Annotated in this window: 112 protein-coding genes, 1 other RNA gene, 2 pseudogenes and 1 riboswitch; of the genes and pseudogenes, 31 read left to right on the plus strand and 84 right to left on the minus strand. The window is 38.7% G+C overall.

Annotation, left to right across the window (positions count from 1 at the left end; translation table 11 throughout):
- Positions 1–27: 27 nt before the first annotated feature.
- The 9 genes from IV81_RS09240 to lepA form a co-directional block, all read right to left on the minus strand.
- A complete protein-coding gene (locus IV81_RS09240) occupies positions 28–168 on the minus strand; it encodes a hypothetical protein (RefSeq protein WP_157059739.1) in 141 nt (46 codons plus the stop codon).
- 33 nt (positions 169–201) lie between these two features.
- Positions 202–324, minus strand: a complete 123-nt coding sequence (locus IV81_RS09575) for a hypothetical protein (RefSeq protein WP_269083921.1) — start codon at positions 322–324, stop codon at positions 202–204.
- A gap of 308 nt (positions 325–632) precedes the next feature.
- Positions 633–1,580 carry a hypothetical protein gene (locus tag IV81_RS00010; RefSeq protein ID WP_057801060.1) on the minus strand — a complete coding sequence of 316 codons (948 nt, stop codon included), beginning with the start codon at positions 1,578–1,580 and terminating at the stop codon, positions 633–635.
- An 80-nt stretch (positions 1,581–1,660) separates the two neighbouring features.
- Positions 1,661–2,836 carry an MrcB family domain-containing protein gene (locus IV81_RS00015; protein ID WP_057801062.1) on the minus strand — a complete coding sequence of 392 codons (1,176 nt, stop codon included), beginning with the start codon at positions 2,834–2,836 and terminating at the stop codon, positions 1,661–1,663.
- A gap of 82 nt (positions 2,837–2,918) precedes the next feature.
- Positions 2,919–4,166 (minus strand): NINE protein, encoded by a 1,248-nt coding sequence (locus IV81_RS09180; protein ID WP_083484655.1) that lies wholly within the window; start codon positions 4,164–4,166, stop codon positions 2,919–2,921.
- Positions 4,167–4,222: 56 nt separating this feature from the next.
- Positions 4,223–4,675 (minus strand): hypothetical protein, encoded by a 453-nt coding sequence (locus IV81_RS00025; protein ID WP_057801064.1) that lies wholly within the window; start codon positions 4,673–4,675, stop codon positions 4,223–4,225.
- Positions 4,676–4,719: 44 nt separating this feature from the next.
- Positions 4,720–4,908 carry a hypothetical protein gene (locus IV81_RS00030; RefSeq protein WP_057801066.1) on the minus strand — a complete coding sequence of 63 codons (189 nt, stop codon included), beginning with the start codon at positions 4,906–4,908 and terminating at the stop codon, positions 4,720–4,722.
- 205 nt (positions 4,909–5,113) lie between these two features.
- Positions 5,114–5,392, minus strand: a complete 279-nt coding sequence (locus IV81_RS00035) for a helix-turn-helix domain-containing protein (protein WP_057801068.1) — start codon at positions 5,390–5,392, stop codon at positions 5,114–5,116.
- Positions 5,393–5,950: 558 nt separating this feature from the next.
- Positions 5,951–7,792 carry a translation elongation factor 4 gene (lepA, locus tag IV81_RS00040; RefSeq protein ID WP_057801070.1) on the minus strand — a complete coding sequence of 614 codons (1,842 nt, stop codon included), beginning with the start codon at positions 7,790–7,792 and terminating at the stop codon, positions 5,951–5,953.
- Between the two features lie 204 nt (positions 7,793–7,996).
- Here lepA and IV81_RS00045 point away from each other — a divergent pair, with 204 nt between their 5' ends.
- Entirely contained in the window at positions 7,997–8,611 is a 615-nt protein-coding gene (locus IV81_RS00045) for a hypothetical protein (RefSeq protein ID WP_057801072.1), read from the plus strand.
- Positions 8,612–8,730: 119 nt separating this feature from the next.
- On the opposite strand, the gene IV81_RS00050 is transcribed toward IV81_RS00045, so the two are convergent.
- Positions 8,731–10,152, minus strand: a complete 1,422-nt coding sequence (locus IV81_RS00050) for a C69 family dipeptidase (RefSeq protein WP_057801074.1) — start codon at positions 10,150–10,152, stop codon at positions 8,731–8,733.
- A gap of 125 nt (positions 10,153–10,277) precedes the next feature.
- On the opposite strand from IV81_RS00050, the gene IV81_RS00055 reads away from it, so the two are divergent.
- Together IV81_RS00055 and msrA (IV81_RS00060) are read left to right on the plus strand one after the other, a co-directional pair.
- Positions 10,278–10,466, plus strand: coding sequence for a 2-hydroxymuconate tautomerase (locus tag IV81_RS00055; RefSeq protein WP_057801076.1), 189 nt, complete (start codon positions 10,278–10,280; stop codon positions 10,464–10,466).
- A gap of 130 nt (positions 10,467–10,596) precedes the next feature.
- Positions 10,597–11,436 carry a peptide-methionine (S)-S-oxide reductase MsrA gene (msrA, locus tag IV81_RS00060; RefSeq protein ID WP_057801078.1) on the plus strand — a complete coding sequence of 280 codons (840 nt, stop codon included), beginning with the start codon at positions 10,597–10,599 and terminating at the stop codon, positions 11,434–11,436.
- A gap of 138 nt (positions 11,437–11,574) precedes the next feature.
- Here the strand turns inward: msrA (IV81_RS00060) and IV81_RS00065 are convergent, their stop codons facing one another.
- Positions 11,575–12,387, minus strand: a complete 813-nt coding sequence (locus IV81_RS00065) for a Cof-type HAD-IIB family hydrolase (protein WP_057801079.1) — start codon at positions 12,385–12,387, stop codon at positions 11,575–11,577.
- A gap of 177 nt (positions 12,388–12,564) precedes the next feature.
- On the opposite strand from IV81_RS00065, the gene IV81_RS00070 reads away from it, so the two are divergent.
- Positions 12,565–13,956, plus strand: a complete 1,392-nt coding sequence (locus tag IV81_RS00070) for an RsmB/NOP family class I SAM-dependent RNA methyltransferase (RefSeq protein ID WP_057801081.1) — start codon at positions 12,565–12,567, stop codon at positions 13,954–13,956.
- Between the two features lie 107 nt (positions 13,957–14,063).
- Here IV81_RS00070 and fni read toward each other — a convergent pair whose 3' ends face one another.
- From fni to mvk, 4 genes are read right to left on the minus strand one after another with little or no spacing between them, the layout of a single operon-like run.
- Positions 14,064–15,059 (minus strand): type 2 isopentenyl-diphosphate Delta-isomerase, encoded by a 996-nt coding sequence (fni, locus tag IV81_RS00075; RefSeq protein ID WP_057801083.1) that lies wholly within the window; start codon positions 15,057–15,059, stop codon positions 14,064–14,066.
- A gap of 8 nt (positions 15,060–15,067) precedes the next feature.
- On the minus strand, positions 15,068–16,150 hold the full coding sequence (locus IV81_RS00080; RefSeq protein WP_057801085.1) for a phosphomevalonate kinase: 1,083 nt from the start codon (positions 16,148–16,150) through the stop codon (positions 15,068–15,070).
- 13 nt (positions 16,151–16,163) lie between these two features.
- Complete coding sequence (gene mvaD, locus IV81_RS00085) at positions 16,164–17,150, minus strand: diphosphomevalonate decarboxylase (protein WP_057801086.1); 987 nt, start codon at positions 17,148–17,150, stop codon at positions 16,164–16,166.
- A gap of 15 nt (positions 17,151–17,165) precedes the next feature.
- Positions 17,166–18,080, minus strand: coding sequence for a mevalonate kinase (mvk, locus tag IV81_RS00090; protein ID WP_269083922.1), 915 nt, complete (start codon positions 18,078–18,080; stop codon positions 17,166–17,168).
- A gap of 121 nt (positions 18,081–18,201) precedes the next feature.
- Here mvk and IV81_RS00095 point away from each other — a divergent pair, with 121 nt between their 5' ends.
- From IV81_RS00095 to IV81_RS00110, 4 genes are all read left to right on the plus strand, one after another.
- Positions 18,202–20,994: a helicase C-terminal domain-containing protein gene (locus tag IV81_RS00095; protein WP_057801088.1), complete on the plus strand. Its 2,793-nt coding sequence runs from the start codon at positions 18,202–18,204 to the stop codon at positions 20,992–20,994.
- 63 nt (positions 20,995–21,057) lie between these two features.
- Positions 21,058–21,549, plus strand: coding sequence for a cell wall elongation regulator TseB-like domain-containing protein (locus IV81_RS00100; RefSeq protein ID WP_057801090.1), 492 nt, complete (start codon positions 21,058–21,060; stop codon positions 21,547–21,549).
- Between the two features lie 11 nt (positions 21,550–21,560).
- On the plus strand, positions 21,561–22,862 hold the full coding sequence (asnS, locus tag IV81_RS00105; protein ID WP_057801092.1) for an asparagine--tRNA ligase: 1,302 nt from the start codon (positions 21,561–21,563) through the stop codon (positions 22,860–22,862).
- Positions 22,863–22,878: 16 nt separating this feature from the next.
- On the plus strand, positions 22,879–23,574 hold the full coding sequence (locus IV81_RS00110; protein ID WP_057801094.1) for a DnaD domain protein: 696 nt from the start codon (positions 22,879–22,881) through the stop codon (positions 23,572–23,574).
- A gap of 42 nt (positions 23,575–23,616) precedes the next feature.
- On the opposite strand, the gene IV81_RS00115 is transcribed toward IV81_RS00110, so the two are convergent.
- Both IV81_RS00115 and recU read right to left on the minus strand, forming a co-directional pair.
- Positions 23,617–25,926: a transglycosylase domain-containing protein gene (locus tag IV81_RS00115; protein WP_057801096.1), complete on the minus strand. Its 2,310-nt coding sequence runs from the start codon at positions 25,924–25,926 to the stop codon at positions 23,617–23,619.
- A 31-nt stretch (positions 25,927–25,957) separates the two neighbouring features.
- Positions 25,958–26,563 carry a Holliday junction resolvase RecU gene (gene recU / locus IV81_RS00120; protein ID WP_057801098.1) on the minus strand — a complete coding sequence of 202 codons (606 nt, stop codon included), beginning with the start codon at positions 26,561–26,563 and terminating at the stop codon, positions 25,958–25,960.
- A gap of 154 nt (positions 26,564–26,717) precedes the next feature.
- Here recU and IV81_RS00125 point away from each other — a divergent pair, with 154 nt between their 5' ends.
- The 12 genes from IV81_RS00125 (at position 26,718) to IV81_RS00175 (ending at position 38,149) form a co-directional block, all read left to right on the plus strand.
- On the plus strand, positions 26,718–27,269 hold the full coding sequence (locus IV81_RS00125; protein WP_057801099.1) for an SLOG family protein: 552 nt from the start codon (positions 26,718–26,720) through the stop codon (positions 27,267–27,269).
- A gap of 75 nt (positions 27,270–27,344) precedes the next feature.
- Positions 27,345–27,689 (plus strand): cell division regulator GpsB, encoded by a 345-nt coding sequence (gene gpsB, locus IV81_RS00130; RefSeq protein ID WP_057801101.1) that lies wholly within the window; start codon positions 27,345–27,347, stop codon positions 27,687–27,689.
- A 22-nt stretch (positions 27,690–27,711) separates the two neighbouring features.
- Positions 27,712–28,086: RNase P RNA component class B (gene rnpB / locus IV81_RS09185), an RNA gene on the plus strand.
- An 87-nt stretch (positions 28,087–28,173) separates the two neighbouring features.
- Positions 28,174–29,304 carry a THUMP domain-containing class I SAM-dependent RNA methyltransferase gene (locus IV81_RS00135; RefSeq protein WP_057801103.1) on the plus strand — a complete coding sequence of 377 codons (1,131 nt, stop codon included), beginning with the start codon at positions 28,174–28,176 and terminating at the stop codon, positions 29,302–29,304.
- Positions 29,305–29,313: 9 nt separating this feature from the next.
- Positions 29,314–30,408: an NAD(P)/FAD-dependent oxidoreductase gene (locus tag IV81_RS00140; RefSeq protein ID WP_057801104.1), complete on the plus strand. Its 1,095-nt coding sequence runs from the start codon at positions 29,314–29,316 to the stop codon at positions 30,406–30,408.
- A gap of 11 nt (positions 30,409–30,419) precedes the next feature.
- Entirely contained in the window at positions 30,420–30,803 is a 384-nt protein-coding gene (locus IV81_RS00145) for an EbsA family protein (RefSeq protein ID WP_057801105.1), read from the plus strand.
- Between the two features lie 6 nt (positions 30,804–30,809).
- Positions 30,810–32,471 carry a formate--tetrahydrofolate ligase gene (locus IV81_RS00150; protein WP_057801106.1) on the plus strand — a complete coding sequence of 554 codons (1,662 nt, stop codon included), beginning with the start codon at positions 30,810–30,812 and terminating at the stop codon, positions 32,469–32,471.
- A gap of 13 nt (positions 32,472–32,484) precedes the next feature.
- Positions 32,485–32,937 carry a signal peptidase II gene (gene lspA, locus IV81_RS00155; protein WP_057801108.1) on the plus strand — a complete coding sequence of 151 codons (453 nt, stop codon included), beginning with the start codon at positions 32,485–32,487 and terminating at the stop codon, positions 32,935–32,937.
- A gap of 8 nt (positions 32,938–32,945) precedes the next feature.
- Entirely contained in the window at positions 32,946–33,851 is a 906-nt protein-coding gene (locus IV81_RS00160) for an RluA family pseudouridine synthase (RefSeq protein WP_057801110.1), read from the plus strand.
- A 195-nt stretch (positions 33,852–34,046) separates the two neighbouring features.
- Positions 34,047–34,580: a bifunctional pyr operon transcriptional regulator/uracil phosphoribosyltransferase PyrR gene (pyrR, locus tag IV81_RS00165; RefSeq protein ID WP_057801112.1), complete on the plus strand. Its 534-nt coding sequence runs from the start codon at positions 34,047–34,049 to the stop codon at positions 34,578–34,580.
- Between the two features lie 31 nt (positions 34,581–34,611).
- Positions 34,612–35,694 (plus strand): carbamoyl phosphate synthase small subunit, encoded by a 1,083-nt coding sequence (locus tag IV81_RS00170; RefSeq protein WP_057801114.1) that lies wholly within the window; start codon positions 34,612–34,614, stop codon positions 35,692–35,694.
- Between the two features lies 1 nt (position 35,695).
- Entirely contained in the window at positions 35,696–38,149 is a 2,454-nt protein-coding gene (locus IV81_RS00175) for an ATP-binding protein (RefSeq protein ID WP_057801116.1), read from the plus strand.
- Between the two features lie 69 nt (positions 38,150–38,218).
- Here IV81_RS00175 and IV81_RS00180 read toward each other — a convergent pair whose 3' ends face one another.
- A complete protein-coding gene (locus IV81_RS00180; protein ID WP_057801118.1) occupies positions 38,219–39,922 on the minus strand; it encodes an NFACT RNA binding domain-containing protein in 1,704 nt (567 codons plus the stop codon).
- A gap of 130 nt (positions 39,923–40,052) precedes the next feature.
- Here IV81_RS00180 and IV81_RS00185 point away from each other — a divergent pair, with 130 nt between their 5' ends.
- Both IV81_RS00185 and IV81_RS00190 read left to right on the plus strand, forming a co-directional pair.
- Positions 40,053–40,451, plus strand: a complete 399-nt coding sequence (locus IV81_RS00185) for a MarR family winged helix-turn-helix transcriptional regulator (protein WP_236696791.1) — start codon at positions 40,053–40,055, stop codon at positions 40,449–40,451.
- Positions 40,452–40,735: 284 nt separating this feature from the next.
- Positions 40,736–41,599, plus strand: coding sequence for a DegV family protein (locus IV81_RS00190; RefSeq protein ID WP_057801120.1), 864 nt, complete (start codon positions 40,736–40,738; stop codon positions 41,597–41,599).
- Here IV81_RS00190 and IV81_RS00195 read toward each other — a convergent pair whose 3' ends face one another.
- Complete coding sequence (locus tag IV81_RS00195; RefSeq protein WP_057801122.1) at positions 41,600–41,950, minus strand: fluoride efflux transporter FluC; 351 nt, start codon at positions 41,948–41,950, stop codon at positions 41,600–41,602.
- Position 41,951: 1 nt separating this feature from the next.
- Complete coding sequence (locus tag IV81_RS00200) at positions 41,952–42,350, minus strand: fluoride efflux transporter FluC (RefSeq protein ID WP_057801350.1); 399 nt, start codon at positions 42,348–42,350, stop codon at positions 41,952–41,954.
- Between the two features lie 172 nt (positions 42,351–42,522).
- On the opposite strand from IV81_RS00200, the gene IV81_RS00205 reads away from it, so the two are divergent.
- The 3 genes from IV81_RS00205 (at position 42,523) to yjeM (ending at position 45,956) form a co-directional block, all read left to right on the plus strand.
- Positions 42,523–42,879, plus strand: coding sequence for a DUF1516 family protein (locus IV81_RS00205; protein WP_057801124.1), 357 nt, complete (start codon positions 42,523–42,525; stop codon positions 42,877–42,879).
- A gap of 572 nt (positions 42,880–43,451) precedes the next feature.
- Entirely contained in the window at positions 43,452–44,105 is a 654-nt protein-coding gene (locus IV81_RS00210; protein ID WP_057801126.1) for an HAD family hydrolase, read from the plus strand.
- A gap of 348 nt (positions 44,106–44,453) precedes the next feature.
- Positions 44,454–45,956 carry a glutamate/gamma-aminobutyrate family transporter YjeM gene (gene yjeM, locus IV81_RS00215; RefSeq protein WP_057801128.1) on the plus strand — a complete coding sequence of 501 codons (1,503 nt, stop codon included), beginning with the start codon at positions 44,454–44,456 and terminating at the stop codon, positions 45,954–45,956.
- Positions 45,957–46,037: 81 nt separating this feature from the next.
- On the opposite strand, the gene msrA (IV81_RS00220) is transcribed toward yjeM, so the two are convergent.
- The 6 genes from msrA (IV81_RS00220) to parE all read right to left on the minus strand — a co-directional run bounded on the left by msrA (IV81_RS00220) (position 46,038) and on the right by parE (position 53,775).
- Positions 46,038–46,553, minus strand: a complete 516-nt coding sequence (gene msrA / locus IV81_RS00220) for a peptide-methionine (S)-S-oxide reductase MsrA (protein WP_057801131.1) — start codon at positions 46,551–46,553, stop codon at positions 46,038–46,040.
- Between the two features lie 27 nt (positions 46,554–46,580).
- Positions 46,581–47,027: a peptide-methionine (R)-S-oxide reductase MsrB gene (msrB, locus tag IV81_RS00225; RefSeq protein ID WP_057801133.1), complete on the minus strand. Its 447-nt coding sequence runs from the start codon at positions 47,025–47,027 to the stop codon at positions 46,581–46,583.
- A gap of 206 nt (positions 47,028–47,233) precedes the next feature.
- Positions 47,234–48,166, minus strand: coding sequence for a manganese-dependent inorganic pyrophosphatase (locus IV81_RS00230; protein WP_057801135.1), 933 nt, complete (start codon positions 48,164–48,166; stop codon positions 47,234–47,236).
- 15 nt (positions 48,167–48,181) lie between these two features.
- Positions 48,182–49,147, minus strand: coding sequence for a LysR family transcriptional regulator (locus IV81_RS00235; protein WP_057801137.1), 966 nt, complete (start codon positions 49,145–49,147; stop codon positions 48,182–48,184).
- Between the two features lie 102 nt (positions 49,148–49,249).
- Positions 49,250–51,700 carry a DNA topoisomerase IV subunit A gene (gene parC, locus IV81_RS00240; protein WP_057801138.1) on the minus strand — a complete coding sequence of 817 codons (2,451 nt, stop codon included), beginning with the start codon at positions 51,698–51,700 and terminating at the stop codon, positions 49,250–49,252.
- Positions 51,701–51,717: 17 nt separating this feature from the next.
- A complete protein-coding gene (gene parE, locus IV81_RS00245) occupies positions 51,718–53,775 on the minus strand; it encodes a DNA topoisomerase IV subunit B (protein ID WP_057801140.1) in 2,058 nt (685 codons plus the stop codon).
- Positions 53,776–53,938: 163 nt separating this feature from the next.
- Here parE and plsY point away from each other — a divergent pair, with 163 nt between their 5' ends.
- A complete protein-coding gene (gene plsY, locus IV81_RS00250) occupies positions 53,939–54,550 on the plus strand; it encodes a glycerol-3-phosphate 1-O-acyltransferase PlsY (RefSeq protein WP_057801142.1) in 612 nt (203 codons plus the stop codon).
- Positions 54,551–54,613: 63 nt separating this feature from the next.
- Here the strand turns inward: plsY and IV81_RS00255 are convergent, their stop codons facing one another.
- The 18 genes and pseudogenes from IV81_RS00255 to argF form a co-directional block, all read right to left on the minus strand.
- Complete coding sequence (locus tag IV81_RS00255) at positions 54,614–55,495, minus strand: aldose 1-epimerase family protein (protein WP_057801143.1); 882 nt, start codon at positions 55,493–55,495, stop codon at positions 54,614–54,616.
- Positions 55,496–55,512: 17 nt separating this feature from the next.
- On the minus strand, positions 55,513–56,922 hold the full coding sequence (gene hslU / locus IV81_RS00260; RefSeq protein ID WP_057801145.1) for an ATP-dependent protease ATPase subunit HslU: 1,410 nt from the start codon (positions 56,920–56,922) through the stop codon (positions 55,513–55,515).
- Between the two features lie 5 nt (positions 56,923–56,927).
- Positions 56,928–57,479 carry an ATP-dependent protease subunit HslV gene (gene hslV, locus IV81_RS00265; protein WP_057801147.1) on the minus strand — a complete coding sequence of 184 codons (552 nt, stop codon included), beginning with the start codon at positions 57,477–57,479 and terminating at the stop codon, positions 56,928–56,930.
- A gap of 23 nt (positions 57,480–57,502) precedes the next feature.
- Positions 57,503–58,408, minus strand: coding sequence for a tyrosine recombinase XerC (gene xerC / locus IV81_RS00270; RefSeq protein WP_057801148.1), 906 nt, complete (start codon positions 58,406–58,408; stop codon positions 57,503–57,505).
- Between the two features lie 72 nt (positions 58,409–58,480).
- Positions 58,481–60,553, minus strand: a complete 2,073-nt coding sequence (topA, locus tag IV81_RS00275) for a type I DNA topoisomerase (protein WP_057801150.1) — start codon at positions 60,551–60,553, stop codon at positions 58,481–58,483.
- Positions 60,554–60,759: 206 nt separating this feature from the next.
- Positions 60,760–61,617, minus strand: coding sequence for a DNA-processing protein DprA (gene dprA / locus IV81_RS00280; RefSeq protein ID WP_057801152.1), 858 nt, complete (start codon positions 61,615–61,617; stop codon positions 60,760–60,762).
- A gap of 41 nt (positions 61,618–61,658) precedes the next feature.
- Positions 61,659–62,423, minus strand: a complete 765-nt coding sequence (locus IV81_RS00285; RefSeq protein WP_057801155.1) for a ribonuclease HII — start codon at positions 62,421–62,423, stop codon at positions 61,659–61,661.
- Positions 62,410–63,273, minus strand: a complete 864-nt coding sequence (gene ylqF, locus IV81_RS00290) for a ribosome biogenesis GTPase YlqF (protein ID WP_057801156.1) — start codon at positions 63,271–63,273, stop codon at positions 62,410–62,412. The genes IV81_RS00285 and ylqF overlap by 14 nt, the downstream gene beginning before the upstream one ends.
- 230 nt (positions 63,274–63,503) lie before the next feature.
- Positions 63,504–64,364: a sialate O-acetylesterase gene (locus IV81_RS00295; protein WP_476739297.1), complete on the minus strand. Its 861-nt coding sequence runs from the start codon at positions 64,362–64,364 to the stop codon at positions 63,504–63,506.
- Positions 64,365–64,607: 243 nt separating this feature from the next.
- On the minus strand, positions 64,608–65,759 hold the full coding sequence (locus IV81_RS00300) for an ArgE/DapE family deacylase (protein ID WP_057801160.1): 1,152 nt from the start codon (positions 65,757–65,759) through the stop codon (positions 64,608–64,610).
- 155 nt (positions 65,760–65,914) lie between these two features.
- Positions 65,915–66,154 carry a hypothetical protein gene (locus IV81_RS00305; RefSeq protein WP_057801162.1) on the minus strand — a complete coding sequence of 80 codons (240 nt, stop codon included), beginning with the start codon at positions 66,152–66,154 and terminating at the stop codon, positions 65,915–65,917.
- Between the two features lie 93 nt (positions 66,155–66,247).
- The gene (locus tag IV81_RS00310; protein WP_057801164.1) at positions 66,248–66,985 is read right to left on the minus strand and encodes a 3-oxoacyl-ACP reductase; all 738 of its coding nucleotides are present in this window, start codon (positions 66,983–66,985) and stop codon (positions 66,248–66,250) included.
- A complete protein-coding gene (locus IV81_RS00315) occupies positions 66,978–67,205 on the minus strand; it encodes a DUF2829 domain-containing protein (RefSeq protein ID WP_057801166.1) in 228 nt (75 codons plus the stop codon). The genes IV81_RS00310 and IV81_RS00315 overlap by 8 nt, the downstream gene beginning before the upstream one ends.
- A gap of 10 nt (positions 67,206–67,215) precedes the next feature.
- Entirely contained in the window at positions 67,216–67,698 is a 483-nt protein-coding gene (locus tag IV81_RS00320) for a QueT transporter family protein (RefSeq protein ID WP_057801168.1), read from the minus strand.
- 7 nt (positions 67,699–67,705) lie between these two features.
- Positions 67,706–67,751: riboswitch (PreQ1 riboswitch) on the minus strand.
- Positions 67,752–67,892: 141 nt separating this feature from the next.
- Positions 67,893–68,801, minus strand: a complete 909-nt coding sequence (locus IV81_RS00325; protein ID WP_057801170.1) for a metal ABC transporter solute-binding protein — start codon at positions 68,799–68,801, stop codon at positions 67,893–67,895.
- Between the two features lie 173 nt (positions 68,802–68,974).
- On the minus strand, positions 68,975–70,519 hold the full coding sequence (locus tag IV81_RS00330) for a YfcC family protein (protein ID WP_057801172.1): 1,545 nt from the start codon (positions 70,517–70,519) through the stop codon (positions 68,975–68,977).
- A 147-nt stretch (positions 70,520–70,666) separates the two neighbouring features.
- Positions 70,667–71,408: pseudogene (gene arcC / locus IV81_RS00335) on the minus strand (carbamate kinase).
- Between the two features lie 11 nt (positions 71,409–71,419).
- Positions 71,420–72,422, minus strand: a pseudogene (gene argF, locus IV81_RS00340) (ornithine carbamoyltransferase).
- A gap of 252 nt (positions 72,423–72,674) precedes the next feature.
- Between argF and IV81_RS09445 the strand changes: the two are divergent.
- Positions 72,675–73,142, plus strand: a complete 468-nt coding sequence (locus tag IV81_RS09445) for a response regulator (protein WP_236696793.1) — start codon at positions 72,675–72,677, stop codon at positions 73,140–73,142.
- The gene (locus IV81_RS09450) at positions 73,129–73,521 is read left to right on the plus strand and encodes a DNA-binding domain-containing protein (RefSeq protein WP_236696794.1); all 393 of its coding nucleotides are present in this window, start codon (positions 73,129–73,131) and stop codon (positions 73,519–73,521) included. The genes IV81_RS09445 and IV81_RS09450 overlap by 14 nt, the downstream gene beginning before the upstream one ends.
- Positions 73,522–73,555: 34 nt before the next feature.
- On the opposite strand, the gene IV81_RS00350 is transcribed toward IV81_RS09450, so the two are convergent.
- From IV81_RS00350 to IV81_RS00470, 25 genes are all read right to left on the minus strand, one after another.
- Positions 73,556–74,446 (minus strand): DnaD domain-containing protein, encoded by an 891-nt coding sequence (locus tag IV81_RS00350; RefSeq protein WP_057801174.1) that lies wholly within the window; start codon positions 74,444–74,446, stop codon positions 73,556–73,558.
- Positions 74,447–74,605: 159 nt separating this feature from the next.
- Entirely contained in the window at positions 74,606–75,733 is a 1,128-nt protein-coding gene (gene dnaJ / locus IV81_RS00355; protein WP_057801176.1) for a molecular chaperone DnaJ, read from the minus strand.
- A 96-nt stretch (positions 75,734–75,829) separates the two neighbouring features.
- Entirely contained in the window at positions 75,830–77,695 is a 1,866-nt protein-coding gene (gene dnaK / locus IV81_RS00360) for a molecular chaperone DnaK (protein ID WP_057801178.1), read from the minus strand.
- A gap of 24 nt (positions 77,696–77,719) precedes the next feature.
- On the minus strand, positions 77,720–78,322 hold the full coding sequence (grpE, locus tag IV81_RS00365) for a nucleotide exchange factor GrpE (RefSeq protein ID WP_420848333.1): 603 nt from the start codon (positions 78,320–78,322) through the stop codon (positions 77,720–77,722).
- A 10-nt stretch (positions 78,323–78,332) separates the two neighbouring features.
- Entirely contained in the window at positions 78,333–79,373 is a 1,041-nt protein-coding gene (gene hrcA, locus IV81_RS00370; protein ID WP_057801182.1) for a heat-inducible transcriptional repressor HrcA, read from the minus strand.
- A 107-nt stretch (positions 79,374–79,480) separates the two neighbouring features.
- The gene (gene ribF, locus IV81_RS00375) at positions 79,481–80,428 is read right to left on the minus strand and encodes a riboflavin biosynthesis protein RibF (protein ID WP_057801184.1); all 948 of its coding nucleotides are present in this window, start codon (positions 80,426–80,428) and stop codon (positions 79,481–79,483) included.
- Positions 80,429–80,430: 2 nt separating this feature from the next.
- Positions 80,431–81,330 carry a tRNA pseudouridine(55) synthase TruB gene (truB, locus tag IV81_RS00380; protein ID WP_057801352.1) on the minus strand — a complete coding sequence of 300 codons (900 nt, stop codon included), beginning with the start codon at positions 81,328–81,330 and terminating at the stop codon, positions 80,431–80,433.
- Between the two features lie 150 nt (positions 81,331–81,480).
- Positions 81,481–81,831, minus strand: a complete 351-nt coding sequence (gene rbfA, locus IV81_RS00385) for a 30S ribosome-binding factor RbfA (protein ID WP_057801186.1) — start codon at positions 81,829–81,831, stop codon at positions 81,481–81,483.
- A gap of 16 nt (positions 81,832–81,847) precedes the next feature.
- A complete protein-coding gene (gene infB / locus IV81_RS00390) occupies positions 81,848–84,646 on the minus strand; it encodes a translation initiation factor IF-2 (RefSeq protein WP_057801187.1) in 2,799 nt (932 codons plus the stop codon).
- Positions 84,647–84,658: 12 nt separating this feature from the next.
- Entirely contained in the window at positions 84,659–84,961 is a 303-nt protein-coding gene (locus tag IV81_RS00395; protein WP_057801190.1) for a L7Ae/L30e/S12e/Gadd45 family ribosomal protein, read from the minus strand.
- Positions 84,961–85,254, minus strand: coding sequence for an RNase P modulator RnpM (rnpM, locus tag IV81_RS00400; protein ID WP_057801193.1), 294 nt, complete (start codon positions 85,252–85,254; stop codon positions 84,961–84,963). The genes IV81_RS00395 and rnpM overlap by 1 nt, the downstream gene beginning before the upstream one ends.
- Positions 85,255–85,274: 20 nt before the next feature.
- Positions 85,275–86,366, minus strand: coding sequence for a transcription termination factor NusA (gene nusA / locus IV81_RS00405; RefSeq protein ID WP_057801195.1), 1,092 nt, complete (start codon positions 86,364–86,366; stop codon positions 85,275–85,277).
- A gap of 13 nt (positions 86,367–86,379) precedes the next feature.
- Positions 86,380–86,856 (minus strand): ribosome maturation factor RimP, encoded by a 477-nt coding sequence (gene rimP / locus IV81_RS00410; RefSeq protein WP_057801196.1) that lies wholly within the window; start codon positions 86,854–86,856, stop codon positions 86,380–86,382.
- Positions 86,857–86,975: 119 nt separating this feature from the next.
- A complete protein-coding gene (locus IV81_RS00415) occupies positions 86,976–91,289 on the minus strand; it encodes a PolC-type DNA polymerase III (RefSeq protein ID WP_057801198.1) in 4,314 nt (1,437 codons plus the stop codon).
- A gap of 87 nt (positions 91,290–91,376) precedes the next feature.
- Positions 91,377–93,086: a proline--tRNA ligase gene (locus IV81_RS00420; RefSeq protein WP_057801200.1), complete on the minus strand. Its 1,710-nt coding sequence runs from the start codon at positions 93,084–93,086 to the stop codon at positions 91,377–91,379.
- A gap of 28 nt (positions 93,087–93,114) precedes the next feature.
- Positions 93,115–94,377 carry an RIP metalloprotease RseP gene (gene rseP / locus IV81_RS00425; protein WP_057801202.1) on the minus strand — a complete coding sequence of 421 codons (1,263 nt, stop codon included), beginning with the start codon at positions 94,375–94,377 and terminating at the stop codon, positions 93,115–93,117.
- 21 nt (positions 94,378–94,398) lie between these two features.
- Complete coding sequence (locus tag IV81_RS00430; protein WP_057801354.1) at positions 94,399–95,184, minus strand: phosphatidate cytidylyltransferase; 786 nt, start codon at positions 95,182–95,184, stop codon at positions 94,399–94,401.
- 10 nt (positions 95,185–95,194) lie between these two features.
- Entirely contained in the window at positions 95,195–95,944 is a 750-nt protein-coding gene (locus IV81_RS00435) for an isoprenyl transferase (protein WP_057801204.1), read from the minus strand.
- A 129-nt stretch (positions 95,945–96,073) separates the two neighbouring features.
- On the minus strand, positions 96,074–96,634 hold the full coding sequence (gene frr, locus IV81_RS00440) for a ribosome recycling factor (RefSeq protein ID WP_057801206.1): 561 nt from the start codon (positions 96,632–96,634) through the stop codon (positions 96,074–96,076).
- A 1-nt stretch (position 96,635) separates the two neighbouring features.
- Positions 96,636–97,358 (minus strand): UMP kinase, encoded by a 723-nt coding sequence (pyrH, locus tag IV81_RS00445; RefSeq protein WP_057801208.1) that lies wholly within the window; start codon positions 97,356–97,358, stop codon positions 96,636–96,638.
- 183 nt (positions 97,359–97,541) lie between these two features.
- A complete protein-coding gene (tsf, locus tag IV81_RS00450; RefSeq protein ID WP_057801210.1) occupies positions 97,542–98,420 on the minus strand; it encodes a translation elongation factor Ts in 879 nt (292 codons plus the stop codon).
- Positions 98,421–98,533: 113 nt separating this feature from the next.
- Positions 98,534–99,319: a 30S ribosomal protein S2 gene (gene rpsB, locus IV81_RS00455; RefSeq protein ID WP_057801212.1), complete on the minus strand. Its 786-nt coding sequence runs from the start codon at positions 99,317–99,319 to the stop codon at positions 98,534–98,536.
- 154 nt (positions 99,320–99,473) lie between these two features.
- Positions 99,474–100,469, minus strand: a complete 996-nt coding sequence (locus IV81_RS00460) for a D-2-hydroxyacid dehydrogenase (protein WP_057801214.1) — start codon at positions 100,467–100,469, stop codon at positions 99,474–99,476.
- Positions 100,470–100,512: 43 nt separating this feature from the next.
- Positions 100,513–100,806: a GIY-YIG nuclease family protein gene (locus IV81_RS00465; RefSeq protein WP_057801216.1), complete on the minus strand. Its 294-nt coding sequence runs from the start codon at positions 100,804–100,806 to the stop codon at positions 100,513–100,515.
- Positions 100,787–101,542 (minus strand): tRNA1(Val) (adenine(37)-N6)-methyltransferase, encoded by a 756-nt coding sequence (locus IV81_RS00470; protein WP_057801219.1) that lies wholly within the window; start codon positions 101,540–101,542, stop codon positions 100,787–100,789. Before IV81_RS00470 ends, IV81_RS00465 begins: the two co-directional genes overlap by 20 nt.
- Positions 101,543–101,616: 74 nt before the next feature.
- Here IV81_RS00470 and IV81_RS00475 point away from each other — a divergent pair, with 74 nt between their 5' ends.
- Positions 101,617–102,240 (plus strand): lysophospholipid acyltransferase family protein, encoded by a 624-nt coding sequence (locus IV81_RS00475; RefSeq protein WP_057801221.1) that lies wholly within the window; start codon positions 101,617–101,619, stop codon positions 102,238–102,240.
- Positions 102,241–102,270: 30 nt separating this feature from the next.
- On the opposite strand, the gene IV81_RS00480 is transcribed toward IV81_RS00475, so the two are convergent.
- Positions 102,271–102,498, minus strand: coding sequence for a YneF family protein (locus IV81_RS00480; protein ID WP_057801223.1), 228 nt, complete (start codon positions 102,496–102,498; stop codon positions 102,271–102,273).
- Between the two features lie 69 nt (positions 102,499–102,567).
- Positions 102,568–102,816 (minus strand): DUF896 domain-containing protein, encoded by a 249-nt coding sequence (locus IV81_RS00485; RefSeq protein WP_057801225.1) that lies wholly within the window; start codon positions 102,814–102,816, stop codon positions 102,568–102,570.
- Positions 102,817–102,950: 134 nt separating this feature from the next.
- Between IV81_RS00485 and lexA the strand changes: the two genes are divergently transcribed.
- Together lexA and IV81_RS00495 are read left to right on the plus strand one after the other, a co-directional pair.
- Positions 102,951–103,580, plus strand: coding sequence for a transcriptional repressor LexA (gene lexA / locus IV81_RS00490; protein WP_057801227.1), 630 nt, complete (start codon positions 102,951–102,953; stop codon positions 103,578–103,580).
- A gap of 78 nt (positions 103,581–103,658) precedes the next feature.
- On the plus strand, positions 103,659–104,261 hold the full coding sequence (locus tag IV81_RS00495) for a hypothetical protein (protein WP_057801230.1): 603 nt from the start codon (positions 103,659–103,661) through the stop codon (positions 104,259–104,261).
- 137 nt (positions 104,262–104,398) lie between these two features.
- Here IV81_RS00495 and IV81_RS00500 read toward each other — a convergent pair whose 3' ends face one another.
- The 13 genes from IV81_RS00500 to fabZ form a co-directional block, all read right to left on the minus strand.
- Complete coding sequence (locus IV81_RS00500; protein WP_057801232.1) at positions 104,399–105,577, minus strand: hydroxymethylglutaryl-CoA synthase; 1,179 nt, start codon at positions 105,575–105,577, stop codon at positions 104,399–104,401.
- 190 nt (positions 105,578–105,767) lie between these two features.
- Positions 105,768–106,526, minus strand: coding sequence for an enoyl-ACP reductase FabI (gene fabI / locus IV81_RS00505; protein ID WP_057801356.1), 759 nt, complete (start codon positions 106,524–106,526; stop codon positions 105,768–105,770).
- A gap of 18 nt (positions 106,527–106,544) precedes the next feature.
- Positions 106,545–107,312, minus strand: coding sequence for a carboxyltransferase subunit alpha (gene accA, locus IV81_RS00510; protein WP_057801233.1), 768 nt, complete (start codon positions 107,310–107,312; stop codon positions 106,545–106,547).
- A gap of 10 nt (positions 107,313–107,322) precedes the next feature.
- A complete protein-coding gene (locus tag IV81_RS00515) occupies positions 107,323–108,150 on the minus strand; it encodes an acetyl-CoA carboxylase carboxyltransferase subunit beta (protein WP_057801235.1) in 828 nt (275 codons plus the stop codon).
- Entirely contained in the window at positions 108,140–109,507 is a 1,368-nt protein-coding gene (locus tag IV81_RS00520; RefSeq protein ID WP_057801236.1) for an acetyl-CoA carboxylase biotin carboxylase subunit, read from the minus strand. The genes IV81_RS00515 and IV81_RS00520 overlap by 11 nt, the downstream gene beginning before the upstream one ends.
- An 11-nt stretch (positions 109,508–109,518) precedes the next feature.
- Positions 109,519–109,932, minus strand: coding sequence for a 3-hydroxyacyl-ACP dehydratase FabZ family protein (locus tag IV81_RS00525; RefSeq protein WP_057801237.1), 414 nt, complete (start codon positions 109,930–109,932; stop codon positions 109,519–109,521).
- Positions 109,932–110,366, minus strand: coding sequence for an acetyl-CoA carboxylase biotin carboxyl carrier protein (locus IV81_RS00530; RefSeq protein ID WP_057801238.1), 435 nt, complete (start codon positions 110,364–110,366; stop codon positions 109,932–109,934). Before IV81_RS00530 ends, IV81_RS00525 begins: the two co-directional genes overlap by 1 nt.
- Positions 110,359–111,597 (minus strand): beta-ketoacyl-ACP synthase II, encoded by a 1,239-nt coding sequence (gene fabF, locus IV81_RS00535; protein ID WP_057801239.1) that lies wholly within the window; start codon positions 111,595–111,597, stop codon positions 110,359–110,361. The genes IV81_RS00530 and fabF overlap by 8 nt, the downstream gene beginning before the upstream one ends.
- Positions 111,598–111,612: 15 nt before the next feature.
- Positions 111,613–112,341, minus strand: a complete 729-nt coding sequence (gene fabG / locus IV81_RS00540; RefSeq protein WP_057801240.1) for a 3-oxoacyl-ACP reductase FabG — start codon at positions 112,339–112,341, stop codon at positions 111,613–111,615.
- Positions 112,342–112,345: 4 nt separating this feature from the next.
- Positions 112,346–113,275, minus strand: coding sequence for an ACP S-malonyltransferase (locus IV81_RS00545; RefSeq protein ID WP_057801242.1), 930 nt, complete (start codon positions 113,273–113,275; stop codon positions 112,346–112,348).
- 21 nt (positions 113,276–113,296) lie between these two features.
- Positions 113,297–113,536: an acyl carrier protein gene (gene acpP / locus IV81_RS00550; RefSeq protein ID WP_057801243.1), complete on the minus strand. Its 240-nt coding sequence runs from the start codon at positions 113,534–113,536 to the stop codon at positions 113,297–113,299.
- Between the two features lie 36 nt (positions 113,537–113,572).
- Positions 113,573–114,532, minus strand: coding sequence for a beta-ketoacyl-ACP synthase III (locus IV81_RS00555; protein WP_057801244.1), 960 nt, complete (start codon positions 114,530–114,532; stop codon positions 113,573–113,575).
- A gap of 13 nt (positions 114,533–114,545) precedes the next feature.
- Positions 114,546–115,028 (minus strand): 3-hydroxyacyl-ACP dehydratase FabZ, encoded by a 483-nt coding sequence (gene fabZ / locus IV81_RS00560; RefSeq protein WP_420848334.1) that lies wholly within the window; start codon positions 115,026–115,028, stop codon positions 114,546–114,548.
- Positions 115,029–115,343 lie beyond the last annotated feature (315 nt).

Genomic DNA, 115,343 nt, shown 5'->3' on the forward strand with positions numbered 1-115,343 from the left:
ATCACACCAATTGACGGACAGCCCTAATTATTCGAAAGTCATCTCTGCAACACTAATTTCAAGGTTATCGAGGACTTCATTTGTTTCTAAAAATTCAACCCAGTTATGATTTTTCTTACCAGCATTTCGAACCGTTTCATAGGTGCCATCGAAGAATTGTTGCCACATCTGTTCTGCTTCATGTTCAACCCGACCATCTCGTCAACGCTTTGCAACTGCACGATCTTTATTCTTTTGTTGTTGATACTCTAGTGCCTTTTCCAAGAATGATTCCTTTACATTAGAGTTCGATTCTAAATATTCCTCAAATTCATATTTTTCCATTAATATTACCTCCAATATATTTGGTTAATTCCCACATACAGAGTCGAACTGTATTAAATCGCCGGAGTGGGAGATGTATATTTAAGAGCGCTTCTAATAAAATGAATGCAAATAATAATTACAGGAAAGGAAAAATTATGAACATTAGTTTATCAGTAGATCAGGCAGATATGCTATTTGATATTTTAACTAAGTACTCCAATCTTAAAACAGACATAATTTACCGAGATAGTAAGGTGAGCAGTATACTACCGATTTTGAAGGTAATAAGTATTATGATAGTCCAGAAGTTCTAGAAGAAAAATTAATTAGTTCGATTCAAGATGAGCTTGTTTGAAGTTATAAGATGGTAAATAGTACCGATCATAAACATCTTTTAATGACATAAATAAACTATTTACTAATTCTTCGTTCGCAAAGCCTGTTGAATAGTGCGAAACGGCATTTCTAGTCAAGTAGTTTCTTATCAAGGAAATCTCCTCGAAATGGTCAAAATGAATGCGCTGATTTTCAGGATAATCTTTTGTCTTTTTATTAAAATGTTTTAATTTCTCTGTATAATCGCCGTGAGTTAAAGCCTTGTCTTTAAAAGGTTTATCTTCGTAGTTTGTTGCCATTTTATATAATAAAGTTTCGATTAGAGGAGCTATTGAACAAGAAGCAGCATAAAACCATCCTTTATTATAAGCGCCAATACATTGTTCTAAATAGTTTGTAAATTGTTCATCAGCGACCTTTTCTACAATATCCTCAAATTCAAATTTAGATCTGTTAAGTAAATTTGTATTAAATTTGATCAATTCGAATTGTTCACTAGATAACTTTGAATTGATACTCGTATATTCTTTCTTTATCCAAGTAAAAGCGTAATTTTCTGGTGAGGATGCAACTGTGATAGAATCTGGTATGATGTTTTCCGATAATATATCAACAGTAATATATTTTTTTGCGAAAAAGTAATTTAGAGTTTTAAGTGGATTAAGTGACATGGGCAAGTTAAGATCATTCGAAATTGATTCATCAACATTTAATTCAATATAATGATCGTTTTGTTCTTCAATCTTTTCCGAAAAATAAAAATTAGCTAAATATGAAAATCCGGGTTCTGGATAAGTGACTTTATAAAAATTAAAGTGTTTAGAGTTAATTGTAAGCAAGTGGGCATTATTTTCAGATATATCACTAGCATTTATTATTTCAGCAACTTTTTGTCTAAATTTAGTAACAAATTCGTTAGAACCGATTGTATTTACCATAAATACATCTCCATTCAATTATTTTTTAATTCCCACGAGCGGAATCGAACCGCAGCTTGTCACCGGAGTGGGAGAGATGTTTATTTATCCTTAATGTTTGGGGTACAAGAATAAGTAACCGGTTCAGCATTGATGGTGATGGTAGGATCACCCTTTAATACGTAGTATTCTGCTGAAAGTTTGGTTTCATCAAAATTTAAAAGTCGCCAAATTTCGTAGTTTTGTTGATTTTTACGTCCAAACTCTAATTCAGACTTAGAGATGTAGAAGGTAGTATCCAATTTAGAGGTAGTAGTTTTAACCTCAATATAAATTTCATTACCAAACTCGTCGTAAGATAAGATATCGTAATGATATATATCGGAAATTTCCGATTTAATGGTTACTTTATTTGCTAAATCATCTCTGCCTAATTTGGTTAGGCGATCGATTTCTTGCTGAAAGACCCATTTTTCACCAAGTAATCCTATTTTTGTGTTTTTGCTATGCTTTTTTTCAAAATCAATTTTTTTTAGATTTTGGGTAGACTTTCTGGTAGAAGAGTCTGAAGAAGGAATGGGAATAGCAATTTGTTTTAGATCAATTGCATGTCCAGCCGAATCAGTAATTAAATTATCAATAAAGTTGAGATTCAATGCACCATTTTCCGAGTAGTTTTTAATTATAAATTTTTTCAGTGAATTCTCTAGCAGCAACATGTACTCAAGATCGGATTTTAAAACATCGTTAGAAGGTAAGGATGCACACTCATATTTTATTGCCCAAATACTACCTCTTTCATATCCTTCAGGTAAGTCAGTATTAAATTTCTCTCCATGTTGTAAATCAATATCTGGTAACAAATCATTTCTACCATATGTATCAAGCTGTGACCTTAAGTAGGATGATACTTGCTCTATAGACTGTTTTGCTTTAACTAAAGGTGAAATTCTTTCTTTAAAATAGGACCATCCTTGATTTAAAGATAAATATATTTCTTTCATATCGGCAGAAAAAAGATATACCAAATCAAATCCCTGTTCGGTACTAACGCTAATAGCAGGGTCACGTAACACGATCCAAGGAATAGTTGCCCAACGACCTTGCCCAACAGAACCATTGATGTGCAATTTTGTATTAGTCAAGTCGGAGACAATTTGTGGTTTTTGGGTAAGAACATTTTTCCAGGAGTTACCTCCAAACTTTTCTTTTTTCTGATCTAAATAATTTTTAGAAACGTCCAGTAGAATATCTTTTAGTGTAAGTACGTCATCCATGAGTTTGCACCTTCTAAATTACTTTTTGTTATTCCCACAAGCGGAATCGAACCGCAGCTTGTCGCCAAAGTGGGGATGGTATTTATATTTCATCAATCCATGAAGGAATTAAGAATAAATCTATTATTTCCCAAATAACAGTAACGAAAACTCCAAATCCAAAAGTTAGAAGCGTAATTAAAGTCATGACCACGGCGCTAGGTATTTTACCTACATAATAGCGGTGAGCTCCAAAAATACCTAAAAAGATGCACAGTATATATGTAATAGTGAGACTCTTTTGATTTACACAAGAAGTATTACCATAGTCAACTGGGATATTTTCTATGGACGATTCGTGATCGTCGGTTTGAGGTGTTTCTGCTTGGTACATCGATACATCATTTTGGTTTATTGTTTCATCCGATATGTCGCTTTCAGTGAACATAAAGTTACTTGGAGATGGATCTCTTTGATATCGCTTGTTTAGTTGTTCTATTTTAAAAGTGTCCTTGTATGCATAGGCAAGTATAGCTTGCTTAACTTTCTCTTCACTAAGCATATCGACGTTTTTTAAAGGAAACTTTTCTATAATTACGTCTGCTATTTTTTCAATGGTATTATTTGGCGCTTCAGTTAAATCACAAGATCTTTGGATAAGGCTTGCTTCAAAAGGTCCAACAAGATCGTTGGTGTATGGATTGAAAACGAAATTATTTAAAGATATGTAAACTGAAAGAACAGCATAGTATAAAGATAATTCGTAATTGTGTTGTTTAATTAGGAAATTTGAAATTGAAGCCGCCACACCCATAGGCGCCCATAGGTCATTCGTATTATACATTTCAGAAATTACCGAATCTCCGAAGCGAACATACAATTCTACAGGATCATTAATATTATTTTTTGAAGCAAAACTTTCAATAACAGAAAGAGAAACATTTGCTGGCATGCCGTTTAATAAGTGATTTTCAATGATGAAAATTATGTTCTTTTTTTCGTCAATAATTTGACATCCTTGCTTGGTAGGTTTATAGACAAACAATGAAACATCTTTTTTTAATTCTGAAGGTGTTACCTCTTCCAGAAGACGTTCTATCAACGTTGATTTGTTACCCGATAATTTTAGAGAATGTTTCCGTAAAATTTCTTTTATTTCAGGAATTTTTAATTTTGGGAGAGTGAACTTAGGCTCATTTGATTTTGAAATAAGCCTGTTTTCGAAAAGTTTATTTAATGATTTATCAAAATCAATATTCCATAAGTATAAAAGCGTTTCTTTTTTTGAATCGCTTAGGTCGTCATTGTTATCTAATAATTTCAATAAATATACATCAGTCGTTTTAATCATTTAAAAACCCCTCCAAAATATACAGCTTTTAATGTCTTCGGTATTTAGACAAGTACTTATCTTAAATCTTTCATTTGACTATTGTTGCCATATTCAGAACGAGCAACTTTTTTATTACCGGCGTAGACTTGAATAAACGGAACCTTGTAATCTTTATTTAGAAGACGACTTCCGATTTGGGCACCGGCCGAAAAGTAATGCTTTAAATCTGATGGGGAAGCAGTAGTCAAAGATTCATCACCCCAGACACTAACCCCAGTAATATCATCTCCAGAATGATTTACCTCAATATGTCCAATCAAAGGATACTCATCAGTACCGCCGAGATCATTTTCAAAAATAGTTTCAGCTTTTTTATCATAATTAACAGATTTCTTTGAAACCTTCTTTGCCACAGATTTGCTACTCGAAGAATGAGATACTGCTTGACTATCTTTGTGGTCACTCCCACACGCAGTTAAAATAAATAGTGATGAAGCCGTTGCCAGCAAAGTATAAAAACGTTTCATAATTTACTCCTCCAAAAAATTCATATACTAAAATTAATTGTTTACTACTTTTCAAGTGGTATCGTTATATCAAACTTCTTGAGGTCAGCATCATTATTTGCAATGTCTTCCGCATCAAATTTCCAACGTATCGAAGAAAGTTTTGAATAGGTGGGAATAAAGAAGAATGCTTCACCATCTTTTGAAACACCCGAATTTATATCTCCAATATTTTTTTCAACGTTTGCTGGCATATCAATAGCGGAAAGGGCTTCTTGACCGTCACTTGTACGTAACGTGGATTGATCATCATATAGGGTGGAATCTCTTTTAGCTGTAAAACTATACTCAATACCGACAACACCTTGATAATCCTTATTTTCATCAGTTGAGTGATCTAAATCAGTATCACTACCGGTATTTTATCGGTTATTCCAGCTGCGGCCTTATTACTCTCGATTATCGAAGAAGGTACATTTGAGCCATCGCAATACGTAACTTTTGTTTTTCGTCTTCGGTTAAATTGTTCTCACCATATGTGGAAGAGTCAGCATCACCATAAAGAAAATTTTTTAAATCATAAGTATCGTATTGATCATCCCATCTAGGTGAATCATCCCCGGCATGAAGGTAATCTAACGTAACAGAAAAGTAATCAGCAATTTTATTTTGCATTTTCGTATTAGGAGTTCTTTTGCCTTGCTCATGTGAAGCGTATGTCGTCTTTGCAGCGACCACATTTTATTGAGTTATCTTTTTTCTTTTCGTAATTACTTCACTCTCTTCGAAAACATAAACTGCCTCTAATCTTTATTTGTATAGCACTACACAAAATTTGTATTGGTAATATAAGAAAGTCTACGTCATAAAGAGAACATATTCTATGTTATTGTAATACAAATCGAGTATAAATAAAAATGATAAAAACATTAGTAGTCGAAAAAGGTTTAAAGAGCACCAAAAGCATTGCGCTACATTCCGGGTTCGATTAAATACTGTATCTGTACGATTGAAGTTAGCTATTTCTGTAAACATGGTAAATGAGATTACTAGAGTTATATATAATTAGTATTAATGGTTCAAGCAAGTATTAATGTCCTAACATAAATTAGGAAGCAATTAAGACCTCCATCGAAAGATAGGGGAATTTTTGGTACAAAAAAATCACTCAATAAATGAGTGATTAATTAAGCATCTAAGCTATCTGGTTTCCTCCCAAAAACGGTAAAAATTAAATTAGGGAGGAAAAAGGGAGGAAATTTTACATTTATGGCATTTTTTCTAAATCAAAAATCCCTATTTACCACCCTTACCCTCAGTATCTGTCTTCAAAACGGTCATGAATGCTTCTTGAGGGACTTCGACTTTGCCAACGGCTTTCATTCGTTTTTTACCACGTTTTTGTTTATCAAGCAGCTTAGCACGACGGTCAGGATCACCGGTATGAATTTTGGAAGTAACGTCCTTACGGTAAGCTCTAATATTGGTACGGGCAATGATTTTATTCCCGATTGCAGCCTGTACTGGAATTTCAAAGTTACGGCGAGGGATGATTTCTTTTAAGCTGGCAGTAATTTCATTGCCACGTTGCTGTGCGAAATCGCGATGAGAAATGAAGCTCAAGGCATCCACCCGTTCACCGTTCAGTAGAATATCGATTTTGACTAGATCGCTAACTTTGTATTCTCCAAGTTCGTAATCGAGTGAGGCATATCCACGTGTACTTGATTTTAATTTATCGAAGAAATCAAAAATAATTTCTGAAAGTGGTAGTGCATATTTAACATTTACTCGATTTTCGTCAATGTAATCCATCGTATCAAAGATTCCACGACGATATTGTGATAATTCCATTACGGCGCCAACATATTCATTGGGAACCATGATACTAGCATTTACGTAAGGTTCCTTAATGCTCTTAATGCTGGATGCATCTGGCATTTCCGAAGGATTTTCAACAATTTTTTCAGTGCCATCGGTCATTTCAACATGGTACGTAACGGATGGGGCAGTAGTAATAAGATCTAAGTTAAATTCACGTTCTAGTCGTTCTTGAACAATGTCCATGTGTAGCAAACCTAAGAAACCACAACGGAAACCAAACCCCAGCGCTTGGGAAGATTCGGGCTCAAACTCAAGCGCGGCATCATTCAACTGTAATTTTTCTAAGGCTTCACGTAAATCGTTATACTTAGCATTATCAGTGGGGTATAGACCTGAGTAAACCATTGGATTCATCTCACGATAGCCTTCGAGTGGTTTATCAGCGGGGTTATTTACTAAAGTTACCGTATCACCAACTCGCGTATCTTTAATGTCTTTAATGCTGGCCGTAATGTAACCAACGTCACCAGCCATTAAGAAATCTCGTTTCAATGGATCCGGCGAGTTAACGCCGACTTCATTTACTTCATAAACGGAACCACTATTCATCAATTTGATTTTGTCTCCAGGCTTAACGACGCCCTCAAATAGCCGGACACTTAACACAACTCCGCGATAGTCATCGTATTTGGAATCAAAAATCAAAGCTTGGAGGGGAGCATCCAAATCACCATCAGGGGCCGGTATTTTGTGCACAATTTGTTCCAAAAGTTCCGGAATTCCAATCCCTTGTTTAGCACTAGCCATTATGGCATCGTCAGCATCGAGTCCAATGACATTTTCAATTTCGCTTTTTACACGTTCGGGGTCGGCAGCAGGTAGGTCAATTTTATTGATTACCGGAACAATCTCTAAATCGTCGTCAATTGCCAAATAAACGTTGGCCAACGTTTGAGCTTCAACTCCTTGAGCGGCATCCACAACAAGGACGGCACCTTCACACGCAGCGAGACTTCGTGAAACTTCATAAGAAAAATCAACGTGTCCTGGCGTATCGATTAAATGGAAAATGTACTTTTCGCCGTCATTTGCGGTGTAATGCAATTCAACGGCGTTCAACTTAATAGTAATTCCACGTTCGCGCTCCAAATCCATCGTATCTAATAATTGATTTTGCATATCGCGCTTCGCGACCGTATCCGTTAATTCCAGAATTCGGTCGGCAAGCGTCGATTTTCCATGGTCAATGTGCGCCACAATCGAAAAATTTCGAATGTGGGCTTGACGGTCTTTTAAATCTTTATATTCGTTCATAATAATATCCTCTTCATAAGTAGTCACTGTACTAGATTATATCAGACCCACCGATAAAACTTAAATTTACCTTCATCATCAAGCTGAGTTAATGATTTGAAAAATAAAATTCTGATGGTTAAAGGTAGGGATGGACCAAAATATGCTAGAATAGAATGGTTAAATTAAAAAACTATTTATAAATTTATTGAAAGGCGTTAAATTATGGCTGAAAAAGATTATCAGTCCGGTGGTTCGCAATCTAGCGCCACTGGTAATTCAAAAAATAATTCATCCAACAACAATCAGGCTACCAGCCAGAGTTCAAATACAAATGCGGTTGAATCTAAACCATCAAGTACGGATTCCTCAAAACCAGAGGCTAGTTCAAAAAAGCCTGAAGCATCATCTCAAAAACAAACGGAAACACGCACTAGTACGCGTACCTATTATTACTATAATAATGGAGCGGCTTCGAATCAAACGGGCGATAATACGACAGAAAATAATGACGATGTTAACTCTGATGATGGTACCGTAGATGATTCGAGCTCGGAAAGAAAGTCAATTTCCGGTTCAAAAGCGGTTAAGGCCAAAAAAAGTAAGGTGATTACGACCGTTGAATCTACTTCCTCCAAGTCAGATATCGAATACAAAAATAGCCATGGTGGATTTTGGATCTTATTCGTAATCATTGTATTAGTAGCCGCAGGGTATTTTTATTGGAAAAAGCGACGCCCGCAACATCGATCTCAACCAAGTGATACCCGTTCTAAAGCAACACGGCTAAACTTATTTCAAAAATCAGACGGTAAACATGGTAGCCGTCGTCGACATTAATTTACATTAAATTTAAAAACCAACACCTTGATCCCAACATTTTTAAAGTTTAGGTTCGACGAACTAAATCTTTAATAAATGGGGTAATGCAGGTGCTGGTTTTTTGATCCGATGACGATCTAGAGTTCCTCGTTGTGTTGATAGAAAAGAGGGGATAGATCAGTAGAACGAGTAATCAGGTTTGCAGCTAAACTTTGGAATTCCTTAATGGCCAGACCACTAATTTCTTCTCCAGCTTGATTTAAAAGTTGATCAAGTTGATCATCCTTTGAAACTAAAGCGCGTTTTTGATATTCGTGAAGTTTATTTTGAATCTGAATATTCACCTTCGAACGGGTTGTATTTAAATCTTTGATGAAGTGTTCATAGTGACCATCGGTTAATACGCTTGCTAATTTGAAAACCCAATAAGCTGAATCGGTCGAGTAGGTTTTTGATCCGTGGTGGTACATCTCAGGAGTTTGAGTTAATCCGGCAAAGAATGGCACGTAGACACTTTGAGCCGCGACGCCCATGGCTAACCAATGAATTCCACCAATTTCGATTGGTAAATCTGGTTTGATTTGTAGAATATGAGATTCTTGAGTAGCGGGGAGGCTAATTGGACGGAAACGATGCTTTTCACTTTCACTTCCGGTTCCAACTGGATTATACGGTGTGCCTTCATAATGTGAACTCAAAATTCGCTGAACATCTTCAATTTGAATCAAACGACTAGCCTTACGGATAAACGGTAGCTCATGACTGACAGGGCTTTGTTTGATTTCTGGATTCAAAATCCGTTGGCCTTCCCAGACACGTGGGGTATTATAATATTCATCAGAAAGATCATTTAACCCAAAGATTTTTCGAAAATTAAACGTTGCAGGATTAGGGTTTAAATGATTATTTTCTACAAATTCTTGAATGTCGGCTTTATACATAAAGCTATCTTCATCTGAAAAATCAATTTCTTCAATGGAGAGTTGATTGGAAACAACGGCGTATGAATCATCCGGAATGCGCTGGGCAACCCATTGATGTCCACCAGCGGTTTCCATATACCAAACCTCTTCTTGATCCGAAAAGAGAATACCGTTAGTTTCATTGGTTCCATAGCGTTCAACGAGTTCTCCTAGATATTTCACACCCATTCGTGCGGAATTGATATAAGGCAAGGTAACGGTGACCATCGCTTCTTCGCCAATTCCATCCTCAACCAATGGATCAAATCCAAGAACGCGTTCATTTGTGTATGCACTTTCAGTAGCGCTCATTGCCACACCGAATTCATTAATTCCATCTTCTTCAAAAAGACCAAATTCCTTTGTCCATTCTGGAGTGGCTGTATATTTGCCACTGATCTTAGGGAGGGGCATGGTAAAGCCATTGTCAGTTGATTTAAAGGTTAATTGGTCATCATGTTCTTCGTGGGGATGAACTGTAAAATACTTTGGCCATGCGGATTTAGCATCTTCATTTCGAGCAATAATGGTGGAGCCGTCAGCCGTCGCCAATTTTCCTGCAAGAAAACTGGTACAAGCGGAATAATAATTATCGATTTTAAGGACCTTCTTCCAAATTTTTATTTACCCTAATTTTAGCATATCGAAAGTACTTTGAATTATTTGCGATTCGTGAGAATATAGACTAGCAACATTAGAATAATAAACTGGAGGAAACAAAAATGCCACTTATTCATATTGATCTTGTTGAGGGTCGAAACGACGAGCAACTTCGCGGCTTGGTTAAAGATGTAACCGCAGCTGTTGTAAAGAACACGGGAGCACCTGCTGAACACGTGCACGTTGTTTTAAACGAAATGAAGAAAAATAACTACGCCGTTGCTGGTGTTTTAAAAAGCGATGAAAAATAATTAAATTTATTTAAAGAGGGGTGTGACAAGCTAGTGTTGTCACATCCCTTTTATAATTTACGACATAAATTCATTTCAGTTGGCGTTAATTCACTTTTCAAGTAGAATTTTCTTAAAAGGAAGGGATTTTATGGGCGAAAATCAGACTGAAATCGAAAGCAAAGTTTATAATTTGATTTTAAATCCGCATACTCGCGACTGGGAGCGTGCCCAACTACGCGAAGTGATCGATGAAGTAGCCGCAGAAAAATCGTTTGACCGTGCACTAGCAGATTTGGAAGTTAAATTTAGGCCGCTAGCTTTAAGAAACAATTTGACTCCCGATGTCACGGACTTTTATCATCAGCTAGTTGGTAACAAATCAAGTGCGGACCCCCTTGATCTAAGTCGCCATTACGCGAAAGATGCGCCAAATCAGGAACGCGCAATTTTTGCGGGTGGCTGTTTTTGGTGCATGGTTGAGCCCTTTGAAAAAAGGCCGGGAATTATTGCTGTTTTTTCAGGGTACACTGGAGGAGAGGTCGCTAATCCATCGTATGATCAGGTCGTAGGACAGTATACTGGGCATGTTGAAGCCGTGGAAATCATCTTTGACAAACGTGTCATTTCGTATAAAGAGCTAGTGGAACTTTATTGGCAATTGACGGATCCAACTGACGCCGGTGGGCAGTTTAATGATCGCGGAAACAACTATCAGCCGATTATTTTTGTCTATAATTCACAACAGCGTCAAATTGCCACCGATTCAAAAATGAAATTAATTGAATCAGACTTTTATGGCCGGCCAATTATGACTAAAATTAAAGCAGCAACTACTTTTTGGCCCGCCGAAAATTTTCATCAGGAGTTTTATAAGAAAAATCCGAAGCGATATAAAGGCTTGGAACGAGAACGTAAACTCTTTTTACGTTATTTAAGATTAAAAGGACGACTGAGAGCGATTCTAAAGCAATTGAATATCATCAGATAAAATAATCCAACAAGATAATTAAAAAGTTCAGATTAAAACGATTGTGCCCAGTGTGGCCAGATTGACCAGCAAAATCATTTTGATCTGAACTTTTGTTATAGTGCGACTAGCGTTAATCGTTATCATTTAAGATTAGCTTTATTCAGCCAGTTTAAGATAGTCGTTTAGATAGTTAGCAACGCCGTCTTCAGCATTGTCATATTCTGTAATATCATTTGCAATATTTTTAATCTGCGCAGTGGCATTTTTCATGGCAACTCCGCGTCCAACATAATCGAGCATTTCGGCATCGTTATGTTCATCCCCAAAAGCAATGATATCTTGACGATCAATATTGTAGTAATTAGCCAGATAAGCCACGGCCTTAGCCTTTTGAATCCCCTTAGATACAATTTCGAGCACACTTTGTGGACCGCCCCAAACACCGACCGAAATGTATTCACCATAATGGTGAAGAAGTTGGTTTTTAACAAGTTGAGCACTATGGGGTTCAACTAAAAGTGTAATTGACGTCGGATTTCTTCGTAGCGTCTTCTCGGTTAGAATTTGCTCTTCAAGGATTTCATGTGGGAAGAAATCAAAAGATGCTGGCGCCGCGTGATCCGCTAAAAAGGCGTACTTACTTTCGACGGCTAGGAGTTGGATATTATATTCATCCTTGTGCTTTAATAGATCGTAAACAACCGCTTTATTGATTGTCCGGGAGTATTCTCCATCCCATTTTTGATGGGGAACGTGCATTAATGCACCGTTAAAATTGGCCATGGGTGTTTTTAGACTTAATTCATCATAAATATCACGAGCCATGCGGTATGGACGGCCGGTCGCAATCGAAACGATGTGACCAGCTTTGGTGGCATTTTTAATTGTTTTAATTGTTTTTGGTGAGAGTTGACTGCTTGAATTTAATGTTGTTCCATCTAAATCCAGAGTGATTAATTTTTGCTTCATAAGATCGCTCCTTTAATAAATTACTATTAAACCATTCTAAAGCACAACCATTAAAAATGAAAGCCTGACCCAGAAGTAGCCTCCTTGATGCTTGAAAAGTGGTCGTTTAAATCAAATTTCTGTATAATTAGTGCAGTAAATTAGAAGATCGAATAAATACTAAGAAAAGAGTTAGAGATGCAATTACCAGTAGAATTTATTAATAAATATAAGCAGTTGTTAGGTAACGAGGCCGCAGAATTTTTGGCAAGCTTTGATCAGCCCGTTGAAAAGGGGTTTCGAATCAATCCGCTTAAATATCAAGGCCAGTTACACGAGCATGATACAGCACATCCCATTGATTACTCCCAGTGGGGCTATTACGGCAAAGTGAATGGAAAATCGATCGATCATCAAAGTGGCCTTGTATATAGTCAAGAACCCAGTGCCATGTTGGTTGGCGAAATTGCACGGCCTAAACCGGGGCAAAAGGTTTTAGATCTGTGCGCCGCTCCCGGCGGTAAAACGACGTATCTGGCGAGTTTTATGGATCAAGAAGGGCTTCTTGTTTCAAACGAAATCAATCGTGGCCGAGCCAAAATACTTGCTGAGAATGTGGAACGCTTTGGGATTCAAAATGCAATTGTGCTAAATGAGTCTCCGGACCGAATGGAAAGCCGTTTTGAAAAGTATTTTGACGTGATCGTTGTTGATGCACCTTGTTCAGGGGAGGGGATGTTCCGAAAAGATCCGAATGCGATTAACTATTGGAACATCGATTATCCGGCTGAATGTGCGAATCGTCAAAGAGAAATCCTAAAAAGTGCAATGCAGATGCTGGCACCTAATGGTACTTTGGTATATTCAACATGTACTTTTGCGCCAGAGGAAGACGAGCAAATTATTGCCTGGCTTTTGGATCAATATCCAACACTCTCAATGGGAACGGTTACGAAAACGGATAGCATGGATGATGGACGTCCAGATTGGGCCGATGGAAATCCAGAATTAAGCAAAGCGGTTCGCTTATTTCCGCATCACTTTAGGGGCGAGGGGCATTTTATGGCTAAACTGATCAATAATGCTATTGATGATGTTCCCGCGGAAAGGCCAGTAAAACTTTCAAAAAAGAACAAGAAAAAGGCCAAAAAAGTGCCGACAGACTCGCTTAGTAAAGCGCAATTGCAACTTTGGCAAGATTTTGCGGCAAACTTTTTAAAGAATCCGGACTATTTTGAAGAAAAACACTTGATTGTTCAAAAAGACCATTTATATTATCAAACCATCCCAGTTGATTTAAGTGGGTTACGTTACATTAAGCCCGGTTTAGAACTTGGGACTTTTAAAAAGAATCGGTTTGAACCTAATCAGAGTCTACTAATGGCCCTTAAGACGACCGATTTTAAACAATTAGCGCCAATTGCTGAAGAGGATTGGTCAAAATATGTTCATGGTGATGTTTTGACCACCAATTTGTCTTACAAAGGTTGGGTCGCTGTGGCAGTTGATAATACGGTTGTTGGCCCAGGAAAATTAAGTCAGGGTACCATTAAAAACTTCTATCCAAAAGGATTACGCCTTAATTTTTAAATATTAAACGTCAATTGATTTAATTTAAGTTGATTGCAACAAAAAAGTCGGGACAAAATTTGATTTTGCCTCGACTTTTTTAGTATGGGTCGCTGTGCTGATTTATTTTATAGTTTTGATTGATATAAGTTCTGATCGGAAAGGTCGCGAATGTTTTGCGTTCCAGTCAGCACCATTAAAGCGCGTAAATGATATTTCATTTGTTCAACCAGTTCAATCATTTCTGCGTCACTTAAATGTAATAAATTGTGAAGGAAGTATCCGGCAATTCCGACGTTATCAGCCCCTAGTGCTAAACTTTTGATAACGTCAGCAGCACTGCGAATGCCTCCGGTGGCCGTAACCGACAGGCCACAATTCTGAACGGCACGTAAAGAATCGACGGTGGTTAGACCAAGATCAGTCATAAAATCGAAGTCCTTTTGGTGCCGGCGAGCATTTTCAATCTGGATGAAGTTGGTACCGCCCTTACCACCAACGTCAACAAACTCAACTCCACAATTCTTTAACTTTTGAACGTCCCTAGAGCTCATGCCACCGCCAACCGATTTAACAATCACCGGAACATCCAAGGCGGAAACGATCGCCTTAATCTGGTCTAAGTAATTAAATTGACGATCACCTTCGGGCATAACAAGCTCTTGCGCCACATTAATGTGTAACTGCAAGGCATTAGCATCGATCATCTGGACCGCTGTTTGAGCGCTTTGAACACTGGAATCCGCTCCTATGTTAGCTAAGATCATCCCGTTTGGATTAACTTCTCGAACAATTTTAAAGGAGTCGGCTAATTCTGGATATTTAATAGCAACCGACTGGGAACCAACGGCCATGGCTAACCCGGTTTGCTTTGCTAGATGAGCTAAGCGGGCATTTAATTTACCAGTATAGGAACTCCCACCAGTCATCGCCTGGATAAAGAAGGGAAACGGGATGATGCTTCCAGCTAAACTAGTGGAAAGATCAATGGCCTCAACGCTTAGTTCTGGTAAAGCATCCGGGAATAACTGAACCTGATCAAATCCGGCATGCGCGGTGTCCTGATAGAATTTTTCAGCTAATGAAACGTGCTCATCTTTACGATGTGAATGTATATTTTTCATAGGAACTCCTAATTAATTTCAGTCACGTGATGAATATCAAGATTAAGGGGTTGAATATCATTTTTCCGCCATTCGTTAATCATTTTCTCCGGCGTATTGGCATTTTGCATGATGACGATTCCGCAATCGCCACCACCTGCACCGGACGATTTTGCTGCGCCGTCAAACTTTTCAGCGATATCGCAAAAACGAGAAAGAGCGTCCGTTTCAATTTGTACGCCACTAAAAAGGCTCAATTCTTGTAACAAGCGCCGATTATTTGAAATTTCGTGCTTGATTATTGAACTATCAGCTTCATGAAAACCGACAATCATTCGCCTTAAACATGCGGCACTTTTATTTAAAAATTCATGATAACTATCGGTCTCTTGATAACTAGTGGTTGCTACTTGGTCGACTAGGTCTGACGTTGACGCTGGGGACCCCGTCCAGCCAATTAGCAGTTTTAAATCGGATGGTAACGTTAAAAGTTCAATCTTTAACTGTGGCCAGGGGGTTCTTAAAATATCCTCTAAGTCCTTAGTTCGACGCATGCTGTTGAGCCAGTCACGGTTAAAAGATTGATATGCAATCCAACCACCATAAACACTAGCAGCAATATCACCCAGTGAACCATTTCCTTGGACATCTAAATGGGCAATCGAAGCCAACTTGAATAGTAATTCTTTGGTTAGTTGAATATTGTAGAACTTAGCCACGGCTTTAATTGTAGCCACCGTTACGGCCGCCGAACTACCTAATCCGTATTTTTTTCCATCACTACTGTCTAAATCGCTGTTAATATACAAATTAAACGTTTTAAGTTTGCGATCCATTAAAATGGCTAGTTCTTCAATGATAGAGATGGCTGACAAGATGTAATGATAGGGATTATCACGATTATCAACAACTAATTCGCTACCGCGTCGTCGCCATGAAAGAACGTTGTTTTGATACTGCTTGGAGATGATATTTCCAACCGGCAAATCACTTGCCTCAATACTTGCTGTAACAAACTGATTTACCGCAACAATAATTGCGCTATTGCCAGGTTCAACGACTGCATATTCACCGGCAATGTACAATTTACCGGGAGCTTTTTCTTTAATCAATCTAAAATCCCTCTTAATTCTTTGTAAATTTAATTCCGCTACCAGGACGGGCAACCACTAGCTGCTGTTCGTTAAATTCGTGCGCTAGAAAGTTGTGGACCCGGGTAATATCTTGAGTTCGACACAGGACCTTCACGTTAGGACCCGCATCAATGGTAAAGTAACATTCAATTCCAGTGGACCGCATTTGGTGGACCAACCGAACGGCCTTGATTGTTTCAGGTGCGAAGTAGGTAAAAGCCGGGTTCGCCGATAGTGTCGTCGCGTGCATCATTGCGGCACTGTGTTCAGCTAGTTCACCGATTTTAGTAAAATCATTGTTTTGAACTGCGGTAATCATTTCAGGAATTGCACGGTTTGCTTCGTCAACCCACGTTGAATAAAAGGGTGACGTTGCAACGGTTTGAGCCATGCCATGGGTGCTTTTAACTTTTTTTTGATGCCGATCGACCACCACGGTAATCATATTTAAATCAATTTCTTTTTCAGAAACGATCTGTTCTGCAAAGGAACTTTCATGATCGTGGCCGCGGTGCCAATGGACCACACCGCCAAAGATTGAACGGGAAGCGGACCCAGAGCCTAGACGTGCGATTCTTGAAATATTGGTTAAATCAGCGGTACTATCCAATGCGGAAACAACCGCGCCAGCAAGTGCCGCCATCCCAGATGCTGAAGATGCCAAACCAGCCGAAGTTGGTACATGATTATATGATTGGATCTTGGCAAATCCAGAATAGTTATATTGCCGTTTAGTGAAATCGATTAAATGGTTAATACGTTTCATACTTTTTTTCGGCATTGGTATTTGGTTTAAAAAGAAACTATTTTCGGTCAAATCGTCTGAAAAGGTCACATAAGTATCCGAATAAAATTTATCTAAAGTTAATGAAATACTGTCATTAGCAGGCAGAATTAATTCATTGTTAGCTTTTCCCCAATATTTAATTAATGCAATATTGGTGTGGGCTCTAGCAAAACCCTTCTTTTCATTTTTCAAAATAAAAATCTACTCCTAAAGTTTTTCGATCCAAGTCGCCGTGGCTCCGCCATCAATCAGATTTTGGCTAACCTGCTTGGCAGTTGATTCATCCGCCGTAAGTGCAATGATGCAACCACCTAAGCCACCACCGGTTAACTTACTGCCCAATGCTCCGGAGGCATTAGCAATTTGAATCAGTTTTTCGACGGCAGGGTGACTAACACCTAATTGCCGTAAATTTTGATGAGCTTCATTCATGGCGGCTCCTAGACTTGAAACATCATTTTCGCGTAAGGCAGCAGCCGTTTGACTAGTCAATTTTCCCAAGTTTTTAATTAAAAGTCCACCATCCGTGCCAAATTGTATTTTATTTTTAACGATTTCCACGGCTTCACTGGTTTTTCCTTTAATTCCAGAATCCCCAATTACTAGGTATGCATTGACATTAATTGGCAATGCTTTGATTGTTCCGTCACGTTTGAACCAGATTGGGGTGTTAGAACTAGCGGTTGCTGAATCTAAGCCACTAGGATTTCCGTGAATAATTTTTTCTGAGATATCGACCATTTTTAACAATGTATTGCGACTTAATGGTCGATCAAAAAATGCAAACAAAGCACGGACTAATGCAACGGCGGTCGCTGCGGAAGAACCCATGCCTCTTTCAGAAGGTATCTCACTTTCAATAGTAATTAAAAGACCGGTATTCGGCTGACCGAGTACCGTTAATGTTTGTTTGATTAACGTTTTGATACCTAAAAGATTACTATGAATATCCTCTAAGAAGCCGTTAAAATAGCGGCTTCTGATCTGAATACCGCCTTGAATATCCTGGATGGTTACTCCAGTTTTTATATTCGAAATGGGGAGGGCGATGGCTGGTTGATTATAAACAACGCTATGCTCGCCCATTAGAATAATTTTAGCATTACTTGTTTTATAGATCACTTTTACAACGCAACTCCTTTTTGTCCAAAGTAAATGATACCCTAAATGCAACGATTGTTCTATGTAGAGATGGTAAACATTTGGTAAAATTAAGATGTAGAGTAAAAGTGGAGATATAAAAATGAAGAAATTAAGGTACGCCGTTGTTGATTTAGAAACAACTGGCACGAATTATCAAGGCGAAAATCGAATCATCCAGATTGGCTGTGCTTTTGTGGAGAATGGAGAAGTTGTTGATACTTTCCAAAGTAAAGTCAATCCGCAACAGCCGATCCCAGACGCCATTACCAAACTAACGGGCATTAGCGATGACGATGTAAAAAACGCTCCTAAATTTAGCGATATTGCGGGAGAAGTTTATGCTCGTTTAGCGAATACCGTCTTTGTTGCGCATAACGTGGATTTTGACTTTCCTTTCTTAAATCAGGAATTAATCCGAAGTGGTTATCCAGAATTGGAGCTCAAAGCGGTCGATACGGTCTCACTTAGTCAAATTATCTTTCCGTATGCCAAGGGATATCGTCTAAGAGACTTAACCAGATACTTAAACATCGAACATCTGGATCCACATTCAGCCGACAGTGATGCGATTGCTACTGGACATCTTTTAATTCAAATTCAAGAACGTTTGCGAGTTTTGCCGATTGTGACTTTAGAGCGGCTAACTAATTTGGGACATGATTTACCGCGCTCGACGGGGATGCTTTTTGATTTGGCACTGGAAGATAATAAAGAACATCCACAGTCATTAAATCCAAATTTAACGGTCGTCAACGGCATTGCGCTGAGAAAAATGGCAGGAATTCAAACGGGCCTTCAATCTGACCGTGAGAAAGAACGCTATCCGCATTCCAAAAAAGACAAGGTTAAGTTATACGATAAGAAGCTAGAATGGCGTAAAACTCAAGCGTCACTGATGAATTACGTTTACCAGCAATTTACGGAAGATGACGCCCGGTCAAGCATTGTCATTGAGGCACCCACGGGAATGGGGAAAACACTTGGTTATCTTTTACCTCTGAGTTACATTGCCAGAGATCAAAAGCGCCAGGTGGTGATTAGCGTACCGACCACAATTTTGCAGTCGCAGGTCGTAGCCGTCGGAGAACAACAGTTGAACGCCATTTTAAAAACGCCTGTCCAATTTGCAATTTTAAAGGGGAGCAACAATTATCTTAGTTTAGACTTATTTTTAAAACAGCTTGAGTCGAGAAACTTGAGTAAGGAGTCTCGGCTGTTAGCCATGAAAATTCTAGTTTGGTTAACCCAAACGACCAACGGCGACCTAGATGAAATTAATCATCACATAGGTTTTTCGAACTTTATTGATCATGTGCGGCATCCAGGTGGGACAAGTCTCAATGAGCAGTCCGCTTTCTTTAAAAATGATTTCTACCGACAGGCACAAAAACGACTTAAATTTGCCGATTTTATCGTTACTAACCATATCTATTTGGCCCACCATAGTGAGAAAATTGCTAATCAGGATCACCATCCGCTGCTTGTGATTGATGAGGCGCAACATTTCATTAAAGACCTAACGAGTACCAATCAAAAATACATTGATCTAAATGACTTGATGATGGAGACCCACCGCTTGGTTAGTCATTTGATAATGAATCGATATCATAATTTGATTCAGGCGGTTGAACATCATCCGCTGGCGGCCTTTCATATTCGTCGATTCGCCAATAGCCTTGAAAAAATAAATACAGTAATTACTAAGGTTCAGCAACGCCTCTTTGACCAGTTTGTTGTAAAAAATCAACAACGCCTAGTCCCTAATCAGCCTGGCGAAATTGCAATTGATAATGTGGTTATTGAACAACTAGCCCAAGATCAGTTTCACCAGATTACGCAAGAATTGGCTAATACTTTTATTGAGATGGATACTTTAGATCGCTACTTTAAAAATCGAGATTTGGGGGATGCGGTGAAAGATAATTGGGCGCAGATTAAGGCTTATCAGAGTAATTTAACGAAGTTTTATGATGCGTTACGTCAAATAAATGATCATCATGATAAAAATATTTATTGGATTACGGTTGGCCCTAATCATGATGCCGGTAGCATTCGAATTGGAAGGGGAATTGTTAATACCAACGAGTTTTATGAATCGAAACTTGTCGCTTTTTATGAAAAAATTCTGTTAATTGGCGGGACACTCTTTGTTGGCCATAATCGTAGCTACTTTTTAGATCAATACGGCTTAAACAAATCAGATGCCATTGTTCGTTCGTTTAATACTGGAGTAAACTTTGAGAAACAACTTGATTTTGAGATTTTAGAAACGCAATTCACTTTGAATAGCGGTGTCGGCAATAAAGAATACGAAGAATTTCTGGCTAAAAATATTATGCAACTAACGGACGGTATTAACCGGCAAACGTTGGTCCTCTTTAATTCGCTAGAAACCATCAAAAACGTTTATAGTATCTTACGCCAATCGAATTATCCGAATACCAGAAGGGTGCTGGCGCAAGGAATTCATGGATCCAAAGCCAAGATTATTCGTGAATTTAATGATGAAGAAAATGCTATTCTACTTGGGGCAGCTTCTTTTTGGGAGGGAGTTGATTTTCCAGGAGACCGTTTGGAGTATTTGATCGTAACAAGACTGCCATTTCGTTCGCCGGATGATAAATTAGTTCAATTTGCTGCTAAGAAACAACCCGATGTTTTCCGCCATTTTATGCTTCCGGATGCTTTGCTAACTTTCAAGCAGGGTCTAGGACGCGTTATTCGAAATAGTGATGATTCAGGCGCAGTAGTAATGTTAGACAATCGGATTTTACTGCGAAAGTATGGTAAACAATTTATTGGACAGTTACCAAATGGGGTGCAGGCTAATTCGGGTAATCTGGAGACGGTCCGAAAAAGAATTGACAATTTCTTTAACAATCGGCAAGAATAGCTTTCTTTAATGTTGACTTTTGATATATAATCATTTTGTTGACGTTATATTGAGGGGTTATCTATGACAGAGAAAAAAAATAAGCATCCATTTCTGCTAATTATCTGTATTGGGTTAGCCATTATTATTGGATCGTTGATGATTATTGTTAACGAAATCAATCGGCCAATTCGACATGATAATCAAGTCGCAACGGAAATTGCTAAGAAAAAGACCAATTTAAAAAATATTGATCGGGTGACTCGCTTTGTGTATAACGAAGTTGGGTACACTGTTTCTGGAACGAGTGCGGATGGAACGAGCCTTTTTGTTGTAATCACGAACGATGGGAAACAAGTGACCGTCTACAACCAGAATTCAGGAATTGATGAGCAAAAAGCGATTAGTTCAATTGAAAAGAGTTCAAATCTAAAGAAGATTACTTCGAGTAGATTTGGTATTATTAAAGATAAACCAGTTTGGATAATTTCTTATCTTGATCAGAAAGACAATTTAGTGATCAAAACGATTGATTTTAAGACAGGGAAGGAAATTAAATCCATAACTACATATTAGGAGTGAAGATTGTGAAGAGAATTAGTATTATTGACGCTAAGGATTACGTCGATCAAGAAGTTGAAATTGGGGTTTGGCTGACTGACAAGCGTTCAAGTGGTAAGATTGCTTTCTTACAGCTTAGGGATGGAACGGCTTTTTTCCAAGGAGTCGTTTTGAAAAATCAGATCGGTGAAGAGAAATTTACGGAAATTAAGCATCTACGTCAAGAAACTAGTATGGTGATTACGGGAACGATTCATGAAGATGCACGTTCGCACTTTGGATACGAAATTGAAGTTTCTAGTCTAGAAGTCATTGGCGATAGCAATGATTATCCTATTACGCCTAAGGAACACGGTGTTGACTTTTTACTTGACCACCGTCACTTATGGCTTCGTTCTAAAAAGCCGCACGCAATGATGGTGATTCGAAATGAAATCATTCGAGCAACTTATGAATTCTTCAATCAAGAGGGCTTCATTAAAATTGATGCACCAATTTTGACAGGTAGTGCTCCAGAAGGAACGACTGAGCTTTTCAAGACCGAATATTTTGATAAAGAAGCATACTTATCGCAAAGTGGACAGCTTTATGAAGAAGCAGGGGCAATGGCCTTTGGAAAAGTTTTCTCATTTGGTCCAACCTTCCGTGCTGAAAAATCTAAAACAAGACGGCATTTAATTGAGTTTTGGATGATTGAACCGGAAATGGCTTTTATGCACCAAGAAGAGAGTTTAGAAGTTCAAGAACGTTACGTTGCTTATCTGGTACAAAGTGTATTAGATCACTGTGAGTATGAACTATCATTGCTTGGACGCGATCCTGAGGTTTTAAAGAAATATACAAAATTGCCTTATCCTAGAATCTCATATGACAAAGCTATCGAAATGCTACAGGAATCTGGTCAGTTCCCAGACGTAAAGTGGGGCGATGATTTTGGCTCACCTGAGGAAACTTTCTTAGCAGAGCAGTTTGAACAACCGGTATTTGTGTTAAATTACCCTAAGGCAATTAAACCGTTCTACATGAAGCCACATCCAACTCGCGAGGACGTTTATATTTGTGCTGATTTACTGGCACCTGAAGGCTATGGTGAAATCATTGGTGGTTCAGAGCGTGAAACGGACTATGACAAACTCCTGGCAAAAATTGAGGAAGCTGGCCTAAGTCGCGAAGCTTATGATTGGTACCTTGATTTACGTAAGTACGGTTCAGTGCCACATTCTGGTTTCGGTTTAGGACTAGAACGGGCCATTACATGGATTACAGGTGAGGACCACATTCGAGAAGCAATTCCATTCCCACGCTTACTTAATCGATTAAACCCATAATTAATAGGAGGTTCAAATGCAAAATTTACTTCTGAATCTTTTAAAGGATGGGAGTATCAGCATTGCTAACTTTTTATTAGATAACTATTCAAAACTCGGCATGACAAATGACGAGTTTTTACTTTATCTACAAATTAAAAAGGAACAGTCTCGCGGAAATAGTTTCCCGCAGATGGATAAGCTTGCTGAGAGTCTTGGTATGACGAGCCAAACCCTTTATTCAACGATTCAAGCATTACAAGATAAAAAGATTTTAGAAATTAATCAAAAAAAAGACAGTCGGGGACAATTGACTGACTTCTATGATTTCGATTTATTTTATCAAAAATTAATCGCCCTATTTGACGACGCGGTAGAACAGACTGAAAAAGACACCACTGAAAGTGCTGAAAACAGTATTTACGATCAAATTCAAATTGAGTTTGGCCGACCGTTGTCACCAATCGAGTTAGAAACAATTTCGCAATGGATTGATAATGATCATTTTGATCCGGATATTATTCGTCTAGCTCTAAAAGAGGCTGTTTTAAATCAAGCGTACAATTTAAAATATATGGACCGCATTTTATTAAATTGGCAACAGCGGAATCTATCAACCGTCCAGCAAATTGAAAATAGTACGTTAAAACGGCCAGTTTCCAACGTCAAACAGGATTCTAAAAATAAAACACTTAAAAAAATTCCAATCATCAAGTTAACTAAAAAAGATTAGTATTAAAAAACACCTCCAGCCGCTATAGCTGGAGGTGTTTTCTTATTGCTGAGTATTGTTAGAACCAGATGTTGTTGCTGTCCCTGCGTCGGAGGAGGAAGGGGTCGCTTGTGAATTACCATTTGAACTAGAAGGAGCAGTGGAACTACTACTTGATTCAAAACTGGATGATGACGCCGTGCTCGATTCAAAACTCGATGAACTACTGAAACTTCGACTAGAGCTAGAAGAACGTGATGATCTTCGGTCCGACGATGATGATTTATCAGATGAAGATGTGCTTCGATTATTGGCCGCATCTTCATCACTAGTCCCGGAATCATCATAATCTTCACCAATTTGGTAGTATTCATTATCGCCTTTTTTACCAACGCTTGATGGCATTGTCCAATCAGCATTAGAAGAATACTGCGACATGTAGTAAATCATGTACTTCCAGAAGTACTGAGCAATATCAGTTTGTTCTTGCGTCAGGTATCCAGTAGCCGAATTAGGGTGGTCATATCCGGTCCAGACGGCCAAGGAGTAGTCCTTGGTATAACCGGACATCCATGAATCACTCGATGCGGTACTTGGGATATCGTATTCATTAGAAACCTTATCTGAGTAGGCAACAGTCCCAGTTTTGGTTGCCATATTTAAGCCTGGAATATTCGCTGCTGTACCTGATCCATTACTGTCAGTCGTAACACCTTTAAGAATGGAGGTCATCAGGAACGCGGTTGCCTTTGTCATTACGCGAGTGCCTTTTGTCTTGTAACTATAGGTTTTTCCACCATTAGTTTCGACTTTATTTACATAAGTTGGTTTATGATAAATACCGTCGTTGGCAAATGCTGCATATGCTGCAGCTTCCTGAAGGGTTGAAATGTAAAGACCGATACCATTGTTAAGATTGTACCCATCTTTGCTGGTAATTCCCAATCCCTCTAGGAAAGTAGTCGCTTTTGAAATACCAACGTCTTGCAAAGTCCGAACAGCCGGAACGTTTCGCGATTGAATTAATGCGTCACGAACCGTCATTGTTCCTTTAAACTTATGATCAAAATCGTACAGTTTTGTGTCCGTTCCTGGATAGGTGAAAGCAATATCTTTAACCTTCCGATAGGTGGGCCACTTAAGATATTCAAAAGCGGGACCATAATCCATTAACGGTTTAGCCGTTGAACCGGAACTACGATCAGTTTGAACGGCCCGATTTAATCCGTAAGTTACGTCGCCAGTTTTTCGGCCACCAAGCATGGCTACGACATTTCCGTTGGAATTATCCACCATTGTCGCTCCGATTTGAAGGTTATCATCAGTAAACTGAACGGTTTGTCCATCATTAGCTAGATTATAAAGCTTTTTCTGTGCCGCATAATCCATGTTGGTATAAACCTTCAGGCCACCTTTGCTAGTATCAAATCCCTTATCAGAAAGGTCTTGTAGCACTTGTTTAATGTACGGATCAATAATTTTGTTTTTAGTTGGTGAATTAGTAGTTGTTCCGTGTGTCTCAGAAAGTCCAGATTCGACGCTCTCTTTTTGGGCCTTTGCCGCTTCAGATGAAGAAATGATCTTATTATCGACCATGGCCTGAAGAACGGTATCTCGACGAGACTTAGCGTACTTCGGATTTTTAATTGGGTCGTAATTAGTAGGGGATTGTGGCATCCCAGCAAGTAATGCTAATTGGGCAAGATCCAATTTGTCTAACGATTTGCCAAAGTAATACTCGGCCGCCGTTTGCATCCCGTAAACGCCATTTCCCATGTAAACTTTATTAATATAAAATTCAAGGATCTGATCCTTACTATATTGTTTATCAACCTTTAGGGCTAGCCAAGCTTCCTGGGCCTTAACTCGCAACGTCCGATCAGAAGCGTCGGTTGAAAAGACAGATAGCTTTACTAATTGTTGTGTTAAAGTACTTGCACCTTGTAACCCTAAAGATGAACCAGTGAAGTTTGCAAATGTAGCACCGACAATTCGAATGGGGTCAATCCCGTTATTTTTGTAAAAGCGCCGGTCTTCAATCGAGACAATCGCATTTTTTAAGGTCTTTGGAATCTTGTCCTTTTTTACATAGTCTCGATTTTGTGATCCTAAACGAGTTAGAACTTTACCATCTTTGTCATAGATCACCGTCGCATTATCGCTTGAAAGTTGAGCCTCCGTTATTTTAGGGGAACTTTGAGCATAATACATGAATAGGCCACCGCCAAAAACAATCATTGCCACAAACAGGGCAATTCCGGCCAACAAGATTTTCTTTAATAGAGAAAACTTTTTCTTTTTGGGGGACTTGTCCATTTGCGAATGTTGTGTTCTTCGCATGGGTCTATCTTGGTTCTGATTTCTGTTATCCATAAATAATCTCCTTGTTTTTAGAAAATCGATTCTATAATTTTTTCATAATTTGATCCACAGCATCAAGATATGGAATTAATGGATTAATATGATAATTAATTAGATATCCATTTTCTTCAAAAGTAGAAAGAGGAATCGATTTTCGACCACCCGTTTCCTTGTTATCCCAAAAATGGAAAAGATCTTCTGCCTTTAATAGGAATATCTTATCCAATTTTACAAATTTTACAATTGTAAAGCAAATACCACCGGCATTTTGGCATTGTTTCATATGATTAATCTGATGCTCATGAAAATTACTTAGTGGAAACGATGTAGTATTGGTGGTTTCCTTAGCATCAAAATCAATGTACTTCCCCTTATAAACGCCGTTGTAATCGGTAGTTGAAGCTTTGCTGAAATATGCCTCTCGAATTGTTGCCGCACTCCGCTTAGGATAATCAACCTTCACAATTTGAATGGGGGTTGGTTTTTTATGAATTACTGCAATTGCATTTGAAAGATAATAGGTATTACTCGTATTAATTTCTTCTTCTAAAGACATTCCACGTTTTCCATAAACGGTCGCAGCATTGACTTTAGCATTGGATGCACTAGAATTATTAGCTGTAACTCCAGTTGGATAGTTAAATTTCAAAGGTAATTCCTCCCTGTTGCTTTATTATACTATGGTATTCAGCTTGATAGATTACAAAAAGTTTAAAAAGCATTTTATTTAAAGAATAAAAGTATAATCGGAAGCGAACTTTAATACAAATTAAAAAAATTATAAGAATGAAATGAGATAAAAAATGAGTAGAGTATGGTTAACTGGATATCGAAGTTATGAATTGTCCGTTTTTTCCGACACGGATCCAAAGCTGCAAATAATTAAAAGTGCAATCAAACGAAAGCTAGTTGAAAAAATCGAAACGGGAACCAGTTGGGTGATCTCTGGCCCACAGCTAGGCGTAGAACAATGGGGACTTGAAGTTGCCAATGAACTTCGAAAGGATTACCCAGAATTACAGACGGCATTGATGTTTCCATTCGCCGATTTTGGACAACAATGGGAAGAAGACAAGCTTGAAAAATTAACGCAGCTAAAAAGCGCGGTTAATTTTACAGCCAATGTTAGCGAGGATTCGTATAAAAATCCGCAACAATTAAGAAATTACCAAACATTTATGCTAAACCATACGGATGAGGCCATTTTAGTGTATGATGATGAGCATGAAGGAAAAACAAGTTTTGATTTAAAAGCAATCCAAAATTTTCAAGAAAAGAATTCATATAATTTAGAAACGATTGATTTTTATGATTTAGAGGAAGAATCTAATTTATATGCAGAAAAGGACGAATAGACCTTTGAATTTTATGGAATCTTTGATACAATCAAGTATGATAATTTGAACAATAGCAATCGACGAGGTGCAACGATGGATAACATTAACTTTACTCCAAAAGATATTTTACAAAAGGAATTCAAGCCAAAAATGCGTGGATATGATCCAGCAGACGTAGATACTTTTTTGGATTCAGTAATTAAAGACTACGAGAATTTCAACAAAGAAATTGAACGTATGAAAAATGAAAACGATCGTTTAACTGACAAGGTTGATGAACTCAACAAGCAAGCTTCAGTTGGCAGCACGGTTGAAGAATCATCAGCACCTGTTAGTGGTGCAACGAACGTAGATGTTTTGAAGCGCTTATCAAACCTTGAGCGTCGTGTGTTTGGGGCTCAATTAGAAGATAACGGTAACGATTCACACCGGATCTAAATCAATTTAATAATATTTTGTAAATCTCGGGTAATTGCGGTTAGCTTTTGCTAACTGAGGAAAGTCCATGCTCGCACAAGCTGCGATGCTTGTAGTGTTCGTGCCTGGCGAAAAAATAAGCTGGGGCATCTGTTTTACAGATGACGGCAAGTGAACAAGCTAAAATCTTTTAGATCATGCTTAAGTAACTTTGAAAAGTGCCACAGAGACGATCTTGTTAAGAAATTAACAAGTTGGAACGCGGTAAACCCCTCGAGCGGGAAACCCAAACTATGGTAGGGGAGCTTCACATACGTAAATGAATCAAGTGTGGGGGCAGATATTATCTGGAGATAGATGATTACCCAAATTTAAATTTTCCTGAGAATTTATTTTGGACAAAACATGGCTTACAGAGATTTACAATTCAGGAAAGCTAGGGTAAAAGTTATCTTTTATCCTAGCTTTTTATTTTAACTAAAATCTATAAACAGGGAAGTAAAGCATGAAGAAATTTAATTTAATTGCGACAATGGCCAGCGGTCTTGAAAGTTTAACCAAAAATGAACTAACCGAGATGGGATATGATGTTAAGACTGAAAACGGTCGTGTCCGCTTTCAAGGGACTTTCGAAGACATTATCAAAACCAACCTCTGGTTAAGAACTGCTGACCGCATAAAAATCGTGGTTGGTGAATTCGAGGCAACCACGTTTGATCAGCTTTTTGAATCAGTTAAAGCACTGCCTTGGGACGAATTAATTCCCGTTGATGGAGCCTTTCCAGTCAGCGGTAAATCCAAAAAATCAACTCTTTATAGCGTTCCAGACGTTCAAGCAATCACCAAAAAGGCGGTTGTTGAAAAGTTACGTGATGTTTTTCACTGGCGCAATCAATTTCCTGAAACGGGCGCTAAATATGGACTTGAGGTTGCCATTGATAAAGATCAGGCGATGATCACTTTGGACACAACCGGAGATAGTCTGTTCAAACGGGGATATCGGTTACATAAGGGAACAGCGCCATTAAAAGAAACGATGGCCGCTGCATTAATCCTATTAACAAATTGGCATACTGATATGCCATTAGTTGATCCATTTTGTGGTTCAGGAACTATTCCCATTGAAGCTGCTTTAATTGGCCAAAACATTGCACCAGGGTTTAACCGTGATTTTGTTTGCGAAGATTGGACAATTGCGGATCAAAAAGTCATTGATCAAATTCGTGCTGAAGCTGATGAGCAAGCCAACTACGATGTTGAATTAGACATTACCGGCTATGATATTGACCAAAACATGGTTGATATCGCGACCGAGAATGCTGAAGAAGCAGGTTTAGCAGGAATTGTCACCTTTAAACAGCAAGCAGTCAAAGACTTTAAGACGGATAAAAAGAACGGCGTAATGATCGGTAACCCGCCCTATGGGGAACGAATGGGCGATCAAGAACTTGTACGAAAAATTTATCGTCAACTAGGTGATTCAACTGGTCAGTTACGTTCTTGGAGTCGTTATTTTATCACGAGCGATCTTGATTTTGAAAATTATTATGGTCAAAAAGCCACTAAAAAACGTAAGTTATACAATGGGGCTTTAAGAACGGATTATTTTCAATTTTGGGGTAAGCGTGAAAGGTAGGTTTTCAGTGTGAAAATTGCTGTAATCGGAAACGGAATTGTTGGTGCAACCTTTGTAAATGAAATGCTAGAGCGGCATCCGAACAGTGATATTGTACAATTTGATGGTTTAAAAGGAACGGCTACGATTGCTTCTGCAGGAATCATTGCACCTTGGCTTTCAAAACGACGGAATCAAAAATGGTACAATTTAGCGCGTCAGGGTGCTGAATTTATGCAAGAGATGGCGCAAAAGTATCAAATGCCTAAGGATGTGTATTTACAAAGTGGCGTTATTTACACTAGGGATTCCGATGATAAATTACAATCGCTACTAGAACTAGCTCAGCAGCGCATTCAAAATGCTCCACAGATGGGGGACTTTAGTGAAGTTACTAGTTCGCAAATCAAAAAGCTTTTCCCATTTATACAATCAACGTCAAATGGCGTGTTTGTCCGAGGTGGAGCTCGAATTGATGGACAGCGTTTTATCCACTTTTTGAATCTCCGAAATCAAGAAAAAGTTCAAGTAGTTCAAGCGCCCGCTAAAATCACAATTGAGGGCCAGCAGGCATTTGTAAATGGATCCAATTTTGATCTTGTAATTGTTGCCGCAGGAGCGTGGCTAGCGCAGACTTTGGCGCCATTGGGAATTCAAGCCCAGGTTCGTCCGCAAAAGGGGCAGTTGATTGAAATTAATCTTCCAGACAATCAATTTATCGACCACAATGCACCAGTACTAATGCCAGAAGGTGAACGAGATTTTATCCCGACCAATGATGGAACACTCCTAATTGGTGCTACTCACGAAAATGATCAGGGATTTGATCTCACGGTTAGTGCCGAAATCGTTAAAGATTTATTGGCCAGTGGTCAGCGAATAATTCCTGGGTTAAGTGAAAAGGCAATTAAGCATGTTCGCGTTGGTACACGGGCGTATACGGAAGATTTTGCACCATTTTTTGGTCGTTTACCACAGCATTCTCAAATTTTGGTTGCCTCAGGGTTGGGGTCATCGGGCTTAACTACCGGACCAATTATTGGAAAATTACTAGTGGATTTGATTGATAATCCACTCCTAGACGTCTCACATCTGACGAAACCAATTTCAACTTATGTCAATTAGGGGGGATTAATATGAAAAAAGTCGAACGCTTCTACTACCAACCAGATTTTTTGAATAATATTATCACCTGGTCTTGGACACTCTTAATCTTGATTGTGGGCGTTATTTTTTGGTTAGAAGTAACGACCTTTAATTGGATTACGGCCATCTTTTTTGCAATTTTTGTGATGATAATTAGCATTCAGACGGTTAGTCGGACCATCGAAATCATTGGAAATGAATTGATTATAAATAAAGTTATCAAAAGTAATTTTTCGGTTTTAAGTATTAGAAATATCAAAAACGTTACCAAGGGGAAACTATCTTTAAGTTTTGAATACGAACATAAAAGATATAAACTATTGATGGGTCCCAAGACGGCTAGTAAATTATTTAAAACTTTAACAGAGGGGTAGATAAATATGAATGATATTGAAATTTCTCAAAAGGCTGAAATGCTACCAATTCAATCCATTGCTCAAAAAGCAGGATTTACCGAAGGTGAGGTTGAACCATATGGTCACTACAAGGCTAAAATAAATATTTTTTCGGAGAAAGAAAAAGGTTCAATGGGAAAACTTATTTTGGTTACATCAATTAACCCCACTCCGGCAGGGGAAGGTAAATCAACCGTCACCGTTGGTTTGGGTGATGCGTTGAATGAAATTACGAATTCAGCCATGGTAGCATTACGTGAACCCTCCCAAGGTCCCGTAATGGGCATGAAGGGCGGTGCCACCGGGGGCGGATATTCACAAGTCATTCCAATGGATGATATCAATTTACATTTCACTGGTGATATGCACGCGCTAACCGCTGCAAATAACACGTTGGCTGCTTTAATTGACAATCACATCCAACAGGGCAATGATCTAAATATCGATCCACGAAGCATTGTGTGGCGCCGGTGTCTGGATATTAATGATCGCTCCTTACGTAACATTGTAATTGGACTTGGTGGCCGTTTTAGCGGTGTTCCTCGAGAAGACGCATTTGATATTACGGTGGCTAGTGAACTAATGGCTATTTTATGTTTATCAAAAGATCTAAGCGATTTAAAAGATCGAATTAATAGAATTCTGATAGCCAATACTTATGATGGAAAGCCCGTTTTTGTTAAAGATCTTCATGTTGGTGGTGCGATTACGGCACTTTTGAAGGACGCCATTAAACCAAATTTAGTTCAAACCATTGGACATACTCCTGCACTTATTCATGGTGGACCGTTTGCAAATATCGCTCACGGCTGTAACAGCGTTCTTGCAACTAGAACAGCGTTAGAACATGCTGACTACGCCATTACAGAAGCAGGGTTTGGTGCCGACCTAGGTGCTGAAAAATTTCTTGATATTAAAACTCCTGTTCTGGGTAAAACTCCTGATGCAATTGTTATCGTTGCTACAATTCGTGCTCTCAAATATAACGGTGGTGCTAATTTAGCGGATTTACAGACGGAAGATCTCACCGCGCTCGAAAGGGGTTTTGTTAACTTAAAACGACACGTCAAAAATATGATGAGTTATAATATCCCAGTTACTGTTTCGATTAATCACTTCGTTAGTGATACCGATGCGGAAGTTTCTAAGCTGGCTGAAATGGTTAAAGCTCTAGGTGTAAATGCAATTGTCACCGATGCATGGGCCAAGGGTGGCGAAGGTTCTAAAGAGCTTGCCAACGAAGTAATCCGCCTTACCAATCAAGACTTAGGCGATATGCACAAACTTTACGATGTCAACGATTCGATTAAAAATAAAATTGAAACTGTTGTAAAGAATATCTACGGTGGTAGCGGGGTAGAGTTCTCGAGCGCGGCACTGAAAAAAATTAAAGAATGCGAAGAAAATGGTTGGGACAAGATGCCAGTTTGCATGGCGAAAACTCAATATTCATTTTCAGATGATCCTAAAAAACTGGGGGCACCAAGTGACTTTGTCATCCAGGTAAGTGATATTAATATTCGACTTGGCGCGGGCTTTTTAGTTGCCTTGACCGGTAAAATACTAACGATGCCTGGATTGCCAAAGCATCCAGCTGCTTTAGATATCGACATTAACAGTAAAGGAGAAATTACCGGGTTATTCTAGTAATTAAATTTTTATGAGATGGATTAGTTATATTGTCGGTATTTTACTGCTGGGACTCGACCAAGTAGTAAAATACCTTGTTAGCAGTAAAATTAGCGTCGGCGAAGTTAAAGAAGTTGTTCCTGGAGTTATTTCATTAACAAACCTGCGCAATGACGGTGCCGCTTGGAGCATTTTATCCGGAAATCAGGTCTTCTTTTATCTGATTACGGTTGTGGCACTGATAGTCTTATTCTACCTCCTGTATACCCAACGGCAACATTCGATCTACCAATGGGGATTGATCTTGATGATTACTGGTACGTTGGGAAATTTTATTGATCGAATTCGCTTAAAATACGTTGTTGATATGTTCCAAGTTGATTTCTTTAATTTTCCAATTTTTAACGTTGCTGACGTATGCTTGACCGTTGGTGTTTTAGTACTATTCGTTGCGATTATTCGCGATGAAAGAATTGAGGGGTAGAAAAGAGTATGGAGCAGTTCTCATTTACAATTACGGAAGATGAAACGGGACGCTTAGATAAGATCGTCACCAGTCACTTTCCAGATTTATCACGGTCGAAAATTCAAAAATTAATTAAAGATGAGCTCATTTTGGTTAATCATATGAGTACAAATAGTCGTTATAAGGTCAATGTCAATGACTCAATTGATGTGACACTACCAGATCCAGTTAAGGTGGATTTAATCCCTGAAAAGATGGACTTGGACATTGTTTATGAAGACCAAGATGTTATTGTCGTTAATAAACCGCAAGGCATGGTTGTCCATCCCGCACCAGGTCATGAACATGGAACATTGGTGAATGGCCTTCTGGCACATTCACCGTTAGCGACGATCAATGGTGAGCTTCGTCCAGGAATTGTCCACCGAATTGATAAGGATACCTCGGGATTACTAATGGTGGCCAAAAATGATCAAGCAATGCTTAGCTTAAGTGCCCAATTAAAGGCCAAAACAAATCAAAGAAAGTATTTGGCGATCGTTCACGGTAATTTTAAAGAAGAGTCCGGTAAAATTGACGCGCCAATTGGTAGATCTAAAAAAGATCGAAAGAAAATGGATATCGTAGAGGATGGGCGACCAGCCGTAACCCATTTTAAAGTTTTAGAGCGTTTTAACGACTATACGCTAATTGAATGCCAGTTGGAGACCGGACGAACTCATCAGATTCGTGTTCATATGAAATATATTGGACATCCGGTTGCAGGGGATCCGCTTTACGGTCCAAAAAATACATTAAAGGGGCCAGGACAGTTTTTACATGCTGCGCTCTTAGGATTTAAACATCCTGGAACTGATGAAGAACTTACTTTTGAGGTGGAACCACCACAAATTTTTAAAGACACTTTAGAGCAATTACGAAAGAAACATTAATAATGCTGATAAACGCTCCTGACAATCTTTATGTCAAGAGCGTTTATTTTGTTTAAAAACTTTTCTTTATGAAAATAATGATAGTGTTTTATTTTAATGTAAAACTAAAATAACTTTGTAATTCCGACTTGAAATAAGATTTACTGATATAATTAAGGTAACAATTTTTTGATTTATTAAGGAGGAGAAACAGGTATGGAAAAAGAAATTATGGACGCAATGGCAATGAAGCGCGCGCTAACAAGGATTACATATGAAATAATTGAACGCAATAAAGGGGTCGAGGACATTGTTTTAATTGGAATTAAAACGCGTGGAGTCTTTATTGCACGGCGCATTGCTGAACGTTTAAAGCAATTAGAAAACTTTGATATTCCCGTAGGTGAATTAGATATTGCCGAGTATCGTGACGACCAAAAAAGTTCCGCTGAAAAACGTTCATCTGAAGCTAATTCAAGCTTAGCACGCCTTGATTTAAAGGATCGAAAAGTTATTTTAATCGATGATGTACTTTATACGGGCCGAACCATTCGTGCCGCAATGGACGCAATCATGGATATTAATCGACCAGCTCAGATTAGTTTAGCCGTATTGGTTGATCGTGGTCATCGTGAATTACCAATTCGTGCGGATTTTGTTGGTAAGAATATTCCAACCGCTCAAAATGAAAAGATCAATGTTTCCGTTCGCGAAATTGATGGCGAAGACGTAGTTCTTTTAACAAATTAAGTAATAATAATTGTATGGAGGTGGCTATTCTATGGCAGACCGATATTTAATATTAGAAGACGGTTCCGTTTTTAAGGGCAAGGCTTTCGGGTCTCGAGCAACCACCTTTGGCGAAGTTGTTTTTAATACCGTAATGACCGGGTATCAACAGGTAATTACAAATCAGATTTATCACAACCAAATTATTGTCTTTTCACAACCGACGATCGGTGCTGTTGGAATTGATCGTTCTAGTTATGAGTCTGTTGATCCAACATGTAAGGGAGTTATTGTTCGTGATGTGGCGGCAGTCTCGATTAATCGTCGGCGGCGGTTATCGTTAGACGAATACTTAAAACGACAAAATATACCAGGTATTTCTGGAATCGACACGCGGGCTCTAATTAAAAAGCTCCGATCAACGGGGACGATTAAGGGGAGCATCATTGACCCTGTAAATGATTTGGAACATGCATTTGATCAATTACGGGCAATTGTTTTAACGAACCAACAGGTAAACCAAGTTTCAACGCCTAAAGCATTCCCCAATCCGGGAAATGGAAAAAATGTGGTGGTCGTCGATTTAGGTCTAAAGTACGGAATATTGCGGCAGCTTAGTCAACGGGATTGTAACGTGACTGTTTTGCCATATTCGGCAACAGCCGACAGCATTTTCAGTCTGGATCCAGATGGGGTTATTATTTCAACTGGCCCTGGTAATCCCAATGATCTACCAGCTCAGGTGATTGAAATGATCCAAACGGTTCAACGGAACATTCCCTTGTTTGCAATTGGCTTAGGGCACGAAGCTTTCGCCATTGCTAACGGATGCTCAATCAATGAATTATCTTCGGAGCATCATGGGTCCAATCATCCGATTTTATCAGTGATTACAGACGAAATTATGTACGCTTCGCACGGACAAGGCTTTACAGTTGATCCCGAAAGCGTTGATCGAAATGATTTGATTGTCACGCACTATGACTTAATTGATCGATCGGTCCAAGGATTGCGACACCGTGATTTTCCTGCTTTTAGTGTGCAGTTTTTCCCCGACAGCTCGCCAGGCCCAAACGAGGCAACCGAGCTATTTGACGAGTTCATGGAAATGATGACGACAAGGGGAGGACGCTAATATGGCAAGAATCCGATCTAAAAAGATCCTAATAATCGGTGCTGGTCCGACACAAGTTGGCCGCGATACCGAAAGCGAAGCGGCTGCCATTCAGATCATTAAAAATTTTGCCGAAGCCGGTCGAAATTTATACTATGTGACTAATGATGCTAATTCGATTATTCCGCAATTAAAATATGATGTTGAATTTCTTGTAGACGATTTGACTGTTAATAGTTTAATCCAAATTTTAAGAGAAAACGACATTGATATTATATTACCTGTGGTGGGGAACACGGTTGCACTACAATTATGCGAACAGCTCAATGAATCTGAGGTATTAAAAGAGCTTAACATTCGAACAATGGGTGTAACTACAACAACGATTCATAATATTAATAACCCCGAATTAATGAATAAGGTCCTTCGTCACATTAAAGAGCCAACGATCCCAACTACAGTGGTTGAAACTGCTAATAGCGCCATTAAATTTGCTAAAAGGGTGGGATTTCCGGTCTTGATCAAGCCGATCGCCTCGTTAACAAAAACCAATCGAATAAAATGTGATAACGAACATCAGTTGGTTGAAATGTTAGAACCGGCATTTAAAGTTTCAACCACCAACCAAATCGCCGTCGAAAAAAGCGTTGTGGGTTACAAAGAAGTAGAAATGACGGTTATTCGCGATGCGGAAGGATCTAAACTACTGATCAACGGGGCAGAAAATTTCAATCCTATTGGGGTACATTCAGGGGATTCAATTATCTTTAGTCCTACTCAAACTTTGACGGATATTGAGTTTCAATCATTACGAACAGCTGCTCTAAAAATTGCAGAAGTTCTAAAAATCAAGGGTGTATGTCACGTCCAGTTTGCTTTAGATCCCACCGATGGGAAGCATTTTGTCACTCGTGTTAATCCATTTTTTGATCGAACGTCGGCCTTTGCCGCCAGGGCTACGGGCTATCCGATTGCTAATGTTGTTTCTAAAATATTGCTTGGTCAAAGTCTACGCGAAATTGAATTATCAGGGGTTCAAAAACACGATTCATTAGCATTAATTGAACCGGCAATGGATCACGTTGCGGTTCGCTTTCCAACGTGGTCTTTTGCTAGTTTTAAAAATGCTGATCAAGAATTAAATACTAAAATGAAATCAACCGGGGCCGTAATGTCATTTGGTCGAAGTGCGGAAGAAGCGCTTCAAAAAGCCATTCGCTCGGTTGATTCGACGACGACTGCTGAGCAGGCCGCCTTGGATGAATCGGAATTAAGCGAGGCACAGTTAATTAATGTCTTAATTCACGCTCGAGCGGGCGAAGTCTACTATCTATTAGAAGCCTTACGGCGGGGATATACCGTGGACGAATTAGCCGAAATGACCCATATTGACGCATTTTATTTCTATAAGCTAAGACACCTCGTCAAACTAGAACGTCAACTACGTGAGCATCATTTTGATGCCGATGTCTTAAAAGAAGCTAAATATTTTGGATTTGGCGATACTCAAATTGCACATCTATGGGAGGTCCGCTCAGATCAAGTCCGAGAGTTTAGAATTAAACAGGCTAAGGTTTTTGCGACCTATAAGGGCGTTGAGCCCACGGCGGGTGAGTTCCCTTATCTCACAAATACGTATTATTCAACGTTTGAAGATGAAGACGAGGCAATTCGAACGGTAGGAAAGAAGATCCTAGTTCTTGGAACCGCTAATAGTCAAGTGGGGACGAATAGCGCGGCTGAATACACCACTTTTCAAACAATTAAAAGGTGTCAGGATCTTGGTTATAAAGTGATCTTAATTAATAATAATCCCAACGCGCTCACTTTTGTGCCAGATCTGGCCGATAAGGTCTATTTAGAGCCGTTGACGGTCGAAAACTGTCTAAATATCATTCATCAGGAGAAACCCGATAAAATTGTTGCACAGGGAAAATGGGAAATCGTGTCACAATTGGTTCTTCGTGGCGTTGAAATCGATCAATTACCATTAAGTCGAACCACACGTTCGGAAAACATTGACGCCGATTACATGGCAGTTGTTAGTGAAATTAATGGTCAAGCTAACCTATTTGGGATAATTGGAATTAACGATGAAAACATGTTTGTTCCAATTGAAGCTTCGCCTAAAATCAAACGGCAGTTCAAGGCGGTTGTAATGGAGGAATGTAAAAATCTAACCGCTAATGGAATTTATTCAATTATTTTACGAAAAAATGATGATCTTTTAGAAGTTTCCAGTTCGGTTCCGATGGCGATTCAAGATCTGCCATTTTTATCATATGTATTGAATCAAGATTTTGCCGGAATGATCACAGAAATCATTCTTACCGGTGCTTTCCAAATCAAAAATTATCCAATGATGGGTGCAAAATATCGCTATGCACATGTTTATCCATACGATCAATTTGGAATAAAACAGCCTCAGAACACACCATTTTCACTCGCAATTGGTGCAAAATTTTTATCAAACTAGCCAAAAAGCCCGTTACACATTAAAGCGTAACGGGCTTTTTGTTGACTGGAATTGAATTGATTTTGACGGTTAGACCATTAGTTGCTGGATTATTTCAGCCTTAGGCGTCACCTTCAGTGATTTTTGACCTTCGTAAATTACAAATCCAGGTTTTGAGCCATTAGGTTTTCGAATGTTTTTGACCGGAACATAGTCAACCTGTACCTTAGTGGCATTTTTAGCTTTAGAATAATAAGCAGCAATGCTTGCAGCTTCTTCAATTGTTTTTTCGGAAGGATCATTACTTTCAACAATTACGTGTGAACCAGGAATATCCTTAGCGTGTAGCCAATAAAAGTCTTTTTTAGCGGTTTTCATTGTTAACCGATCATTTTGAGTATCATTTTTTCCAACTAAAATGGTGGTTCCATCGCTGGATTTAAAGAGTTCTGGTTTACTCTTAACGGGTTTAACACGCTTTTTAGGATTATTATTTTTCTTTAAATATCCTTCATTTTCAAGTTCTACCTTAATTTCGTCAAGATCTTCTGGTTTAGCTAAATCGATTTGTGTTTCGATGTTATCTAGGAAATTAATTTCATTTTTTGTCTTACTAATTTGTTCAGTAACGTACTTAACGGCATTTTTTTCTTTCTGATACTTATTGAAATACTTTTGAGCGTTCTTCGAAGGAGATAGTTGATTAGAAAGGTTGATTTTAATCAATTTGTTGTCATCATAAAAATTGGGTAACTCTATCTCGGTCATTCCACGCGTAATCTGACTTAAATAGGTCGTAAGTATTTCACCCTTAATTCGATATGTGTCGGCGAAGTGGGTTTGTTCCATAGTCTGATCAAGTTTTTTTAATTTCTTTCGATTCTTTTTAAGCTCGTTTCGAACGACACGAATTAAATTATGACCACGTTGCTGAACACGATCCCGTTGGACCTTCTCATAAAAGTAACGATCTAACGTTTCAGAGAGACTATTAAATTGCTGAACATTTTTATCTTCAGTCAAAACGGGTTGAACTGCTGAAAATGATAATTTACCGTTGGGAGCATCATAAATGAAGCCAGTGCTTGCATCATATTGCGACAGGTAGTTCGTAATTGCTTCATCCACGTTCGAAGATGTCACCATTGAAAAAGCAAATTCTAGGGCAGAGTCTTTACTGAACCCTTGAAATTTTGATCGTAGTGCTTGTGCTAAAACTTCATAGTTTGGAAATTCTTTTTGTAGTTCTGTAAATTCGGTTATTTTAGCGGCAAACGGATTTTGCAAAGTTTGCGCTGGGGGAGTTATATATTGAGCTCCTGGAACTAACATTCGATACCGATTTTGGTCGGACGAAATGTGTTTAATCGTATCAATAATTCTTTTTGAACCGGACTCATAGAGAATTATATTACTACGCCGACCCATGATTTCAATTGATAAAATCATGTCTTCTTCATCACCAAGATCATTCCGATGAGAAAAATGTAAATTAATGATCCGGTCATTATCAATTTGAGTAATATCTTTTAAAATTGCACCATCAAGATGCTTTCTTAAGCTCATCACGAAATTACTAGGAGTGGCCGGATTAGTAAGCGCCTGTTCTGTAATCTGAACACGGGCATAGTTCGGATGTGAAGATAGTAAGAGCGCCCGATTTTTGCGGTTAGCTCGGATTGTTACAACCAGCTCGCCCTGGTAAGGTTGGTAAATTTTAGCAACTCGTCCTGTTTTTAATTGATTCGCGAGTTCGTTAACCATTGCGTGGGTAAATAAACCATCAAAGGCCATGATATCAGTCCATTCTATATTAAAATTAAGTATATTAAGTATAACGTTAATAAAATTAAGTTGCAAAAAAATCGTGTGTTGTATCATACAAGTTGTTTTATTGTATAATACAAGTGGAGGTGAATAAAGAGTGAAGGACAGTCTAGAAGCGCTCGATTTAATTAGCAAGAAACGTCAAGAAGTTATCAAAAAGAGCTGTCGAGAAGCAAACGGTACACCGGCGGACTGGAAGATTAGTAATTTTTTAAAGGATGAATTTTTGTCAATACAAGATCTATCTAAAATCAGTGGCTTAGATATTTCGACTTTAAGCCGCCAAGTTAAACGTTCGGTTGAAAAAAATTTAATCATGCGTTTACCAGGCCAATCGCGAAAATTTCAAACGACCAAAAAGGGCGCAATTTTTCGCTCTTACGTCAATGAGCAGGTACAACTTTTTGACCAAAAGCTTTTTGAAAATTGGTCCGATGAAGAATTGTCAATGCTTAACATTTTAACCAATCGCATTCTAAAAAATGCACTAAAATAATGGACTGGGTATCTATAAGACTTGTCCATGAAGCTGAAATTTGATAAACGACACAATAACGGTTGCGGGGTGTTTTCGTAAAACAAAACGAGCAACACTTCTATTCCATGTGTTAACGCTAAAAGTTATCTTAATTCAAAGGAATATCACTAATTTTGGATGCGTCATTATTGGTCATTAAAAAGTTAAATGCTGATATAATGGGTTTGGTTAGTTTGTAGATAAGCAATTCTTATTGTGGTATAGTATTTGTTATTGATTTAAAGAATGAAGTGGGTGTACTAATGAAAACAGCTATTGTTACTGATAGTACTAGTTATTTAACCGAAAAAGAAATTGAAGATAATCATATTACAATTGTTCCAATGCCCGTTATTATTGACGGAAAAATTTATAAAGAGGGCGTTGATATTACGACTGAGGAGTTTTATGACCGTTTAAGGACTTCTCAATCATTTCCAAGCACGTCCCAGCCACCACTAGGTGAAATGATCGAACTATACGAAAACCTTGCTAAAGAGGGTTACGATACGATCATTAGCATTCACCTAGCAAGCACAATTTCTGGATTTGTGTCTAGTTTAAAGGGACTAGAGGGTACCATTGAAGGTGTTAATTTAGTCGTTTACGATTCACAGCTAACGATTCGATTAATGGGAATTTTGGCCCTTGAAGCGGCTCGAATGGCTAAAGATGGTGCAGATGTTGATTCAATCATCAAACGATTGGATTATGTTCGTTCAACTTTCGAAGAATATTTCGTTGTTGATGATTTGCAAAATTTAGTCCGGGGTGGTCGCCTTTCTAATGCTTCCGGTTTTGTCGGTAGTTTGCTAAAAATCAAGCCAATTTTAACATTTAACGATGCACATGAAATCGTCGCTTTTGAAAAAGTTCGTTCACGTAAAAAAGCCATCGCCCGAGTAGAAACTCTGTTTGACGAGGCTTTGAAAAAGACTGATTATCCGATTCGGGCGTATGTAGTCCATGGAAACGATGAAAAATCGGCAATTAAATGGCGTGACAGTCTTGCCGAAAAATACCCGGGGATCCCATTTGAAATTACATATTTTGGTCCCGTAATTGGCACTCATTTGGGAGAAAAAGCTTTAGCGTTAATTTGGATGGTTGATTACACAAAGGCTTAACTAAATGATCGTTCCTACGCTTACCAATCCAATTCCAATAATTAGACTTGCTATTAAATAATTAATGGCAAGTTTTTTTGTTGTGGAATCCTTAAAAAGGGTTACGAATTCGTTTGAAAAAGTTGAAAAGGTTGATAGTCCTCCCAGCACACCGCTAATCAAGAGGGCCTTCAGCGGAGCACTGTGGAAATGGGTGCTAAAAATTCCGATTAACAGACATGCCGTCATATTAATGACAAAAGTGGCCCAGGGAAATTTTTGCCTTTTAAAGGCACTGTTTAACTGCATTGTTGCTAGCATTCGAATTACCGCACCGGTTGCTGTGCCAATTCCAATATAAAAAAGAAGCATCCTACCAACTCCCTCGATAATATCTTAATAGTTTTGTTCCGGACCATTGTCCTAGACTAGCGCCACCAATTGATAGCAATGTTGAAACTAAAATAAATCCAATTCCCATCACCATCGAACCAGTTTTAAATAAGTTTAAAAGGGTGAGTTGAAAGGTTGAAAAAGTTGTAAAGCCGCCCATTAATCCAGTAGTTAGCCCAACATTCAACGTATCCGGCGTATCCAAAAGTGTCAGAAAACCCCCGGTTAGACAGCCTAATAATGTGGATCCAATCACATTAATTAAGATTAACGCTAATGGCAATGTTCCGGTGTGAGCATCTAATCCGGACTGAATCCAAGATCGAATAATGCCTCCCAATGCGCCAAAAAGGGCGACACTAATTATTTTTTTAAGCAAAACAATCAAATCCTTTTTCCGAAAATATAATCCAAAAACAAAGATACCACAAACCCCGTTATTTGTGTGAAAGATTTCAGTATCATTACAATTAAGAAGTGATGATAATACAACCATATTACTTATGCTAAACTAATTTTAACGGTTTTAAAATCATAAAGGGGTTACTTGAATGTCAACATCATCATTTATACATATTATCTTATGGCTTTTAATCGGGCTAATTTGTTCGTACGGTCTAATTATTGATCAATTTCAACAAACGTTAATTGCACAATATACAGCACGCGTGTTAGATATTGCACTTATTATATCCGGACTTTTAATGGTTGTTCATACGGTTGCGATGTCACCATTATTGGTTTGGCTGCATTTTATATTAGAAATTATGACAATTGGATTATTCGACTTTTTACTTACGTATAAAAGAAAACAACGAACGCTGAAAAATAAATTTGCGCTGTTGATTCTATTTTTCTTTGGAGTTGCAACGATTCTTGGCTTAGTGGTTGAGTATCAGTACGGATAGTGAATTGATGGAGGAGCGTGAAAAGCGGTCCTTTTTATTTATTTTAAATTCTAGTTTACATAATATATATTATACAAAGTAAGTTAAAAAACAGAAAAATCACTCCTGAATGCGTTATGTATTTTATATCGTCTTAAATCGCTTTTGCACTTTTATTTAAAATTAAAATTCGCATTATCCGTAATCTTCGGTTGACTTTCGATGTTGTGAAAATTCGTTTGCAGTCCACTGAATTTTATTTTATCGATCTGAACAAGCAACTCTTTCTATAATTTTGCTTGTTCAACAAAAAATGCGTTTGGTCCTTACACTAAAAGCGTTTAAAATGCGTTATTAATGTGATGCACCGAATAAATTAACTAAAATAACACCAACTGTTATAAACGATATCCAAATTGCATAAGCAATATTCAATTATGGAAAAATTTGGTTCCTCAATAATACATAGTTATTCAAATAACCAAAAACCGTTTTCAAAAAATGGAACTTTAAATTTACAATCGCTATATATTTTTTAAAAAATATAACTTATATTATCTGTAAGTACCAAAAAACAATCAGGAAGTGATCATTTGCAATACAAATGTTTAATATTAGACCATGACGATACAGCCGTTGATAGTACGGCCACGATCCATTACCCCTCATTTATCGCAGCAACTTCAAAACTACGGCCAAATGAAAAGCCATTAACTTTGGATGAATTTATTGGTTATTGTTTTAATCCAGGATTTTCAAAACTCTGCACTGATATAATGAAGTTTACGCCACCAGAGCAGACGTATCAGCAAAAAGTTTGGCATGAATACACCGACGCCGTAGTCCCTACTTTTTTCCCCCACTTTATAAGTTTTTTGGAGGAATTTAAGAGAAATAACGGAATTATTACCGTTGTTACGCAGTCTGAATCAAAAGATATTTATAAAGCATACCAAAATACTTCTATAAAACCAGACGCCGTTTTTGGTTGGAAAAAAGGTCAAGACAAACGAAAGCCTAATCCGCATCCTGTAAAGAGAATACTTAGCGATTTTGAATTACGCCCTGAGGACGCAATTTTAATTGACGACTTAGAACCCGGTCTAAAGATGGCTTCTGAATGCAATGTACCAACTGTCGTTGCGGCATGGTCGCCCAAGCCAGCTTCCATCAGTTCTTTTTTAAAGACTAATCATGATCATTATTTTAAAACAGTCGATCAGTTAGCTAATTTCATTTTAAATTAGTCTTAATATGTAGATTTATCCAAGGGTAACCATAAAATTTATCGATTTCATATTTTCTAATAAATAACCAAAAAAACCAGAATAAATAGTCAAATTTAATATTGGGCTGACTAAATTGTTGATGAAAATTATCCTATTTAGTTGTTCTACGCCCTTGCGGCTTATCCAGACAGGAGAACCTCATTATCCGTATTGGACTTAAATTAATTCATGCCACTCAAAAAATTAAAGTTTGATTGGTTATAAATTAAACTTTAATGATACGCAATTGAAGGGTCTATTTTCTGCTACAATAATATTTATATATAGTTTATTTTTATTCATAATTAAGTTAGGAGTAGATTCACAATGGGTGAGCAAAAAAAGAAACTTTCGCTTGGTGCGTTAGTTTTGATGATTTTTACAACCATTTTTGGTTTTGGTAATACTCCCACAGCCTTTCAACAAATGGGTTATGGTGCGATTTTTTGGTACATAATTGGTGCCGTTTTATTCTTTATTCCGGCTGGTTTGATGTTTGCCGAATACGGTTCAACATTTAAAGAAGCTAAAGGTGGGATTTATTCATGGCTGGAGCAATCGATTGGTGAGAAATGGGCCTTTATTGCTACTTTCATGTGGTTAGCTTCATGGTTAATCTGGATGGTTATGATCTCACAAAAAATTTGGATCACACTTTCAACCATTATTTCTGGTCATGATATGACCAGCACCTGGTCAATTTTTGGATTAGATTCAACTTTGACGATCGGTCTTTTGGCAATTTTATGGATGATCTTTGTTACTTGGGCGACAACCCGTGGGATTGACACCCTTGCGAAGGTTTCTTCACTTGGTGGTTTAGCCGTTATGGCCATGAACGTTATTTTGCTATTAGCCAGTGTATTTATTTTAATTGCTAACCACGGCCAACTAGCACAGCCAATTCATCATTTAAGTGATTTTGCAACATCTCCAAGTGCACAATTCCAATCACCAATTGCCTTGATTTCATTTATCGTTTATGCGATTTTTGCATATGGTGGATTGGAATCAATTGGTGGTGTTACGGATAGTTTGGATAAGCCTGAAAAAACATTTCCAAAGGGTGTAATGATCGGTGGCGTCGTAATCGCCATTGGCTATTCTTTAGCAATCTTCCTATGGGGTGTTTCAGCTAACTGGCATACGGTTATCTTGGAACAAAAAGCTAACCTTGGAAACATAACTTATGTAATGATGGAAAATCTTGGGTTGGAATTAGGAAAGTCAATGGGAATGAACGCTACTAATGCTGCATTCTTGGGGACCCTATTCTCCCGTTTTGCAGGGGTCGGTATGCTGTTTGCGTACGTTGGTTCATTCTTCGTATTAAGCTATTCACCACTGAAATCATTTATCTTGGGTTCTCCAAAGGAACTATGGCCTAAAAAGATGACGGAATTAAATAAAAATGGTATGCCAGCCAATTCAATGTGGCTACAAGCAATCATTGTAATTTTCTTCATTGGTGGGATTTCCATTTTAGCAGCCATTACGCATAAAGAAGCAACTTTCTTCTACAATGTGCTGACTTCGATGAGTAATGTATCAACGACACTCCCTTACCTATTTTTGGTTGGAGCCTTTCCATTCTTTAAGGCTAAACCAGGACTTGACCGTCCATTTGAGGTATATCACAGCCATGCCTGGATGATCACAGTTGTAACGGTCGTTATGATTGCAGTTGGGGTTGGGGTAGTCTTTACCAGCATATCGCCATTCCTATCTGGTGATATGTTTACCGGACTTTGGACAATTGCTGGACCAATTTTCTTCGGTATCATTGCTTGGGCATTCTTGGTTCGAAGAGAGAAAAATAAAAATATTTAAATTTAGCAATAAAAAAGAGAACCACGGCAAATTAATTTTTGCGCGTGGCTCTCTTTTTTCATTAAATTAAAACGGTGCATCCTAGTTCCGATGCTTCTTTTGGAACGCTGACCGTCCCCCTGCTTCTTGAATCTGATAACGGAGTGGATTTTTCTTGTAAAATTGTTGATGGTACTCTTCAGCCGGATAAAATGGTTTTGCATCTTCAATTTTGGTGACGATTGGGTCGTCAAATATTTCTGATTTTGCCAGTTGCTCACGCGATTCCTCAGCAATTTGACGTTGTTCGTCATTGTTAACAAAGATTACAGGTCGGTAACTATCTCCTCGATCTTGAAACTGCCCCATGGCATCGGTCGGATCAGTCTGTTGCCAGTAGATCTGGACTAGTTGCCGGTAAGAAATAATTTCAGGATCAAACCTAATCAAGACCGCTTCTGTATGTCCCGTAGTATGGCTAGCAACTTGCTCATACGTTGGATTAGGGACATGTCCTCCAGTATAACCCGAGACGACCTTTATGATCCCTGGCTGCGTTTCAAAGGGTTCTACCATACACCAAAAACATCCTCCCGCAAAAATTGCAGTTTGTTCCATTTTAAATCACTCTCCCCATCTGTTAATTTATTTAATTAATTTTTTTAGGTAACCCAAATTATGCGCTTCTAGGTCATCATATGCAATAAACTTTAGTGCTGCCGAATTAATACAGTAGCGAACACCACCCTTATCGATTGGACCATCGTTAAAGACGTGTCCGAGGTGTGAATCGGCCGTTTTGCTCCGAACTTCCACCCGTTCCATCCCAAATTGCGTATCACGCTTTCCGATAATATTTTTAGGATCAATCGGTTGCGTAAATGCGGGCCAACCACAGTGGGCGTCATATTTATCCGTTGAACTAAATAGAGGTTCGCCACTGACAACATCAACATATACGCCCTTTTCGTAAAAATTATCATATTTGCCAGTAAAAGGCCGTTCTGTAGCTGCATTTTGAGTTACTTCATATTCTTCTTTGGTTAACTTTTCTTTTAAAGCATCTTGTTTTGAAATATTTTCCTTATTCATGCCGCCACCTCCATGTTTAGTTTTAGTCTAAACGTCTTTAAGATTAGTTTTCAATAAAATTGCTCAAAAGATTAAGAAAATGCAATGTCCATTGCTGATTTAGTGTCGAGTAATGTGAAACGATCAATAAGGATTTAAAAATCCCCCGCAATTAGAAATAAAATTCTTAATTGCGGGGGAAATAAATTAGACTTTAACAGATCTTTTTATGCAAAAGCATCCATCAAAGGAGGAACAACTTGTTTTTTCCGTGATACAACGCCAGGTAAATCAGCGGTATTATGATCACTAAGTTTAACATTGAAGGCTTTTTCAACCGTATCTTTTGGTTCGCCAACAACAAGTAGACGTGAATCACTAGATAAAATGTTAGTTGCTAGAAGTAAAAACATATCGTAATTGTTCTTCTGATTTTCTTCTTCCATTGTCTTAACAAGGGCAGCTTCACGACTAAATACATCGTCTAAATCAACTGTATTTACTTGGCCGATTCGGATGGTTTTACCACCCATTTCAAAGCTTTTAGCATCACCATCAACTAATTCTAGTTCCGTTTTGCTTGATAAATCAGTTCCAGCTTTTAGCATTTCTAAACCATATGATTCAACGTCAATATCGGCGATTTCAGCAAGTTCTCGAACGGCTTCACGGTCAACATCGGTCGTTGTTGGAGACTTAAGTAATAATGTATCAGAGATAATTGCAGATAGCATTAAACCAGCTAATTTTGCCGGAATTTCAACTTTATTTTCGTTAAAAAGTTTAGTTAAAATGGTGCTAGTGCAGCCAACCGGTTCAGCACGATAAAATAGAGGCTGTGCCGTTTCAAAATTAGCAATTCGGTGATGGTCAACAACAGCTGTCACCGTTACTTGATCAATGTCTGAAACACTTTGTTGACGTTCATTATGGTCAACAAGCATTACAGAGTCAACTTCATTTGCAACCGCAGTAACAACACGAGGCGTTGGCTCATCAAAGTGATTTAAGACGTAATTCGTCTCTGGATTTGGATTACCTAATGCAACCGCTTCAACATCTTCCACACCTAATTTTGTTTGTAGATAAGCAAATGCTTTTGCTGCAACAATAGCATCTGTATCTGGATTTAAATGACCAAAAACAAGTTGTTTACTCATTATTAAAACTCTCCTTTAGCTTTTATTAGTAATCATTTCTTCTAATCTATCAGTATACCCTTTTTCTTCAAGATATTGGTTAAATTCCGTCAAAAAGTTGTTGATTCGTGGAATACTATCCTTATCTTTTCTAAATACAAAGTCTAGATCAAACGTAATGACTGGATCAAATTTTGAGACAAAAGTGCCTGGACGACATTTGTGAGTGACAACGTAGGACTCAGGCAATGCTGTCGCAACCCCGGTTGAATCAGCGAAGCGTCGAATCTGGTCTGGTGTTGTAAAGCAAGCGATGCTATTGGGATTATCGACCAAAGCATTTTTATAAGCTTCCCTGATGACACCATCCAGGTAAAAACCAGCAGGATATGTAACCCAGTCGTAGTTTGTAGTTCTTTGTAACTTAATTCTTTTCTGCTTAGCAATTTTTTCATCATGGTGAATGAAAAGTAAGTTTTCACTAATGATTTTACGTGATTGATATGGCTTCCAATTTTTAATACTGTCGTCAGGAAGGTACATAATTGCTAAGTCGATTTGGTTGTTCTCAAGATTTTCCCAAATCTCTTTTCGGGTTAACATGTGAACGATAATTTTTACGCCAGGTTCTTTTTTGAAGTACGATGCAATAAAGTCTTCAAAAACGCGGGTCTCAATTGAAGCTAAAATACCAATTGAGATTTCACCCTGTCCAGCACTTGAAGATTGCTGTATCTCATCGGTGGCATTGTTAAGTACACGGTTAATTTCATGACTGGCACTGAGCATCGTATATCCAGCATCAGTCAAGCGTAGTTTTTTGCCAACTGAATAAAATAGTGGAGTACCAATCGCGCGTTCAAGTTTTTTTATCTGTTGAGTTAAGGCAGGTTGAGTAATACCAAGAATTTGGGCGGCTTGTGTATAGTTCATTGTATCCGAAAGCTGTAAAAAGTACGTTAAAGTTTTTGATGAAAAAATCTTTTCTTGTTTAGATCCCATATAAATACACCTCGGTTTATTTAAACTTTCATAACCTAATAGTTATTATAATAAGTTTAATATTAGTTACCGTAAAGGGCAAGTAATAACCCCTCTAAATTATTAAGATTTTGTAATAGTTGGATCTAACTCTTTTTCTCGCATTGATATTGGTGTTCCTTCAGAGTCAGTGTCAATTATAAAACTACCATTAGAATACCGTTCATTTAAGGGATGATCAGCCGGGATAATGTCGTGGAACATCCCTCTTGAAGTCAACACCTCCAAAGCTTGCCCCCGCTCGACAACCGCAATATCAATAATTCGATGAGGCTCTTTTTTCAACTCACGTAAGATTTGAACGCCGCGGCGTGCTCTGCTGGTTACGCTAACTTCCTTAACACGCATCTTTTTAAATGAGCCCCGGTTGGTAATTATGCCAATTTGATCGTCTTCGTCAACTAATACGAAATTGACAACTGCATCGTCTCTTAGATCCATCGACTTCACCCCGGCGGCACGCGCCCCCACCACGGGAATTTCTAATAGATCATATCGTAATCCATACCCATTATGACTGGCTAAGAAGATCGTTCCTCGGTGGCCTTTTTCGGATAACATCGCTACTTTTACCACGGTTGCGGCATCAGTCTTTAGTTTAATAAACATGGTGGCTTTTTTACGATAGGTTCGTCCGGGTTTAAAGTCAGCCAGTGCCGTTTGTTTAATATAACCATCACTGGTTGCAATTAGAAATGCAATTGGTTGCTTAAAGTCCTTGACGTTATAAGCTTCTAGGATTATTTCATCGTCATCTAGCCCAATGGTTTGAGAAATATGCTCACCCGTATCTTTCCAACGTGCTTCCGAAATTTCATGTACCGGACGATAGATTAGATTTCCCTTATTGGTAAACATTAATAAATGATCTAAGGTACTTAATTCTTTTTTAAATACCGCAAAGTCGCCATCCTTTAGTCCATCTTCTTCAAAAGAAGCTTTATACGACCGTAAACTGCTTCGTTTTAAATAACCTGACTGGCTAACTAAAACCATTACTTGTTCTTCAGGAACGGTGATGGTTCGATCAACAACCAATTCTTCGATCTGTTCTTGAATTTCAGAAAGCCTTGGTGTGGCGTACTTTTTCTTGATTTGTCGTAACTCACTGGACAATACCTTAGACAATTCGTTAGGGTTCTCTAAAATCTTATTATATGTTGCGATTGAATCGTTAAGCTGTTGAGCTTCCTTCTTTAATTCGGTAACGTCGGTATTGGTTAGACGATAAAGCTGTAAGGAAACAATGGCTTCGGCTTGTCGTTCTGAAAATTCAAAATTGGATACCAAATTTTGCTTGGCATCTTTTTTGTCTTTACTTCCGCGAATCGTCTTAATTACCTGATCCAAAATCGATAGCGCCTTAATTAAACCTGCAACAATATGCAAGCGATCCTCGGCCTTTTTTAAGTTAAACCGTGTTCGTTTTGTTATAACTTCTTTTTGAAACTCCACATAAGCTTGAATGATGTCTTTTAAGCCCATTCGTTCCGGGCGCAAGTGATTAATTGCTACCATGTTAAAGTTATAAGAAACCTGTAAATCGGTATTTTTAAAGAGGTAATTTAAAATTCCTTGGGCATCAACGTCTTTCTTTAACTCAATTGCAATCGAAAGCCCATCACGATCAGATTCATCCCTAACTTCGGCAATCCCATCAACTTTTTTCATTACCCGAATCTCGTCAATTTTCTTGACCAGCATTGCTTTATTGACTTCATATGGAATCTCTGAAATTTGAATCTGCTGCTTATTGCCACGTAATTCCTCGATCTTCGTTTTTGAACGAACAACAATCCGGCCTTTTCCAGTCTTATACGCTTGTTTTAATCCGCTTAGTCCTTGAATAATACCGCCCGTTGGGAAATCTGGACCTTTAACGAATTCCATTAATTTATCCAACGTTGGATTAGGATGCTTAATCATGTAAAGAACTGCATCAATTACTTCGCCTAGGTTGTGAGGTGGAATTTCCGTTGCATATCCCGCTGAAATTCCGGTTGCTCCGTTAACCAGAAGGTTTGGAAACCGCGCAGGCAAGACCGTTGGTTCATATTCCGTATCATCGAAGTTTAAAACCATATCAACGGTTTCTTTATCAATGTCATTTAACATTTCTTCGGCCGCTTCGCTCAACCGCGCTTCTGTATATCGCATTGCAGCTGGCGGATCGTTATCAATTGATCCATTGTTTCCGTGCATTTCAATCAGTGGGACGCGTAATTTCCAGTCCTGACTCATGCGAACTAACGCTTCATAAATGGAGCTATCACCATGTGGATGAAAATTACCCATTACATTTCCGACCGACTTTGCTGACTTTCGAAATGCCTTATCATGCGTATTTCCATCTTTGTTCATCGCAAATAAAATACGCCGCTGAACGGGTTTTAATCCATCCCGAACATCAGGCAAAGCTCGTTCTTGAATAATATATTTGGAGTACCGTCCGAAACGATCGCCCATAATATCTTCAAGGGTTAACTCTTGAATTTTTGATTGATTTTCAGCCATTTATTGACCCCCTTCTATTATTTATTCTTTTCTAAATCTAATTTAAGCTCTTCAAACGTTTCGGGATGTTCTATTTCAGTCCCCGTCGCGTCAGCTTGATCCTCTTCGTGTTCCGCTTTAATCGCTTCATTATCTAGCAAACTTCCGTCTTCTTCCATGGTAAAGGCCACGTTGCTTTCAATCCATTTTCGACGCGGTTCAACTTTATCGCCCATTAGAGTGGTTACTCGGCGTTCTGCTAACGTGTCGTCGTCAATTCGAACTCGAACCAAAGTTCTGGTTTCCGGATTCATGGTGGTTTCCCATAGTTGATCGGCGTTCATTTCACCTAAACCTTTGAAGCGTTGTAATGAAAAGCCGCGGCCCATTTTCTTACTAACGACTTCCAGCTCTTCATCCGTCCAGGCGTATTCAATCTTAGTTTTCTTATTGACCCCTTTTTGCAGTTTATAAAGCGGTGGAAGAGCAATATAAATCTTACCGGCATCAATCATTGGCCGCATATATTTATAGAAAAAGGTTAATAGCAAGGTTTGAATATGCGCTCCATCGGTATCAGCATCGGTCATAATGATTACTTTATCGTAATTACTATCGTCAACCTTGAATTCTGGACCTACGCCAGCTCCAATCGTATAAATGATGGTGTTAATTTCCTCATTTTTAACAATTTCCTGCAGTTTTGCTTTCTCGGTGTTTAACACCTTTCCTCGAAGCGGTAAAATGGCCTGAAATTTACGATTACGCCCTTGTTTAGCACTTCCACCGGCGGAATCTCCCTCAACTAGGAATAATTCATTCTTCTTTGAGTTTTTAGACTGAGCGGGCGTTAACTTACCAGATAAGATTCGTTCCTGTTTTTTCTTACGCTTACCGGTTCGAGACTCATCCCGAGCTTTCCGAGCTGCCACCCGAGCTTCCCGGGCGTTAATTGCTTTACGAACCAGCTGCTGCGCAAACTCCCCATTTTCCATAAGGAAAAATCCGAGCTGCTCACTGATAATTGCATCAACAATGGGCCGTGCTTCTGGCGTTCCTAATTTTTCTTTAGTTTGCCCTTCAAATTCCAATAATTCTTCTGGAACCCGAATTGAAATGACCGCGGATAAGCCTTCCCGAACATCGGAACCTTCTAAGTTTTTATCCTTTTCTTTAAGAAGGCCGACCTTACGAGCAAAGTCGTTAAACGCTTTGGTCCAACCAGAACGCATCCCTACCTCATGTGTTCCACCATCCTTAGTCCGAACGTTGTTAACAAAGGAAAGTACCGTTTCAGAATATCCGTCGTTATATTGTCCGGCTACCTCTACTTCAATTCCATTTTTAGTACCATCAAAGTACATAATGTTTCCAAGGGTATCTTTGTCCTCGTTTAAATACTCAACGAATTGCTTAATTCCCTCTTCATAGTAGTATTCTTCACTTTGTTCGTGTCCTTCTCGTTTATCGGTTAAGGTAATTTTAACTCCGCGAAGTAAGAACGCCGATTCTCGCAGTCGGACTGCTAGCGTATTAAAATTAAAGACAGTTGTTGTGAAAATTTGTTTGTCCGGTTTGAATGTGACAGTTGTTCCGTTTTTGTTAGTTGTTTTACCAACTTTTTTAAGGGTGCCTACCGGATGGCCACCATTGACGAAAGTTTCTTCGTATTTAACCTTATCGCGGACAATTTCAACGGTTAATTTTTCTGATAGCGCATTAACCACGCTAGCACCAACTCCATGGAGTCCCCCGGACGTTTTATATCCGCCCTGGCCGAATTTACCACCGGCATGTAGAACCGTAAAAATAACTTCCGGAGTTGGTTTACCAGACCGGTGCATTCCAACCGGCATTCCTCGTCCGTGATCGACAACCGTTATACTATTATCAGCTTGAATTATTACATTAATTTCTTTTCCGTATCCACCGAGAGCTTCATCGACGGCGTTATCGACGATTTCATAAACTAAATGATGCAGTCCACGACCATCAGTCGATCCGATGTACATCCCAGGCCGCTTTCGAACGGCTTCCAGTCCTTCTAAGACTTGAATGGATGAATCATCATACGATGTTTTTTTTGTTTTTGCCATGTATGTAACTCCTTTAAAATCAGTACTATCTATAATAACTTATTTTTAATCTGATGAAAACATTTCGATAAATGTTATAATACTGCATTGTTACTGTATTTATTATAATTGCAATAAATACTTAAAATTAAATCATATTTTTATATAGAAAAGAGGAAAGTACATGATAGAAATTGTTATCATGTTTATCGTGGCCTACCTTTTGGGATCAATCCCATCCGGTGTTTTGGTCGCAAAACAGTTCAATAAAGATTTACACAAAGAAGGTAGTGGAAATACCGGCACTACTAATACATTCCGTGTTTTAGGTGTTAAATCAGGACTAGTGGTCTTAGCTATAGATTTGTTAAAAGGAACCGTAGCCACCCTGCAACCCATTGTTTTTCAGGTACATGGAATCAATCCATTGCTAATTGGGCTCGGTGCCATCTTAGGACATACCTTTTCCGTGTTTGATCATTTTCGCGGTGGGAAAGCCGTTGCTACTAGTGCCGGAATGCTCTTGGCGTATAATCCAAGTTATTTTCTAATTGCATGTTGCTTATTCATCTTTTTTATTTATGTTTCGAGCATGGTTAGTTTTTCAAGCGTAGTCTCCTCACCAATTCTGGTTGTAATTTCATTTTTCTACCATGATCTAATTCTCTCAACCGTGGCCATTGCTTTAACCATTTTTATTATTTATCGGCATCGCACGAATATTCAAAGAATTTTAGCCGGTAATGAAAACTTAGTTCCGTTTGGCATTTACTACCATATGAAAAATAAATCTTAATTAAATCAATGTAAAACCCCTAAAAGATAAGGATGATCCTTATGTTTTAGGGGTCTTTTTAAGCTAGAAGAATGAAATTGAAAATTGACGATTAAATTCTTTGCCAGCAGCAAGCTGATTAATACCCACTTTATCCTTAAGTTCACCATCAAATTCAACGGTATCAGCAATTCCCCACCAAGGTTCGAGACAAATGAAATCGCCCGAAGCGGGATAGGGAGACCAAATTCCTAGATATGGTGCATCATCGACTGTAAATGAAATTCCATGATCATTAGTTGTGTTTTCGGTCATTAGAGTTGTCTGGTTTTGATTTAGCTCTAAAATGATGGCATCGTCTTTGAAAAGTTCATGGCTTAATTCAAGCGGTTGAAATGCGTCAAATTGGACTGGATGCGCTGGATCAATATAAGGTGCCTGGAGTGGAATTTGCGTAAAATTCTGTTTTGGTGCGATCTTCAAAACAGAATTATTCATACCAGTCTGATTGTCGCCGAGGTTCAAATTAAAACCTGGGTGCCCACCAATTGAAAACAACAATTCTTGGTCACGACTTGGATTACGAACTTCGTAGCGTTCAACTAATTCGTGATCGGTCAACGTGAAATGTAAACGTAGCGTGAATTCAAACGGAAACTTAGCCAGCGTTGCTGGATTGCTGGTCAACTCCAAGATGGCATGGTTAACGTCTTGTTCCACGACCGTAAAGTCCATGTCACGCGCAAATCCATGTTGTCCCATTGGAAATGTTTGACCATTAACCTTAAATTGATCGTCTTTAAGCCGTCCCACAAATGGAAATAGTACCGGTGCATGTCGATTCCACACCGCTGGATCCGCTTGCCAAATATACTCAATCCCATCATTGGACTTAACGCTGGCTAATTCCGCTCCCTTTGAATTAATTTGAACCGTTAAATAGTTGTTTTTTAAAACGACTGTCATGCTAAACTCCCCTTATATTAAAGAATAAACTCACTAAGATCCTTATTACCAGCGATGCTACCGATTTTATCGTCAACATATTTTTCAGTCACAGTTACTTCGCCCATTTCCATTGAAGGACCTTCAAATAAGATATCTTCTAGTAGCCGTTCTAGAATAGTGTGTAGGCGACGGGCACCAATATTTTCAGTTTCATGGTTAACTTGTTCGGCAATTGCAGCAATTCGATTAATCGCTTCAATGGTAAAGGTGATTTTAACATTATCGGTTCCAATAAGCGCAATGTATTGTTTAACCAGCGCATTTTTCGGTTCAGTCAAAATCTTCACGAAATCTTCCTTAGTTAAATCACTAAGTTCTACGCGAATTGGAAAACGTCCTTGTAACTCAGCAATTAAATCACTTGGTTTACTTTCATGGAAAGCACCCGAGCCAATGAAGAGAATGTGGCTAGTATCAACCGGACCATATTTGGTATTTACCTGGGAGCCTTCTACGATTGGTAAGATATCCCTTTGAACACCTTGACGCGAGACGTCATTAGATGAATTTTGACCAGAACCCGTGATCTTATCAATCTCATCAATAAAGATAATTCCGGTGTTTTCGGCGCGTTCAATGGCAGCGTGATACAAGTCACCATGGTTCACTAATTTATCGGATTCTTCTCGAATTAAAATTTCGCGAGCTTCGCTGACTGAAACAGTTCTTGTAATTTTTTTCTTAGGCATTAAACCATTTAAAGAATCACCAAGATCAATTCCCATTTGGCTCATCATATTATTGTTATTATTTTGCTTGGGATCATCCATTTCAATTGTGACCATTTCATTTTCTAATAATCCCTTAGCCAGCTTATCAGCAGCGGTCATGCGCTTTTCTTTAATATCATCTGGCACTTTTGGTGCTGATTGATTTAAATTATCCGGCGTTTTGCCTTGTTGTAGTTGATTCAACATATTCATCATATTTTGCAAATCAGCCGTGCTATTCTTGTTTTCATCGACGGGAACTGGAACAAGGAGTTCAACAATTCGGCGATCGGCATTCTTAATGGCATCTAAACGAACGTCCTTAAAAGAGTTTTCCTCTTCAATCCGAATTGCATTTTCAACTAGGTCTCGAACCATGGACTCCACATCTCGACCAACGTAGCCGACTTCGGTGAATTTAGTAGCTTCCACCTTAACAAAGGGCGCGTTGACAATTTTAGCAAGCCGACGCGCAATTTCCGTTTTACCGACCCCTGTTGGTCCAATCATTAGTAAATTTTTAGGAGTGATATCTTCTTGCATATCTTCAGATAGTTGTAGTCGACGATAGCGATTACGTAAAGCAACCGCTACGGCGCGTTTTGCTGATTTTTGACCGATTACAAATTGGTCAAGCTCTTTGACAATTTCTTGTGGGATTAAATTAGTTTGCATAGCTATTATTCCTCCTCAAAATCAAGTGCAATCACATTATGGTTGGTGAAGATATCAATATCACCAGCAACATTAATGGCCGTTGTAGCCATTTCTTTTGCAGTTAGTTGTTTAGCGTGCTTTTTCATAGCTTTTGCGGCGGCTAAAGCAAAGTTGCCACCCGAACCGATGGCTAGGATGCCGTCATCCGGCGCAATCACTTCGCCACTACCAGAAACTAGATACATTTCTTTTTCATCCATCACAATTAACATGGCTTCTAGTTTTTGGAGTTGTTGATCACCACGCCATATTTTAGCTAGCTCTACTGAGGCACGTTGAAGATTTCCACTATATTCTGAAAGCTTTTTTTCGAATTTTTCTTCGAGGTTAAATGCGTCAGCCACGCTTCCTGCAAAGCCGACAATCACTTTGTTGTCATAAATCCGACGCACCTTCCGGGCAGTGCCCTTCATGATGAATTTTTCGCCCATTGTTACTTGACCGTCTCCGGCCATCGCATTCTTGCCGTTATGACTAATTGCGATAATGGTTGTTGCATCAAACTTTACCGTCATTGTAATTTCTCCTTTTAATTAAGTTACGAATCCGTTGAACGCGGAAAGAACTTTCGATAGCTCTCTTGTAATTTTTCTTTAGTAACGTGTGTATAAATTTGGGTCGTTGATAAACTAGCGTGTCCTAGTAACTCCTGGACCGTTCGAAGGTCGGCGCCGTTATTTAAAAGCGCCGTAGCAAAACTATGTCGCAACATGTGCGGATGAATTTTGCCAGTCAAACTACTCTTTTGAATTACTTGGTTTAACACATATTCAATTCCAGTAGGGGTGATCGGCTTGCCGTAGTGGTTCACGAACACAAAATTATGGTTTTGCCGATACTGCTCTAAAAGTGGTTCCCATTCCTCTTTTTGATAACGATGAAGGGCGTCTTTGGCGTATCTTCCAAATGGAACATACCGTTCTTTATTACCCTTTCCAAGTACCAGAATGGTTTGCATCGAAAAATCAATGTCCGTCCATTTTAAATTGGCACATTCGCTAACTCGAATTCCTGTTCCATACAATACTTCAAGTAGCGCAATGTTTCGTAAAGATTGTGCACCAGTTGCTTCATAAACCGTATCAAATAGAATATTCATTTCTTTTTCGTAAAAGAAATGTGGTAGTTTATTGGACTGCTTTTTTAGTTGAATCAATTCAAATGGATTCTTATTGATTAGTTCATTTTTAACTAGAAATCGATAAAAGGCTCGAAGGGATGAAACTTTTCTTGAAATAGACGATCGTTCTAGGTGCTTATCAAATAGATAACTCATGTAAACGTTAACATCAAAGCGATCGACAAGCTGTAAATCAGATTTAGTTCCCGTCTCATTCAGGAAATCTTGAAATTCATGAATATCCTCCAAATAAGCCTTAATCGTCTTATCCGAGTATTGGCGTTCAACCGTTAAATATTGTTTAAACAATTCAATTAGTTCCATCAAAAAACCTCCAACACTTGACACTGTAGCAAATTGTGGAGGTAAACGTCAATTCTTATTTGATTTCTTAACTTATTTTTGAGGTGTCTCTTCATAGTCCCCATTTGGACACACGATTTGTTTGCCGCCCTTAATTTTTTTCTCGATTAGGAAGCTATGACAAACGGGACATTCACGAGCAATCGGCTTATCCCAAGAAACAAAGTCACAATCCGGATATCTAGAACAACCATAAAATAGGCGTCCCTTCTTCGATTTCCGTTCGATAATTTGTCCTTTATGACATTTAGGACAAATTACTCCAATTTCTTTGACGATGGCTTGTGTGTTTCGACAATCTGGGAAGCGACTGCAAGCAAAGAATTTTCCATACCGGCCCATTTTAACAACCATTGGTGAGCCACAAATTTCACAGTTGAAGCCGGCAGGTTCGTCTTTAATCTGAACTTTTTCAATTTGTCCCTGAGCTTTTTCAAGTTCTTTAGCAAACGGTTTGTAGTACCTATCAACTACCTTAATCCAATTTTCTTTACCTTCTTCAACGGAATCTAAATCTTTTTCCAATCCGGCAGTAAAGTCAATATTAACTATATCAGGGAAAAAGTCAAAGATAATGTCGTTGACAATCTCACCGAGCTCGGTCGGTTCAAAACGTCTTGATTCCAGCTTAACGTAGTACCGGCGCTGAATGGTATCGAGCGTTGGCGCATAAGTTGATGGACGACCAACTCCATTTTCTTCAAGGGCTTTAATTAAAGCCGCTTCACTATAACGAGCGGGAGGCTGAGTAAAATGTTGATTAGGATTGTTCGATACTAATTGAACTTGATCCCCTTCTTCAAGATTGGGTAAGACATTATCTTTATCCTTGTTGGTTTTATAAACCTTTGTAAATCCTTCAAACTTCGTCTTGGATCCATTAGCGCGATATTGAACGTTATTTTGTTCGATAGTCACGGCCATGGTATCTAACACTTCGGGAGTCATCTGACTAGCGACAAAGCGCGACCAAATTAGCTTATAAAGCTTAAATTGATCGTTATTGAGGTATTCCTTGATGCTATCAGGGGTTCTCAATACCGATGAAGGTCGAATTGCTTCATGGGCGTCTTGAGCCCCCTCAGGCATTTTTCCTTTACGAGGCTTAGTTGCTGCATACTCCGCACCATATTCGTCGTGAATAAATAAGGAAGTTTCATGCTTGGCAACTTCGGAAATTCGGGTCGAATCGGTTCGCATATAGGTAATTAAACCGACCGTGCCTTCCTTACCAATATGAATTCCTTCATACAGTTGTTGAGCTGCCATCATTGTTTTTCGTGTTCGGAAATTAAGCGTCTTATTTGCTTCTTGTTGCATAGAACTGGTTGTAAAGGCCGCCGCCGGATAACGCTTGCGTTCGCGACGTTTGACTTCAGTAATGTCAAAATCGGCCTTGGGATCGATGTTTTTAAGAACCTCTTGAACCTTTTTATCATTTGGCAATTTCATCTTCTTATGGTTCATCCCATAAAAAGTGGCGTTAAACTTGGAACGGCCCTTCTTAAATTCAGAATCAATTGACCAATATTCTTCTGGTTCAAAGGCTTTAATTTCATTTTCACGTTTAATGATTAGACTAAGTGCAATTGATTGAACTCGTCCAGCACTCAGCCCTTTTTTAACTTTTTGCCATAGCAATGGTGAAATTGAATATCCAACCAAACGGTCTAAAATCCGCCGCGCTTGTTGCGCATCCACCAAAGTTGAGTCAATGCTCCGGGGCGTTTTAAAGGCGTTTTTAACGGCATCTTTAGTAATTTCATTGAAGACTACTCGATTTTTATCTTTGGGATCAAGTCCTAGCAAGTAAGATAAATGCCAAGCAATTGCTTCCCCCTCACGATCCGGGTCAGATGCGAGATAGACTTTTTTAGCTTTTTTAGCTTCCTTACGAAGGCTTTTGATTGTATCACCCTTGCCTCGAATGGAAATGTAGTGTGGTTCATAATCATTTTCAATATCGACGCCCATCTTACTCTTGGGTAAGTCCCGAATATGACCGAGACTTGCCACAACTCTGTAAGAACGACCCAAATATTTTTCAATTGTTTTAGCCTTGGACGGTGATTCCACAATCACAAGGTTCTTTTTTGCAGCTGGCATTTGTTGCTCCTTTGCCTTGAATATTTAGAATATATACTCATCATGTTATTGCATTCGATTCGTGATTGTCAAATTCGCAATTACGAATCAATGCTTTAGAGTCACGAATTTAGTATAAGCTTTTATTTATAGCGTTAAACAAAAATACATGTTATCACGACTTTACCAAAAAGTATATTTAAATCACCTATTTTTCAAAATAATGGCTAAACTTCTTCTAAAATATCGGCCAATTCAACTAGTGGTCGGGCTCCTGCTGCAATTAAAGCGTTCGTTCCATTACTATTTTCACTAAAAATACTACCTGGGATTGCTAGAACATTTCGGTTTTCATTAAGCGCTAAGTTAGCGGTAATTAAACTACCTGATTGCTTTTTAGCTTCAACAACACAGGTCGCTTTGGCCAATCCGGCAATAATTCGGTTTCTTTCGACGAAGTGATGTCGCAAAGGACGCGCTCCTTTAGGATATTCGCTAATTAATATCCCCCGTTTTTCAATTTGGCTTTGAAGAATTTGATTTTGCTTAGGATACGTAACATCTAGTCCGTTGCCAACGACTGCAATCGTTGCTCCTGCACTATTTAACGTTAACAGATGGACCATGGCGTCAACGCCTTTGGCCAAGCCACTAACAGTAACCAATTGATTACCAACCAGTCCGGGGATGAGACATTTAACCGCTTGCTTACCATAATCAGTCATTACCCGCGATCCAACAATTGCCACCAACCGCGTTTGATTCAATAGTGTGACATTTCCACGATAAAAAATCACAGTCGGGGGGCAAAAAATTTCTTTTAAAGCCGCTGGGTAAGCCGCATCTAAAATGGTAATGATTCCACCATTTTGTTCATTTTCTTTAACTTTTCGCTTTAACTGCTCACTATGTAACATCTTAATGGTTGCGTCCTTTTGACTATTCTCGATTAAATTGGTTGTAGTTACCCACCTTGATGCTGAAAAAGAAGTAACGTTGTTAACTTCTTTATAAATCTGATGTTGTTTCTTAATATTGAAAGTTGTTCCTATTTTTATTCTAATTAAAAAATCACGTACTTCCACTCGACTCACCTCGAATGTAATGTACGTGTTTTTATTTGCATTTATTTTAAAAAATTTGGAACAGGCTCAAACGTCCGGCGGTGAATGGGCGTAACTCCTAAACTTTCTAAACCTAAAAGATGCTGTTTAGTACCATAACCTACGTTTTGGTCAAACCCATACCCAGGGTAAAGGTCGTTATATGAGTGCATTAAATGATCCCGATACTCTTTTGCAACAATTGAAGCCGCTGCAATACTGTTGCTCTTAGAGTCACCCTTAAACATTACCGATTTTGGAATATCAATTGGAATTTGAACCGCATCGACTAGCAAATGTTGCGGGACAACGTTTAAATTAGCAATTGCCATTTTCATCGCCTGTTTAGTCGCATTTAAGATTCCGATTTGGTCAATTTCTTCATTAGAGTAGATCCCAATTCCGACACTTAACGCCTCTTTTAAAATTTGCGGATATAATTCTTCGCGGACTTCAGCAGACAACTTTTTTGAATCATTGACCGAGATTAGATCAAACGATTCATCTAAAACAACCGCCGCAGTGACAACTGGCCCCGCCAAACAGCCGCGTCCCACTTCGTCAATGCCAGCAACCCATTTTTTGCCATGATTCCAGAGTTCGCGTTCAAGTGCGAAGCGTTGTTTAAAATCAGCCACCTTAACTTGGTGATCGTTAATTTGTTTTTGTTTCCGCTTCACCAGCGCCTTAACCCCAGCACGTTCGTCACCTAGTAACTCTAGCAAATATGGGTCGTTTGCATCAGTGACTGCTACTAAGTCTGCCTTGATTTCTTTAATCGTCGCCAAGCTCTGATAACTCCTCTACAAAATCTAATGTAAAACGACCAAGTTTTCCTTTGCGGGCGTCCAACAAAATTCGCTGGCTAGACCGATCATAATCATCCCGCATCCCCAACTTTTGTGTAATCAACAGCAATAAATCGGGTAGGTCAAGCGCCAAATCTTCATCATTTAGATGATAACGTTCAATTAAGCCCTCTCGATACTTTTGAATAAAAATGTTTAACCCAAATAGGACCACATCGTCATTTGCATAGAGGTTATCCTTAATAGCCCCGGTAAAGGCTAATTTATTTCCAACATTCTGGTCTTCAAATTTAGGCCATAGAATACCCGGCGTATCAAGAAGATACAATCCTCGTCGTGATTTCAGCCATTGCTGTTTTTTGGTAACACCCGGACGGTCCCCCGTAATTGCAACCTTTTTATTAACCAAATGATTCAATAACGTCGATTTTCCAACGTTGGGAATTCCGATACACATCGAACGAATTTCAGAATTTTTAATGCCTCTTTCAGCGCGATTTGAAATTCGATCGGCCAAAATCTCTTGCGTTTTTTTCAAAATAATATTTTCAGTTGAAGGTTCTTTTGAATTAAGCGCAATTGCATATTCGTGATTCTTTTTGTAATAGTCTAGCCACTTTTGGGTTTCACGCGGATCGGCTAAATCCGCTTTAGTCAAAATCAAAAGATGCGGTTTATCCTTGATTACGTCTTCAATCATTGGATTTCTAGAGGATACTGGAATTCGTGCATCCACTAGTTCAAAAACGATATCGACTAATTTTAATTTTTCTTCAACCTGCCGAATAGCTTTCGCCATATGGCCGGGATACCATTGAATAATTGCCATGGTTTTTTCTCCTTTTATACTGGGACTTTAAAACGTTTTTCTTTAGTACATTTGATTTCTGGAATTAATCTACCACGCCGTCAGCATCGATTTTTACTCATATGCTCGTTTTACTGAATGCTAAGTATTATCTTACCTAATTTGGCGCAAAATTGAAAACCGAATGTGATTTTGTCGTATCTGTTACTAGGCGAAACTTTTCCACCACTACGTATAACATTTTAATTAATTTAATTGAGGGATTCGTGCATTAATTTTTCGATTTTATCCATAAAAGTTGGATAAGAAACCTTTCCCAAAACCAGTTCCCGACTTAATAAATAAGTTTTAATATCCCGATCTTGAGGTTGATGATCGATTCGATCAAGCTGATCATGCTCATCGTTTAAGGGATGATCGATATTGCTTTTATTTTTAAAAGCCGCGTAATATCGGAGTCCAAATCTTCTTTGCGAGCGGGCATTAATATGAATGCCATCTGGATTAGAATCGAGATCTTCGGCACTTACTAAATAAGTATTGTTAAGTTGACGATTTACCTTTTGCATTGCTTGGTTAATCTGTTCAAATTCTATCGCACTGGTACCGAATCCCTTCTTACCTAAGAATTCCGGCAATTTTCCGAAAATGATCGGTACTTCGGGCAATCCCAAAGCCGTCCGTAGATTGCTGAAAACGCCCATTAATTCATGATCATAGTTTTTATAATGCTCATTTAAGCTATCGTTTTCGCCCTGATGCCACAAAATTCCAATTAATTCGCTGTCTTCCATGGCAAAGCGTGCTTCTGAAATAGCGTGTCGCATTAATTTCTGATCGGTACCCCATTCACTAATGGAACTACCACCTTCAGCGCACGGTATTAATCCGATTTCTTCATCCACATGATCTAGTTGCCACGCCGCAGCAAAAGAAGCCGCCGGTCCAATTCCTGAAACTTCACGATCAAAATGAATCGGCTCGGTCATCATTTGCCAGCGTCCATTGCGGAGCATTCTAATATTTTTGTTGTAAATTGGTGTAACATCTTTAATAAAACCGCGCCCAGCCATATTGGACTGGCCGACTAACAGAATTGATTTGATTGTGATTCACTCCTTAATTAAACATTAGTATTAATAAGATTATCATACGACAGGCCCCAAGTTGATCGTTTTAATCCGTAATGACTAGATAAAAAACACCCTGGCTGCCAACGGCAATCGTCCAAGGTGTTGTTTGTTCAACGATAATCACGTTTCATTATTAACAGTCGATAGTAGCTTTCAACTATTAAACATTCCGCACTAGATCTTGTCTAAAATCCAAATTTACCTTTTAATCAATCCATTTTATTAAGATTGCTCATTTAAAAATTTTATAAATAGTTCTTGATATAGATCAATAAAATCAAAATACATTTGCTTTGGTAAGCTTTCGTTCACCTGATGTTGGGACATATCACCAGGACCATAAATGGCAAATGGAAAGTTTTTCGGTTGATTTTTGGCCAGGTTGGATGCATCGGTAATCCCCGGGCTTGGTTGAACAACGACATCCTGACCAGCATAGTTCTTGCCAATCTTTTGAATCAGAGTAACCATTGCATTGTTCTCATTCGTTGAGATTGGCGGTTCGTTCATAATCGTTTCCAAACTAATTTGAGCTCCAGCAGCATTGTATTTTTGGATTAGCTGATTGATTGCATCAGTCACTTGTTCGTTGGTATATTCGGGAATTGTTCGAATATTAACCTGTGCTTCCGCATGGTCAGGCAACGAGTTTACCTGGTCTCCACCATTTAAGACGTCAACATTAAAGCGCAGTGGGCCCATTGCGCCATCCGGAATTTTCTCAAAATTAGCGTTGGCTTCAGTCAGTAACTGAATTAAGGGCACCAGTGCATTATATCCTCTTTCTGGGGTTGAACTATGCACTGATTTTCCCTTAGATATTAATTTCAAATCATAGGAACCCTTTTGCCTAGATGCGGTTCCATAAATGCTAGAAGGCTCTCCAACTAAAAGGCCGTCAGTATCACGCATATAACCGCTCTCATAAAAAGCAGCCGAACCGGCTTCACCAACCTCTTCGCCCATCGTCGCTAACAACCGAATCGTCCCCACCTTAGGTAAATTTTGGGCGTGTAATTCAATCATTGCGATGACCATTGCCGCGAGTCCAGCTTTCATATCAGTTACACCGCGTCCGTATAATATTTCATTTTTTTCAGTTAGGATAAATGGATCACTTTGCCACAATTTCAAATCCCCGGGAGAAACCACATCCATATGACCTGAAACGGCTAGGACGGGTGCATTCTTACCAATCTCGGCCACCAAGTTTGCTCGTCCATTTTTTAATTGAATAATTTTTGAATCGATGCCATGTTGGCTAAATAATTCTTGTAAATATTCGGCTACTTGCAGCTCATTGCCGTTGACGGTTTTAAAACTAATTAGCTTGGATAACACTGCCAGTGCATCAGACGTGTTAAAAACTTTCATACTCACAATCCTCCTATACAGTATTCGTTTTCGAGATCATTTTAACGCATTTTTATATAATTTTTATCTAACCAGAATTATTATTATTTTATTTTTAAGAAATTAAAAATGGTAATATTTAGAATTCATCCCAAATATCACCATTTTCAAAAAAGTTATTTTAAAAGCTCAACTTTCGCCATTCCCATTACTTCAGATGCCGGTTCGTCTCCACTTGCGTAATACTCAAATTTGACTACATTTCGCAAAAAATAGTAGGTATGTTCTGATCCTTCGCTTTCAACCAAAGTTCCAACGCCTTTTGTAATATTCTCAAGGCATTTTCTCATATGATCTTCATCACCCGTTGTGTAAGCCTTATCACTCGTCGTAAACGTAAATAAACCCGTATACATGTTAACAACCTCCAATTTTATGAACTCTGCTCTAATCTGCCTTAATTCTATCACGTTTAGCTAGCCAGCATGCTTAAAAATCAACTGTTAATCCTATTTAATTAACCATCCACCATCAACTGGAATAATGGTGCCTTGCAGGTAACTGGCTCCAGCACTCGCCAAAAATAGCGTCACCGTTGCAACTTCATCGGCTCCAGCCCATCTTTTTATCGGAACTTCTTTGGCAACCTGACTAGCAATTAACCCACCATTTTCGAAATCCTTGGCATTCATTGGCGTATCAATGCATCCCGGCGCAATCCCATTAACTCGAATTCCTCGCTCAGCTAAATCAAGTGCTAGTTGTTTCGTAAAACCGATCACGGCGTGCTTAGAGGCGGTGTACGCAATCCCACCGCCACCAGCAACCATTCCGGCAATCGAGGCGGTGTTGATAATGACTCCATCGGAATTAATTTTAGCTAAAACTAACTTTGTGACATTGAACATGGTGGAGACGTTGGTGTTTAAAACCTTTGTCCATTGCTCAAAGGAGGTTTGCTCAATTGACTGATAATCATCTAAAATTCCCGCAGTGTTAACCAGAATATCAAGTTTTTCAATCGAATTTAACGCTAGTATTAATTCATCTAAATTGGTTAAATCAACCTGAGCATATGTAAAATCAGGAAACTTTTCGCCCAAAAGTTGCATCTGATCAACGTTTTGGTCCAAACCAGTCACCAGTGCCCCCTGCTGCAAAAAAGCGGTTGCTTGCGCTAACCCAATTCCTGAATTTGCACCAGTTATCAGGATTATTTTATTTTTCAATTCGGGATAACTAGTCACCCAAAACGACCTCCCAATCTTCAGCTAAAATATCACAAACGGTGGGAGCAAAGCTGGAGTAACCCTCGCTGGTTGTTTTAATCAGCATGGACGGCGTTACGTCGATACCGTCAAATTTTTGATTAGTAATAACTAGAATATATTCTTCATCGCCACCCCATTGGCTTCGAATGGCTTTCCCACCTGCTTTTAAAATGGGTAATACTTTTTCAAAAGTCATCTTGATCTCCTTATTCATAGAAATTAATTTTTTTACTTAATAAATAAACAATCACGGCGCCAATTAGCATTGAAGCAATTTCCCCCAATGCTAAAATCCAGTAGGTCGGAAAGATTGGTAATTTCGCATAGATATGCATTTCCAGCGCTACTAGGAACATCCCTGGCATTTGACAGAGTGTCGCAATCATAAATTTGAAGAATAGATTGGTTATTTTGTGCGCCAGGACATATGTCAGTGTCGTTCCAATTAACGTACCTAAAGTCCCAAATAGCATGTCAATCGGGCCCAACGGACTAAAGATGTTTACAATTAAGACGCCCATGGTTACCGCCAAAATGTATCTTCGATTAAACGCGGCCAAATGGTTAAATAGTTCCGACAAGCGTAACTGAATCACCCCAAAACTTAATGGTGCCATCAATAACGTTATAACAACATATAAAGCAGCAATGATTGCTGAAGACGCAATCTTTCGATTTAACTTTTTCATTAAAAAGTTCTCCTTAGTTTTGTTTATGGTGGGATTTTGCGAACCACCAGATTTGTTATATAAAACATCTTTACTTTACCATACTTAAAGCCCGTTTCGACACGTTAAAAGTAAATAACTTGGCAAATCGTTTAAAATTGTTTATCACCACAAAAAAAGATGACGATGTCTTTAGACCGTCATCTTTTAGGAAGCTAATTAATGATTTTTTGCAACTCGTGGTATTGTTTTAACATCCATTCCTTATACGTTGCATTATTTTCAGGTGTTTCAGTGACCGGAAGAACTGGAACGTTATTCTTCTTGGCTAACTCAACCAAGTTTTTAATGTTTTTAGAGCTAACTTGTTTATTAAAGACAAAGAAAGCAATTTGACGTTGCTCAATCTTTTCCTGCATCGTTTTTACGACCTTAGGCGCCGGATCCGTACCGTTTTCGGCCGCTTCTTCGTAGGCGGTATCAGCGACCTTAAACCCTAACGACTCTAATGCATAGTCAAATACTGGTTCACTGACATAGACGTTCTTTTTGGCTGAATTTTTAGCAACCTTCTTTAGATCATTGATTACATTTTGAACCGGTTTTAGTGATGCAATGTACTTTTTAGCATTTTGTTCAAAATATTTTTGATTATTTGGCTGCATTTTACCAAACTTTTTAGCTAGTAAATTGGCCAACGGTGGCATTGTTTCGGGCTTGTACCATAAATGCGGATTGTCGCCTTCTTTTTTATGATAAATGTCTTCACCAACCTTAATATAATCCAATTTATTACTATTTTTGACCAACTTGTCCATCCATCCGTCATACCCAATTCCATTGGCAATTACTACGTTTGCTTTAGTAACTTCTTTTGCCGTCGTTGCAGTAGGCTCATAGTCATGCGGATCAATGCTAGAACTGTTAATTATTGATGTCACTTTTCCTTTATTTCCTAAAACCTGTTTAGCAACCTCGCCATAAAAATTTGTCGTAGTAACGACCGAAATTTGTTTATTTGGTGATGCCGCCGTTTTTGACTGTGATTGACATCCCGACAAAATAAACCCAATAATCAAAATCGGTACTATGTATAATAAATTTTTTCCTATTTGTTTTAACATGGAATCTTCCTTTCAAAAATTCTTTTATTTAGCTAAATAGTAATTATTACTATTTAAAACTATAAAACAAATATAGCTTAGTTGTTTTAGTATGTCAATTTAATTCTAAAAAATTAACACTTTAATACTAATAGAATGTTTTCGAACCGACTTATAAACATGACCTAAAAATTTTAATTTAAGAGAACTTCCGTAACTAATAGTCCTCCACCAAACACTAGAACAAATACAACAACCGGCCAGACAAACCGAACCCAGTGGGAATATTTAACATCAAGCATTTGAAGGGTTGCCATAACCAGCCCGGTGGGAGCAAGAAAGAGCATCGCATATTGACCAAATTGGTAAGCCGTAACAATAATATGCCGTGGCATATGGACAGTATCAGCCAACGGAGCCATAATTGGCATTGCTAAAACGGCTAATCCAGATGATGATGGAACGATAAATCCTAGAACAAAGAAAATGAGCATCATCATAATGATAAATAGTGGACCATTCATGCTAGAAACGAGCCTTGAGGAACCATACAAAATAGTGTCCGAAATACAACCGTTATTCAAAATAAGATTAATTCCCCGCGCTAATCCAATGATGAGTGAAACACCCACTAAACTAGATGCTCCTGCGGTGAAGGCGTCAACCACTTTCTTTTCACCTAACCCATTTTTACCAAAACAGATTAAAAACATGATGATAATCGTAATAATCAGAAACATTGATGCCATATTTGGAAAGGCCCATTTTTTTGCCATAACTCCCCAAATCATGATTGGAAAAGCGGCTGCGAATAAAATTAAAATAATCTTCTTTTTTAGAGAAAAGGTTTGGTCAAGCTCATCGCCGGATTCAATCCCCCACATCCTTGTGAATGCCTCATGGTCTTCGTATGTATATGAGGCTTTGGGGTTAGCTTTAATTTTTTTAGCATATAGATACAAGTAGCTAATCACAAAAATTGCTGCGACGATTAAGCCAATGATTTGTCCTGCTAATCCTTGAGTAAACGTTGTTCCAGCCGCATTTGATGCAATAACGACGGAGAATGGATTGATGGTCGAAAAGGTCGTTCCAATTGAACTAGCCAAGAAAATTGAGCCGATACTAATGATTGAGTCATAGCCCATTGCAATAAAAATTGGTACTAAAATCGGATAAAAAGCCACGGCTTCTTCTTCAATACCACAAAGTGTTCCACCCAGAATTAGTAACACGGAAACCATAAAAATCAAGACAAATTCATGCCCTTTAGTTTTCTTGGTTAAAGCCATTAAGCCTGATTCAAAGGCGCCGCTGGCTCGAACAACTCCAATTAGCCCACCGAGCACAAAAATAAAAATCATGATGTCCACGGCTTGAATCGTTCCTTGCACCATCCCCTCAAAGATATCCATGAAGCCGGCGGGATGCTGCTTCATTTTTTGATAAGTGTTGGGGACGGAAACCGGACTAGTGATGGCGCCTGATTTAAACTGTTCCACATTAATTTGAACATGCAACCGATCAAGCGTTTTTTGAGTTGCGGGCAGTGATTTTTTATTTCCATCTGGAAGCATCATTTCGATTCGATTGTTGCCGTATTGAATTTTAGAGTAACTTCCTGCAGGAATAATCCAAGTTAAAAGAACTGCTATAGTTGTTAAGAAAAATAGAACAGTGAATGCACCTGGCATTTTTAATTTGAAATGCTTTTGAGGTTTCTTGACTGCAGCGTCCATTTTGTCTCTTCCTTTCGTTTATAAATATATAATTAATCCTTTTTGATTCGTAAAAATGGGCGAATATTACCACTTAAAGTAATTCGCCCATTGAGTAATACCGGTCTAACAGTCGATATTAATATTATCAATTCTTAAATTAGCGGTCTATTGATCGATCACCACTGTTCCCAATTTCCCTTTTAGGGCGTCGTCTAATCCCTTTAAGGAAGTAATGATTGCCTCACGTTCGGGATGTCCTTCTACAAAGGATAAACACGCTTGAACTTTTGGTAGCATACTTCCCACTGAAAATTGCTTTTCTGAAATAAACTTTTTGGCTTCTTTAACCGTTAAATTTTTTAATGCCCGTTGATTTTCCTGATTAAAATTCAAGTAAACATAGTCAACGGCGGTCAAAATAATCAGTTTTTCTGCTTCAAGATTAGCCGCGACCAGCGTCTTCGGTAAAAACATATCCTTTGTCTTCTGCAATTTTCTTCGCCACTTCTTTGGTATAAAAATCTCCAATTGGTTTGGTTGGATTTTTAAAAGCGGAATCATTTTGATCGACCAAAACTTGAGTAATCGTTGTAATAACACTTTTAGAAAGATGCTGGTGTGCTAATTCATTTTGAAGTGCCTGTTGTAAGTGATAGCCGATGTAACCTTGGCTCATCGCTCCACACTCCGGGAATGGAAATGAAGCTGTCTTCCCATTTTCAGCCGCAAAGTTTAATCCCAAATTAATTTGCCCCACATGGGGACCGTTACCATGACTGATGACCACTTCATTTCCAGCGTTGATTAAACCGATCAAAGAAGTGGCAGTCCCTTTAACTAATTGACGTTGCTCACTTGGTGAACTACCTAAAGCATTTCCACCCAGAGCAACAACGACTTTTGCCATTTAAAATCCCCCTAATCTCCAAGCGTCGCGACCATGATTGCTTTAATCGTATGCATTCGATTTTCGGCTTCGTGGAAAACAACCGAATGCTTTCCTTCAAACACGTCATTGGTTACTTCCATTTCTCGAATACCGTATTTTTCAAAAATTTCTTTCCCAATTTCGGTGTCCAAACTATGAAATGCTGGTAAACAATGTTCAAAAATGACTTGAGGGTTCTTAGTCGCTTCTAGTACATCTTGTGTAACCTGATATGGCTTCAATAGGTTAATTCGTTGTTCCCAAACTTCATCTGCTTCACCCATCGACACCCAAACATCGGTATAAATGACATCCATTCCCTGAACGCCTTCATTAATATCATTGAAAACAGCAATTTTGGCACCCGTCTTCTTGGCAATTTCATTTGCTTTTTCCATGGTTTCACGCGTCGGCTCCAACTCTTTTGGACAAACAACGTGATATTCCATGCCCATAACGGCCGCTCCAAGCATTAATGCGTTCGAGACGTTGTCCTGTCCATCACCAACAAATGCGAATTTAATATCTTGATATTCTTTTTTCAACACCTCTTTGGCAGTCAGAAAATCAGCTAAAACTTGTGTTGGATGATCTTCATCAGTTAATCCATTCCAAACGGGAACGCCCGAATAGTCGGCCAGGGTTTCGACGTTACGCTGCGAAAAGCCACGATATTCAATTCCGTCAAACATTCCACCTAAGAACGCGCGCCGTGTCTTTGACCGATTCCTTGTGTCCAATATACGATCCTGATGGACCTAGGTATGTAACATGTGCTCCTTGGTCTTTAGCGCCAATTTCAAATGCACAGCGTGTTCGTGTCGAACTTTTTTCAAAAATCAAGGCGATGTTTTTACCTTGTAAATGCTGAATCTCATTGACCGCGTACTTTGCCTTTTTTAGATCCTGTGCTAAATCTAGCATATATTCCATTTCACGTGTGTTAAAGTCGGCTAATGTTAAAAAACTACGATTTCTAATATTAAATGCCATTATACTTACCCTCCAAATTATTTAATTTAAGTTACAAATTAATCATAATAAGCGTTTTCACTGTTGCTATATAAATCATCAAGTCTATTCAAAAATTATATTTATTTTTCAATATGCGACATGATAAATGAAAGTTTCATTTAATACTGCGTTAGACATTTTAATGATTTTTACTTATAATCTATGACAAAAATATTTATAATCGATTGACTTCAGAAAACTTCAAAAAAATTCATTGAAGAGGTGATATCTTTGAACTTTTACATTTTAGATCAGGATCCGGCCTGTATTCCCGTTTTGCAAGACCTAATTGAAACAGATTTTGATAACTCACTGGTAGGGTATTCTTCCGATACCATCAGTGCCTATACTGAAATACTGCAGCTACGCGTTGATATTTTATTCATCAGCTTTGAACAGCAACTAAAAGATGGAATAGACTTCATTGGTCAGTTGAAGGGTGTACACAGTAATCCACGGATCATTATGACCAGCAATGGTTCGGCGTCAATTATAAAAAGTCGCGCCTATAATTCCGGTGTCAATCTTTTTATCGAAAAGCCGCTCAATCTAACCGAGGTTCGTCATTTAATTCGATTGATTTCATCCGCTGCTAAAATGACTAAAAAAATGCGAATAATTAACGATATTTCTTCAAGTGATGCCAACCCCTTTAAAGCATCCACAACTGTCACACCGGCTTCAAATGGATGCAGTTAACTCCATTCTTCGTTTTCTGGGGATCCTATCCGAAACAAAGAATGAGGATATTATTAAGATAATTACGGTGATGGTCGATCAAAAAATTACTTTTTCAAATATTAATTTTGACTGTGACTTACACCTCGGTGGTCATCAGAAAAATATCGTATTTCAGCGTGTTCGACGCGTCTTCAGAATTGGGCTAACCAATTTAGCAATAATGTGTATTGACTATCCTGAAAACGACATTCTACTTGAATACGCGAATGCATTATTCGAATACAAAAATATTCATAATGAGATCCAGAGAATTGAAAACCAGAATCAAGAAAAAATTCAAATTTCAATTCAACATTTTTTCGATGGTCTTTTAAACGAAAGCATGAAAAACTCATGATGAAGCGAATCATACCATTTTTAACATCCAGATTTTAACCGCGTTGACGTAATTTTTCGAGCTTTTTCTTTATTTTTTTCCGATCAACCGCCGCCTTTTGAGGATCAATTGAAGTAGGTTGATTCCATGACGTTGGAATAGTTTCTCTTACGGTAATTTTTCGATTTTTGGTGCTTTTAAACAGCTGATCGGCATCAATAATATCTTCGATACTTTTAATATTTTGTTTGTCCCAATCTTTTAAAATGCCCTGCGCATAGCGATAGTTCGCGTTGGCCAATTTACTTCTTTTCATTGCCTCTCGAATTAGCACTAACCCATATTTTTTCAAATCGGCATGGAGTTGTTCTTCAATTAAATTAGTGACTTGTCCGAAATTTTCTTGGTATATTTTTTGTATAACTTTAAAAGCATTGCTCGAAGCCGATGAATCTTCCCTATTCTCTACTAGGTTTGACTGAATTGAATTATCTTTATCTAAATTAATCTCTACTTCTCTAACCTCAGCGGTCCGATGGACGTCCATGCTTTTTGGCTCTTGTTTTTCTGCTACGTCGGCGATGACCGATTTAGCATCCGCTCGTGGCCGCGATTTTTGAATTTGAGCATCAGGAACCTTCGATAACAATAACTCTTGATAGATTGAATCAATCTTACGATCGGCGCGAATCTTATTATTTTCATGCCAATCTGTAATATACGAAACCAAATCTTCGTTTAAAATGATGATGAAATTCTTAGCAACTAAGATTTGTAAATCATCATCACTGGCAGCCACCTGACGCATTATTCCAAAACTTTCAACGATCCCATCATCGTCCGCTCCTAAAACTAAATGAAAATAAAGTGCTTGACTACTTGCAGGCATCCGCAAAAATTTTGCACTATTAATAATTCGTTTGCTTAGCATTCTTCTTTGAGCCATAACTTCCTCCTAAAAATGTCTATATAACTAATAACGTTTAAAAAGCAGAAATGTAAACACCAAATTTTAATTTTCAAGATTTAATTGGAAAATTTATTTCATTTCACAAAAAAAGCACTAGCAAATTTGCTTGCCAGTGCTTTTAGAGTATTCGAAAGATTAATTCATAAATTTATCAAAGAAGCCGCTCTTACCATTGCCTGTTGGCTTTTCACCACTTGCCTTAGCAAACTTTTTAAGAGCTTCCTTTTGTTCTCCGTTAAGTTTCTTTGGAACAGCGACCTTAACATTAACATGTTCATCACCATTGCCATTCCCACGTAAACGCGGAGCACCTTTTCCCTTAAGTCGGAAGTTTGTGCCAGTTTGAGTACCAGCGGGAACCTTTAATTTAACATTTCCATGTACCGTTGGAACCTCAATCTCATCACCAAGTGCTGCCTGGACGAATGAAATTGGTTGATTATAGTAAATTTCTGATCCTTCACGTTCGTAAATATCACTTGGCTGGACTTGGAAAATAATATACAGATCTCCATAAGGGCCGCCATTAAATCCGGCTTCACCTTGTCCTTGTAAGCGCATTTGTTGACCGTCTTCAACACCGGCTGGAACTGAAACTTTAACTTCGTGTTCTTGAGTCGTATGACCGCTTCCACCACAAGTTTCACATTTTTCTTTAATTTCCTTACCAGTTCCGTTACATACGTCACAAATTTGTTGACGAACCATGCGACCAAGTGGTGTATTCTGTGTAACCTGAATTGAGCCAGTTCCGTGACACTTGTGACAAGTTACAGGAGAAGTCCCAGGCTTTGCTCCCGAGCCGCCACAGGTCTTACATAAAGCTTCTCGTGAGTATTTAATCGTCGATTTCTTACCAAAAATTGCCTCTTCAAATTTAAGGGACATTTGGTACTGAAGATCCTCACCTTGCCGTGGTTGACTGGCAGCTTGTCGCTGGCCACCGCCAAACATTGAGCTAAAGATGTCTTCAAAACCGCCACCACCGAAGTCAAAGCCACCTTGGCCACCGCCAAATCCGCCGCCACCAAAACCGGCGTTCGGATCGGTTGAACCAAATTGATCATATTGGGCACGCTTTTGAGGATCACTCAAAGTTTCATACGCTTCAGTAACATCTTTAAATTTTTGCTCAGCATCAGGCGCCTTATTCAAATCCGGATGATATTTTTTGGAAAGTTTTCGGTAAGCCTTCTTAATCTCATCATCCGAGGCATCTTTACTAACGCCCAAAATGCCATATAAATCTTTGTTTTCAGCCATATTCATCCTCCATGATTTCTATTAGCCTATCTTAACAGATAATCATGCAAAAAGGCCAAAGTCAGTGACTTTGACCTTTTTACGATTACTGGTTATTTACTTGTTATCCTTGTCAGGATCAACTTCTTCAAAATCACCATTGACTGTGTTGTCATCATCTTTTTTAGCATCACCAGCGGCTCCATTTTGTGCAGCACCATCAGCACCTTGGCCTTGTGCTTCTTGAGCTTGTTGATACAACTTAACTGATAAGTCTTGAACAATCTTGCTTAAATCGTCTTTCTTAGCCTTCATTTCGTCAAGATTATTGTCCTTTTGAGCTTTTTCAAGAGCTTCTTTGGCGTCCTTAGCCTTTTGGATTTCGTCTTCAGAAACTTTGCCTTCAAGGTCTTTCAAAGTTTTGTCAGTTGTGAAAATCAATTGATCAACTTCGTTTCGAAGGTCAACTTCTTCTTTTCGCTTCTGATCCGCTTCTTCGTTTTCTTTAGCTTCCTTCATCATACGATCGATTTCTTCGTCGCTTAAGCCCGATGAACTCTTAATTGTGATCTTTTGAGCTTTACCGGTTCCCTTGTCGGTTGCCGAAACGTTAACAATACCGTTCTTATCGATATCGAATTTAACTTCAATTTGTGGAATGCCACGTGGTGCAGCCGGAATATCTGTTAATTGGAAACGTCCCAACGTTTTATTATCAGCAGCCATTGGACGTTCACCTTGCAAGACATGAATGTCAACGGCAGGTTGATTATCAGCAGCTGTTGAGAATACTTGTGACTTGCTAGTTGGAATTGTTGTGTTCCGATCAATTAACTTAGTAAATACGCCACCCATTGTTTCGATTCCAAGTGAAAGTGGTGTAACGTCAAGTAAAACAACGTCTTTAACATCGCCAGTAAGCACACCACCTTGAACCGCAGCGCCAAGGGCAACCGCTTCATCTGGGTTAATTGAATGGTTTGGTTCTTTACCTGTCCAGTTTTTAACAGCTTCTTGAACGGCCGGAATTCGAGTTGATCCACCGTTTAAGATTACTTCGTCAATCTCTGAAGCCGAAAGACCAGCATCTTTAAGAGCATTTTCAACAGGGGCCTTTGTCCGTTCAACTAGATCTGCTGTTAAACGATCAAATTCTGTTCGAGTTAACGTCTTTTCCAAATGCAATGGGCCAGCTTCTCCAGCTGAGATAAATGGTAAGCTGATTTGTGCTTCGCTAACACCTGAAAGATCCTTTTTAGCCTTTTCAGCAGCATCTTTCAAACGTTGAAGAGCCATCTTATCTTGTGAAAGGTCAACGCCATTTTCTTGCTTAAATCCGTCAACTAACCAATCGATAATCTTTTGGTCAAAGTCATCACCACCAAGGTGAGTGTCACCATTTGTTGAAAGAACTTGGAATACTCCATCGCCCAGTTCAAGAACTGAAACATCAAAAGTACCACCACCTAAATCATAAACCAAGATTTTTTCATCTTTGCCATCTTGATCTAGGCCATAAGCAAGTGATGAAGCAGTTGGTTCGTTGATAATTCGTTTAACATCTAAACCGGCAATCTTACCAGCATCTTTTGTAGCTTGACGTTGAGAATCATCAAAATAAGCTGGAACCGTGATAACGGCCTTATCAACTTCTTCACCAAGGTAATCTTCAGCAAACTTCTTGATGTAACTTAAAATCATTGCTGAAATTTCTTGTGGTGTATATGACTTACCATCAACGGTTACTTTATATCCAGCTTCACCAATATGACGTTTGATTGATGAAATTGTGTTGGGGTTTGTAATTGCCTGACGTTTAGCAACTTCACCAACTTGGGTTTCACCATTTTTAAAGGCAACTACGGATGGTGTTGTCCGTGCTCCCTCTGGATTTGTGATAATTTTAGGTTTGTCACCGTCCATAACAGCAACTGCGGAGTTTGTAGTACCTAAATCAATACCAATAATTTTATTACTTGCCATTGTAAAAAATCCCTCTTCCTCTTTTTATTGCGCCACAACAACCATTGCTGGTCGTAATACGCGATCTTTTAAAATATATCCCTTTTGTAAAACTTGAACAACCGTGTCGGCCGGATGATCATCGTCGGCGGGAACGGTTTGAACCGCTTGATGCATATTAGGATCAAACGTTTGACCCGCAGCATCAATTTCCGAAACGTGGTTATCTTCCAAGGCTTTTAATAGATTAGATTGAACCATCTTAACACCCTTTTGCAATTGCTCGGAGTGCTCTGAATTCGATTCAACGGACAATGCCCGTTCCAAATTATCCAATGCTGGAAGGACCGCCTTTGCTAATTTTTGACCGTCATACTTGGCCAAAGCCGCCTGCTCTTTTTCATTACGACGGCGCATATTAACAATTTCGGCTTGTGCCCGGATATACTTATCAGAAAGTTCATCTCGTTCATCTTCGATTTTTTTAATATCTTTTAAAATTGTTTCAGTGCTGGTTGCTTCGCTTTCAGCTGCTGTCGAAGACGTTGGATCTTCTTCAGCAGCCGCTTCGGAAGCGTCATTTGCTGCAGAATCGTCTACAACATTTTGTTCTTCACTGTTTACCTTTTCATTTTCTTCTTTTGCCAATTCAATCCTCCTAACTATCATCAAGATGCTTGTAATATTCAAGCATCCGGTTTGAAAGCTGATCTCTAAATGTATCAAGCAATCCTAAAGTTTTTGAATACTGCATACTAGTTGGACCTAGAATGGCAATTAATCCCTTGCCGCGACTGCCAACATCGTAGGTGGCGGTAATTAAGCTAAAGTCCTTTAATAAGGTATTACTTAGTTCGTCACCAATCTTAACATCTAAATCATTTTGATTATTTCCAAGAAGGCCATCAAGCTGATCATTTTCATTAAACAAAGTCAATAATCCCTTAATTGAACTAATATCGACATTTTTAGAAAAGTTTAAAATATTCAATTTTCCACCGATAAAGTATCGATCCTGAGAAGACTGCGATACGATATTTTGGAAAATATCAACGATTCCGTCATTACTATGCAGGTATTGTTCAACTAAACGAGGGATATCCGTTTTAAGATGGAGATACACTTGATCTAACGTTTTACCGATTAAGCGATCATTCATAATTCTTAAAACCCGTTCTAACGTTTCACTATCCATCCCCCGTGGAATGGAAAACTGCTGACTTGTCACATCACCATTACTGGAAACCAGAATTAACATTACCTGATTGCCACCAATTGGGACCATCCGAAATCCATCTAATGTAGCATCTTTTTGCTCCGGCTTTAACGTCAGAGCAGTATAGTGTGTTAAATTAGATAACATTTCAGCGGACGTCCGCACAATATCATCAACTTCTTGAAAATGGGTACCCAATCCATCCTGAATCTGCTTAGCCTCACTCTTATTAAGCTTTTTAGGACTCAACAGATGATCAACATAGTACCGATATCCAGTCAAGGATGGAACCCGGCCGGAAGATGAATGCATTTTTTCAATCAAACCCATTTCTTCAAGCTTGGCCATATCATTACGAATTGTCGCTGAACTAACCTTGACAGACAGATTATTCATCAAAGTTTTTGAACCAATCGGCTGACCATTCTCAGTGTACTCTCGGACAATCTCCTCTAAAATTAACAACTCCCGATCTGTTAACATGAAAATCACCTCTTTTAGCACTTAGAAAGTTGGAGTGCTAAGAACACTTAATAAGATACCAGAGGTTTATAGAATTGTCAACTATTGTCAAAGATGGTCAGACATTTTTATATTTTTTCAAAAAAAGTGCGCGTATCTGCTTCATCGCGGTGAAGTTGTTCAATTAATTCCTCAACTGAGTTGAATTTTACTTCGCCGCGTAATCGATGATACCAACGAACGCGAACCGTTTCACCATAAATTGCTTGTTTAAAATCCAAAATATTAATTTCCGTGGTAACTGGACGACCGTCACCAAAGACAACATTCCTACCAACCGATGCCATTCCTTTATACCAACGACCCGAAATTTGCATCTCAACTACGTATATTCCAATACCAGGAGTGATTTGATTTTCATTAGAGACAATGTTAGCAGTCGGGAATCCCAACTCACGTCCCCGAGCTTCGCCATGAACAACCAGTCCCTTTGTCTGAAATGGATAACCTAAGTATCGATTAGCATCGTCAATGTTACCATTCGAAATCATCTCTCTAATTTTGGTTGAACCAATTTTACGTTCGTTAAAGATTATTTTAGGCACACGAACAACCTCAAACCGATCTGCCGCCAATCCAGGTAATGTATCCATGTTGGCCGTCTCAATTGGGCCAAAAGTATAATCAAAACCTGCAACGACGGCCTCCGCATGTAAGCCGACCATATATTGCTCGACAAAATCTTTTGGGCTTAAACTACCAAACGACGAAGTAAAATTAACTACATACAGTAGATCAACTCCTAGTTCCTCCATTAACTCTGCCTTTCGATCAACGGAGGTTAGGTAATTAAGTGAGCTAAACTTATGGTGAGGCTTAGGAAAAACAACCGATGAGTGATGGTCAAAAGTCATCGCTGCAACTTTAAGATGTTTTTCATGAGCAATTTCGCTAGCTTTTTGGATCACCGCTTGATGTCCGCGATGCACGCCGTCAAAAAAACCAAGTGCTAAAACAACTGGCCCCTCGGGGATAATTTCTTTTTGATAGGGATGATGTATTTTAATTATTTCCATTTTTATTTCACCAATAACATTTTTTTAGGCTTGTATAATTGATATTCTTCGTCATATTGGTACAAAGCCTGAATATTTCCTTTATATTTTAAACTAATGATTAAATCCGTTTTTGGACGCTTTAAAAAGCCACCATTTTGAACTACTTTCCATTCCGCATCGGTAATTATAACTGAATTAAAATTTTTCAAAGCCCGGTCCAATGGATAGATCACATCTGAAAGTTGTCCCTCGTCACGAGCGTCTTCTAATTCCGAAAGTGTTAAACATTCATCAATGCCGAACCCACCGCTAGATAACCTCGTTAAATCCGACATTACAGCCGGTAGATCAAATTTCAACCCAAAGTCAACTGCTAAAGTTCTAACGTATGTTCCCTTTCCGCATTTAACTTCGAAAAAGATCGTCTGTTGTCCCTTTTCTGGATCAAATTGAGTTGGTTTAATCTGTTTGAATTGATAGACATTGATTTTTCTTTCTGGACGTTCTACCGTTTGCCCTGCTCGTGCGTATTCATACAATTTCCGTCCGTTAACCTTTACTGCGGAATACATCGGCGGAATTTGAATCAACGTTCCCGTCATTGAATTTAGCGTTGCATTAATTTGATCATCTGAAAGTGGTTCAGTCATCTTTTTCTGATCTACTATGTCACCATCTAAATCTTCCGTCGTCGTCGAAAATCCAAGCGTAATTGAACCCTTATACGTTTTTCCAAAATCCATTAAGTAGTCAACTACCTTCGTTGCTCTACCAACGCACACCGGCAAAACGCCATCCACGTTTGGGTCAAGCGTTCCACTATGTCCCACTTTCCTCGTTTTCAAAATTCCACGGACTTTAGCTACGACGTCATGACTCGTCATTCCACGTTCCTTATTAATCGGGATAATTCCATTCATCAGGTAAACCTCTCCATCCTTTGCATTATAAACGCCCTTCCAATCCATTTTACATTAAATACCGCTTACAAAAAAGAATTCATACTAAGAATACGTATATATTTTTATGTATCAAAAAAGAACAGCAACCGTGTGCTGTTCTTTTGAAAGTTAATCTTTATTTAATTGATTGAGTAACTGATCAATTTTATCTCCGTATTGAACAGATTCATCACGAACAAAACTTAATTCCGGCGTTTTGTAAATTGATAAACGACTGCCCAATTCTTTGCGAATTAGACCAGATGCTTTTTCAAGACCTTCTTTAGTTTTTTTATCATCAGATGCCTTATCCGATAAAATACTATAGAAGATTTTTGCTTGTTGTAAATCGCCTGTCACATCAACACCAGTGATTGTAATTCCATCAACGCGGGGGTCACGCACCCGGCGACGTAAAATATCACTAACTTCTTTTTCAATTTCTTGAGACAAACGATCTGAACGATATTGTCGAGCCATAATAGCTTCCTCCTATCTATTCAACAGGTACTTCTTTCATGCGGTATGCTTCAACAACGTCACCAATTTTGATATCGTTGTAATTTTCAATCGTTAAACCAAGTTCAAAGCCACGTTTAACTTCCTTAACGTCATCTTTGAATCGGCGTAAACTACCAAGCTTACCTTCATAAATTACCACACCATCACGAATTAAGCGCACTCCTGAATCGCGTGTTACAAAACCTTCAGTTACATAACCACCGGCAATTGTTCCAACACGAGAAACTTTGTAAGTTTCACGAATTTCAACTTGGCCAGTAATTTCTTCTTCGTATACTGGTTCAAGCATTCCCTTCATTGCTGATTCAACTTCATCGATTGCGTTATAGATAACTCGGTGAAGTCGAATATCAACATCTTCAGAATCGGCTAATTGTTTTGCCTGTGCAGTTGGGCGAACGTTAAAGCCAATGATGATGGCGTTACTTGCAGCAGCCAGTGTTACGTCACTTTCGTTAATGGCTCCAACTGCCTTATGGATAATATTTACCCGAACACCTTCAACATCAATCTTTTGTAAACTATCGGCCAATGCTTCTACCGATCCTTGTACGTCAGCCTTGATAATAATATCAACCTTCTTCATTTCACCTTCTTTAAGTGAATCAAAAAGATTGTCCAAGGTAACGTGGTTGCTACGTTTGCGTTCTTCCATTTGTGCTCGTTTAGCCCGTTCTTCACCGGCTGCACGGGCAGATTTTTCATCATCGAAGACAACAAATCGATCACCGGCTTCTGGAACATCATTTAATCCGGTAATTTCAACTGGTGTTGATGGAGTAGCTTCCTTTACTCGCCGACCATGTTCATTAGTCATTGTCCGGATTCGACCAAAGGTGTTTCCGACAACAACGGGGTCTCCAACGTGCATGGTTCCTTGTTGAACCAAGACAGTCGCAATGGATCCCTTACCAGGATCAAGTTGGGCTTCAATTACTGATCCGGCTGCATTTTGGTCTGGATTAGCCTTTAGTTCAAGAACTTCAGCTTGAAGTAAGATCATATCAAGTAATTCATCCAAGTTTTTACCAAATTTAGCTGAAATTTCAACGAAAATGGTATCGCCACCCCATGATTCCGGAATTAAACCGTACTCGGTTAGTTGTTCCATAACATGGTTCGGATTTGCGCCAGGCTTATCAATTTTATTTACAGCTACAATAATTGGAACTTCAGCTGCTTTAGCATGGTTAATGGCTTCAATTGTCTGCGGCATAACACCATCATCAGCCGCTACAACCAAAATTGTGATATCAGTAACGTCAGCACCACGAGCACGCATTTCAGTAAAGGCAGCATGTCCTGGTGTATCCAAGAACGTAATCAACTTATCATCATGCTTAAGTTGGTAAGCACCAATTCCTTGGGTGATTCCGCCGGCTTCGCCTTCTGTGATGTGACTATGACGAAGTTTATCCAATAGGGTTGTCTTACCATGGTCAACGTGACCCATGATCGTTACAACTGGAGGACGTGAAACAAGGTTTTCAGTATTCTTTTCTTCATCTTCGAAGATCTTATCGATATCTGAAATATCTACTTCCACTTTTTGTTGTGCTTCGATTCCATAATCAGCCGCTAATAATTCGACAGTGTCATTATCAAGTGATTGGTTTTGGTTAACCATCACACCCATCATGAATAACTTCTTAATGATTTCAGCTGGCTCGCGATGAATTTTTTTAGCAATTTCTGCAACGTTGATTCCTTCGCTATATTCTAAAACATCTGGTAATGGCCGTTCTTTACGTGTTGTGACAACTTTGTTGGTATTCTCCTTCAAGCGTCCATCACGTTTTGCTCGACGATTCTTCTTCTTGTTTTTCCGATTTTCTTTATTAAAAGGTCGGTTTTGTTGATTATTATTGTTGAAACGGTTGTTATTATTTCGTCCGCTGAAGCGTTCTTGCTTCTTTTCGTTTCCACTAGTTGTGTTTGTAGTAGACGCCGTTGTTTCTGGGCGACTTGCAGCCGTCCGATTGGCATTAGTATTTTGGCTACTTGGACGGTTGGTAGTGTTTGTAGGACGATTGGAACGATTCTCGTTGTTCCGGTTATTGTTTGGACGTGAATTAGCCGTTGTTCCGGTCGTCCGTCCATTATTTGGACGATTCTGGTTGTCACGACGGTTATCGTTTTGTTTTGGACCGTTTGTCCGTTGACGATTTGCTTGTGGCTTTTCGTTAGCAACTTCGCGACTTGCTTGGGCAGCCATTCGAGCTGCTTCAGCTACTGAAGCACGAATCCGGTCTTGCTTTTCGTTCTTCTGTGTATTTCTAACCGGACGTTGGTTATTTCGATTGTTGTTTTGATTACGGTTATCTGAACGGTTATTCCGATTATTTGGATTAGAACGATTCTGATTCCCATTTGGACGCCCGTTATTAGTGTTATTGTTACGGTTACGATTTTGGTTGTTATTCGAAGTATTATTAGTTTTATTTTCAGTATTAGATGACTTCAATCTCTGGATTCCTTTTGTGCCATCCGTTGCTGGATGATCGCTTTTTTTAACTACTGTTTTGCCAGTTTTGCTTGAACGAAACTTAGGAGTTCTCTTTTCTGGCGTTTGTGCACTTTTTTCACTCTTATTGGAGCTAGCGTTGTCACCAACATTCTTTTTAAATGCTTCTCTTAGATGTTTTTCGGATGCATCATCAAGGGTTGACATATGGTTTTTAACGTCTAAACCATCTGCCTGTGCTCTATCAATAATATCTTTACTCGAAACGTTAATTTCTTTGGCTAATTCATAAATTCTCTTTTTGCCCATCGTTTCACGCTCCTATTTATTTAATTTCTTGAGTAATCCCCTCGCAAATCCATTATTATTAGTCGCCACTACCGAGCGGCTTTGCCCGATAGCGTTTGAAATATCGATTTTGCTTCCCATAACGACCACAGGAATGTCATAAAATCGACATTTATCAATAATTTTTTTCTTGGAGGATTCTCCGGTATCTTCGGTTAAAAGTACTAGTCGGGCCTTTTGACTCCGGATAGCACTAATTACCAATTCTTGACCGGTAATTAGATTCCCCGAACGTCGCATTAGTCCGAGATACTTACTTATATCTTCTCTAATCATTATTTGCCAAATAGTTCTTTTCGTGCTTGTTGATGATCTACATATGCAATTAATTCATCATAAAACTGGTCATCAATTTTAACTTTAAAGGCTTGGTCAAATGTTCGTTTCTTTTTGGCTTGTTTTGCAATCTCGACATCTAATCCAATGTAAGCACCACGACCAGCCGCCTTCCCTGTCGGATCGATTGAAACCTCGTCTTCTTTGTTTTTCACAATCCGAACAAGTTCCTTTTTAGGAAACATTTGATTGGTTACAATATCTTTTCGCATCGGGATTTTTCTAGTTTTCATGAAAATGCACCTCCGTAACCTTATTCTGCGTTTTCGTCTGAACTTTCTTCAACATCGTCGTCTTCTTCAGCATACTCGGAAGCATCCGTTTCAGACTTAATATCAATCTTAAATCCAGTTAGCTTAGCGGCTAAACGTGCATTTTGACCACGTTTACCAATTGCTAATGATAATTGATAGTCAGGTACAATTACCATGCATGAGTTTTCTTCTTCTTCGTTGAACAATACATCAATCACTTCCGCTGGATTCAATGCGTTTGAGATGTATGCTGCGGTGTCTTCTTCCCATTCAACGATATCCATGTTTTCGCCATGGAGTTCATTAACGATGGTTTGAACGCGTTGTCCACGAGGACCTACGCATGTTCCGACTGCATCAATATCAGGATTGTTTGAACGAACTGCAACTTTCGCACGATCACCAGCTTCGCGTGCAATTGACATAATTTCAACCGTTCCATCATATATTTCTGGAACTTCTTGTTCAAATAGCCGTTTTAAGAATCCTGACGCACTGCGTGATACAAAAACCTGTGGTCCTTTACCGTTGTCATCAACTTTAGTAACGTAAACTTTAATATGATCATGAGGTTCGTATTGTTCCCCAGGAATCTGATCTTGCTTAGACATGACGGCTTCGACACCGCCTAAATCAACGTAAACGTATCGGTTGTCACGTCGAGCCACTTCACCAGTAACGATCTCGTCTTCATATTGGCTATATTTCTCGTAAACAACCCCTCGTTCAGCTTCCCGAACCCGTTGCATGATAACTTGTTTAGCAGTTTGAGCAGCAATTCGGCCAAAGTTTTTTGGAGTAACTTCAAATCTGATCTCATCACCCAACTCGTACGCACGGTTAATTGTTAATGCGTCCGCTAAGCTAACTTCCTGTTGCTCATCTTCAACATCCTCAACAACTTTTTTTACAGCGTAAACATGAATATCACCTTTGCGGTTATCAAACTCAACTTCGACATTTTGAGCTTGTCCGTAGTTTCGCTTAAATGCAGAAACCAAAGCGGCTTCCAGTGCGTCAATAACGATTTCTTTCTTAATCCCTTTTTCCATTTCTAAGACATTAAGAGCGGTAATCATTTCTTTACTCATTTTAAACTCTCCTCTAAATCTTAATTGCTAATCTAGCAAATGCAATCTGATCATACGTTACTTTTAATTCTTTATGTCTGGTTTTATCCAAATAGTCTAGTACTAATTCATTATTTTCAAAGCTCTTAAGGTAGCCTTCAAATACTTTTTGTTTGTTAATTGAAGCGTAAAGCGAAATATGAATATATTCGCCAATCGCTTTCTTTAAATCTTGCTCCGTTTTCAAAGGTCTTTCAGCCCCTGGAGAAGACACCTCTAAAAAATAAGCTTGTGGAATAGGATCTGGATCTTGCTGGTCTAAAATTTCACTCAGCTCATCGCTTACCATTGCACATTCTTCAATATTGATTCCGCCGTCTTTGTCAATGTAAACTCTTAAAAACCAACCTTGGCCTTCTTTAACAAATTCAACTTCAACAAGTTCAAAATTATGGCGATCAACAATTGGCTGAACCAATTCAGTCACCTTTTCAACAACATTGTTACTCAAACTTGAACCTCCAGAATTATATTTTGCCAATAAAAAGAGCGAGCATCGCTGCTCACTCAATTAACGAGTATCAAATTACTAGCATCAATATACCATTTTACTAGCCTTTTTGCAAACTTTTAGAACAAGCTTAACTGATTTTCATCCGGTAATTCTGAAAGAACATTATTTTCCGTCATAAAATCAATCAATGTTTGTGAAACATGTCCCCGTTTGGATAAGTCTTCTTTTGAAAGGAATGGCTTATCTGCCCTCGCGGCAACAATTTGTTTTGCAACGTTTAATCCCAATCCCGGTAGCGCATTAAATGGTGCAATTAAAGTATTCCCTTCAATTAGCCATTCTTCTGCATCGGATTTTTCAATATCAATCATTTTGAATTCAAATCCACGCTCAACCATTTCATTGGCGATTTCAAGAACCGTGAGTAAATTTTTCTCCTTTGTGGAAGCTTCATTACCCTTATCATTAATTTCTTGCATCCGGTTCTTAAGGGATTCTTTTCCACGTGCCATCGATACAATATCGAAGTCATCCGCCCGAACTGTGAAATATGCTGCGTAATAAACTAATGGGAAATAGACTTTAAAATATGCGATCCGAAGTGCCATTAGAACATATGCCGAAGCATGGGCACGAGGGAACATATACTTAATTTTCCCACATGATTCAATGTACCAATCTGGTACATTAGCATCACGCATTTTATCTTCAAATCCGTCGGGAATTCCTTTGCCCTTTCGAACACTTTCCATAATTTGAAATGAAGACTGGGAATCCAATCCGTAGTGAATCAAATCCATCATGATATTATCACGACAACCAATAACATCTTTCAACGTAACGGTCCCCGCCTTAATTAATTCCTCGGCGTTACCTAACCAAACGTCCGTACCATGCGACAAACCTGAAATTTGCAGCAATTCTGAGTAACTTGTTGGATGTGTTTCCTCAAGCATTCCACGAACAAAACGGGTTCCGAATTCTGGAATCCCCAGTGTTCCGGTTTTGGACTGAATTTGTTCGGGAGTAACCCCCAACACGTCTGGTCCTGAAAAGATTTTCATTACTCCTGGATCGTCGGTTGGAATTGTCTCTGGATCGATCCCGGATAAATCTTGTAGTTTTCGAATCATAGTGGGATCATCATGCCCCAAGATATCCATTTTCAAAATATTATCATGGATCGAATGGAAATCAAAATGGGTTGTTTCCCAAGCGGCCGTTTGATCGTCGGCCGGATATTGGATTGGTGTGAAATCAAAAACATCCATATAATCTGGAACGATTAAAATTCCGGCCGGATGTTGCCCAGTCGTCCGTTTGACCCCTGTCGCACCTTGTGCCAGTCGTTCAATTTCCGCCCCGCGAAGATGTTGATTAGTATCGCGTTCGTATGCCTTTACATAACCAAATGCCGTTTTATCAGCAACTGTTCCAATCGTACCGGCCCTAAATACATTGTTCTTACCAAACAGAACCTGCATGTAGTTGTGAGCGATAGGTTGATAGTCACCAGAGAAGTTTAAATCAATATCTGGCACCTTATCTCCCTTAAAGCCTAAAAATGTTTCGAAAGGAATATCCTGTCCATCCCCAATCATCAAGGCGCCACACTCTGGACACTTTTTATCTGGTAAATCGTATCCTGAGCCGTACTCACCTTTGGTATAGAAGAACGAATATTGACATTCCGGACAACGGTAATGTGGTGGTAGCGGGTTAACTTCGGTGATTCCAGACATTGTGGCAACAAAACTCGAACCAACGGAACCACGTGATCCAACCAAGTATCCGTCTTTATTACTTTTATGCACTAATCTTTGTGCAATTAGGTAAATCACCGAAAATCCATTTCCAATGATACTTGTTAGTTCTTTGTCTAACCGCTCCTTAACAATCTGCGGAAGTTCTTTGCCATACATCGCATGTGCCCGATCCATTGAAAGTTGTTTAATCCGATCTTCGGCTCCCGGCATTTTAGGCGTATACAATTTATCTTTCACCGGACTAATTTCATCAACGCTATCAGCAATTTTATTAGTATTCTCAACAACAATTTTTTGTGCTGTTGCGGAACCTAAAAATGAGAACGATTCTAGCATCTCGTCGGTTGTCCGGAAGTGAACATCTGGCAGTTCAGTCCGATTTAACGGATTAGCTCCACCTTGAGAGTTAATTAAAATCTTTCGATAAATGTAATCTTCTGGATTCAAATAATGGGCATCCCCAGTTGCAACCACTGGAATATTCAAATCATCGCCAAGCTCAACCATGTTACCGATAATTTCTTCAAGTTTTTTAGTATCGCTAATTAATTCTTGTTCAATCAATGGCTGATAAACCGGCTTGGGCATGACTTCTAAATAATCATAGAATTTTGCCTTACGGCGCGCATCAGCATACCCCTTTTGCATCATCGCGGTAAAGACGTCACCACTAGAACAGGCCGAGCCAACGATGATCCCTTCACGTAATCTTTCAAGCTCGGAACGCGGAATTCGCGGAACACGATAATAGTACTTGACGTTAGATAACGATACCAACTTAAATAAGTTTTTTAACCCCGCTTGAGTCTTCGCAATTAAAATTGCGTGGCTGGGACGCGCATGCTTGTAAGCATCATTTTCAGTCATATGGTCGTTCAACTGATCATGGTACTCAATCGCATACCGCTCCTCAGCATCCTTCAAGAAAAGATAACATAAATGTCCAGTGGTTTCGGCATCATAAATTGCTCGATGATGGTGCTCCAAAGCTACACCAAATTTTTTGGCCAGGGTGTTTAGACGGTAGCCCTTTAACGTTGGATACAAAAAGCGAGCAAGCGTCAAAGTATCAATGATTGGATTCTTAATTTCTTCTAGTCCATGACGTAAATATCCAGTATTCATAAATCCAATATCAAATGTGACGTTATGTCCAACAATAATCGCATCTTCATAAAAATCACGGAATTTTTTAAATACTTCTTCCTCGCTCATTGAACCGTGTACCATTTCATCTGTAATACTTGTCAGATTAATGGTAGTTTCAGACAGCGGGAACCCAGGATCAATGAATTCTTCGAATTGATCAATCACATTTCCGTTTTCCATTTTAACGGCGGAAAGTTCGATCACTTTATCATAAATTGCAGACAGTCCCGTTGTTTCAACGTCAAAGATTACATACTTGCCACCTTTTAAAGCTCGGTGTGTGCTGTTATACGCAATCGGAACTCCATCATCAACTAAATTTGCCTCAACACCAAAAAGAGTTTTAACGCCGTTCTTTTTTCCGGCCGAATAGGCTTCCGGAAAAGCTTGCAAGCCAGCATGGTCCGTGACGGCAATTGCTGGGTGCCCCCATTTAGCGGCCTGACCAACAAAATCGCTAATATTGTTAGTGGCATCCATGGTGCTCATATTTGTATGCAAGTGTAACTCGACTCGTTTTTTATCCGCCGTATCTTGGCGTTCAACATGGCTAACTTGCATTACATCATAGGCATTCATGGTTAAATCTTTCATAAAACTATCTTCCTGAACACTTCCGCGAACGCGAACCCAAAGCCCCTTCTTTACGGCTGAAAACAATTGTTCATCGGTTTCATTTCTCGAAAATTTCTTAACCGTAATTGAAGAAGTATAGTCGGTAACCTTGAAGATTAAGAGTTGTCGTTCTGAACGTAAAGTCTTAATTTCAACATCGAAAATGTATCCCTCAATACTAACTGAGCGCTCTTCTTGATTAATATCGCGTAATTGAACGATGTTCTCATTGCTACTAATTGGTTTTCCAATTTGGACTTTACCGTTAAACTCGGGTAAGCCTTTATCTGAGGCCGTCTTTTTCTTACTTTCGGCCTTTTTGATTGCCTCGGTGGCTCGTTGAACGATTTCTTGATCACGCTTTGCCTTTTCTTCATGATAAGCCTGCAAACGTTCTTGGGCACTATTATCATCAATCACCGTTTTAATCTTAAAATCACTAAATCCGACACGCTGATACGTGTTAAGCAACGTCTTTAAAATCTCATCGTTTAAAAAATTCTTAGTAATTTCATTTTCAACCTTAATGACTAATTCGTCGCCGCTAAACTCAGGAACCGATTTATCACACAGCACTTGTAAAAAAGAGGATTGAATCCCACTATTTTTAACAACCCATTCCCAATATTTAGTGACCTCAGCGGCCATGTTTTTATTTGTTTTGACGCTAATTTGATAATCAATTGCTGCAATTGATTGAAAAGTTGCTAATAGCTTTTGATGAAATTCCAAAAACGTTTGAAACGGTAAAACGGCATCAAATTCAAAATTGAAAGTCCAACGTTTTGAAGCAGAGTGGACGATCAAATCTTTAATCAATCCATCATTTAGCGTCGAACCGTCCGACCATTGAATTTGATCTAATAAAATTTTAAATTGTTCTTTTCCTGACAAACTCAACGTGAAGCCTCCTAACGTTGATAATCAACTACAAATAACGACAGGCTGAAAAATAAATTTTCTCAGCCTGTGATTTCATCTTTTCTTTTATTGGGCCTGGTTCAACAGAATTTCAATCGTATTCTTTAATTCTGCTAACTTGACTTCAACAGTTTCGCCCGTTTTTCTTAATTTAACTTCTACAATTCCATCAGCGGCCTTTTTACCGACCGTCACGCGCAATGGTACTCCAATTAAATCGGAATCGGCAAATTTAACGCCCGCCCGTTCTTTACGATCATCAACCAAAACATCGTATCCAGCCGCGACTAATTCTGTATTAATCTCATTGGCCATGTTCATTTGTTCTTCGTTTTTGGCATTTACTGGAATGACATGGACATCAAATGGAGCGATGTTCTTTGGCCATACAAGTCCATTTTCATCAGCCTGTTGTTCTGAAACGGCCGAGAGCAGACGACTAACTCCAATTCCGTAGCAGCCCATAATGACCGGAATTGCACGTCCATTTTCGTCCAGAACCTTTGCATCGAGTGCTTCAGAGTATTTCGTACCAATTTTGAAAATATGGCCAATTTCAATCCCCTTAGTAAACTTAAGCGTCCCTTTACCGTCGGGTGCAAGTTCGCCCTCTCTGACCGTACGGATATCGGCATATTCATCAACCTTGAAATCTCGACCAACATTAGCGTTAATATAATGAAAACCATCTTCGTTAGCACCAATGACGCTATTGACCATTTGTTCAATGTATTTGTCAGCCACAATTTTGACATCCGAATGATTGATGATTGGTCCTAATGAACCAAAGTGTGCTCCCAGTAGATCCATCGTTTCTTCTTCTGAAGCTTCACGCACTTCATCGGCATGCAACAAATTAGTTAATTTGACTTCATTTAGTTGATCATTACCACGAAGCAACGCAATGACCGGCGTGCCATCTGCAATCAATACCAAAGTTTTAATCAAACGATCCGCATCAATTTCAAGCTTTTCAGCAACTTCGTCAATCGTGTGCGCTTCATCAGTGGCAACTTTAGTTAATTCTTCAGGATTTTCATGCATTTGAAGATTCTGATAAACACTGCTGGCCATTTCCAGGTTAGCCGAGTAATCACTTTCTTCAGAGTAGGCAATTGTATCTTCACCAATGGAGGCAATTGCTGAAAATTCCTTTGAATCATGTCCACCCATTGCCCCAGCATCTCCGACAATTTCACGGTAATTTAAACCACAACGGTCAAAAATTCTTTTATAAGCTTTTTCAAAATCACGATAGCTTTGGTCAAGCGTATCTTCATCTGCATGAAATGAATAAGCATCTTTCATCAAAAATTCACGTCCACGTAACAATCCATACCGTGGTCGATCTTCATCTCGATATTTCATTTGAATTTGGTATAAAGTCAGCGGTAATTTTTTATAAGACTTTACTTCGTCACGGATTAACGCTGTCATTGTTTCTTCATGTGTAGGGCCTAAAATAAAATCGCGATCGTGGCGGTTTTTAAATTTGTATAACTCTTGCCCATAAGTTTCGTAACGGCCCGATTTTTTCCAAAGTTCAGCCGGTAAAACAGCGGGGGTCAACATTTCAACCGCATCAATGGCATCTAACTCTTCTCGAATAATTTTTTTGATTTTTTCAATAACTTTATATGCTAACGGTAAATAAGCATACATTCCAGCTGAAATTTGTCGGATGTATCCGGCACGTAACATCATTTTATGACTTAACACTTCAGCATCATTGGGAACTTCTTTGACAGTTGGGATCAACATTTTTGATTGTTTCATATTTTAAATTTTAACTCCTTAAAATGATTTAAAAAAAGTATCTTTGAATATCGTTCCACGTTACTAGTAACATTAACAGCATTAGGAATCCAAATCCGATTAGGGTAATTAGATTCTCCGTTTCCGTTTTCATTGGTTTTCTTCGAATAACTTCGATGAAATTTAAAAGGATCTTACCCCCATCTAACGCCGGAATCGGTAGTAAATTTACAATTCCAAGGTTTAAAGATAGAAAACCAAGTACATACATTACTGACAGCAGTCCTTGGTGAGTAGCTTTGGAAGTCGTCGCATAGATTGCGACCGGACCACCCAAGTCGTTTAAACTAAAACCGTGTAACATTTGGCCGAGCGCCGTAAATAAACTCTTTGTCATTTGCCACGTCCCGGTAAATCCGTACAAAATCCGTTGCCCTAAATTGGTAGTCATTGTGGCCTGGACACCAATCATTCCGACCTTCTGACTACCATTTTTAACGAGCTTTGGTGTTACTTTGATGTCTTGAGTTTGATCTCCTCGCACCACTTTTAAAGTAACCGACTTTTCAGGATTATTAGAAACTGCTTTTGATAGTTCTGTCCAGTTGTTAATTTTAACACCATTTGCACTAACAATTCGATCATTATCTTTTAGTCCAGCCTTTTGGGCGATTCCATTTTCAATCACTTGAACTTTATTCGAATTAGAAGGAACCGCGCCCTGTGCGACTCCCATAATCGAAAATACAATAATCGCTAGGATAAAGTTGTTAAATGGTCCAGCAAAATTAGTAATCAACCGCCGCCAAATGCTGGCTGATTGAAATTGCACATCCCGTGGCGCAATTCGAACCTCAGTTCCATCAGATTCAATAATTGACGCATCATGAATTATTTTGAAACGTCTTGTTTGATCTTCATCACCATTTTCGTAACCTTCAATGAATAACGCATCCTGCAAATCAAATTTAGTGACATCAACGGGAATTCCAGCTAAATTTTGCACTTTATTGGAGGTGTTAATCACGGTTACCTCTCCCTGCGCATTGGTTGTTAAGGTCACATGTTGTCCAGGCTTTAATTCGTCTTCTTGTTCATCAAGACCAGCCATTCTAACGTATCCACCAATCGGTAGAATTCTCAACGTGTACGTGGTTCCATTGCGCTGCATATCAACAATTTTAGGTCCCATACCAACAGAAAATTCGCGGACCAGAATTCCTGATTTCTTAGCTGCGATAAAATGGCCGTATTCATGAACGATGACCAGAATTCCAAAAACAATAATAAAAGTAATGATTGTCGTTATCATAGATGACTCCTAACCGGCATCTCACAATATTCCTAAGAGATATGCCATTGGTAACACAAGTAATAAGCTATCAAACCGATCTAATATTCCACCGTGACCAGGTAAAATTTTACCTGAATCTTTAACGCCATAGAACCTTTTTAGCGAGGATTCAATTAAATCACCTAGTTGGCCTGCTATTGAAAGAAACATCGTCATGAATACAGTTGTAATTAGGCCATAGTGGATCATTGCGGTTGCAGAAAAAATTATTCCGACAACAATCGCCACAAGTGTCCCGCCGATTGACCCTTCCCATGTTTTATTTGGACTAATTTGAGGAGCCAATTTAGTCTTACCAATTTTTCGGCCAATTAAATAAGCTCCACTGTCAGTGCTCCAAACAATTAGTAATAAGTACATTAGCATCGCTAGTCCTATCGAACGTGCTTGGACAAACATGTTAAAGCCAAATCCGATATACAGCATCGTTAAGGAAAGTACACCAGCATCATCAAAATTAAACCGATTTCGACTAAAAACAACACGCAGCATTAATGCTAAAACAAACAAGATAAACATAAACGGCGTATTGATTTGATCTGGCAAACTATTCATCCAGTCTTTTGGTGCCACTAAGAAAAGCGTCCCTAGGATACTAATAATCGCTTCAGGTGAAACCAGCAGAATCTTTTTCATAATGAGAACTTCACTCATTGCAACCCCAGCTAGCACCAGTGCTGCAATTTCGATTAATGTTCCTCCAAGATAAATAATTGGAATGAAAATTATTAAGGCCACTACGGCAGTAATTACACGTTGCTTCAAAATTAATTCCTCACTTTTTAATTGCACCAAAGCGCCGATCGCGTTTTTGGTACTCTTTTATTAATTCGATAAAAATTTGTTCATTAAAATCTGGCCATAAGGTATCTGTAAAAACCAATTCACTATATGCAATTTGCCAAAGTAAAAAATTAGAAATTCGTTCTTCTCCACTCGTCCGAATTAAGACGTCCGGATCAGATAATTCTCCTAAAAAATTAGTTTGTAAGTGCTGGTCAATGACTTTTTCATCAATCTCATCAATGGTTAGTTTTTTATGGGCAATATCCGTAGCAATTGCTTGCACCATCTGGGTAATTTCATCTCGACTACCATAGTTAAGCGCAAAGTTCAGGATCATCTTAGTTCCGTTTGCCGTATCTGCAATTGCTTTTTGAACCGATTGTTGAGTTGCCGCTGGCAGGCCAGCAATATTTCCGGTGACTCGAACCTGAATGCCTTCTTCAACCAATTCCGGAACAAATTTATCAAAAAAGGTAATTGGTAATTTCATTAAAAAGGAAACTTCATCTTGTGGTCTCTTCCAATTTTCAGTTGAAAAAGCGTATAAGGTCAAGACTTTAATTCCTAATTTACTAGCACTTTTGGTGATAGTTTTAACAACTTCCATTCCGCGCTTATGTCCCGCAACCCTAGGTAAAAACTTTTTTTGAGCCCATCGCCCGTTGCCATCCATTATAATGGCAACGTGTTTGGGAATATTATCATTTAACTCCGTCTGAACTTTTTGAGTAATTTTCATTAAAGGACCTCCAAGCTAATGTTATTATTTTATCAAAAAAAGATTGTAAAATCATTTTACTTACGAAAATAAAAGAGCTAAAACAACCATCCCGGTACGTTTTAACTCTAAAAATTAAATAATACTGTTTTAGCCTTCAAGAACTTCTTTTTCTTTGTTGGCAACGATTTCGTCAACCACTTTAATTGCTTGGTCCGTAATTGTCTGAGTTTGCTTTTCTAAATCGTGAAATTCATCATCGTTATAATCGCCATTTTTGTTTCCTTTTTTAAGGGTGTCCATCGCGTCCCGACGAACATTTCGAACGGCAACTTTGGCCTTTTCACCCTCAGCTTTAACGCTTTTAGCTAAATCTTTCCGCGTTTCTTCAGTAAGCTGTGGAATTACTAAGCGAATTGCAGTACCATCGTTAGCTGGATTAATCCCTAAATCTGAGACCAAAATAGCTTGCTCGATATCATTTAACACGCTCTTGTCGTAGGGTGTAACCAATAAAACACGTGGTTCTGGAATACTGATTGATGCCATCTGATTGAGCGGAGTTGGTGCGCCATAGTAATCAACGGAAACTTTGTCCAATAAAGATGCGTTTGCACGTCCTGCACGAATAGAACCTAAATCACGTTCTAATGCTTGATGCGCTTTTTTCATTTTTTCTTCAGCTTTTGTAATTGTTTCGTTTTTTGCCAATTTACTCTCCCCTTACTGTTGTTCCGATGTTTTCACCGGCAACAACTCGTTTGATATTTCCAGATTGATTTAAATTAAAGACAACTAATGGAATATTATTTTCCATTGATAAGGAACTGGCAGTTGTATCCATCACATTCAATCCCTTGTCAATGATGTCCATGTGTGTTAATCGATCAAATTTCACGGCATTTTGATCTTTATTTGGATCAGCCGAATAAATTCCATCAACCCCATTTTTAGCCATTAAAATTGCTTCAGCGCCAATTTCAGCTGCTCTTAAAGCAGCAGTTGTATCGGTAGAGAAGTACGGACTACCAGTCCCGGCAGCAAAAATTACCACCCGATTTTTTTCAAGATGCCGAACAGCTTTACGCCGAATATATGGTTCAGCAATTTGCCGCATCTCAATTGATGTTTGTACGCGGGTTGGAACTCCCAGAGACTCCAAACTATCTTGTAGCGCTAACGCATTCATCACGGTTCCTAACATTCCAATGTAGTCGGCTTGAACCCGCTCCATGCCTAATTGTTCTCCAGTTTCACCACGCCACATGTTTCCACCGCCAACCACAATTGCAATTTGTACTCCTAGGTCATGCACGTCACGAAGTTCTTCAGCTACTTTTTGAATAACTGGTGGATTAATCCCAGTTCCTTTATCCCCAGCAAGAGCTTCTCCACTCAGTTTCATGATTACTCGCTTATATTTAACCTCAGACATATTACGGCCTCCTATGTTTATTTTCCATCAGTAATTTTATCATAAATCCGTACAAACCACACTTCCATTCCGTGTGAATTCCTACAAAAAAGCGAATTAATTGAGTTTAACTCAGAATTAATTCGCTTTTTTTAGTTTCAATTCAATCGTAATTGAGCATTTAGCCAAACGTTGAATTTTATTCTATTGACCCATTTCCTTACGAACTTCTTCAGCAAAGTCAACAGTTTGCTTTTCGATACCTTCGCCAACTTCGTAACGGATGAATGATTTAACTTTTCCGCCCTTAGAAGCAACATACTTAGCAACTGTTTGGTCAGGATCTTTAACAAATTCTTGGTCATCTAAGCTAACTTCAGCCAAGAACTTGTTGAGACGACCAGTAACCATCTTATCGATGATATTAGCTGGCTTTCCTTCTCCTTCAGCTTCTTTAGTAAGAACTTCGCGTTCGTGATCAAGTACATCTGATGGAACTTCATCACGGTTAACGTACTTAGGATTGATAGCAGCAACGTGCATAGCAACGTCTTTAGCAGTTTCTTCATCTGCACCTTCAATTAAAACAAGCGCGGCAATTTTACCACCCATGTGAAGGTATGAACCAAAATGTTCGTTATCGCCCTTATCTAAAGTTGCAAAACGACGAAGAGAAATCTTTTCACCGATAACTTGAGTAGCTTCAATAATATCATCATTCAAAGTTCCCTTTGGTGATTTCAATTTCAAAGCAGCTTCAACGTCTGCAGGTTTTTCAAGTGCAACTTGTGAAGCAATTTCCTTAACTAAATCGATGAAACGATCGTTTGAAGCAACAAAGTCAGTTTCAGAGTTAACTTCAACGATTGCAGCAGTGTTGTCATGAACTTCAACGTCTGCAAGACCTTCAGCAGCAACACGGTCGCTCTTCTTTGCAGCTTTGGCAATACCTTTTTCACGAAGAAAATCAATTGCCTTTTCCATATCGCCTTCTGTAGCAACGAGGGCTTTTTTGGCGTCCATCATACCGACACCGATTTTGTCACGTAGTTCTTTTACTAGTTTAGCTGAAATACTTGCCATTTTTTATGGCCTCCTTAGCTTATATAATAACAATTTAAATGTGAATCCGTAAAAAAAGGCCGCGCATAATCTCAGGCCTAAAAGGTCTCAAATCGCGACAGCCTAAGTGATAATTATTCTTCGTTGCTTCCTTCTTCAACAGACTTCTTTAAGTCTTCAAGAGAATCTTTGCTTACACCTTCAGCAACAACTTCTTGTGAAGCATCTTCATCGTCTTCACCTTGACGACCTTCGATAACTGCGTCAGCCATCTTAGCAGTGATTAAACGAACGGCACGAATAGCATCATCATTTGATGGAATAATAACATCAACTTGATCAGGATCAGAATTTGTGTCGACCATAGCTACGACTGGAATATTCAACTTTTGAGCTTCCTTAATCGCAATTTGTTCCTTGCGAGGATCAACAACAAATAATACATCTGGAGTGTGTGGCATATCTTCAATACCACCCAAGAATTTTTCAAGTTTGTCTTTTTGTTTATTTAAAAGAGCAACTTCTTTCTTAGGTAAACGGTCAAATGTGCCGTCTTCTTCCATCTTCTTCAAGTCTTTTAAGCGCTTGATACGTTTTTGAATTGTGTTCCAGTTGGTAAGTGTTCCACCTAACCAACGATGGTTAACAAAGTATTGTCCAGCACGTTTTGCTTCTTCTTCGATTGCAGTTTGTGCTTGTTTCTTTGTACCAACGAAAAGAACAACCCCGTCATTTGCAGCAACATCTTTTACAAAGTTGTATGCATTATCAATTAATTTAACAGTTTTTTGTAAATCAATGATGTAAATACCATTACGTTCCGTAAAGATGAATGGCTTCATTTTAGGGTTCCAGCGACGTGTTTGGTGTCCAAAATGTACACCGGCTTCAAGCAATTGTTTCATAGAAATAACAGACATGTTATTTTCCTCCTAGTTTTTTCCTCCTTGATTTTCAGCGGTTTCAGGACCCAAAATGCTTTGAGCACTCCCTCAACTTCCAATCAAGTGTGTTTTTTGACCCACAGGCCGAATATAATTTTACCCTAATGATTATTTTATTTCAAGGTAAAACTTAGGCGAGTTCAACTTCGTTTGCTGAAGAACCCTTTTCGATTAAAGCTTTATTATTATCCAAGGCAATTTGAACCATATTCTTAACCGCTGGACGGGTGTAAAACGCTGAATGCGGTGTGATCATGACATTCCGACGCGCAAACAAATTATTAAAGACCGGATCTTGAATTGGCTGATCCTTATGATCAACATCAAAGATACCCACTTCATTTTCATAAGTGTCTAATGCAGCTCCAGCAACTTTTCCTGAATCCAATGCGTTTAAAAGGGCCTGTGTATCGATCAATGTCCCACGGGCGTAATTTAGAATAAATACCCCGTCTTTCATTTGATTAAAGGCCTTTTCGTCCAACATGTGGTAGTTATCCTTTAAAGCAGGCACATGAAGGGTGACAACATCAACCTTTTGATATAATTCTTCAAGAGTATCAACGTATAAACCAGCTTTTTCCAATTCTGGATTTCTAAAAACATCGTACGCCACTATCTTGGCTCCAAAGCCTTGAAAAATATCAATTGCGGCGCGGCCGATGCGACCCGTTCCAATTACTCCAATGGTCATTTGGTTTAATTCAAGACCAATATCTGGTTCCCACCGAAAATCACCGTGGTTCATTTTATACTCAAATTCAGGAATTTTACGAAGTAATGCCAGCAATTGTGTCACTGAAAGTTCAGCAATTGCACTTGGTGAATACGCTGGAACATTTGAAATTTTAATTTTATTTTGGATTACAGCTTCCGCTGGAACGTTGTCGACACCGACATTTCGAAGTGAAAATGAATGAATTCCAAATTTATTCATTTTTTCAAACAAGTCGGATGTATAAGGCTTTTGTTGATAAGCGACAATTCCATCGAACCCTTCGGCCTGATCAATCGTCGTTGAATCAAGCAGTTCGCTGACTGCCGTAACTTCAACATTATTTTTTTCAACCCATTCGTCTAAATAAGGTTCTTCATCGTCTCGAATACCATACGCAATAATTTTCATTAGATGTGCTCCCTTCTTTTAATTGCTATTAATGTATCATCTTTTAATATAAAGCGGGTAATAATACGCCATTATTTTTCAAATAATTTAATTTATCTATACGCGTTTGCTTTTTAAAATGATATTCCGCGCTCATTGCGTCGTGTTGATTATCAAAGCTTTCAAAATAAATTAACTTAACCGGCCTTCTCTTTTTTACTTTAGTGTACTTTGCTCCCTGACCAAGATTATGTTTAACAACCCGATTGATCAAATTAATTGTATAACCACCATATAATGTTTGATCCGCGCAGAGTAATACGTAAAAATAAAAGCCGTTAGTCAGTGGAATTTCCATATAAAAGTTCCTTAATTGTTTTTGAGTAGTTTTTTCCGTCATAAATTATGATTGGAGGTAAAATTTTGGTTCCATTCGGCCTACCATCTTTTATCGCTTCGATTAAAACCATGTTAGCTTGATCGTTTGGATGCGAATAGGCGAACTGAATTCGTTTAGGGGCTAACCGATTCGCTGTCATGGTGGCCAGAATTTCCGGGAGTCGATCCGGTCGGTGGACCATGAATAATTTACCATTCATTTTCAATAGTTTTTGACTAGTAAATAAAATTTCATCTAAGGTGGTAGTTATTTCATGGCGGGCAAGTGCCAAATATTCGTTAGGATTTTTCTTGCTATTTGGCAAATTTTCAAAGTAAGGCGGATTGCACACGATGTTATCAACGCTATCCGCATTGATATATTCTAACGAATCCTTTAGTGGAATATTTAAAACATGGTATCGATCAGACAAATTATTAATCTCGATGCTTCGGCGTGCCATGTCAGACAATCGTGACTGAATCTCCACCATTGTCACATCTCCATCCGTTTTTTTAGATAAAAACAAACCAACCGCACCGTTTCCCGCACATAAATCAATAATTTTAGTTTTAGACTTTTGTTTCACATCCGCAAAATTGGCTAGCAGAACCGCATCCAAAGAAAATGAAAAAACTGATGAACTTTGGATGATTTGAATGTCATCTCGATACAATTGATCAATTCGTTCATCACTATTTAACTTAACTTGCATTTAAAACTCCTTTTAATTCGTTATTCTTCATAATATACTTGAAATAGTAAATTTATGAAAGCACAGGTTGTCTCATGTTCTATACATTTATTAAACATCTCGTTTCTGGAATTTTATTTTTAATCAATGGAAAACCAGACGTTCACAATCAACAGCGATTACCCGCCGGATCTTACGTTTTGGTTGCACCCCACCGGACGTGGCTTGATCCAGTTTTATATGCGTTAGCAGCCTACCCAAAACGTTTTTCATTTATGGCTAAAAAAGAGCTCTTTAAAAATCGTTTTTTCAAATGGTTGATCACCAAACTAAATGCATTTCCAGTTGACCGCGAAAATCCCGGACCATCTGCAATTAAAACACCTGTTAAAATTTTAAAGCAGGGTGAGCTATCGACAATCATTTTTCCTTCGGGAACGCGTCACTCTCAGGAACTAAAAAACGGCGCCTTTGTAATTGCCAAATTAGCCAATGTTCCGATTATTCCAGCGGTTTATCAAGGACCCCTATCCTTCAAGGCTCTTTTTAGCCGAAAAAAAATCCACATTAATTTTGGTGAACCAATTAAAGTAGACCGGAAACTCAAATTAAACGACCAAAATTTAGCAAATCTTGAACAAACATTAAACGCAGCTTTTTCTAATTTAGATAACGAAATTAATCCTGAATTTAAATACATTGATGTTTCTAAAAAATAAAAAAACGTCCGTAATTTAACGGACGTTTTTTTATTTTTGATTCTTTGATTGATTTTGCATTGCATTCATCATTTGATGGAGCTTCTTTTGTGATGGCTTTTGTCCCATCTGAAGCATCATCGTTCTGAGCATATCTTCGTTAATGGGTGGGTTATTTTTCAAATAATTCTCCATATAACGACGAGCAAAGAAGAACCCACCAACTGCACCAAGAAGCGCGGCGATAATTACAATCATAATCCAAATTCCAGTTGACATGTACAATCCTCCTCAAAAACAGCTTACTTGTCCATTCTACACAAAAATGGAGGAAAACGAAAGACTGATTTAATCGTCACGTAAGCCCTTTTTCCGTTGAACTTCTTTAACCTTTTCCGGAGTAACTTCCTTACCATCTTTATCAAAGATTTGCATCATCTCAACTTGGCTTTTGAAACTTGCTCTAAATTTTTTCAAATACTTTTGACGGAGATCTTTTCTTTCAATGATTTCTAAATCTGAAAGACCTTCTTCTTTTGCCTTTTTTGCTAATTCGTTAATCCGCTTAATTAATTTTTGCATCTCGGCATCGGCCATTGTAAATACCCCCTTGTTATCTATCCTCTATAATACTATGTAACGGTATTAATTTCAATTTTAAAGGCGAACGTTTGTTTGAGAAAAGCCCCCCATTATGCTAGAATAAAAATAAATATTTATGGGGTGAAAAAATGGCAAAAAATATTAGCACAAAGCAGCTTAGCGTTTTAGCATATATATACAAAACAGTTAACGCTCAAGGTTATCCGCCAACCGTACGCGAAATCGGAAGTGCAATCGGTTTATCTTCGACTTCGACGGTCCACGGCCACATTGATCGTTTACAGAAAAATGGTTTTCTTGAAAAGGACCCCACTAAGCCACGAGCACTTGAAATTACTCAATTAGGGCGTGAGGCGCTCGGCGTCAAAGATGACAATCCAAAAATTCCATTATTGGGGGTCGTTACGGCTGGCGAACCGATCTTAGCCGTTGAAGAAGCGACCGATTTTTTCCCAGTTCCACCTGAATACGAAAATGAGAGTAGCAATTTATTTATGCTCACAATTCGTGGCGAAAGCATGATCAATGCCGGTATTTTATCTGGCGATCAGGTTATCGTCCGTAAGCAAACTAGTGCCGATAATGGTGAAATTGTCATCGCAATGACCGAAGAAAACGAAGCAACCTGCAAACGGTTCTTCAAAGAAGATGGTTATATCCGACTTCAGCCTGAAAATGACACGATGGATCCCATCATTTTGGATAACGTGACCATATTAGGCAAAGTTGTTGGCCTTTTCCGTGATGAAATTTACTAAAAGATGGACTACCTATTGATTTATAATCACTTTCAACGCATACTATGTTAAGGTAATAAATCATTTCGGAGGAAGTCCATGCTATACGTTTTAATTTTAGCTTCAATCACATTAATTTTAGGTATTTTTCAACTCTTCTCAGCAATTAGGAATCGAGGCTCGATAATTTGGGGCCTTCTGCTGGTTATCGTACCGCTTATTTTTGTTTTCATTTCAGCCCAAAGCGTCATTAAAACTGCTCATGAAAACAATCAATCGGTGGCTAATACATCACTTTCTACTAAAAAATCTGCAAGTCTTCGAGACAATAAATTAGAAGACATTAGTAGGGCCAGCAAGTCTTCTTCTTCTCAGGCCCAAAAAGCTTTGGACGTTAAGAAAAATCTCGCCAAATCTTTCAAAACTTTTGGAACCTTAACGTATGATGCGGATACCAAAACCTATCATGTCAGTCCAACTGATAAAGATACAAAAAAAGTTTTTAAGCAATTGATTTCTAACCCAGATCAAGTTGAGAATAGTAATTTTAATGATATTGAAGACAAATTTGTTGAAGTTTCTAAAACCTTGAAGAAAGATCTCGGTTCCGGATACGCCCTAGAACTAGATCAACCGGATCAGACTAATAAGGCAATGTTGATCATTAAAGATGGTAAAACAACTTATAACATGTTCTCTTAAAAAATAACGAACTACAAAAAAACAGCCATGACAATGTAAAATTTTGTCATGGCCGTTTTTTTTAAAGATGATTTCATTTAAAAATTGCTCAAAATTCCAATCAAGAAAATGATCGAGTTATATAGTACGACGAAAACTTAATTTCTATTTTCATTATTTTGATCATAGATTCTTTTTTGATTTTCCTGTCCTTTGAAAACGAAAGGCGCTGGATCATTTTTAAAATCTGTTTTTGCATCGTCGGTTTGTGGTTTTAAGAAACTGCGATAAATTCTTTCATACTCAGAAACAGAGACAGCTTGTCGATTCTCTAAAAATTTGACAGAATTTTTATTAATCATTTTTTCATAACCTGCTACCACTTTACCCGTAAAGAATTCTCCCTCAGCACCTGATCCATAACTAAAAAGACCAATATTTGCTCCATCTTTTAAGGTTCCCGCCGTTAATAGCGATATTAAGCTTAAATAAAGTGATCCCGTATACAAATTACCAACTTCCCGGTTTAGCCGTCGACTGTCTTCAAATTTATCCAGTAATCGTTCCTTAACTGATAAATTGTCAACATTTTCTAAAACCGCTCTTAAAGCCTTCAACCCCATTTTAGTGTACGGCAAGTGAAAAATTAGTGCGTCGAAATCATTAATTGTTTCATCTTGGCTTTCCAAATACAGGTTAAACGTTTCTTTAAAAAATTGAATAAATTCTTCTGAAGAATATTGCCCATCAACTAGTGCTTCATCTCGGTTTAATGGACGCCAAAAATCCATAATATCGCGTGTGAGATGTGTACTTTGTGTTCCAATTTCAAGAATACGCGGATTAGCACTCATAATCATCGCAACAGCGCCGCCACCCTGAGTCTTTTCGCCCAGGGTGTTAATTCCATAACGTGCGATGTCTGAACCGACAAGTAAAACCCGACGATCTGGATGTAAAGCGATGTAACCCATCGCCAGTTGGATCCCTGCCGTCAAACCAAAACACGCCTGCTTTAGCTCCACGCCACTTGCCGCGGAATTAATTTTTAAAAGAGATTGCAGATAAATCGCCGCGGATTTCGAATTATCAACACCTGATTCCGTACCAAAAAGAACTAAATCGATTTTAGCGCGTTCTTCGTCATCGACGATTTTCATTGCCGCATTAGCTGCTAGAGTAACCGTGTCCTGCGAATTACGAATAACGGCCTGTTTAGACTGTCCAATTCCGATTAAATATTTATTTGGGTCCTCATTTCGAGCATTAGCCAGATCCGCCATCGGTAAATATAAATCACTGGTAAAAAAACTTAACTTATCAATTCCAATTTTCAAAATAAACCCTCCGCTTTTACTCGCTTATTTAACCCGTTAATATTATCAAATTTAAATTCTTTTATCAAAAATTGAACTACATCTTAACCAAATAAAAAGAGCCTTATTGTAACGATTTATACCCTGAAAGTTATTTCTTTACCTCAACTTCCCAGTATATTTCCAACCACAATAGGCTTTTTATTTCAATTTAAATTAGATGGACCCCTTTATCCACGTAGATAATATCACCGGTTACACCACTAGCTAAATCGCTAACTAAGAAGGCAGCAACATTACCAACTTCACTTGTCTTAACATTTTCACCATCAACGGTTCTACTTTGCGATTCCTTTAGAAGATCACGATGATGTTTGATACCAGTTACAGCAAGCGTTTTAATCGCTCCAGCAGAGATTGCATTAACGCGAATATGACGTTCACCTAAATCGCTAGCAAGGTAACGAACACTTGATTCAAGAGCCGCCTTAGCAATTCCCATCATATTGTAGTTAGGAATGGCACGGGTTGAACCAAAGTATGTCAGAGTCACAATGCTTCCAGTCTCATTCATAATTTGCGCTCCGTAGCGGGACACTGCGATAAATGAATATGCGCTAACATCTTGAGCTAAATTATATCCATCTTTCTTTGTGTTTAACACGCCACCTTCAAGGGTTTCCTTATCTGCAAAGGCAATTGCGTGTACAATTCCATCAACTTTACCATATTGTTCTTCAATTTGGCTAAAGGCCTTTTCGATATTTTCGTCTTCAGAAACATCACATTCAACTAGCGCAATTGAGTCATCAACCAAACGATCTAAACTTTTTTTAATTCGGTCATTTTGATAAGTTAAAATGACCTTCGCGCCTTGATCAAGAATTGCTTGCGTACAGCCCCAAGCGATACTATTTTTATTTGCCACACCCATGATTATAATGGTTTTTCCACTAAGTATTCCGTCCAACTTCATTTACCCCTCTTTTTAGAATTTACTGAAACGTTCATGTCGTTTTTCAACTAACTCATCCGCCGAGAATCTCTGTAGTCGTTCAACTTCTGCGATAAGCATGTTTTTTAAGTTTTGCGTGCTACTCTGATCGACTACCTCTGGAACAATCTTGTCGATAATTCCTTCTTCAAGTAAAATTTGAGGCGTCAATTTTAGATCTTCCGCCGCTTCCATTACACGTTTAGAGTCTTTCCAGACGATTGAAGCATAGCCTTCAGGCGAAAGGACCGAATAGATACTATTCTCCATCATCCAAACGGTATCTCCTGTGGCAAGTGCCAACGCACCACCACTACCGGCTTCACCAACAATTACTGAAATGTATGGCACCTTTAATTCCATGCCAACTAACAAACTGTTTGCAATCGCTGAACCTTGCCCATGATATTCCGCATCCATTCCAGGATATGCGCCTGAAGTATTCACAAACGTGATTACTGGTCGCTTAAACTTTTCGGCCTGCTTCATCAAGCGGATCGCTTTTCGATACCCTTCCGGTTCAACCATTCCGAAATGTCTTTCGATATTCTCAGCAGTGTTTTTTCCCTTTTGGGTACCAATGACCGTTACAGGCGTTCCGTTTAGCTTCGCAATTCCCCCAACAATTGATGGATCATCATTTAATTGGCGATCACCATGAAATTCAGTAAAATTTGAAAAAATATTGTTAATTAAATCAGCGGTTGCAACTTTATCCTTACTTCTAGCTGCAACCACCGTTTCATACGCTGTTTTTGTCATTTTTACCTCTTTACTTATCCGAATGAAGATCTAGAAGGTTATTTAAATAAGCCTTTAGGTCTTTTCGCTCAACGATATCATCCAAGAATCCGTTTTTTAATAGTGTTTCGGCTTGTTGAAAATCCTTTGGTGGCTTTTGATTAATTGTTTGTTCAATCACTCGCCGTCCGGCAAAGCCAATTAATGTTTTGGGTTCAGAAAGAATGATATCCCCCTGCATCGCAAAACTAGCCGTCACGCCACCTGTGGTTGGATCAGTCAAGATTGAAATATACAACAAACCTTCTTCACTATGACGAGCAACCTCATCGGAAACTTTTGCCATTTGCATTAGAGAATGAATTCCATCTTGCATTCGTGCTCCACCAGAGGCTGTGAACAAAATCACAGGAAGATGCTGTTTCGTAGCTTCCTGAAAAAGGTGAGCCAGTTTTTGACCGGTGACCTGTCCCAAACTTCCCATTATAAAACGAGAATCCATGACACCGACCGCGAAATCATAGTTACCGATTCGAGCTTTTCCCGTTAGCACACTCTCATTAACATGAGTATTTTTAATCCCGGCAGCTAATTTCTTCTTGTAGTTCTCATCGAGATGATGCACATCGGTGGCCAACGCTTTGTCCCACTCCTCAAAAGCATCACAAAATAATTTGATTCGTTTTCGAGAGCCTAGCCGTGCCCCATATCCACAGTTAGGACATACTTCATAAACGCCTGCTCGCCGATAATAAAACTTTTCGTGACAGTTAGGACATTCCCGCCATAAACCCTCAGGAATCTTCTTCAAACGTTTAACTATTTCATCTTGAGTCGGAAGTGAAAATTTATTTTGCATAATTTAACCACTCCTTCAAAAAGACATTTTCAATATATTTTGTTGAAAAGAGGCCTTGTTCAAACCCTTTATCAACCAGTAATGCCTCTAAAAACTTTTTATTAGAGGTAACTCCCTCGATTTCAAATTCATCTAAAACTCGGCGCATTTTGCGCGTTGCTTCAACCCTTGTAGGCATTTTAACGATGAATTTAGCAATCATCGAATCGTAGAATGGTGGAATCATGCTATCTTGCGTAATCCCTGAATCAATTCGAACACCCATTGTACCATCCGGGAAAAATAATTTTTTGATCTTACCTGCAGACGGCATGAAGCCGTTGCTTGGGTCTTCAGCATTAATTCGACACTCAATCGCATGTCCCAAAATCTGAACGTCTGCTTGATTAAAATCAAGTTTTAATCCCTGAGCAATTTTAACTTGCTCTTTGATAAGTTCAATCCCAGTAACTTCTTCAGTCACGGTATGCTCAACTTGTAAACGAGTATTCATTTCCATGAAATAAAAATTATGGTCTTGATCCATTAAAAACTCAATCGTGCCAGTATTGTAGTAATTAATTGCTCGTGCAGCTCGAACAACAATATCTCCCAAACCTTCGCGTTCGGAGTGCGAAATTGTCGCACACGGCGTCTCTTCAATCACTTTTTGATTGTTACGTTGTAAAGAGCAATCCCGTTCAGGCAAAAACACATAGTGACCAAATTGATCAGCAATTAATTGCATCTCAATATGTTTAGCATTCTCGATTATTTTTTCAATGTATAAATCCGAATTACCAAATGAAGTTTGGGCTTCACGCTTCGCTTCCAGGTACGCTCGTTTTAAATCAGCAGGTGTATTAATACGCCGAATTCCTTTACCGCCGCCACCGTCTGCTGCTTTAAGCATTACGGGATAACCAATTTGGTCTGCCACAACCATCGCATTTTCTAAATCACGAACCATTCCATTACTTCCAGGAATAACCGGCACGTTAGCGCTGATCATGGTTTCACGGGCCCGTGATTTATTTCCCATCAATTCAATTGTCCGATAGTCCGGTCCAATAAATACTAGATTACTTTCTTCGCATAATCGGGCAAATTCAGCATTTTCCGACAAAAAACCATATCCCGGATGAATTGCATCACATCCCGTTAAATTAGCCGCGCTAATAATATTAAACATATTCAGATATGATTCTGCAGGCTGAGGTCCACCAATACAGACGGCTTCATCTGCCAACTTGACGAATAAACTGTCTTCATCAGCCGTCGAATACACGCTAACCGCAGCGATATCCATTTCATGCAGAGAGCGAATTATTTGAACCGCAATCTCACCACGATTGGCAACTAAAACTTTTTGAAACATAAATTGCCCTCCTAGCCCACAATGAACGTTAAATCAGCTTCACAAATAATTTGATTATTTTCGTTAATAATCACACCATGGCCTGTTCCAATTTGTCTTTTCATTTTTATCAACTCAACCGTTAAGGTCAGTTGATTGCCGGGAATAACCCGATTTGAAAATTCAGCTTGCCTAATTCCGCCAAAAAAAGCATTCTTACCAATAAACTCGGGGCTCGATAAAAGTGCACAAGCTCCCGTCTGTGCTAGAGCCTCAATCAAAAGAGGTTCCGGCATAAAGAGCTCATTGTCGTTACTAAAGAACCATTCGTTAATGGTCACTTTTTTCTCAGCTACCGCTTTTTTTCCTTCTTCTAGATCAATCAAGTGATCAATCATTTGAAAAGGCGGACGCTGCGGAATGATGTCTTGAACATTAATCTTCATTAATTCTCTCCAGTTTTGCGAATACGGGCAATTGGTTGATCATATTCAACCATTGATCCATTTTCAACTAAAATATCAACAATTTCACCACTAACAGGCGAGTGAACTTCATTAAACATCTTCATTGCTTCAATTAAACTAACTGTGTCACCCTTAGAGACATGACCACCAACTTCGATGTAAGGTTTCTCGTCCTCAGAAGGAGCAAAGTAAACAACACCCACGAACGGAGCCTTGATTTCTTCTAAATTATCATCTTTTTCTGGTGCACTCTCCACATCCATTGGTGCATTTGCTGCTGGAAGTGGTTGTACAACAGCTTGTGAAGAATCTTTTGTGATTTTTAAGCTGAAATCACCATCGGTCATCTCGAACGAAGTGAAAGAAGATTCATCTAACTTGGTTAATAATTTGTCTAACTCATTTTCAGTCAATATCTTCACCTCGGAATGCGATTACGGCGTTGTGTCCACCAAACCCAAATGAATTACTCAAAGCGTAATTTACTGTAGCACGGCGATTGTCTTCTGTAACCAATGGAATATTAACTTCAGGGTCTTTAGTTTGTAGACCAACATTCACTGGCATAAGATTATTTTGAAGCGCAGCGATAGTTGCAACAGCTTCGATTGCTCCTGCAGCTCCAAGCAAATGACCAGTCATTGATTTCGTACTACTTACTTTATAGTGATCATTATCTTTGAAAATACTCTCAATTGCCTTGGACTCTGCACTATCATTAGCATGCGTGCTAGTACCATGAGCATTAATGTAATCAATATCTTGAGCATTAATTTCGCCTTCGTTCATTGCCATTTGCATTGCACGAATAGCACCTTGACCCTCTGGATCAGGCTGTGTCATATGGAATGCATCACTAGTCATTCCGTACCCAATAACTTCAGCAATGATATTTGCGCCACGAGCTTTAGCATGCTCATATTCTTCTAAAATTAATGTTGCGGCACCTTCACCCATTACAAAACCATTACGGTCTTTATCAAATGGGATTGAAGCACGCAAACGATCTTCAGAGGAAGATAAGGCTGTTAAAGCAGCAAATCCAGCAATTCCAATTTCATTAATTGAAGCTTCGGTTCCACCGGTGATCATGACGTCCGCATATCCATTTTTAATATGATGGAATGCATTTCCAATTGCATTATTGGCACTAGCACAAGCCGTAACAATCGCTTGGCTGGTATTCTTAGCATTAAAATACATTGAAATATTTCCAGCGGCCATATTTGTAATTGAATTAGTGACGAATAAAGGTGATACACGTCGAGGCCCTTTGTTATTCATTTTAATTACTTGGTCTTGGATGGTTGTTAAACCACCAATTCCCGAACCATAAATCACTCCAACTTGATATGGATCTAAATCTTCATCTTTAAAGTTTGCCTGTTCCATCGCTTCAATAGCAGTGTATAAAGCATACTGTGAAAACGGATCCATCCGTTTGGCAATTTTTCGTTCGATTCGTTTTGTTGGGTCAAAGTCTTTCACTTCACCGGCAACCGTAATTCCCGTTGGTTCTGAATCAAAATGCGTAATCTTATCAATTCCAACTTCAGAATTGTTAAGTCCCTTGATGAAGGCGTCCCGATCATTTCCAAGAGGAGTTAATGCTCCCATTCCTGTAACTACTACTCTTCTACTCATTTTTTCCTCCCAAACTTAAAGGGTCATTCCACCATCAACGGTTAGAACTTGACCAGTTATGTAGTCATTCTCAAGTAAAAAGTTAACGGCCGATGAAATTTCTTCTGGGCGTCCAAAACGGTGCATAGGAATCATTTCCTCGGTTTTTTCGCGAACCTTGTCACTTAGTTTTGCCGTCATTGCCGTTTCAATCATCCCCGGCGCAATTGCATTACATCTAATATTTCGCAAAAGACCTTCTCTGGCGGTTGTTTTGGTCAACCCGACAATCCCAGCCTTACTTGCTGAATAATTAGCTTGTCCCACATTCCCGTGTGTTCCTGAAATGCTTGAAATATTAACAATATTTCCTGAACGTTGTTTTTGCATAATCTTCATGGCATACTTTGTCATTGAAAATGTTCCAACGAGATTGGTTGCGACCACGTCTTCAAAGTCTTCTACAGACATTCGACTTAACAATTTATCCCGCGTAATTCCGGCATTATTAACAATAATATCTAAACGACCATATTCATCCTTAATTTCACTCAACATTTTACCAACTTTTTCATCATCTCGAATGTCTAAGCTCTTGAAATTAATGTCTAGTCCTTGAATTTGTTCTTTTACTGCATCATCTGAAATATCATGGCGAGCAGTGATAAAAACTTTTGAACCCTTCTTTGCTAAACCAATAGCAATTGCCAATCCGATTCCTTGAGTTCCACCAGTTACAACTGAAACTGTATCTTTAATAATCACCTGTTTAACCCTCCTGATCTAAAAGATAATTTCGTAATTTTTGGAGCGTTTCAACGTCATAAACGTTGAAAATTGGTAAATCTTTATTTTTTAATGTTTTTTTGGCAAACCCACTGAGCGCCTTGCCTGGCCCAATTTCAACCAAACAATCGATTGGGGAATTCTCAACCATAGCCAAGCAATCTGTAAAATGAGTCGGATTAACTAACTGATCGACCAAAGTCTGCTTAATGTTTTCAGCGGTAAATTCACTTTTAATTGTGTTGCTAATTACCGTAACATTCGGCTGATTGACCTTAACATCTCTTAAGCGTTGAGCGAGTTGCACGCTTGCCGACTTCATAAACGGTGTATGCGATGCAACCGACATTTTAAGTGGCACCACCCGTTTAACACCAGCAGCTTTTAATAATCGAATGAATTCGGCAATCCCACTAGCATTACCGCCAAAAACGGTTTGCTTTGGAGTATTATAATTTGCTGGGTACACCTCTCCCAACTTGCGAGCGGCCACCATCGCCTGCTCCATCACGTCCTGCGTAGCATTTAGTACTGCCACCATTTGTCCTGGATGCTTTTGACCGGCCTCGGCCATATATTGACCACGATCGGCCACGACCTTTAAGCCATCTTGCATCGAAAAACTTCCAGCTGCAATTAGTGCCGAATACTCACCCAAACTTAATCCTAAAAATTCGTAAGGAGTTATCTTCTCATTTCGAAGAATTCTTTCCACTCCCAAACTTAATATTACAATTGATAATTGTAGATTATCAGGATTACCAATCACTTCTTGTTTAGAAAAGTCCTGGTTCAAAATCTTGCTGGCATCATCGACTAAAGTACGATATGCCGGTTCCGATTCATAGAGATCCATTCCCATTCCTTCAAATTGCTGACCTTGTCCACTAAATAAATAAGCCGCCCTTACCATTTGTCGCTCCTTTAGGATTAATTACTTATCGATGTTTGCACTAACGTAGTCAACAAGTTTTCCAACAGTGTCCATGTTTTCGTCTGTATCGATGTCAATATCGAACTCGTCTTCCAATTTATCAACAACTTCAAAAATATCTAAGCTATCTGCTTCCAAATCATCTGAAAAACTTGTTTCCATTGTAATTTTGTCAGCGTCCTTTTCCAATTGGTCAGCGATTACTTCTTGTACCTTTGTGAATACTTCTTCTTTAGTCATTATGTTTTCCTCCGAAAATTTTAAATTTATTTATTTTTAATATTTTATAACATTTGTTCCAACGGTTAATCCACCGCCGAACCCACTGAAGACAATAATATCTCCGTGATTTATTTTACCGTCTGCCATCATTTCTGCCAACAGTACGGGCTCGCTTGCCGCAGCCGTGTTTCCAAACCGACTGATGTTAACCGGAAACTTTTCCATAGGTAAGTCCAATTTTTTGGCAACGCTCTTAATGATCCGTTCATTTGCTTGATGTAAAATAAAATATTTAACATCATCTGGGTCAATTTGGGCTTCGTCAAGTACAGTCATAATCGATTCAGGAACCCGCTTAGTCGCAAATTCGTAAACCTTTCGACCATTCATTTGAAAGAAAAATGATTGTTCTTTATCGTTGAGCGCAGCCACATTACCAGCCGTCAAATACTTACCCATCTCGCCAATTGTATCTAACTTTTCATTAATAAGATACGATTGATCCGTAGCATCATTTTCAATTAAAACTCCTGCAGCTGAATCGCCAAACAATACTGCCGTCCCGCGATCAGTCCAATCGACCAAGCGTGTCAATGATTCCGAGCCAATTAATAAAACTTTTTCAAAGTTCCCCGTTTTTAGCATTCCATTAACGACACTCATTCCGTAGACAAAACCGCTACAAGCAGCGTTAACGTCAAAAGCCATGGCGTTTGTAGCATTAATATTTCCTTGAACCGTCGCCGCCACAGAAGGCGTCATAAAGTCTGGAGACATCGTCGCAACAATAATTAACGAAATTTCACTAGCCGCTACTTTGGATTTGTCTAAAAGCTTTTTAGCAACGTCTGTCGCCATTGAGGCCGTCGTCTCCTCGACAACTTGGTAACGTTGCTTAATTCCAGTTCGCTTAGAAATCCATTCGTCTGACGTATCTAGAATTTGACTCAAATCGTCATTTGTAACAATTTTTTGCGGCGTTGATAACGCTGAATCAATTATTTTTAATCCCATGCTTTTTCACCAACTATTTATCTTTCTTGTCGGTTGCTCCAACGATAAATGTTAGTTGCGCCTGGCAAACCTTTTTATCACCAACCATGGCGAATGTATCAACGACACCCATGTTTTTCTTTTTCTTGATCATTTCAACATGTAGTTTTAGTACGTCGCCCGGGCGGACGATTTGTCTAAACTTAGCATTGTTAATTGCACCGAGATAAGCAGTTTTACCGGCAAATTCTTCGGACTTTAAAATTAAAATTGATGCAGCCTGTGCCAAAGATTCAATAATCAGCACACCAGGCATTACAGGATTTCCTGGAAAGTGTCCCTGGAAAAATTCTTCATTAATCGTAACGTTTTTAGTTGCAACGATTGATTCACCCGGTTCCAATTCATCAACATAGTCCATAAATAAAATCGGGTAACGATTTGGAATTAATTCCATAATCTCCGTTGTATTTAAAATACTCAAATCTTTATTTCCTCCTTGGTTAGCGTAATCCATATCCAAAGCTTTTTGGAATAATTAAAAGAATATGCCGAACACTTATTTTTCGCAATCAAAAACCACATTGAAAATTGGATAGCACCATTAACTAATTTGCCAATAAATACCGTCATAATACGATATAAAGCCCTTTCAAAGTCCGAAAAACCTAGTTTAACTTTTAAACCATATTAGTTCACCCCGTATACTAGAATCGCTGTTATAGCGCGCTTTAAGTGACCTTTGGTTCTTTTTTATTATCTAAAGCTCAAATCGAATACAAAAACGAGGGTTGTGTAACTTGCTATAGTATATGAATACGTTAAATTACGA

It is taken from the genome of Pediococcus stilesii (assembly GCF_001437075.1).
GTDB lineage: Bacteria > Bacillota > Bacilli > Lactobacillales > Lactobacillaceae > Pediococcus > Pediococcus stilesii.

Bases quoted from the DNA above. Each gene is read 5' to 3' on its own strand.
- msrA (WP_057801131.1), bottom strand. From the start codon at position 46,553: ATGGAACAAACTGCAATTTTTGCGGGAGGATGTTTTTGGTGTATGGTA.
- IV81_RS00305 (WP_057801162.1), bottom strand. From the start codon at position 66,154: ATGTATACGGGTTTATTTACGTTTACGACGAGTGATAAGGCTTACACA.
- IV81_RS00145 (WP_057801105.1), top strand. From the start codon at position 30,420: ATGAAAAAAGTCGAACGCTTCTACTACCAACCAGATTTTTTGAATAAT.
- IV81_RS00470 (WP_057801219.1), bottom strand. From the start codon at position 101,542: ATGCAAGTTAAGTTAAATAGTGATGAACGAATTGATCAATTGTATCGA.
- IV81_RS09450 (WP_236696794.1), top strand. From the start codon at position 73,129: ATGGATGCAGTTAACTCCATTCTTCGTTTTCTGGGGATCCTATCCGAA.
- plsY (WP_057801142.1), top strand. From the start codon at position 53,939: ATGATAGAAATTGTTATCATGTTTATCGTGGCCTACCTTTTGGGATCA.
- IV81_RS00495 (WP_057801230.1), top strand. From the start codon at position 103,659: ATGCTATACGTTTTAATTTTAGCTTCAATCACATTAATTTTAGGTATT.
- IV81_RS00070 (WP_057801081.1), top strand. From the start codon at position 12,565: ATGCAATTACCAGTAGAATTTATTAATAAATATAAGCAGTTGTTAGGT.
- rseP (WP_057801202.1), bottom strand. From the start codon at position 94,377: ATGATAACGACAATCATTACTTTTATTATTGTTTTTGGAATTCTGGTC.
- IV81_RS09575 (WP_269083921.1), bottom strand. From the start codon at position 324: ATGGAAAAATATGAATTTGAGGAATATTTAGAATCGAACTCTAATGTA.
- rbfA (WP_057801186.1), bottom strand. From the start codon at position 81,831: ATGGCTCGACAATATCGTTCAGATCGTTTGTCTCAAGAAATTGAAAAA.
- dnaK (WP_057801178.1), bottom strand. From the start codon at position 77,695: ATGGCAAGTAATAAAATTATTGGTATTGATTTAGGTACTACAAACTCC.
- IV81_RS09240 (WP_157059739.1), bottom strand. From the start codon at position 168: ATGTGGCAACAATTCTTCGATGGCACCTATGAAACGGTTCGAAATGCT.
- IV81_RS00255 (WP_057801143.1), bottom strand. From the start codon at position 55,495: ATGACAGTCGTTTTAAAAAACAACTATTTAACGGTTCAAATTAATTCA.
- rpsB (WP_057801212.1), bottom strand. From the start codon at position 99,319: ATGTCTGTTATTTCTATGAAACAATTGCTTGAAGCCGGTGTACATTTT.
- IV81_RS00055 (WP_057801076.1), top strand. From the start codon at position 10,278: ATGCCACTTATTCATATTGATCTTGTTGAGGGTCGAAACGACGAGCAA.
- fni (WP_057801083.1), bottom strand. From the start codon at position 15,059: ATGAAAAATATACATTCACATCGTAAAGATGAGCACGTTTCATTAGCT.
- IV81_RS00015 (WP_057801062.1), bottom strand. From the start codon at position 2,836: ATGGATGACGTACTTACACTAAAAGATATTCTACTGGACGTTTCTAAA.
- IV81_RS00150 (WP_057801106.1), top strand. From the start codon at position 30,810: ATGAATGATATTGAAATTTCTCAAAAGGCTGAAATGCTACCAATTCAA.
- IV81_RS00515 (WP_057801235.1), bottom strand. From the start codon at position 108,150: ATGCAAAATAAATTTTCACTTCCGACTCAAGATGAAATAGTTAAACGT.
- IV81_RS00320 (WP_057801168.1), bottom strand. From the start codon at position 67,698: ATGAAAAAGTTAAATCGAAAGATTGCGTCTTCAGCAATCATTGCTGCT.
- IV81_RS00205 (WP_057801124.1), top strand. From the start codon at position 42,523: ATGTCAACATCATCATTTATACATATTATCTTATGGCTTTTAATCGGG.
- hslU (WP_057801145.1), bottom strand. From the start codon at position 56,922: ATGCAAACTAATTTAATCCCACAAGAAATTGTCAAAGAGCTTGACCAA.
- rnpM (WP_057801193.1), bottom strand. From the start codon at position 85,254: ATGAAAACTAGAAAAATCCCGATGCGAAAAGATATTGTAACCAATCAA.
- fabF (WP_057801239.1), bottom strand. From the start codon at position 111,597: ATGAGTAGAAGAGTAGTAGTTACAGGAATGGGAGCATTAACTCCTCTT.
- IV81_RS00480 (WP_057801223.1), bottom strand. From the start codon at position 102,498: ATGTCAACTGGAATTTGGATTATGATTGTAATTATCGCCGCGCTTCTT.
- IV81_RS00300 (WP_057801160.1), bottom strand. From the start codon at position 65,759: ATGAAAGTTTTTAACACGTCTGATGCACTGGCAGTGTTATCCAAGCTA.
- IV81_RS00175 (WP_057801116.1), top strand. From the start codon at position 35,696: ATGGCAAGAATCCGATCTAAAAAGATCCTAATAATCGGTGCTGGTCCG.
- IV81_RS00230 (WP_057801135.1), bottom strand. From the start codon at position 48,166: ATGAGTAAACAACTTGTTTTTGGTCATTTAAATCCAGATACAGATGCT.
- IV81_RS00135 (WP_057801103.1), top strand. From the start codon at position 28,174: ATGAAGAAATTTAATTTAATTGCGACAATGGCCAGCGGTCTTGAAAGT.
- IV81_RS09180 (WP_083484655.1), bottom strand. From the start codon at position 4,166: ATGATTAAAACGACTGATGTATATTTATTGAAATTATTAGATAACAAT.
- IV81_RS00520 (WP_057801236.1), bottom strand. From the start codon at position 109,507: ATGTTTCAAAAAGTTTTAGTTGCCAATCGTGGTGAGATTGCGGTTCAA.
- IV81_RS00010 (WP_057801060.1), bottom strand. From the start codon at position 1,580: ATGGTAAATACAATCGGTTCTAACGAATTTGTTACTAAATTTAGACAA.
- hrcA (WP_057801182.1), bottom strand. From the start codon at position 79,373: ATGTTAACAGATCGGGAGTTGTTAATTTTAGAGGAGATTGTCCGAGAG.
- IV81_RS00475 (WP_057801221.1), top strand. From the start codon at position 101,617: ATGTTCTATACATTTATTAAACATCTCGTTTCTGGAATTTTATTTTTA.
- IV81_RS00095 (WP_057801088.1), top strand. From the start codon at position 18,202: ATGAAGAAATTAAGGTACGCCGTTGTTGATTTAGAAACAACTGGCACG.
- yjeM (WP_057801128.1), top strand. From the start codon at position 44,454: ATGGGTGAGCAAAAAAAGAAACTTTCGCTTGGTGCGTTAGTTTTGATG.
- pyrR (WP_057801112.1), top strand. From the start codon at position 34,047: ATGGAAAAAGAAATTATGGACGCAATGGCAATGAAGCGCGCGCTAACA.
- IV81_RS00190 (WP_057801120.1), top strand. From the start codon at position 40,736: ATGAAAACAGCTATTGTTACTGATAGTACTAGTTATTTAACCGAAAAA.
- IV81_RS00125 (WP_057801099.1), top strand. From the start codon at position 26,718: ATGAGTAGAGTATGGTTAACTGGATATCGAAGTTATGAATTGTCCGTT.
- IV81_RS00465 (WP_057801216.1), bottom strand. From the start codon at position 100,806: ATGGAAATTCCACTGACTAACGGCTTTTATTTTTACGTATTACTCTGC.
- truB (WP_057801352.1), bottom strand. From the start codon at position 81,330: ATGAATGGAATTATCCCGATTAATAAGGAACGTGGAATGACGAGTCAT.
- IV81_RS00025 (WP_057801064.1), bottom strand. From the start codon at position 4,675: ATGAAACGTTTTTATACTTTGCTGGCAACGGCTTCATCACTATTTATT.
- fabZ (WP_420848334.1), bottom strand. From the start codon at position 115,028: ATGGATTACGCTAACCAAGGAGGAAATAAAGATTTGAGTATTTTAAAT.
- acpP (WP_057801243.1), bottom strand. From the start codon at position 113,536: ATGACTAAAGAAGAAGTATTCACAAAGGTACAAGAAGTAATCGCTGAC.
- IV81_RS00065 (WP_057801079.1), bottom strand. From the start codon at position 12,387: ATGAAGCAAAAATTAATCACTCTGGATTTAGATGGAACAACATTAAAT.
- lexA (WP_057801227.1), top strand. From the start codon at position 102,951: ATGGCAAAAAATATTAGCACAAAGCAGCTTAGCGTTTTAGCATATATA.
- parE (WP_057801140.1), bottom strand. From the start codon at position 53,775: ATGGCAAAAACAAAAAAAACATCGTATGATGATTCATCCATTCAAGTC.
- IV81_RS00170 (WP_057801114.1), top strand. From the start codon at position 34,612: ATGGCAGACCGATATTTAATATTAGAAGACGGTTCCGTTTTTAAGGGC.
- topA (WP_057801150.1), bottom strand. From the start codon at position 60,553: ATGCCAGCTGCAAAAAAGAACCTTGTGATTGTGGAATCACCGTCCAAG.
- IV81_RS00315 (WP_057801166.1), bottom strand. From the start codon at position 67,205: ATGACTTTTGAAAAAGTATTACCCATTTTAAAAGCAGGTGGGAAAGCC.
- IV81_RS00395 (WP_057801190.1), bottom strand. From the start codon at position 84,961: ATGATTAGAGAAGATATAAGTAAGTATCTCGGACTAATGCGACGTTCG.
- ribF (WP_057801184.1), bottom strand. From the start codon at position 80,428: ATGGAAATAATTAAAATACATCATCCCTATCAAAAAGAAATTATCCCC.
- accA (WP_057801233.1), bottom strand. From the start codon at position 107,312: ATGACAAAAACAGCGTATGAAACGGTGGTTGCAGCTAGAAGTAAGGAT.
- lepA (WP_057801070.1), bottom strand. From the start codon at position 7,792: ATGAACGAATATAAAGATTTAAAAGACCGTCAAGCCCACATTCGAAAT.
- nusA (WP_057801195.1), bottom strand. From the start codon at position 86,366: ATGAGTAAAGAAATGATTACCGCTCTTAATGTCTTAGAAATGGAAAAA.
- IV81_RS00110 (WP_057801094.1), top strand. From the start codon at position 22,879: ATGCAAAATTTACTTCTGAATCTTTTAAAGGATGGGAGTATCAGCATT.
- IV81_RS00180 (WP_057801118.1), bottom strand. From the start codon at position 39,922: ATGGCCTTTGATGGTTTATTTACCCACGCAATGGTTAACGAACTCGCG.
- IV81_RS00115 (WP_057801096.1), bottom strand. From the start codon at position 25,926: ATGGATAACAGAAATCAGAACCAAGATAGACCCATGCGAAGAACACAA.
- msrA (WP_057801078.1), top strand. From the start codon at position 10,597: ATGGGCGAAAATCAGACTGAAATCGAAAGCAAAGTTTATAATTTGATT.
- IV81_RS00525 (WP_057801237.1), bottom strand. From the start codon at position 109,932: ATGAAGATTAATGTTCAAGACATCATTCCGCAGCGTCCGCCTTTTCAA.
- parC (WP_057801138.1), bottom strand. From the start codon at position 51,700: ATGGCTGAAAATCAATCAAAAATTCAAGAGTTAACCCTTGAAGATATT.
- IV81_RS00555 (WP_057801244.1), bottom strand. From the start codon at position 114,532: ATGGGATTAAAAATAATTGATTCAGCGTTATCAACGCCGCAAAAAATT.
- IV81_RS00100 (WP_057801090.1), top strand. From the start codon at position 21,058: ATGACAGAGAAAAAAAATAAGCATCCATTTCTGCTAATTATCTGTATT.
- msrB (WP_057801133.1), bottom strand. From the start codon at position 47,027: ATGAATAAGGAAAATATTTCAAAACAAGATGCTTTAAAAGAAAAGTTA.
- xerC (WP_057801148.1), bottom strand. From the start codon at position 58,408: ATGGAACTAATTGAATTGTTTAAACAATATTTAACGGTTGAACGCCAA.
- IV81_RS00325 (WP_057801170.1), bottom strand. From the start codon at position 68,801: ATGTTAAAACAAATAGGAAAAAATTTATTATACATAGTACCGATTTTG.
- ylqF (WP_057801156.1), bottom strand. From the start codon at position 63,273: ATGGCAATTATTCAATGGTATCCCGGCCATATGGCGAAAGCTATTCGG.
- infB (WP_057801187.1), bottom strand. From the start codon at position 84,646: ATGGGCAAAAAGAGAATTTATGAATTAGCCAAAGAAATTAACGTTTCG.
- pyrH (WP_057801208.1), bottom strand. From the start codon at position 97,358: ATGTCTGAGGTTAAATATAAGCGAGTAATCATGAAACTGAGTGGAGAA.
- hslV (WP_057801147.1), bottom strand. From the start codon at position 57,479: ATGACGGTAAAGTTTGATGCAACAACCATTATCGCAATTAGTCATAAC.
- IV81_RS00350 (WP_057801174.1), bottom strand. From the start codon at position 74,446: ATGGCTCAAAGAAGAATGCTAAGCAAACGAATTATTAATAGTGCAAAA.
- tsf (WP_057801210.1), bottom strand. From the start codon at position 98,420: ATGGCAAGTATTTCAGCTAAACTAGTAAAAGAACTACGTGACAAAATC.
- IV81_RS00045 (WP_057801072.1), top strand. From the start codon at position 7,997: ATGGCTGAAAAAGATTATCAGTCCGGTGGTTCGCAATCTAGCGCCACT.
- IV81_RS00030 (WP_057801066.1), bottom strand. From the start codon at position 4,908: ATGCCAGCAAACGTTGAAAAAAATATTGGAGATATAAATTCGGGTGTT.
- IV81_RS00485 (WP_057801225.1), bottom strand. From the start codon at position 102,816: ATGGCCGATGCCGAGATGCAAAAATTAATTAAGCGGATTAACGAATTA.
- IV81_RS00330 (WP_057801172.1), bottom strand. From the start codon at position 70,519: ATGGACGCTGCAGTCAAGAAACCTCAAAAGCATTTCAAATTAAAAATG.
- lspA (WP_057801108.1), top strand. From the start codon at position 32,485: ATGAGATGGATTAGTTATATTGTCGGTATTTTACTGCTGGGACTCGAC.
- IV81_RS00545 (WP_057801242.1), bottom strand. From the start codon at position 113,275: ATGGTAAGGGCGGCTTATTTATTTAGTGGACAAGGTCAGCAATTTGAA.
- IV81_RS00435 (WP_057801204.1), bottom strand. From the start codon at position 95,944: ATGAAAATTACTCAAAAAGTTCAGACGGAGTTAAATGATAATATTCCC.
- dnaJ (WP_057801176.1), bottom strand. From the start codon at position 75,733: ATGGCTGAAAACAAAGATTTATATGGCATTTTGGGCGTTAGTAAAGAT.
- IV81_RS00160 (WP_057801110.1), top strand. From the start codon at position 32,946: ATGGAGCAGTTCTCATTTACAATTACGGAAGATGAAACGGGACGCTTA.
- IV81_RS00420 (WP_057801200.1), bottom strand. From the start codon at position 93,086: ATGAAACAATCAAAAATGTTGATCCCAACTGTCAAAGAAGTTCCCAAT.
- IV81_RS00460 (WP_057801214.1), bottom strand. From the start codon at position 100,469: ATGAAAATTATTGCGTATGGTATTCGAGACGATGAAGAACCTTATTTA.
- gpsB (WP_057801101.1), top strand. From the start codon at position 27,345: ATGGATAACATTAACTTTACTCCAAAAGATATTTTACAAAAGGAATTC.
- IV81_RS00195 (WP_057801122.1), bottom strand. From the start codon at position 41,950: ATGCTTCTTTTTTATATTGGAATTGGCACAGCAACCGGTGCGGTAATT.
- IV81_RS00235 (WP_057801137.1), bottom strand. From the start codon at position 49,147: ATGGGATCTAAACAAGAAAAGATTTTTTCATCAAAAACTTTAACGTAC.